The sequence below is a fragment of the Mesorhizobium sp. P2_A12 genome (assembly GCF_056405075.1).
In genome coordinates, this window is record NZ_JBFUCU010000003.1 from 57,672 (window position 1) to 172,741 (window position 115,070).

Genomic DNA, 115,070 nt, shown 5'->3' on the forward strand with positions numbered 1-115,070 from the left:
CGACCGACGGCCTGGGCTGATCGTGTGCTGCGTGGGCGCCTCCGACGTCATCAGTGCCGTGAATTTCGCCAGGGAGAACAGACTTCTCGTCTCCGTGCGTGGCGGCGGCCACAACATTGCCGGAAGTGCGGTCTGCGATGGTGGCCTGGTGATTGATCTGTCGTTGATGAAGTCGGTGCGGGTCGATGTCGCTGCGCGGCGGGCATGGGTCGGGCCTGGCGCGACGCTTGCCGATGTCGACAAGGAAACGCAGGCCTTCGGGCTGGTGGTGCCGACCGGCATCAACTCGACCACCGGCATATCCGGCCTGACACTGGGTGGCGGCTTCGGCTGGATAACCCGCAAATTCGGCCTGACCATCGACAATCTTGCCTCCGCAGATGTGGTCACCGCCGACGGCAAACTGCTCCGGGCCAGCCAGACCGAAAATCCGGACTTGTTCTGGGCGCTGCGAGGTGGCGGCGGCAATTTCGGCGTCGTCACGGCATTCGAGTTCCAACTCCATGAGCTTGGACCGCAGGTGCTGGCGGGGCTTGTCGTCCATCCCTTCGCCGATGCCGAAAAGGTGCTGCAGGAGTATCGCAAGGCGCTCGAAACCGCTCCTGACGAGTTGACCTGCTGGGTGGTCATGCGGCAGGCGCCGCCGCTGCCCTTCCTGCCGGCCGAATGGCATGGCAAGGAGGTGCTGGTTCTGGCCATGTGCTATTGCGGTGACATCGACGCAGGCGAAAAGGCGACGCATAAGCTTCGAGCCATCGGCACGCCGATTGCCGATGTCGTCGGCCCCAGCCCGTTCACCGGCTGGCAGCAAGCATTCGACCCGCTACTTGCGCCCGGCGCCCGCAACTACTGGAAGAGCCATGACTTCACCGAGTTTTCCGAGGAGGCGGCTGCGGTCGTCACGGGGGCAATAGCCAAGCTGCCGGGACCCGAATGCGAGATATTTGTCGGCCATGTCGGCGGCGCGGCAGGTCGCGTCAAGGCGGATGCTACGGCGTTTCCACAACGCAGTTCGCATTTCGTCATGAACGTTCACGCCCGCTGGCGCGAACCGGCGATGGACAAGGCTTGCACCGACTGGGCTCGTGCTATCTACGAGGCGGCCAAGCCTTATGCGGCCGGCACCGTCTATGTGAACTTCATGCCGGAGGACGAGGTTGACCGGGTCGAAGCGGCCTATGGCGGCAACCATCGGCGGCTTCTGGAAATCAAGCAGCGCTACGACCCACTGAACCTGTTCCGCATGAACCAGAATTTGCGCCCGAAAGAGAACCTGCGAGCCGCTTGAAGCGTTCAATCGCAGATCGCTTCGACGTCGAGCCAGACGCTGACCTGCCAGTTCGAGGAACACCGTTTCGAACTGGCGTTCGTCGACATGAGCGAGATCTCAAAGGCCGGCGGCGGCATCCACTGCAGGGCCCAGGCCCTGGAGCGCGAGCCGGCCTGAGGAGACTGTTTGGAAATTCTACCCTGGCGGCCATCTGTTGGCGTTTTCTGCGCTTCCGTTGCTCACGGACCAAATGTCCGCTGCGCTACGGGTTCTCGAAACCACCACCATATGACTCGCCAGAGCGAATTTCGAAACAGTCCCTAACGCGGCTCGCGCCTCTGCAACAAACCCCGGCACTGTGTCTTCGCCGCCCTTGTGAGAACTGGAGAAATGGAGGAATAGTCTCCCACAGTGGATCGCCCTGAAATTGCCGGTTTGCGGTTTTCAGGTCGCGCCATCGCCGAGCCGGATTTCCGAATGGCCAGTCCCGAACCGCACAAGAGAAGAGGTCCGATCGCCGCCCGGCTGCTGGCGCTCGATGCATGGCTCGATTCCTCGCTCTACGAGATCGGTTTCAAGGCGCGCCAGTTCTGGGAAGCCGCGACGATCTTCTCGCGGCGCTTCCGCGTCAACGGCTGGCGCCGCGGCATCATCGAACTGTTGAGCGAAGGTTTTACGCTGGGCGCCGGTGGCATAGTGGTGATGCTGGCGCTTGCCGTTCCGGCATTCCAGGATACGGCGGGCGACTGGCGCGCGCAGGGCGACTTCGCCGTCACCTTCCTAGACCGTTACGGCAACGAGATCGGCCAGCGCGGCATCATCCAGCGCGATTCGGTGCCGGTCGACGAGATGCCCGATCACGTCATCAAGGCGGTGCTCGCCACCGAGGATCGCCGCTTCTTCGATCATTACGGCATCGACGTGCTTGGCCTTTCACGCGCCATCTTCGAGAATGTGCGGGCGAACTCCGTCGTCCAGGGCGGCTCGAGCATCACCCAGCAGCTGGCCAAGAACCTGTTCCTCACCAACGAGCGCACCCTGGAGCGCAAGATCAAGGAAGCCTTCCTGTCGCTGTGGCTCGAGGCCAATCTGTCGAAGAAGGAAATCCTGCAGCTCTATCTCGACCGCGCCTATATGGGCGGCGGCACTTTCGGCATCGAGGCGGCCGCCGACTTCTATTTCGGCAAGAGCGTCAAGGACCTGAACCTCGCCGAAGCGGCGATGCTGGCCGGCCTGTTCAAGGCGCCGACGAAATATGCGCCGCACATCAATCTGCCGGCGGCGCGCGCGCGCGCCAATGTGGTGTTGTCCAACCTTGTCGATTCCGGTTTCATGACCGAGGGTCAGGTGCTGCAGGCAAGGCTGCACCCTGCCGATGTCGTCGATCGCGGCGAACAGAAAAGCCCGGATTATTACCTCGACTGGGCGTTCGACGAGGTCAAGAAGATCGCCAAGCCAGGCCAGCACTCGCTGGTGGCCCACACCACTTTCGACGCCAACATCCAGAAGGCGGCGGAAGAATCGGTGGAGTTCCACCTGCGCCAGTTCGGCAAGGAGTATAACGTCACCGAGGGCGCTGTCGTCGTCATCGAGACCAACGGCGCCGTCAGAGCCATAGTCGGTGGCCGCGACTATGGCGCCAGCCAGTTCAACCGTGCCACCAAGGCGCTGCGCCAGACCGGCTCGTCGTTCAAGCCCTATGTCTATGCAACGGCGATGGAGCACGGCTTCACGCCCGACTCCATCATTTCCGGCGGCCCGATCAGCTGGGGCACCTGGTCACCGCACAATTACAGCGGCGAATCGGCCGGCCGGATCACGCTGATCATGGCGATGGCCAAGTCGATCAACACCGTGCCGGTGCGACTGGCCAAGGACTATCTCGGCATCCCGCCAATCAAGGCAATGGCCGAGGCGATGGGCGTGGAATCGCCGCTCGAATCACACAAGACGATGGTGCTCGGCACCTCGGGCATGACGGTGATGGATCAGGCGACGGGCTACAGCGTGTTCGCCCAGAACGGCTTTGTCGGCTCCCGGCACGGCATCACGCAGCTCGCCACCCGCACCGGCGAGGTGGTCTACGATTTCGCCAAGGATGCGCCGCCGCCCCACCGGGTGTTGTCCGAGCAGGCGCTCAAATCCATGAACACCATGCTGGCGGCGGTGCCGGTGATGGGCACGGCGCGCCGCGCGCAAATTCCCAACATCGTCGTTGCCGGCAAGACCGGGACGACGCAATCCTACCGCGACGCCTGGTTTGTCGGCTTCACCGGCAACTACACGGCGGCCGTGTGGCTGGGTAACGACGATTTCACGCCGACCAAGAACATGACAGGTGGCTCGCTGCCGGCGATGGTTTGGCAGCGTCTCATGGTCTATGCCCATCAAAACATCGACCTCAAGCCGATCCCCGGCATCGACAAGCCTTTTGTCGATGAAGAGATCGCGGCCAAGGCCGGGGAAGCGCAGAAGAAGAGCGACGATCAGGCGGCAGCCGATGCCGCGGCCGAACGGCCGCCGGTGTTGTCCAGCCGGACCACGCAGACGTTGAGGGACATGACCAAGCAGTTCCAGTCAGCGCCGGCCATCGCCGCGCCTCAACCGCCGGAAAAGCTGTCGGCGCTGTGATTCTTTCCGACTGAGTGGATCTTTGCGACTGGCTTGGGCGGGCAAATCCATCGGCCCGCTTGCCACGGGACCCCACGCCGCGATATCCCCGAGCGGCAACTCTTCGTGTCCCCGGCCCTTCATGCTCAAGAATGCACTCCTGACGCTGCTTTCGCTTGTCATAGCCATCGGCGGCGGTGGCGGCAGCGTCTGGTATGCGCTGAAAGCCCAGGACGGTGTCGGCGCCATCCGGATCGGCCAGTGGACGGCCTTTCCCGATATCGGCACGCCAGCCGCCGACCCCTATTCGAAGGCCCGCGTGGCGCGCGAGGGCGTGCTTGCGCTTGGTCGGGCCGAAGGGCTGTCCTTCGTCGCCGAGCGCGACGCTGGGGGTAGCGAACTCAAGCGCGAATGCACCTACAAGATCGAGGGTGGATTTCCGACGGCACGGTTCTGGACGCTCTATGCCGCCGATCAGTCGCTCGGCGTGGTCGAAACCGGCAAACCACGGCCTGCGGCGCTGCAATCCTACGGGGTGGTACGACAACCCGACAATTCAGTCATCATTTCCGCCAGCGATCACCCGATGCCGGGCAACTGGCTGCTGACCGGCGGCTTCGGCAGGATGTATTTCGTGCTGACATTCTACGACACGCCGATCGCCAGCAGCACCGGCCTGTCGGACGTTTCGCTGCCGCGGATCCTGAAGGTCGGCTGCAATGCGTAGCTCTTATGCGGCGATGCGCAAGCTTTTGCATGCTGTCCTGCTCGGCCTGGTCGGCGCCGGCATCGTGCACATTGTCGTGCTGCTGCTGGTGCCTGAATTTTCCGAACGCGACGCCTGGTCGCGGCTGTCCATGGCCTCGGACCTCTACAGGATGACCCGCCTCGATGCGGAGGCCGGTGGTGCGCCAGTGGTGAAATCCGTCGACCCGTTGTTTTACGCGACGGCGTGCCGGTTCGATCTGGGCGAAGGCGTGGTTCGTATCAAGGCACCGGGACATGTGCCGTTCTGGTCGGTGTCGGTCTATGACCGCAGCGGCCACAACATCTATTCCTTCAACGACCACACCGCGAACGACGGCGTGCTGGATGCCGTCGTGCTGACACCGGCGCAGATGATCGACGTACGCAAGGACCTCCCCGAGGACCTTCAGGGAGCAATCTTTGTCGAGGCGCCGATCGAGGAAGGCATCTTCGTCATCCGCACCTTCGTGCCCGATGACAGCTGGAAGCCGATCGTATCAAGCTTCCTCGAAAAGAGTTCCTGCGAGCTGCAGGACTTCTAGTGGTGAGGAACCGGCTTCGTCCCTGGCGATCCCGGCTTGTCGGGATCGACCGGCCGCACTTCGCCGGCATGCGACCGCTCGTAACGGATGCCGGGGAAGATGATCACTGCCGCCGGAATTTCGGCGGGTTGCTTTGTCCGATTGCTTGGTGCCGTACGCGGCACGAAAGACAGTACCATGCCCATGATTCGCGCATTCCTCTCGGTTTTCCCGGAGCACAACGCAACGCCTCCAAATATCATTAAGGACGGCAGAGGGTTAACGGAGCGCTAACGGATCGTCGCTAACTTGATCTTTGTCTTGAGGTCAGGGCGTTCTGACCCGCGGCAAACGCGAAACCGACATAGTCCCGGTCGAGCGTGGTCGAGTTTGTGTCGAGTGCGGGCGTATCCTTCGTGTCATCTTCGGACTTCAGGCAAATCGCGATACGGACGGACTCAGGCAAAGCTGAAAGGCTGTTCCGCGCCGCGGTGTCGGCGTTCTGCTCGCTCACCCGCCCGTCACGCCGCGAGATCGGCCAGCTCGAAGACCTGACCCTGCCGCTGTTCGACAATGTGTCCGTCGAATCACGCCGCTACGTGGCGGCCGCCCTTTCCGAATGCGAATATGCCCCCGCCGCATTGGTGCGCCGTCTTTGCGAGGAACCGGTCGACATTGCCGCGCCGCTGCTCATCCGCTCCCGCGCGGTCAGCGACATCGACCTCATCGCGCTGATCGGGCGGCACGGCCTGCCGCATGCACGCGCCATTGCGCGCCGCAAGGACTTGAACCCGACCATCGCCGATCTGATCAGGGCGCTCGAAAGACCAACCCTGGTTCGGGTGCGGGAGCCGGAAGCGAAGGCCACGGCAGCAGACAGGGCCGTGACGGCCACAGCGGACAAGATTCCAGCGATAAGCACCGAAGCCGTCTTCGAAGACCCCGCCAGAGAACGGGCGGCCGGCATTGCCGCCGAAAACGCACGGCGCAGGCTGCGCACCATGATGCGCAGCGGCGACGAGGCCGCGGCGGCCGATCCGTTCACGGGCGCCGACACGTATGTCAAACTGCGCGAGACGGCGCTGACTGGGAACGCGGCGTTCTTCCAGACCGCGCTCGCCGACGCGCTGGATATCGATTTCTCGATCGCGCGATCGCTCACCGGCAACCAGAACTATGCCTCGCTGCTGGCAGCACTGCGCTCGCTGGACCTCAGCGAGGACCGGGCATTCCTGATCACGGTTGCGGTCTATCCCAGCCAATTCCCGCACCCGCAGGCCATCCGCGCCTTCCTCGACCGCTACCGCCTGCTGCATCGCGATGCGGCCCAGGACAAGGTGCGGCTCTGGAAAGCCGAGACCCTTTCGAGAGCGGTTCGCGACGCGGCACCGGCAAACAGCGATACCCGCACGGCATCGAACAGCGACGATGCGGCGGCTTCGTCCGGCCTCAGGGCATCTTCACGGAAATAAGCTCCTCGACAGGAACGGCGCCGGCCTCGATCTCGACCACCCAGATGTCGGGATCGAATTTCTTTTCCCGTTCCAGCCGTGCTTCGAGCAAGGCAGCATCATCGCCGGCACCGAGAAGGCTGAAGAAGCGATCGTCGGGCTTCGCCGAATCGTAGCTTGTCTGCGGTGCCGGCCCGAACAGGGCAATGTCTCCCAACCTGCCGCGCGCCAGCACGAAGACAGCGCCGGCTTCGGTTGCGCCGCGCTTGACCACGGCGGCAAATCCACCGGCGCCGAAAACCCGGCGCAACAGGGCCGAGACCCACAGATCCGATGTAACGCGCATGAGAGAACTCCAGAAGGCGTGCGGCTATCTATCGATATTTCCGCCGCTCCGCGAGCCGTCGTTTCAGCCCCTCAGTTGGTCAGGCCGATCTCGCGCATCTTGACGTAAACGAGCTCATCGGGCTCGCCGGTCTGCGGCAGCCCGAACAGCGACTGGAATTCCTTGATCGCCGCCTTGGTGCGCGTGCCGACGACACCGTCGAGCTGCATGTCGTCATTGCCGAATGCCTTGAGCCCGGCCTGGATCTTGACGATGCGGGCATCGGGAGCCTGCGTCTGATCGGCATTCGCCTGCCCAGTGTTCGTCTGCCCAGAATTCGTCTGCAGCGATACCGGAACGGCGGCCGGCATATCCGGGCGCGGCTGCGGTCTCGGTATGACGGCCGCTGTTTTCGGCGTCGCGCCCAATTGGTCCAGCAGAAGCGCGTCGATCTCGCCGGACGCATTGAGCCCGACCTTCTGCTGATAGGCCTGGATGGCCTTGCGCGTGTTGGGCCCGGAAATGCCATCGACCGTTCCGGAGTAGAAATCGAGATCCTTCAGTATGCCCTGCACCTGCTCGACCACCGGATCGCCCTTGATCGGTGCCGGCGCGCCGGATGGCCGCACGATGTTGAACGTCGTCTCCGGTTCATCGGACGCCGTGTGCGGGAAGCCTTGCATGCTGCGGGTCGCGAAGAACGCGCCGGCATGCGGGAAAGGCTGGTACCACAAGGCATTGGCGGAAACGTAGAAGAGCGTCACCAGGAATGCCGTCGACCCGCCCACCAGGACGGGATTGCGCGAGATCATGCCGCCAACCGCGACCGCGCCGTCCTGAAAGGCGTTGCTGCGGCGCTTGACCGCCTTAGGCCGTTTTGCGGAGCGAGCCATTTCTGTCCCCTTTCGCCATGGCCACCGGCATCGTCAGCACTCCGGCCTTCTCCGCCTGATGTCCCTTCGGTCCGTTCACCGGCAGGCTGATGGTCACCGTGGTGCCCTCGCCCGGCATGCTCTCGATGGACATCGTGCCTTCGTGCAGCGCCACCAGGCCCTTGACCAGCGAAAGGCCGAGCCCGGTCCCCTCGAACCGGCGGGTATAGTCGTTCTGGATCTGCATGAAGGGCTTGCCGAGATTGGCAAAATCCACCTCGGCAATGCCGATGCCTGTGTCCCTGACCCAGAAGTGCAGGCGCGAACCAATCCGCTTGGCGCCGACGACCACATCGCCACCATCGGGGGTGAACTTGATCGCATTGGAGACAAGGTTGATCAGCATCTGCTGCACGGCACGCCGGTCGGCATTGATGTCGCCCGCGTCCGGCGCGATCTGCGTCTGCAAATCGATGTTCTTCGCCTGCGCTTGCAGCCGCAGCATGGACTGGCACATGTCGACCGCTTCCGCGAACCGGAACGGCTCCGGTTCGGTCGCATAGACGCCCGACTCGATCCTGGACACGTCGAGTATCGAAGTCACGACGGCAAGCAGATGCTGGCCCGAATCCCTCACCAGGCCGACATATTCCTTCTGGCGCGGATCCTTGAAGGCGCCGAACATCTCGTGCAGCAGCATGTCCGAGAAACCGATGATGGCATTCAACGGCGTGCGCAGTTCGTGGCTGACCACCGCCAGGAAGCGTCCCTTGGCGACTTCGGCCGAGGCCGCGGCCTCATTGGCCGCCGCGAGATTTTCGCGCAGCCGGGCAATGTCGTCATTCTCGCGAAGGATAAGCGTGAAGACGTCGCCCTGTTCTTCACCCCGCACCAGATCGAGCGCGAACGGCCGGTAATTGTCGACCGCCTGGCCATTGCCGTTCTGAGGCAGCCTGATGCGCAATTCGAGCCGGCGCGACAACGCGCCGTCGCGCATGTCGGCCAAGGCGCTGAGATAGCAGACGCGATCCGACAGATGGACGCGATCGAAGAAGCCGTTTCCGGACAGCAGCTCGGGCGGCAGCTTCAACAGCGTGCGGGCCTTTGCCGAAGCGTCCAGAACCTCGCCATGGCGGGCGACGCGCAAGACCACCGCATCGATGATGTCTTCAAGACGGTCTGCCGTGTCGGCGACATCGGCCGCACCGGTCGTGTCTTGAAACGCTGACGCGCGCGGGATCAATGTGAGCGCCCAGGCCAACGGCACCAGCCAGTGCCACGGGGCAATCTGTGCTCCGGCGATCGGCAACAGAATTCCTGCCAGAGGCTGCGCCAGGATGGCGACAGCGGCGGACACGGCTCCCCACAATGCCGCACGCCGCGAGGCGCCGATCCACCAGGCTTCGAACGGCAGCGCCACAACGAGCATGGCGACGGGAGAGCTCAGCCCGCCGGCGGCGGCGATGAGACCGCCGAGCGCAATGCCGGCCATGGCCAGGGCGACCTGGGCAGCGATGGCCATCTTGCCGGTCGCCGCCACCAGCAGGGCGACGAACCAGCACAGACCAAAGGCCGCGAAGATGGCGGCCACTGTGACGGCGGCGCCCATGCCCGACGTGACCAGCGTGACCGCGGCGCCGGCGGCAAAGAAAGGCGCCGCCAGCATGACGCCGATGAAGCGGCGCTGGCGCTCACGGTCGTTCTGCCCAAGGATGGACGGGTGTACCATACGTTCGCAACCAGCCGCCATCGCGCCAGGCAATTCAACGTATCTGGCCTTGATCGAACTCAACTCAACGCACCCGTACTCGTCGTGGACAGCTCTGCTTTTGCAGATTGTTTTGGTTGACTCCGAAACTCGCATCCAGCGTTTAAGGAATGGATAAGGCAGCGCCGACCAAGACCCGGCCTGCGGCAAATATTGGGATGCGGGCGGCCGAAAGCCCCGGCAAATGCAGCCATAGTAAACGGAGAGTTATCCGGTGCTGGCGTGCATGGGGTGCGCCCGGACTTCCGGGTTTCACGAAAAACGCATTCAAGACAGATAGATAGATGGTTATCCGGCGTTAAGGAAAATCGTTCGGATTTGAAACAAACTGATTGCACAATGGTTCGTTTCTGATTTGTCTAAAATTTGCGGAAAATTCTCGGCGAACCTGCAAGCCGTCCTTTGCGCCTGTGTGCCACCATCCTGCCTACAAAAGAGGTCATGCCATATGGATGCATGATCCGGGTCACGACGAGAGGCAAGGGAATGGTCTTCCTGATAAGAATGGCTTTCTGGTTCTCGCTGGTGCTGCTGGCGCTGCCACTGGCTGTCGGTCCCGATGAATCGGGCCGCGAGAGCGTCGGGCCGATCCAGGCCCTGTTTGCGGCGCGTGAAGCGGTTGGCGACATCGCCGGCATTTGCGAACGCAAACCCGACGTCTGCGAAACCGGCAAGTCGGCCATGCACACCATCACCGCCCGCGCCAAGGAGACCGCCAAGATCGCCGCAGCGATGCTGGACGACAAGTCCACCGCGGGCCCTGACACGTCGACGATGACCGGCAGCGTGCCGGAGGAAATCGTCTTGCCCCAAACGGTCAATTTGCCAGTCAACCTACCGGTCCAGAATTAAGCCGTCTCGACGGCGCACCGCGGGCTGTCTGCCCTCTCGACGCCCGCGGTGTCCTTGTTTTTTCCGTGACGTGGCGCCGCCGCGTGACTATATCCGAACTATGACGACGACGATCCAGACGATCCGCGACGACTTCTCGTTCCTCGAGGAATGGGAAGACCGCTATCGTTATGTCATCGACCTCGGCGAGGCGCTGCCGCCATTTCCGGACGATGAGCGCAACGCCGCCAACAAGGTGCCGGGCTGCGTCAGCCAGGTCTGGCTGACCACCGAACGCGGAGCGGGAGCCGATCCGGTCATCTCCTTCACCGGCGATTCGGACGCCCATATCGTGCGTGGGCTGGTCGCAATCATGCTGGCGCTGTTTTCGGGCAGGACCGCCAGCGAGATCCAGAAGACCGACGCGGAAGCAACATTGAAAGAGCTCGGCCTCGACGAACATCTGTCGCCGCAGCGCGCCAACGGCCTTCGCTCCATGGTCAAGCGCATCAAGCGCGACGCTGAGGCGGCGCTCAAGCAGACCGCCTGACAGCCGGAGCGGTTCATCGTTTCACGGAACGTAGAACGCAACTCCGGACGGAAAACCGTCTCACACTTTTCCTGAAGCTCCAATCGATCGCCCGCTGCCACCTGCAAAATCAAACGGCGCCAGAAGGCGCCGTTGATGTCGATCCGATCTGGCGAGCAGCGATTACCGCGCCTTGCGCTTGCGGCCGAGACCCATCTTCTTGGCAAGCTGTGACCGCGCTGCGGCATAGTTGGGTGCAACCATCGGATAGGTCGGGTCGAGGTTCCACTTTTCGCGGTACTGATCCGGCGTCAGGTCGTAGTGGGTCATCAGATGACGCTTCAGCGACTTGAACTTCTTACCGTCTTCAAGGCAAACGATGTAGTCGTCATGAACCGAGCGCTTCGGGTTGACTGCCGGCTTTTGCTTGTCGGCAGGCGGCTGTTCGGCGGTTCCACCCACGCGCCCGAGCGCGGCATGGACATCCGATATCAGGTTCGGCAATTCGCCGACCGGCACGGGATTGTTGCTGACATAGGCGGCCACCACATCGGCGGTCAATTCGATCAGCGCATCGCTGTTTCTGGAAGGTGTTTCGACAATATCCATGGTCATCAGGCCCCAACAAGAGTTACGTCAGTGTGCGCCCTTTTTTTTCAGGCAGGGCATCGCGCGAATTTTATGCAGGTAGAGCTTCTGCGATTCGTATCGCGTGCACATCAATGACCCTGCTGACCAAGTAAGTCAATTCGGTCTTTGCGCTATATTGAACAATGTTGATCAATTGTTCCCGGATTAGCTTCAACCTTTCGTGCATTGTGTAATTTTTCGATATTTCGCCCGCCAACCAGCAGCCGCTGACGCAACGTCAGTTCGTCGTTACATTCGCGATAACTCACAAAGCAGGTTTCAATGCTTGATTTTGCTTGGCTATCGCACGGGCAAGCTTGGTTGCCCGCACCTGTCCACAAAACCACAGGTTGCCGCATGTCCTGCGCAAGCAACCAGGCGACATGCCGGTCATGTGGACTGGCTCGGATCAGTCGCCGCCAAGTCAGTCAATGCGGCGTGATGTATTTGCCATAGGCCCAGCCGGTGACGAAGTTGCCGTTCTGGGCAGGGTCATGCCAGACTTCGCACCAGCGATAGCGAACCGTCTGTTCCTGCTTCCACGCCGGCTGATTGGCAATGCCGAGCAGATTTATCCCCCCGGTGCATCGTCCGGTCATCTGCAGAACAGTTCCGTTCGGATAGGCCGCCTGTTTCTGGGATGTGCCCGAGGGGTATTTGCGCACATTGAGCGTGTCACCGAACGGCACGTTGGCCACTTGCCAAGCCGCGAATACGGTCGCATGAGACTGGCCTGTAGAAGCCAGAGTCAACGAAGCAACGGCGAAAACCGCAGCGATCCTAGAATAAATATTCATCATATCTCCTCCCGGCCCATCACCTGGAGCCGACACACCCTTAAGCTGCGGCTCTTGAACCCGCCCTGATGGGCGTGTTCATTCGCTATTCAAGATAGTTCCCCATTCAAGATGCTTCCCCATTCAAGATACCGGTAAAGCGAGACGCAATGACCAAGACTTCCGCATTTCCGCACGTCAGCCCGCCAACGCCCGAGAAACGGCCAGTTTCCGACACACATCACGGCATCACGCGAACCGACGACTACGCCTGGCTGCGGGCAGACAACTGGCAGGAGATGTTCCGGGATCCGTCATTGCTCGATGCGGGGATCCGCGCCGAGCTCGAGGCCGAGAACGCTTATCAGTCGAAGCTGATGGCCGACACGGCCGAGTTGCAGAAACAGCTTTTCAAGGAAATGAAGGGGCGCATCAAGGAAGACGATTCCTCCGTGCCGATGAAGGACGGACCCTATGCCTATGGCTCATCCTTCAAGCTTGGCGGCGAGCAGCCGCGTTATTTCCGCATGCCGCGCGACGGCGGCGCCGAGGAGATCCTGCTTGATGGCGACGCGGAGGCTGCCGGCAAGGCCTATTTCCGTCTTGGCGGCGTCGATCATTCGGCCGACCACCGCAAGCTCTTGTGGGCATTCGACGACAAGGGCTCCGAATTCTACACGCTTCGCGTGCGCGACCTTGACGATGGCAGGGAGCTCGCCGACCGGATTCCCGACACGGGCGGTTCAGGCGTCTGGAACGCCGGCGATGACGGCTTCTTCTACACACGCCTCGATCCCAACCACCGCCCGTCCAAGGTGCTGTTCCACGCGCTTGGGCAAAGCCCTGAAAGCGACCGGCTGATCTATGAGGAAACCGATCCCGGCTTCTTCATGAATGTCGACGGCACCCGCAACAACGAATGGATCATGATCGGCATCAACGATCACGAGACCTCGGAATACCGCCTGATGCGCGCCGGCGACCCGTTTGCCGAACCCAAGCTGGTCTCTCCACGCGAGATCGGCCTTCAGTATGATCTGGAAGAAGGCGGTGACATCTTCTTCATCCTGACCAATGCCGATGGCGCCAAGGATTTCAAGATCATGACCGCGCCGGCGAGCGATCCGGTGCGCGCCAACTGGCAGGAACTGGTGCCGCATGAACCGGGCCGGCTGATCCTGTCGGTGATCGGCTTCAGGGACCACATGGTCCGGCTTGAACGCAAGGAAGGCCTGCCGCGCATCGTCGTGCGCGACCGCAGCAGCGGCGAGGAGCATCTTTTGTCCCTTGACGAAGAGGCCTTCTCGCTCGGCCTGTCGGGCTCCTATGAGTACGACACCGAGATCATGCGCTTTTCCTATTCGTCGATGACGACGCCGGCCCAGGTGTTCGACTACAATATGCGCACGCGCGAACGGGTGCTGCTCAAAACCCAGGAAGTGCCCTCCGGCCATGACCAGGATCACTACGTCACCAGGCGGCTGATGGCGCCCGCCGCTGACGGCGAATTGGTGCCGATCTCGCTCCTGCACCACCGCGACACGCCGCTGGATGGATCCGCGCCTTGCCTGCTTTACGGCTACGGCTCCTATGGCATCACGGTGCCGGCCGCATTCAACACCAACTGGTTCTCATTGGTCGACCGCGGCTTTGTCTTTGCCATCGCTCATGTCCGCGGCGGCAAGGACAAGGGCTATGGCTGGTACGATGACGGAAAACGGGCGCACAAGATGAATACGTTCACGGATTTCATCGCCTGTGCGCGCCACCTTGTTGCCGAGCGCTACACCGCGCATGACCGCACCGTCGCGCAAGGCGGCTCGGCCGGCGGCATGCTCATGGGCGCCATCGCCAACATGGCGCCGGAGTGTTTTGGCGGCATCGTCGCCGAGGTGCCCTTCGTCGACGTGCTCACCACCATGCTTGACGCCAGCCTGCCGCTGACGCCGCCGGAATGGCCGGAATGGGGCAACCCGATCGCGTCCGCCGACGATTACCGAACCATCGCCGCCTATTCGCCCTATGACAATGTCGCCGCGCTCGACTATCCGCCAATCCTGGCGCTGGCCGGTCTCACCGATCCGCGCGTCACCTATTGGGAACCGGCCAAATGGGTGGCACGGCTGCGCGACCGCAAGAGCGGCGACAATCCCGTGCTGTTCAAGATCAACATGGATTCAGGCCACGCCGGCGCTTCCGGCCGGTTTTCGCGACTGGAGGAGATCGCCTATACTTATTCCTTCGCATTGAAGGTGATGGGCAAGGCGCAGCTTACAGGAGCGATTCGCCAATGATCGATCTGTCAACATTGACAGCCTACATCGCGGTTGTGCTCGGTTTTGTCTTCATTCCAGGGCCAGCCACCCTCCTTACCGTCGCGCGGTCAACGAGTTCCGGAACGAAGGTGGGCATTGCGACCGGTGCCGGGATCGCAGCCGGCGACGTGGTTCACACCGTCATGGCCATGGTCGGCATATCGGCGATCATCGCCACTTCGGCGGCGCTGTTCAGCATTGTAAAGTACATTGGCGCCGCCTATCTCGTTTATCTCGGCATTCGCGCGATCATCGAGAAAACACCGGCCAACCCGGCTGCCGGCGCGCTTGCCATCTCCGCCGGCAAGGCGTTTCGACAGGCTATCCTGACCGAAGTGCTCAACCCCAAGACCGCGCTTTTCTTCCTTGCATTCCTGCCTCAGTTCGTGCGGCCTGAAAATGGGTCGGTGATGCTTCAGTTGACCACACTAGGGGTCATCTTCGTCATGCTGGGTCTTCTCAGCACGGTCGTCTTTGCAGTGAGCGCCGGTCGGCTTGGCACTTGCCTGCGCCGAAATCCGAGGGTGCTCAATTGGCAAGGCAAGATTGTCGGCGGCATCTACTGTGCTTTGGGCGTCCGTCTGGCATTGCAGCAGCGCTGACGCGCAGCGAGGTGGCGGCACTGCGCCGCCGGCCGCTCATGGTCATCATTTTTTGATTTGCGCATGGTTCCCTTCCGACGCTTCTGTTCCAGCTATGTGAAGTGGATTTTCCGCTCGCAATTGCAATGGCTGCGCGCTACCCAGTGCGCGGCTTCTGAGAGGCCGCCATAGCCCCAATCGCGTAAAGGTCCATTATGCTGCTCGTCGACGTCTATCTCGACAAATCGCCCATCCAGGGCATCGGCGTCTTTGCCAAGAACCGCATTCCCCGCGGCACGCGGATATGGAAGCTCGATCCACGATTCGACCGGCTCATCAAGGTCGAGACCTATGAGGGCGAGAGCGGGCCGGTGAAGAGCTATCTCGACCGCTATTCCTATCCCGACAGGCGCGACCCGAACTACATCGTCTTCGAAGCCGACGATGCGCGCTACATGAACCATGCCGACGAGCCGAATTGCGACGTCTCCTCGCCCGAGGAGAGCTTTGCGCTGCGTGACATCGCGCCTGGCGAGGAGCTGACCTGCAACTACAACCATTTCTTCGAGATGGGCTTCGACTTCCTGGGCGACCGCCACCTGGCGTCCGACGGCTAGAGCGGCTGACGAGAGTCATGCCGCGCTTCATTTATTGTTTCAAAACATGGCGTTGACTTAAACCGCCGCGCAGTCTTGGGCGATGTGTGTCAGTTCGCCGCCTTCTTGCGCGCCGGATAGCCGTTTGGATGCGGCGGTACCGCCTTGAGGTAGGCGGCGATCGCGGCACGATCCCCCGCGGTCAGTTCGGCCATGTTCTTCTGCACGTCGACCATCGCGCCGCCAACGGAATCGAAATCGGGCGTGAAGCCGGTTTCGAGGTAGTTGGCGATGTCGGCTTCAGACCAGTTGCCAATGCCGCCCTCGCCCGATGTGATGTTGGGCACGATGCCGCTGCCTTCGGCCGCCACGGCGCCCGCCAGCCACTCGCTCTCCTTCGTCCCGCCCGCAAAGTCGCGCGGCGTGTGGCATTCGCCGCAATGACCCGGCCCTTCGACCAGATAGCGGCCGGCCATCACCGGATCAGGCGTGCCTTCGGGGAGCGAAACGACCGGCTGATCGCCGAGATAGAGAAGCTTCCAAAGGCCGATGCCGCGGCGGATGTTGAACGGGAACGCCAGCGAATTGCCAGGCGCCTTACCGGCGACGGCCGGCAGCGTTTTCAGGAAGGCATAGAGGTCGGCAATATCGGCCGGTTTCATGCGTGCGTAGGACGCATAGGGAAACGCCGGATATAAATGCTCGCCCGACGGCGACACCCCCTTCAGCATGGCATTGGCGAGGTCCTCGACCGACCATGCGCCGATGCCGTCCTTGGCGTCCTGCGAAATGTTGGGCGGCACGAAGGTGCCGAATGGCGTCTTGAGCGTGAGGCCACCCACAAGCTGAAGCCGCGCGTCGCCCTGCGAACCCGGCTTTGCATGGCACGAGGTGCAACCGCCGGCATAGAAAATGCGCTTGCCCTTGGCCGCATCACCAGGGCCGAGCTTGGCCAGGGTCCCGCTGTCGAGCCTCACCGGCACCGACAGGACCCACCCGGCAACGGCGCCGACGCCGCCCAGAACGACGAGGGCGCCGGCGAGTTTCTTCAGCCAGGGCATCGCCCGCTATCAGCCTTTTTTCACCCGGTAGGTCTGGTGGCAGGTGCCGCAATTGGACGCGATGGTGTCAAACTGCGTCTTCAACGTATCGACATCGGCAGGAGCGGCAGCGGCCGCGGCCTTGACGTCGGCGATAAATTTGTCGTTGGCGGCCTTGAAGCCGGCCATGTCTTCCCAGATCTTTGGCGCAGCCGTGGTGTCGCCTGTGTCGCTGCCGGCAGGGAACAGCGCGTCGACATCGACTTTCTCGGCATTCGCTTGCAATGCCTGCAAGGCCGTCAGCACAGCGGCGGCATCATAGGGCTCCTCGCCCTTGACCACTTTCGAAATGCCGCCGACGATCTTTCCACGTTCCTTCATCAGGGCCTGCCGATCGAGGATCGGGTCGGCAAAAGCCGCCGAACCCGCGAGGGCGAGCATTGAGATGGCGATGACAAGCTTTCTCATTCATTTGGCTCCGTGATGAAGGTATTTTGGGGATGAGGGCATTTCGGGACAGGACGTTAACGGATGCGACTGGCGGAATATTCCCTTCGCCTCGGATGAATTTGCTGCGCCACAGCAAAAGAAAAGCCCCGGGGTGCCGGGGCTTTTCTGGAGATCGATCAGGACATCAAATGCGTCGCGCCCAAAGGGACCCGAACGATGCGGTTCGGGCCCTTGTTTTCGTGTACCTTGTGGTCCCAAAACCGCTGCGCACTTTTGGGCGACATGCGTCAGGCCTTTTCGTACATCTCGAGCACATGATCCCAGTTGATCAGGCTATCGACGAACGCCTCGAGATATTTCGGCCGGGCGTTGCGATAGTCGATGTAGTAGGAGTGCTCCCAGACATCGACGCCTAGGATCGGCGACGCGCCATGGACGAGCGGATTTTCGCCATTCGGCGTCTTGGAGATCGCCAGCTTGCCGTCCTTGACCGAAACCCAGGCCCAGCCTGAGCCGAACTGCGTCGTGCCGGCGGCGATGAAATCGGCCTTGAATTTGTCGTAGCCGCCGAGGTCGCTGTCGACTGCTTTCTGCAGGGCGCCGGGCAATTTGTTGCCGCCGCCGCCCTTCTTCATCCACTTCCAGAAATGGATGTGGTTGTAGTGCTGGGCGGCATTGTTGAAGAGGCCGGCATTCTTGCCGAACGACTGCTTGACCACCTCTTCGACCGACAGATCGCCCATGCCGGCTTCCGCGGCCAGCTTGTTGCCGTTGTCGACATAGGCCTTGTGGTGCTTGTCGTGGTGATATTCCAGCGTCTCTTTCGACATGTAAGGCTGCAAGGCCTCATAGTCGTAGGGCAGAGCGGGCAATTCAAAAGCCATGGGTAGTACTCCCTCGTGGAAAAATCCGGTGTCGATACCGGACTAAGATAGGTCTGGATTGAGCTGGAACAACTCCGGAATGAAGCGCCGGTTCCTTTCTAAGCGGGTTGCGGAAGCCTGTCACACGGTTTTCCGACAACGAACCGCGCAGCGACAAAAGGCCAGCCCGGACGCGTCAGCCAGCCGACGTCGAATGCGCCCAATCCCAATAAAGCTCGCGCGCCTTCTTGGCCACCGGCCCGGGTTGCAGGTTGCGCTCCTCGATGCGCGTGATCGGCACCACCTTGGAATGGTTTCCGGTCGAAAAGATTTCGTCCGCTTCCAGGAAATCCCGTATCGACAGGGTCTTTTCGATAGTCTTGAAGCCATACTCGCCGAGCAGCGTCATGGTGCGGGAGCGGGTGATGCCGGACAGGAAGGTGCCGTTCGGGGCCGGCGTCAGCACATGGCCATCCTTGACCAGGAAGATGTTCGAGGTTCCGGTCTCGGCGACGTTGCCCAGCATGTCGAGCACCAGCGCGTTGTCGAACCCGCGCATCTTGGCTTCGAGAATGGCGCGGCCGTTGTTGGGATAAAGGCAGCCGGCCTTGGCGTTGGTCGGCATGGTTTCGATGGTCGGACGCCGGAACGGCGACACGGTCACCGAAAAGCCGGTCGGCGGGATCATCGGCGATTCATAGAGGCAAAGGCAAAAACGGGTCGAGGCGGGATCGGCCGGCACGCCCATATAGCCGCCATGCTCGGCCCAGTACATCGGCCTGATGTAGACGGCTGTCTTGCCATCGAACTTCTTCAGCCCATCCCAGGTCAGCCCGACGATCTTGTCTGCGGTCATCGACGGCTTGAGGCCGAGCGCAATCGCCGAGGAATTCACCCTGGCGGCGTGGAGCTCGAGGTCGGGTGCGACGCCTTCGAACCAGCGGCCGCCGTCGAACACGCTGGTGCCAAGCCACATGGCGTGGCTGCGCGGCCCCAGAATGGCGACATTGCCCTCGTGCCAATCACCATCGACGAAAGTCCAAGTCGCGGATAGTGCCTCAGCCGCCAGTGTCATTGCGTTGTCCGTCCCAATTGATCTCGTGTGGCAGCCATTGGAAGATGCTTTGGCGGGCGCCGTCAACCGGCATTGCGGAGTTTTGTTGAGGCCAGCGGCAAGCGCGATGCAATCAAAGCTTGCACCTTCTCGCGCCTCGCCTCAAAACTGTTGCCATGCAATACGCCGCCTATGTTTTCGATGCCTACGGCACGCTCTTCGACGTCCATGCCGCCGTGCGGCGTCATGCCGACCAGATTGGGCCGGACGGCCAATTGTTGTCCGAAATCTGGCGCGCCAAACAGCTCGAATACTCCTGGGTGCGCACACTGATGGGCGCCTATGCCGATTTCTGGCAACTGACGGAACAGGCGCTCGATTTCGCCTTGCGCAAGGTTCCCTCGGCCGATCCTGGCCTCAAGGCCAAACTGCTGGACGCCTACTGGCGGCTGGATTGCTATCCCGAAGTGCCGGCCGTGCTCAAGGCGCTCAAGGCTTCGGGAGCCAAACTGGCGATCCTGTCCAATGGCTCGCCAGAAATGCTGCAGGCGGCGGTCAAGTCCGCCGCGCTCGATCAGGTTCTGGACGACATCTATTCGGTCGATACGGTCAGGCGCTTCAAGACCGATCCGGCGGTCTACGACATGGTCACTACCGGCTGGCGCCTCTATCCCAACGCGGTTTCCTTCCAGTCCTCCAATCGCTGGGACATCGCCGGTGCGACCAAATTCGGCTTCCGCACGGTCTGGATAAACCGTTCCAACCAGCCGGAAGAGTACCGGGACTTTCCACCGGCCCTGATCCTGCCATCGCTCGAAGCATTGGTGCCCGGCAGCTAGGTTGCAAAGCTGTGTCTCTGACGCCACAGTGGCGGCGCAGTCACAGCTTCGCCTTTGTTTGTCCACGTTCGGGCCAGAATCGGAACCGCCTATCGCGCCGGGTGTTGTGAGACACCCACGCAGCAATCGGCGTTTCAACCTTTGTTGCGATTTGACACGTAAAGAAGGCAACCATGTCCATAGCCGAAATCGAATCCTTTCGCCTGAGCCGTCGCGGCTTTCTCAACGCCGCTGCATTGGGCGCCGCTTCGATCGCGGTTTCCGCATGCGCCACCACCGGGCCGGAACCGGTCGAGCCGCCACCGCCGCCAACCTATGTCGAGCCGCCGCTGCCCGACTATGCGACGATGTACGCGGCCGTCAGCGACGGCGGCTTCGACCTTCCACCAATACCGTTCGAGAGGATCGATCCGCAGTTCCTGCGCCAGATCGTGCCCGATCCGACCGGACAGAAACCCGGCACCATCATCGTCGACACGACCGGGCACCATCTGTATCTCGTGCGCCAGGGGGGCCAGGCGATCCGCTACGGCGTTGGCCTCGGCCGCGCCGGCTTCGAATGGTCCGGCGACGCCGTCGTCCAGTGGAAGCAGAAATGGCCGAAATGGACGCCGCCGGATGAAATGGTCGCCCGGCAGCCGGAACTGAAGCCATACAGCGCCGAAAATGGCGGCATGCCGGGCGGGCTGAAGAATCCGCTCGGCGCGCGCGCTCTCTACCTCTTCCAAGGCGACGTCGACACGCTCTACCGCCTGCACGGCTCGCCTGAATGGAAGTCAATCGGCAAGTCGGTCTCGTCAGGCTGCGTGCGCCTGATGAACCAGGACATCATCGACCTCTACGACCGCGTGCCTTCGAAGACACCGGTGATCGTGACCAGCGATGTCACCCAGCCTATGGTGGCAACGGCCAACCGCCGGGCTATTCCGATCGACGCCGGCGTGCCGGACGGATCGGTCCTGCTCGGGCCGGTGAAAGCCATCACGAATTCGATTTTCTGAGCCGCGGGTGCGTGGCGGAAGAGCCATGCGAGCACCGTGCGCATTTTCGGACGTGCAGGTTTTGACGAAGGCCGTCAACCTGTCGGGGGTGCCGCGACGCCGGCGTAGTGGCTTCCCAATTGCCAGAAGGGCGGCGAGAACCGCCCGCGCTCCTCTTCAACGAGATTGAAGCCGGCCCCACGGATCAAGAGCAACGGATCGCGATTGAGGTGGCAGCCGCCGGCGATCCGCCCCCACAGCCTGTTCAGGCGCTCCTGCCATCTGCGGCAACGCGGCTCCTCGGCCTGGCCATGCTCGATGAAGATCAGCCGGCCCGTCGGCTTCAGGATGCGTCGAATTTCGGTCAGCGCCGCCTCAGGGTCCGGAATGGTACAGAAGGCGTAGGTGACGACAACCGTGTCGGCGAAGGCATCAGCCAGCGGCAGGCTTTCGCCGCTGGCCCGGAGGCATTCGACATCGAACGGCAAGGAGCGGCTCTTCGGTGCGGCCAGGCCGAGCATCGTGCCGTCGGGATCGACGCCGATCAGCCGCTCGACCCTGGCAGCGTCGTAATAGGGAAGGTTCAGGCCGGAGCCGAAGCCGACTTCAATGACTATGCCCTCTGCCCGCGGGATCATTCGCCTTCGCATGTGTGCGAATGTGTTGGCCGAACAGCCGGCGTGGACGACGTAGGGAGCAATGCAGCGTGCATACCAGGAGAGACAGGTTTGGCACATGACTTAGCCTCCTTGCCTTGTGCTCTGAGCACCGACACGGTCCAGAAAAGCGTCGACCGCCGGCGCCACGGTGTCGACATCGAGGAAGGCGGTGACATGGTTCTTGCCCGCGAGCGGCAGAAACTCGCCGCCCGCCAGTTCCGCGAAATTCCGGACGGGCTCGCAACGGGGATCGAGCGTGCCGCTGATTGCCAACACCGGTATCCCCAGCCCCGCGAAGGCAGTCGAGAAATCTAGCCTGTCCTTGGCAAGGCTTGCTCGAACAGCGGTGAGATCGTTGGCCCGGATCCGCCGGCTTGCGGCCTGCGAAAGGTCGGGGGCCAGTTGCGTCAAGAAGGCGAGCCAGGTCTCGAAGTCATTCTTGAGCGCAGCTCGGAGGGAGGTGAGATCCTCCGCGTACGGATGCGCGCCATTGACGACCAGCGCGCTGACGCGGTCCGGGTGGTAGAGAGCCACGGCCAGCGCGACCACGCCGCCCATTGAATGTCCCATCAGTGCAGCATGCTGGACGCCGGCACTGTCGAGCACGGCAACGACATCTGCTGCCCGCCTGAGTCCGGAATAGGCGATCGGGTTGTGAGGCTTTCCGCTCCGGCCATGGCCGCGGCAATCGATGAGGATCAGCCGGCGCCCGCGCCGCAGCAACTGGTCGACGTAACCCGCCTCGTGCCAGGACTCGCTGTTTTCGGTCACGCCATGCAGCAGTACGAGCGGCTCGCCGCGACCCAGGTCCTGGTAGGCGATAGAGATGCCGTCCCTGGCAACAGCCTCGGACGTGCGATGATGGGTGAGAGTATTGACCGGTGACATTTCTCGCTCCAAGGGAAGTCTCCTGATTGGGCCCAATCGGCCCGACCTCCTGGGGTGGATAGAAGGCCGGCGTCCCCTCAACGTCCCCGCGCGGCCGCATACGGATCGATGGAGCGATTGGAGTTCCGACTTCTGGGTTTTCCTGAGTTCCGTCTGAACGGGCGGCGGGTGGAACTTGCCTTGCGCAAGGCGGCAGCGCTTCTCGTCTACCTCGCCGAGGCCGCCGGGCCTGTGGCGCGTGAGGTCGCAGCCACGCTTCTGTGGCCCGAAACCGACGAGGAAGCCGCACGCGCACGCCTTCGGCGCACGCTGTATAAAATCCGCATCGCGTTCGGCAGCGGGGTTATCGCTACCAGCGGAACATCCCTAAGCCTGCACCCGGCGCTGTCCGTTGAGGTCGACTCCAAGGTCTTCGAGCATGCCTGCAATGTCGGTCCTCTCGACGAGGCAGCCGACATGCTTAAGGGCGACTATCTCGCCGGCTTCTCCGTCCCTGATTGTCCGGAATTCGAGGAATGGGTCTTCTTCAGGCGCGAGGCCCTGCGCAGCCGGCTCGTGCAGGCGCTGGAGCGGCTCATCGAAGCGAAGATCGCCGCCAGTGAGCCTCGCAGCGCGGTCGTGCACGCGACGCGCCTGACGGGACTGGACCCTTTGAGTGAAAGTGCGCACCGTCACCTGATCCGTGCCCACCTGGCGGCCGGGGACAGGGCGGCAGCCGAGCGCCAAAGGGACACCTGTGTTCGGTTGCTGCGGGAAGAACTCGGCATAGCGCCAGACCCAGCCACGCTTGCCCTGCTGCGTGAGCCATCTCACGATGCCGCCCCGGACGTGCCCAGAACGCGCTATGTCGAGGTGGACGGCATCCATATCGCCTATCAGATCGTTGGCAGCGGTCCGATGGATATCGTGCTTGTTCCGGGCTTCATTTCGCATGTCGAGCGTATCTGGGAAGACAGAAGCTGCCGCGCCTGGATCACCGCGGTTTCGCATCTCGGCCGCCTGATCCTTTTCGACCGGCGAGGCATGGGACTTTCCGACCGTGTCGGTGCCCGCCCGACCGTCGAAGCGACGGCGCAGGACATTCTGGCGGTCATGAACGCGGCCAGTAGCCGTAGGGCCTTGCTCGTCGGCGCGTCAGAAGGTGGGCCGGGTTGTGTCCGTTTTGCCGTAAACCACCCCGATCGCCTGATCGGTCTTGTTCTCTGGGGTTCCCTTGCGAAAGGCAGCCGCGCACCCGACTATCCTTTTGCCCTGACCGTCGCGCAATACGATCTGTGGAAGCAACGGTTGCTCGCCAGTTGGGGTGGCCCGGCGGAAATCGAAACTTTCGCCCCGAGCCTGGCCGCAGACCGCCAGGCGCAGACCTGGTGGGCTGGGTTGCTCAGGGCAGCCTCCAGTCCCGGCGCGGTCGCGGGTCTCCTGGAAGCGCTGCGTGATACCGATGTCCGTCATCTCCTTGCGAAGGTTTCGGCAAGGACGACGGTCCTGCACCGCTCCGGCGACCGCGCCGTTCGCATCGAAGCCGGGCGCTTCCTCGCGGCCAACATCCCAGGCGCGACGTTTATTGAGGTTGCCGGTAACGATCACTGGTTCTGGGTCGGCGACCAACAGCCGCTGCTTAACAGGATTGGCGCGTTTGCACGACGTAGCTGATCGCTCAGGCGGGCCGGTGAAGGCCATCACGAATTCGATTTTCTGAGCCACAGTCGAAATGCGCCGACAGCGGACGACACCAATGGGGGCGGTGGCATTGAAGCTTCTACCTTAGCGTCGCCAGCAGGTGTTCGGCAGCCTTGACATCCGCCGTATTCAGGCCCTCCACAAAATGCGCCGCCACCGGTTGCAAGAGTTCGCGAGCGCTATTGATCTCCCCGCGCCCGGCCATCAGCGTCGTCATGTCGATTGCGGTTCGCAACTCCCATGCCCGCGCGTGCTGACTACGGCTCAACTCCAGTGCCTGCATGAGGTAGGCGGCAGCTTCGTCGCGGTTGCGTTGCGACTGGAGAAGGAGGCTTCCCTTCATCCGCAGCAACTCTGGGAGGTACAATTGGTCGCCGTTCTTTTCGACGAGGCCAAGCGACTCGTCGATCAGCGCAGTTGCTTCATCGACCTGACCGATTGCGGACAATCCCCTGACCAGCGAGAGGTTGAGCGGCGTCGTGAGCAATTCGTAAGGTGCCGCGTGCAGCTTCTGAAGAGAAGTCTGCAGGCCCTCGACACCGCCTGTTGCATCGCCTTGACGGATCGCGACTTCGCTTTTGAATCCCCGACCGACTAGCAGGTAAGGAGTCATGGAATGGGATTCCGCGCTGGCGATGAGCATGTCGATGTACGCCTCGGCGCTCTTCAGGTCGCCCGTCCACAGGAAGACCGATATCGCCCAGATCAACGCGATCGCGAGCGTTAGAGAATGATCCATGGCGGCAGCCTCTTCGACGGCCTGCCGAGCATGCGCCATGGCTTGATCCGGATGACCTTGCAGCCAAAGGTTCCTCGCCAGAATTGCCCTGGCCAGGATTTTGCCTTCGAAGCCCAGATAGATCGTCGTGGTCCGCTGAGAGCGCGGCCCACGGTCGAGCGCCGCCTCCAGCTCTGCGCGCGCCGCCGCGAGGTCGCCTCGCATGTGAAGCGAGATGCCCAGGATCGAGTGTGCAAGCGCGATCGCGACCGAATCCTCCAGACCGGCGGCTGTGGCTGAACAACGCCTTGCAATTTCGAGGGCGGTTACGAAATTGCCCGTCCGCAGATGGAACATGTTGAGCGGACCCAACAGGCGCACCTGATCCAGCGGATCGCCGCGCTCCTCGGCGATCGCTAGGCTTCTCTGCAGGGCTACGCGCGCCCTGTCGCGTCCTCCCCGCATGAACATGAAGGACACGCCGAGAGCGGCCTGAAGGTGCATCTCGTCAAGTCCGCCAAGGCCGGCACCGTCGGAAGCCAATATCGCTCTTTCAGACCAGCGATGACACTCCGGCAACAAGGACATCGCCAGGAAAACCGGCGCGGCAGCGATGGCGAGTCCCATGCCGATGTCGGCGTTTCCGTTGTCGCCGAAGCACCACTCCAGGGCAGCTCGGACATTGTTGATGGCGGCGAAGTGAGGAGCCCGTTCTTCACCGGTCGCCAGTTTTGGCCATCCGATCCCTGTCTGCTCCAGCCATCTCCGATAGTAGGCGGCGTGGCGCACTGCGAGATCGGCAGCCTCCGCGTCATCGATCCGGATATCGAGAACGTAAGCGCGCGTGGTATCGAGGAGCCGGTAGCGTATCATCGCTCCGGCCGGACGCGTCGCTACAATCGATTTGGCGACGAGACTGTCCATGGCGCCTAGGACGGTCGATCGATCGAGGGTCGCGCTCGTCACCACCTCCAGTGCGGCATCGAGCGTGAAATGACCGACGAACACGGCGAGCCTGCGCAACACCGCGCGCTCAAGGTTGGTCAGGAGCCCAAAGCTCCAGTCCAGTGTCGCCTGGAGGGTTTGCTGACGCGGCGGCGCGGTCCGCGAACCGAGCCACAGCAGTGTCAGGCGTTGATCAAGAAGTGCGGCGGTCTGTTGCAGCCCATAGGATTCGACGCGCCTGGCCGCCAGTTCGATGGAGAGCGCCACTCCGTCGAGCTTTCGACAGATGCTTGCGATGAGCAGGGCCTCCGCATCGCTGACGTCCAAACGAGCGCCGCCTGCCACCGCTCGTTCGACGAAAAGTTGGGTGGCCGGGAAGGTCTGGACAATGGCCGCCGTTAGTCCAGGTTCGTCCGGCGGATAGGCAAGCGCATCCAATCGATAGATATGCTCGCCCTCAACCCGAAGCACCTCGCGGCTCGTCGCCAGGATGTGGACCTGTGACGCCGCATCGACGATGCTTGCTGCCAAAGGCGCCACCGCATCCAAGAGATGCTCACAGGTATCGAGGATCAAGAGAATCCGCTTGTTGCGCAAGTAAGCGATCAGGTTGGGCGTGGCATCTTCTGTTTGAACGGATAGCCCAAGCATCGAGGCGACGGCTGTCGTCACCAGACCGGGATCACCGATCATTCCCAGATCGACGAACAGAACTGCCCCATAAAATGCGTCGATCAGATGATGCCCGACTGCGATCGCTACGGTGGTTTTGCCGACACCGCCGGCGCCAACGATGGTGACGAACCGCGAAGCATTCAGCTGCGCCGACAGCTTGAGAACGTCCTCATCCCGCCCGACCATTCTGCTCAAGCGGTTTGGAAGATTCGCATGCGGAAACCCGGCGGCGATGAGTGGGGCTTCGTCGTGTGGGCTGCTTAATCGCGAGACCGGTGCAACGAAGCAATAGCCGCGCCCCGGAAGCGTCGCGATGTAACGCGCGCCATCCTTTCCATCGCCCAGCGCCTTGCGCAGTCCGGTCATGTGGAACCGCAGGCTGCCTTCCTCGACAACCACATCGGGCCAGACCCGCGACATCAGATCCTTCTTGCTGACGACTTCATTCGGCGCGGAAGTCAGGACGATGAGAATTTCAAGGGCGCGCGAGCCCAGCTCTACGGGAGCGCCTTCTCTTGTCAGGAGCCTTTCACCCGCAGCCAAGTAGAAAGGGCCAAACGACAATCTGTCCTTGGCCTGACTTGCCGTTATCGTCATGGCGTCTCTTCTTTTGGGAGCCGCCTGCACCCAGCGCCTCAGTTTAAGTCAAGGAGCGCTCCCGCACCATAGGGAGTCTCCACTGTCTGGCGTCTCCTATCTGCTCAAAAAAGCGGCAGGCGGGCAGCGACTAACAAGAGCTCACGACGCATAACGGGCTAATCTCATCTCCCGGGGGTACGTCAAGCAGTGCAGATCGCATCCATCAACCCCAGGAGAGTCCCATGGACACGACCAGAACCTCCGAAACAATCGACCAGGATCGCCGGCGACTTTTGGGCACTGCCGCGGTAGGCATCGCCGCCGCAGGCGCCGCGAGCCTGCTCCCGTCACAAAAGGCCGCCGCATCCACCGGCGATGGCATCCGCCCCTTCACCGTTAGCTTCCCGCAGGAAGAGCTCACCGAGCTTCGCCGGCGCATCGTCGCTACGCGCTGGCCCGAGCGCGAGCTCGTATCCGACGAGGCCTCCCGGCGGATCTGGTCGACCCCGGCAACGGTAGGGCCAACGCAGGGCGTGCAACTCGCCACGATGCAGAAGCTCATGAAGTACTGGGGAACGGAATATGACTGGAGCAAATGCGAGGCGCGGTTGAAGGCGCTGCCGAATTTCGTCACCGAGATCGACGGCCTCGACATCCACTTCATCCACGTGAAATCCAAGCATCAGGGCGCCCTGCCTGTCATCATCACGCATGGCTGGCCCGGTTCGGTCATCGAACTCCTGAAGATCATCGATCCGTTCACCAATCCCACTGCGCACGGCGGTGCCGAGGCCGACGCGTTCGACGTGGTGATCCCGTCGATGCCGGGCTACGGTTTTTCCGGCAAGCCAACCGAAACCGGTTGGGATCCAGCGCGCATCGCGCGGGCGTGGATCGTGCTGATGAAGCGCCTCGGCTACGACCGGTATGTCGCGCAGGGTGGCGATTGGGGAGCACTTATCACCGAACAGATGGCGCTGATCGCACCTCCCGAACTGGCCGCCATCCACACGAACATGCCGGGGACCATTCCGCCCGAGATCGTGAAGGCGCTTGCCTCTGGCGGCCCGCCCCCTGCTGATCTCGGCCCCGACGAGAAGCGCGCCTACGAGCAGGTCGCGTTCTTCTACAAGAACGGCCTGGGCTACGCCAACGAAATGGCGCTTCGTCCGCAAACGCTCTACGGGATCGTCGATTCACCGGCCGGCCTGGCGGCGTGGATCCTCGATCACGATGCGGACAGCTGTGCGCTGATCGCCCGCTCCTTCGACGGAGAGCCGGAGGGCCTTACCCGCGACGACATCCTCGACAACATCACGTTCTACTGGCTGACCAACACGGCGATCTCGTCGGCACGTCTCTATTGGGAACACTCGCAAACGGCGAAGGCCGGCTTCTTCGACGCCAAGGGCATCACAATTCCTGTCGGCGCCACTGCGAACCCCAGCGAAATCTACACAGCGCCGAAGAGCTGGACTGAACGCGCGTTCCCGAAGCTTCTGCATTACGGCCGCACAGACAAGGGCTGCCATTTCGCGGCCTGGGAACAGCCGAAGATCTTCACCGATGAGGTGCGCGCAACATTCAAGACGTTGCAGACCTGACGTGTTGGCGGGGGATGGCGCGCCTGACGTGGGTCATCTTCCGCCCTGCGATAGCTGCGTAGCGAACCTCCGAAGGGAGCGACTGTAATGAACCCCCTCATCAAGACGCTTGCCGTCGTTGCGGCTTGCACCGTGCTCGCTACCTCTGCGCTGGTGTTCGGGCTTTGCACCCTCTCCGCGTCCGCCGTCGCAAACCCGGTCGAGGATCGCTCGATCCGGCCCTTCAAAATCCAGGTGCCGCAAGCGGCGCTTGACGATCTTCGCAGGCGTATTGCAGAAACACGGTGGCCCGACCGGGAGACCGTAGATGACCAGTCGCAGGGCATTCAGCTCGCGAAGATCAGGCCGCTCGTCGAGTATTGGGGCACGGCCTACAACTGGCGGACAGCGGAAGCGAAGCTGAATTCCCTGCCTCAGTTCATGACCACGATCGACGGCGTGGACATTTACTTTATCCACGTTCGCTCGAAACATCCCCATGCCCTGCCGCTGATCATGACGCATGGCTGGCCTGGTTCGGTCCTGGAACTGCTCAAAACGGTCGGCCCGCTCACCGATCCCACCGCGCATGGCGGCAGTCCTGAGGACGCGTTCGACCTCGTACTGCCGTCGTTGCCGGGTTTCGGCTTCTCCGGCAAGCCAACCGAGACCGGCTGGGGTACAGACCGCATTGCGCGAGCCTGGGCAGAGCTGATGAAGCGCCTCGGCTATACAGAATACGTCGCCCAAGGCGGCGACTGGGGCTCCCCCGTTTCGAATGCGATGGGCCGCCTGGCCCCTGCAGGACTTCTTGGCATCCACGTCAACCTGCCGGCTGTCGTACCACCTGAGATAGCTGCTGTGCTCGCCAGCGGCGGACCAGTGCCGGCAGGCCTGACGGGTAAGGAGCGCACGGCATTCGACGCACTCAGCATGGCTGCCAAGATGGGGAATAGATCCTACGCCACGATGATGGGCACCCGACCGCAGACGATAGGCTACGCCATCAATAACTCCCCTGCGGGGCTCGCAGCGTGGATGCTCGGGCATCCGGGCTTTTCAGGCTGGACCTACGACGACAGCGACCCTGAAAAGTCGCCGGACGAGGTGCTGGACGACATAACTCTGTACTGGCTGACGAACACCGCCACCTCGTCCGGGCGAATTTATTGGGAGTACGGCGGCGGCCGCAGTCCCGTTTTTGCCGACCCTGAAAAGACCAACGAAGTCTCATTGCCGGTCGCCATCACGGTCTTTCCGGGAGAAGGCTATCAGGCCCCCGAGACGTGGGCCCGGCGCGCCTACCCCAACCTGATCTACTTCCATGAGGTCGACAAGGGCGGCCACTTCGCCGCGTGGGAGCAGCCGGAGCTCTTCTCCGCCGAGTTGCGCGCTGCCTTCAGGTCGCTGCGGCGAAGAAACTGAACTGACCGGAGGGCACAAAGAAGCATTCCCATCAAACTCAACGGAGGAGGCAGACATGACGATTGCCACTACCCGCAGCAATACCGCAGTCGAAACGCAAAAACCGCGATCCCACGATATGAAGCTCGAGGTCGTAGTCATTCCAGTTTCCGATGTCGACCGCGCCAAGCTGTTCTATGCAGGCTTGGGTTGGCGGCTGGACGCCGACCTCATAGGCGACGAATTTCATATCATCCAGTTTACGCCTCCTGGCTCCCAGTGTTCGGTTGTCTTCGGCTCAGGCGTTGCACCGGGTCCTTATGCTCGTATCGAGCTCGACATCCTCGAAACCGCTGGTGAACTCGTCGTGTCGGACATCGAGTCAGCACGCGCCGAACTCGCCGATCGCGGGGTCGACGTAAGCGAAGTGTATCACTATGCCGGTGACAAAGGGCGCGTCAGCGGGCCCGATCCGGAAAGACGCAGCTACGCCTCGTGGGCTTCCTTCAGCGACCCGGCCGGAAACAACTGGCTCTTGCAGGAGGTCACTGCGCGAGCACCAGGCCGCGTCGACGCTGGAGGCGCCACATTTGTCTCGTCGGCCGAACTCGCAGCCGCGCTTCGGCGTGCATCTGTGGCTCATGGCGAGCACGAGCAGCGGACAGGCGGCCAGCGTGATGAGAACTGGCCGGACTGGTACGCCGAGTACTTGGTGGCGGAGCACGCCGGCCAACCGCTTCCGCCATGAGTACTTCGATTGAACGGACGGCGTCGCGGGCGCCTACCTGGCTAGAACTCGCGGCATTCGGGTTCTGTCCCGAGCCGCACGCGAGACGAGCTTCTCACGCAACTTAACGCAGGAGGTAGATATGGACATCACTAGCACTGTCAGCAGTATCGCAGTTGAGACACAACGGCCGCGCTCCCTTGACATGAAGCTCGAAGTTGTTGTCATTCCCGTCTCGAATGTAGAGCGCGCCAAGCAATTCTACGAACGGCTGGGGTGGAGACTCGACGCTGACTTTGTCGTTGGAGACACGTTCCGCGGGATACAGTTCACACCTCCCGGCTCGCCGGCCTCGATACACTTCGGCACCGGAATCACGACGGTCGCGCCCGGCTCCGCAAGCGGACTTTATCTTATCGTTTCGGACATTGAATCGGCTCGCGCCGAGCTTATCGGCCGCGGCGTCGAGGTCAGCGAGACGTTTCATCGCGAAGGCCCCGGCAAGCCAACGGTGAAAGGCCGCGACCCCCAGCGACGCAGCTACTCCTCGTTCGCTACCTTCAAAGATCCGGACGGCAACGAATGGTTGCTTCAGGAAATCATCACCCGGTTTCCCGGTCGCATCGACTCCAGCACCACGACCTACGCTTCCGAGGCGGATCTTGCTTCCGCGCTGCGACGCGCGTCGGAGGCCCACGGCGAGCACGAGAAGCGCAACGGCGGTCGGCGCGATGAGAACTGGCCCGACTGGTACGCGAAATACATGGTGGCTGAGCAGGCTGGCAACGAGCTTCCGCTGTGAAGGGTTCGGCACGCAGTGCGCATTCGAACCATTCGCGCGACGACATCGATCGAACCAAAAGGCGTCGTTGATGAAAGCAACCAAGCTGCTGCTCGCCGCGGCGCTCGCAACGGCAATCGGGGCTCCGATTGCCGGTTTTCTAGGAGGCACGAACGTGGCGCAGTCCATAATCTCCACACCAATACGGGTTCCGTTTCTTCACGAACTCCCTACCTACCGGCTTGAGGAAAAATCGGAGCTTGCTTCGCTTGAAGCGGCGCACGAGTGGATAAATTCACCGCCGCTGACGGCGTCGGCCTTGCATGGCAAGGTCGTCCTCATCGATTTCTGGACGTACACCTGCATCAACTGGCTGCGCACGCTTCCCTACGTTCAGGCCTGGGACGAGAAATACCGGAAGCATGGTCTGGTGGTGATCGGAATCCACGCGCCGGAGTTCGCATTCGAAAAAGACCCGAACAACGTGCACCGGGCGGCGAAAGACCTGCGGATCGATTATCCGATCGCCGTCGACAATGACCATCTCATATGGCGGGCCTTCAGCAACCAGTATTGGCCGGCACTCTATTTCATCGATTCGCAGGGCCGTGTCCGGTATCATCATTTTGGCGAGGGGTCATACCAACAATCGGAAATGGTCATCCAGGAATTGCTGGCCGAGGCTGGCGCTGGCGGATTCGATAGTAAGCCTGTGTCGGTGGATGGCCGCGGCATCGAAGCGGCGGCCGATTGGGAGAGCCTCAAGTCTCCGGAGAACTATTCCGGATATGAACGCACCCAGAATTTTGCATCCAGCGGCGAGCTGGTCTTGGACGAGCCGCATGCCTACGAATTGCCGGCGCGGTTACGCCTGAATGAGTGGGGGCTGTCGGGCGATTGGACGGTAAGGAAAGAAAACGCCGTACTGAACAAGCCCGACGGCCGCATCGTCTACCGTTTCCACGCACGCGACCTTCATCTGGTCATGGGTCCGGCATCGCCGGGAACGTCCGTGAGATTTCGCGTGCTGATCGACGGACAGCCACTAGGCACGGCTTACGGCATCGACGTCAATGAAAAGGGCGAAGGTGCAGTGACAGAGCAGCGCCTGTACCAGTTGATTCGACAATCGAAACCCATCGTCGATCGCCAGTTCGAGATCGAGTTTCTCGACTCGGGCGTGGAGGTCTTTGCCTTCACGTTTGGCTGATCGTCGGGACAACAATAGAGGTTCTCAAATGCATTCGTTCAATATACCGGATGAGATCGACCAAGAACGCCGACGGTTCTTTGGCGCCACCGCGATGGCTCTCGCCGCCACTCAGTTCGGCTTGATGGGCCCGGCACATGCGCAAGAGGCGGCGGGAGAGCCCGTGGCGGCGTCCTTCGGACCCTTGAAGCAGATCGATGCCGGCCTGTTGAGCGTCGGCTATGCCGAGCTCGGACCCGCCGACGGCCCACCCGTCATCCTGCTGCATGGCTGGCCGTATGACATCCACACCTATGCCAATGTCGCGCCTCGGCTGGCGGCGAAAGGCCACCGCGTGATCGTGCCGTACCTGCGCGGATACGGGCCGACTCGTTTCCTGTCGCAGGATACGATTCGCAACGGCCAGCAGTCGGCGATCGCCGCCGACATTGTCGCCCTGATGGACGCACTGGGCATCGAAAAGGCGACGATCGGCGGCTGCGACTGGGGCGCCCGCACCGCGAACATCATTGCTGCGCTATGGCCTCAACGCTGCAAGGCTTTGGTCTCGGTAAGCGGCTACCTCATCGGCAACCAGCAAGCCGGCAAGCTGCCGCTGCCACCCAAGGTCGAGTTGCAATGGTGGTATCAATATTACCTCGCCACCGATCGCGGCCGCGCTGGCTACGAGAAATACACACGAGATTTCGCCAAGCTGATCTGGCAACTCGCGTCCCCCCAGTGGAACTTCGACGATGCTACATTTGAGCGCAGCGCCGCGGCCTTGGACAACCCCGATCACGTGGCCATTGTGGTCCACAACTATCGCTGGCGGCTCGGACTGGCCGCCGGCGAACCGCAATACGACGCGTTTGAGGAGCGACTCGCGCAGGCACCGGTCATCGGCGTGCCGACGGTTACGCTCGAGGGCGACGCCAATGGCGCGCCGCATCCGGACGCCAGCGCATACGCCAAGATGTTCTCAGGAAGATACGCGCATCGGGTTGTCACCGGAGGCATCGGGCACAACCTGCCCCAGGAAGCGCCGCAGGCCTTCGTTGATGCCGTTGTCGAGGTCGGCGCCTGATCGAGTTCGCGGTAACCGCCTCCGGCGGTTACCGCTGCCAGCAAAAAGAATGCCCATGAGCCGCATCGCAAGGGTTGTCTACACGGCCAGGACCGCAACTACGGGCGGCCGCGAAAATGGCGCATCGCGCAGCTCCGACGGCCTTCTGGACATCTGGCTTTCGGCGCCCGGATCGGCGCGCATAGGCACCAATCCGGAGCAGTTGCTCGCGGCCGGCTGGTCGGCCAGCTTCGCAAGCGCAATCGCATCTGCGGCCCACGAACGAAAAATCGCGCTGCCTGCAGGGGTGAGCATCAAGGCCGACGTGAATCTGAACTACGGAGAGAACGGCCACTTTCTCAGCGTCCAACTGGACATAGCCGTGCCGGATCTGGAGCGTGATGTCGTACAAATTCTGGTGGATGAAGCGCACGAGATTTGTCCTTACTCCAAAGCGACACGGGGCAACATCGATGTCATAACGAGGATCGTCTGATCTGATCGGGCAACTCGGGTCGTAGATGGTCGCCAACAATCAGCAGCTAGTACGCGCCCCTTGTAGGCATCGTGCGCCTCGGCCGCTTGCGGAACGAGGAAACGGCTGCCGCACCAGACGGCATCAGCGCCGGCTTCGAATGGTCCGGCGACGCCGTCGTCCAGTGGACACAGAAATGGCCAAATTAGACGCCGCCGGATGAAATGATCGCCCGCCAGCCGGTACTGAAGCCATACGGTGCCGACAATGGCGGCTGCCAGGCGGGCTGGAGAACCCGCTCGGCGTGCCGGACGGTTCGGTCCTGCTCGGGCCGGTGAAGGCCATCACGAATTCGATTTTCTGAACCCGAGTCAGCGTCGCTTCTCTTGGACAGTGAACCCCAGCTGTCCAAGTACCTTACAGCGCCCGTCTTGCCGCCTTCGAAGTCGCTGGAGGCTAACCGCCGACCGGTGGCGAACTCATACGCCGTTCCCAGGATTGCCTTCGGCGGGTACCGTCGATGCTCACCTGCCCCTGGACAGGCTGCCCAATATCCCGCGCACGATCGCCCGGCCGACCGACGAACCCACCGAGCGCACCACCGACTTGATCGCGGCTTCCGCCACCGTCTGGCGATTGGACGGGCGCGGCGCCGGCGCGCGCCTGCCACCCGATTGAGGTGCCGGGTCGTCGTTGCCGAAGCCGGGAATGGTCCAGCGCGAACCCCCGCTTCCCGACTGCTGCGCCTGCTCTTCGGCGTCCTGCGCCTCCCTGGCCTTTTTCTGCAGCATCTCGAAAGCCGATTGGCGATCGATGACCTGATCGTACTGGCCGGCGACCGGGCTTTCCTGGATCAGCTTTTGCCGCTCGGCGGGCGTGATCGGGCCGAGGCGCGAGGCCGGCGGGCGGATCAGCGTTCGCTGCACCATGGACGGAACGCCCTTGGTTTCGAGCGTCGAGACCAGCGCCTCGCCGGTGCCGAGCTGGGTGATCGCGGTGGCGCAATCGAAGTCGGGATTCTGCCTGAAGGTCTCGGCTGCGGTCTTCACCGCCTTCTGCTCGCGCGGCGTATAGGCGCGCAGCGCATGCTGCACCCGGTTGCCGAGCTGGGCGAGAACCGTTTCTGGAACATCGAGCGGGTTTTGCGTGACGAAATAGACGCCAACGCCCTTCGAGCGGATCAGCCGAACCACCTGCTCGACGCGGTCGATAAGCACTTTCGGCGCGTCCTGGAATAGCAGATGCGCTTCGTCGAAGAAGAACACCAGCTTCGGCCTGTCGGGATCGCCGACTTCCGGCAGCACCTCGAACAGCTCCGACATCAGCCACAACAGGAAGGTCGCATAGAGCCGCGGATTCATCATCAGCTTGTCGGCGGCAAGCACGCTGATGGCGCCGCGCCCGTCACGGGTGGTGCGCATGATGTCGGCGATGCGCAAGGCCGGCTCGCCGAAGAAATGCGCCGCACCTTGCTGCTCCAGAACCAGCAACGTGCGTTGGATGGCTCCCACGGAAGGCTTCGTCACATTGCCATAACGCGAGCCCAACTCGTCGGCGCGCTCGGCGATGTTGGCCAGCAGCGCCTGCAGGTCCTTCATGTCGAGCAGCAGCAGGCCTTCCTCGTCCGCCAGCCGGAAGGCAATGTTCACGATGCCTTCCTGTGCCTCGGTCAGGTTCATCAGGCGCGACAAAAGCAACGGCCCCATTTCGGAGACGGTGGCGCGGATCGGATGGCCCTGCTCGCCGAACAGATCCCAGAAAATGACCGGAAATTCCTGGAAGTCATAGGGGTCCAGCTTGACCTGCTCGGCCCGCTTGACCAGAAAATCCTGTGCCGTGCCCATCATGGCAATGCCGGACAGGTCGCCCTTGATGTCGGCGCAGAAAACCGGCACGCCCGCATTGGAAAAACCTTCGGCAAGAATCTGCAAGCTGACGGTCTTGCCCGTGCCGGTGGCGCCGGTCACCAGGCCGTGACGATTTCCATATTGCAGCAGCAGGTGCTCGGCACGCTGATAGCTGTCGTCCGGCTTGCGGCTGGCGCCGATGAAAATGCTGGTGTCGTCAGCCATATGTCCGGTCTCCGCAAACTGATGTGTTAAAAGCCAGTGGGCTTGCCGCAGGTATAGTGAGGCCCTTGCACAGCGACAATCGTTCAAGTGGGGCCAATCGTTCGAGTGGACCATTCGTTCAAGTGGAGGCCAATGGTCGAAATCGGTTTTTTGGAACTTGCGGATTTTGCCGGTGTTTGGCAATCGTTCATGGTTCGTCCATGCACGCTACCTATATCTGATGGATTGAATTCCGACCCTGAAAGCGCATTGCATTGCGATATCGGACGGTGGACCATAGACTGAACTGCTCCAGGCTGGTGCGGCCGCATGAAAGTGAGGAAGATGGATGGGCGCCGGAGCCTTGATCCAGGACGTTGAACCCGAGAATGCCGAGCGCCAGCGATGGCTGGCCCTGGCGGAAAAGGCGTTGGCTAGCGCATCCTTCGAGGAAAAGCTGGTCTCGCATACCGACGACAACATCCGTATCGAACCGCTCTACGACCGCAGCATCGCAGCGGAACCGATCGTGCGCGCAAACCCGAAATTGCCCTGGATCGTCAGCCAGCGCATCGATGATCCGGATATCGAGCGCGCCAGAACCCAGGCCCTGGAAGACGTAGCGCAAGGCGCGACGGGATTGTCGCTTGTCTTTGAAGGCGCACCGAACGCATTCGGCTACGGCCTGCCGAGAACGGCGCAGGCGCTGGAGACGGTGCTGGACGGCGTACCGCTCAACCGCATCCAGGTCCGTATCGATGCGCATCCCTGGAGCCGCGCCGTGGCCGACTGGCTGGTGGCGTTCCTGAGCAAGCGCCGTTCGGATCCGGCAAAGCTCAACCTCTCCTTCGGCATCGATCCGGCGGCGATCTTCGCCGGAACCGGCCGGCTGCGCATGTCGATCGAGGCGCTGCGGGCCTCGATGCCGCAGTCGCTGGCGCATTTCTTCTCAATGGGCGTTCCGGGCGTGCTCCTGGAGGCGGACGGGCGCGTGTTCCACAACGCCGGCGCCACCGAGGCGCAAGAGCTTGGCATCATGCTGGCTTCCGCCGTGTCCTACCTGAGAATGTTCGAGACGGCGCGGCAGCCGCTTGTCTACGCCGCACCCCATATCGGCTTCGCGCTCAGCGTCGACCAGGACCAGTTCCTGTCGGTGGCCAAGGTGCGGGCGCTGCGCAGGCTCTGGGCACGGGTGCAGGAGACCTGCTCGATCCCCAACTCCACGGCCAATATCCATGCCGAAACGTCGTTTCGCATGATGACGGCCATGGATCCGGAGACCAACATCCTGCGCACCACGATTGCCTGCTTTGCCGCGGCATCCGGCGGCGCCGATTCGATCTCCATCCTGCCGCACACGATCGCGCATGGCTTGCCGGCGGGTTTTGCCCGCCGCGTCGCCCGCAACGCGCAGCTGATCATGGCCCATGAAAGCCATATCGATCATGTCGCCGATCCAGCCTATGGCTCCGGCGGGGTCGAAGTGCTGACTGCGGAACTGTGCGAGATGGCGTGGGCGGAACTGCAGACGATCGAAGCCGAGGGCGGCGTCTTGTCCAGCCTTCAGGACGGGCATATCCAGAAGCGCGTTCACGCTGCGGCGGCGCGACGCAACGCAGCCTACCTGGCTGGGGAGCGGGTCATCATCGGCACCACGCTCTACCCGTCGAAAAGCGAACGTCCGGTCGAGACGCTGGCAGCGGAACGGCGGCCCGCCTTCACCGAAGGCGTTGCCGTGTGCGAACCGCTGTTTCCGGTCCGCATCGACCAATCGATCGGAGCCGCCTCTTGATCCCTGATTTCAGCCAGGTCGGCTGGGCACCGCCACGCCGCGCACCCGTCGAGGTCAAAGGCCAGCGGACGACGCCGGAAGGCCTCATCGCCAAGCATCTGTACAATCAAGGCGACCTCAAGGGGTTGCCGCATCTCGACACATATCCGGGCCTGCCGCCCTTCGTGCGCGGTCCCTACCCGACCATGTATGTCCAGCAGCCCTGGACGATCCGGCAATATGCCGGCTTCTCGACGGCGGAGGAGTCCAACGCTTTCTACCGGCGCAATCTTGCCGCCGGCCAGAAAGGACTGTCGGTCGCCTTCGATCTCGCCACGCATCGCGGCTATGACAGCGACCATCCGCGTGTCGCCGGCGATGTCGGCATGGCGGGCGTCGCCATCGATTCCATTCTCGACATGCGGCAGCTCTTCGACGGCATTCCGCTCGGCGACATGACGGTGTCGATGACCATGAACGGCGCGGTGCTGCCGATCATGGCGCTTTACATCGTGGCGGCGGAAGAACAGGGCGTTGCGCCGAAGGATCTCGCCGGAACCATTCAGAACGACATTCTGAAGGAGTTCATGGTCCGCAACACCTACATCTATCCGCCGAAGCCCTCGATGCGGATCGTTTCGGACATCTTCTCGTATACGTCGAAGAACATGCCGAAGTTCAATTCGATCTCGATCTCCGGCTATCACATGCAGGAGGCCGGGGCGACGGCCGACCTGGAACTCGCCTATACGATCGCCGACGGCATCGAATATGCCCGCGCCGGCGTTGCGGCGGGCCTGGATATCGACAGCTTCGCGCCGCGCCTGTCCTTCTTCTGGGCGATCGGCATGAACTTCTTCATGGAAGTCGCCAAGCTGCGCGCCGCCCGTCTGTTGTGGGCGACCTTGATGGAGAAAAATTTTTCGCCCAAGGACGAGCGATCGCTGTCACTGCGCACCCATTGCCAGACCTCGGGCTGGTCGCTGACGGCGCAGGACCCCTACAACAACATCATCCGCACCATGATCGAGGCGATGGCGGCAACGCAGGGCCACACGCAGTCGCTGCACACCAATTCCTTCGACGAGGCGATGGCGCTGCCGACCGACCATTCGGCGCGGATTGCCCGCAACACCCAGCTGATCCTGCAAAAGGAATCCGGCACCACGCGCATCATCGACCCGTGGGGTGGTTCGGCCTATCTCGAACGGCTGACGCATGATCTGGCGGCGCGCGCACTTGCCCATATCGAAGAAATCGAGGCGCTCGGCGGCATGGCCGCCGCGACCGAACAAGGCATTCCTAAACTGCGTATCGAGGAAGCGGCGGCCCGCACACAGGCACGCATCGATTCCGGCGAGCAGATGCTGGTCGGCGTCAACGCCCATCGCCCCGAAACCGACATCAAGGTCGACGTGCTGAAGATCGACAATGCCGAAGTCAGGGCGCGGCAATTGTCGAAGCTGCAGCGGCTGAAAGGCACACGCGATGTCGGCGCGGTCGAGAGCGCGCTCGATGCACTGACCCGTGCCGCGGAAGGCAACGAAAACCTGCTGGAGTTCGCCATCCGCGCCGCGCGCGCCAATGCCACGGTCGGCGAGATCTCGTTCGCCTTGGAAAGAACCTTTGGCCGCCATGTCGCGACGGTGCAGACGATCTCCGGTGTCTATCGAAAGGCACTTGGCGACAATTCCGTGGTCGAAGGGCTGCAGGACAAGCTTGAAGCCTTTGAGAAGAAATCTGGCGGCAAGCCGCGCATCCTCGTTGCCAAGATGGGACAGGACGGCCACGACCGTGGGCAGAAGGTCATCGCCACCGCCTTCGCCGATCTCGGCTTCGACGTCACCGTCGGTGCGATGTTCCAGACACCGGATGAGATCGCCAGGCTGGCAGTCGCGCATGACGTTCATATCATCGGCGCCTCATCGCTGGCGGCGGGACATCTGACGCTGATCCCGGAATTGCGCGACGCGCTGAAAAAGCTCGGTCGCGGCGACATGCTGATCGTCGCCGGCGGCGTCATCCCGCCACAGGACTATGACGCGGTCCTGCAAGCCGGCGCGGCGGAAATCTTCCCGCCGGGCACGGTCATTCCGGAAGCGGCGGATCGCCTGCTGGACCGTCTGCTAAAGGCCTGACTGGGCCCGTTATAATATCTGTTGTAACGCATAACAGCCGCGTTATAATCGGCGTTGCAACAGGATATCCGTCATGAACACGACCATTCGCAAGATCGGTAATTCCGAAGGTGTGATCCTGCCCAAGGAGCTGCTTGAACGTCTGAATCTCAAAGCCGGCGACCAGCTTCAGATTCTCGAAACGGATAGGGACATCGTCCTCAAGGCGGTGGACGACAGTTTCGAGCGGCAGATGGAAGCAGCTCGCAAGGTCATGGACAAGTACAAGGTCGCACTACAGAAACTCGCCGAATGAGCTGGGAGTTTCTGTCACGTCGCGCAGTCGAAGCGATGCATGCCGAGCAATTGCGCAGGCACGGCGGAGCGGAAGGTTTGAGAGATGAAAATGCTCTCGAATCGGCGCTCGCCCGCGCTGAAAACAAGGCGAACTGTGGGGACCCGTCGGTCGGGGATCTCGCCGCTGCCTATGTCTTTGGCATTGCCAGAAATCATGCCTTTGTCGACGGTAACAAGCGTACTGCCATCGTGGCCGCCGGCGCATTTTTGATTGTGAATGGCCATGTTCTGACAGCCGACAACGGGACGCTTTACGAATTCGTCATGGCCGTCGCTTCCGGCGAAATCGATGAAGCCGGAGCCGCGGCTTTCTTCCGCGACCATGTCGTCAAGTTCGAAGACTAGCTGTCCGAGAGCTTGACGATTTCCCATTCCTTGCCGTTGACGACAGCCACGTCGCCAACCTTCTTGCCGAACAAGGCGACGGCCATCGGCGACACATGGGAAATCGTGCCCTTGGCCGGGTCGGCCTCGTCCTCGCCGACGATCTTCCAGTGCACCTTCCTGCCGTCATCACCCTCGAGCGTGGCGCCCATGCCGAAACGAACCAGGTCGCTCCCCGGCTCCGGCACGGACAACTCGGCGCTTTCGCGCCTGGCGGTCCAATAGCGCAGGTCGCGCGACACCACCGCGATGCGCTCGCGGTCCGCCTTCCTTTCGGCTTTCGCCAATATGTCGCGCAGATCGGCCAAATTCTCCTCGATCATGGCCAGGCCGGTCTCCGTCACCAGGTTGCGGTGCTGGCTGATCGGCCTCTCGCCGATGCCGGCGATGGCGTTTTCGCTGTCTTCCTCGCGGGTAAAAGCTCTGCTCATCCGCTGAGCTTAGGCGCGGAGAGGCTGCTCGACAAGCCATTGTCGCTGCGCTGGCAAGCAGCGACAGACCGTCTGGCACGAATCCTGCGGTGTCTGGGTCTAACGCCAGGACCCTGTGCCGATGTTGAACAGACGAACGTTTTTAACCGGAACCGCCGGCTTTGCCGTCTTGGGCCTCTCGCTTGGCAGAGCGGCGGCCGCCAGCCTGACCGGCATCGAGAAAGCCTCGATGCGCGGTTCGATCAACGCCACCGAACTTGGCGTCTCACCCGGCACCTTTGACGATCAGAGCAAGGCCTTCGCCAAGCTGCTGCGTGATGCCAACGACCGCGACATGCCGGTGTTCCTGCCGCCCGGCACCTATGTGGTGTCCAACCTCTCGCTGCCCGGCCGCGTGCGTCTTTCCGGCGTGCCGGGCGCAACGCGGATCGTCTATGGCGGCGACGGCCACCTGTTCATGGCCGAACAGGCCGACCATATTGAACTCAGCGGGCTGGTCTTCGATGGCAGCAACCGCTCGATGGGCGACTACGCGCAAGCATTGCTCGATCTGCGCCGGGTCGCGCACCTCATTGTCGACAATTGCCAGATAACCGGCAGCGGCAAGAACGGATTGGCGCTGGAACACGCAGCAGGCCGGGTCGAGCGCTCGGACATCTCAGGGGCTGCCGATGCCGGCATCTATTCGGTCGAGGCTGATGGGCTGGCAATCACGGGCAACACAGTCTCCGACTGCGCCAATGGCGGCATCCTGGTGCACCGCTGGCAGGCGGCGGAAGACGGCACCATGGTCACCGGCAACCGCGTCGAGCGCATCCAGGCACGCAGCGGCGGAACCGGGCAGAACGGCAATGGCATCAACGCCTTCCGGGCCGGCAATGTCGTCATCTCGGGCAACATCGTCTCGGACTGCGCCTTTTCGGCGATCCGCGCCAACAGCGCCAGCAATCTGCAGATTTCAGGCAACACCTGCTCGCGCTCGGGCGAGACCGCGGTCTATTCCGAATTCTCGTTCGAAGGCGCCATCATCAGCAACAACATCGTCGACGGCGCCGCCAACGGCATCTCGATCGTCAACTTCAATGAAGGTGGCCGCATGGGCGTCTGCTCGGGCAACATCGTGCGCAATCTGTCGACCAGCGGCCCCTACCCCGCCGACCCGCCCGGTTTTGGCGTCGGCATTGGCGTCGAGGCCGACACAACCGTTTCCAACAATGTCATCGAGAACGCACCCCTCTATGGCATGCAGATCGGCTGGGGGCCGTACCTGCGCAATGTCGTGGCCACCGGCAACATCATCCGCAAGGCTGGAACCGGCATCGTCGTCAGCGTGGTCGAGGGCGCCGGCACGGCCGTCATCTCGGACAATGTCATCGATGGCGCGCTGAACGGCGCCGTCGTCGGCCAGCGCTGGGCCGAACCGGCGACAAGCGACCTGACATCGTCGGACAAGAGCGGCTATGCGCACTTGACCGTCGAGCGCAATCACGTCAGCTGAATGCTGGACTTTTAGTCCAAGGCCACTGTGGGCCTGAGCGCCCCAACCTTGGCGCCAATCCGGCTCTTAATCGGAGCGTTGGCCAGTTCGAGCAGCTTCGCCGCCAAAGTCTCGTCCGCGCGCAACAATTTGGCAAGAACGGCGGCAACCATGGCTTCGCCGGCTCGGCCGGCGCCATCATCGCATTTGAGTGCGATGCCGAGGCCAAGTTCCGGAATTGCGGCACAGTGAACACCTTCGGCGCCGCCTTTCGCGAAAATCCGCCCTGGTGCGGCTTCCATCAACGCGACGTCTTCGCGGCCGGTGCCGGCGACAAAGAACGGTTCTGTCATGCAGGCGGTCAGCAGACGCTTTGCGGCCTTGGCTCGCTCGGGACCAAAACCATTCGTCGTGGCCATACGGGCAAAGCCGAGGGCGAAGTTCCTGAGCGGCACCGCGTAGGTCGGGATCGAGCAGCCATCGGTCGCTCGTTCATTCGCACCATGGACAGCGCCCGTCACGGCCTGCATGGCGTCGCGCACCATCTCCTGCAAGGCGTGCCCCGGCTTGATATAGCCGCGGTGCGCAATGCCCGTGTGGACGCAGGTGCAGAGAAACCCGGAATGCTTGCCGGAGCAATTGTTGTGCAGCGCGTTCGGCGAACCGCCGGCGTGGGCAAGCGCAATCTCCGCGTCATGACTGGAGGGCCAATGCGCGCCGCATTCCAGCGCTGACCCGTCCAGCCCGGCCCTGGCCAGCATGGAACGCGCCAACTCCACATGCGCCGGCTCGCCCGAATGGGAGGCACAGGCAAGCGCCAGTTCGCGGTTGCCGAAGCCATAAGCGTCCGCCGTCCCGCTTTCGACCAGCGGCAATGCCTGGATCGCCTTGACCGCGGAGCGCGGAAACACTGGCTTCGAGGTGTCGCCGATCTCCAGGACCGGCTTGCCGTCGGCATCGAAAACCGCGACGGCACCGCGATGCGCGCTCTCGACGATCGCGCCGCGCAGGATTTCGATCAGAACCGGATTTGTCATGAACCCTCCCGCTTGCCCACGACCGCGAGGATCGGAACAGATCTTCGAGGTCATGCGCAAAATCAAAGTGTTACAGCGTCCTTTGCGCGCCTCAAAGGGCGCGCGGCGCTGTAATGCGGGCGGGTTTACCTGATCCGGTCGAGAATGGAAACGTAGTTGGCGACCGCCGCGCCGCCCATGTTGAAGATGCCGCCAAGTTTTGCCCCCGGCACCTGGATGCCGCCGGCTTCGCCGACAAGCTGCATGGCGGTCAAAACATGCATGGAAACGCCGGTGGCGCCGATCGGATGACCCTTGGCCTTGAGCCCGCCCGATGGATTGACCGGCAGGCGGCCATCCCTGGCGGTCTCGCCGCTCATGGCGAGCTTCGCCCCCTCGCCTGGCTTGGCCAGGCCCATCGCCTCATACTCGATCAGCTCAGCGATGGTGAAGCAGTCATGCGTCTCGACGAAGGACAGATCGTCGAGCGACACGCCGGCATTCTTCAGCGCACGGGTCCAGGCCTGTTCGCAGCCTTCGAAGGTCAGGATGTCGCGCTTCGACATCGGCAGGAAATCCTGCACATGCTCGTTGGCGCGGAAGGCAACGGCGCGGCGCATCTTCAGCGCCGTCGCTGTGTCGGCAAGGACAAGGGCCGCGGCGCCGTCGGAGACCAGCGAACAGTCGGTGCGCTTCAACGGACCGGCAACGAAGGGGTTTTTTTCACTTTCCTGGCGGCAGAACTCATAGCCGAAATCCTTGCGCATCTGCGCGTAGGGATTGTCGACGCCGTTCTTGTGGTTCTTGGCGGCGATCATCGCCAGCGCGTCCGACTGGTCGCCATAGCGCTGGAAATAGGCCTGGGCAATCTTGCCGAAGACGCCCGCGAAACCGGCTGGCGTATCGCCATCCTCAGGCAGGTAGGAAGCCTTGAGCAGGTTCTTGCCGATCTCGGGGCCGGGCGTCGTCGTCATCTGCTCGGCACCGACCACCAGCACGATGCGGGCGGCATTGGCGTCGATGGCGCGGATGCCTTGCCTGACCGCAGCCGAGCCGGTGGCGCAAGCGTTCTCGACGCGCGTCGCCGGCTTGAAGCGCAGCCGGTCGTCGGCCTGAAGCACCAGGCTGGCGGTGAAATCCTGCGCCGAAAAGCCGGCGTTGAAGTGGCCGAGCACGATCTCGTCGACCTCGTCGGGGCCGATGCCGGCATGGTCGAGCGCGTCGGTCGCCACCTTGACGATCAGGTTTTCGAGCGTCTCGCCCTCAAGCTTGCCGAAGCGCGAATGCGCCCAGCCAACGATGCATGCGGTCATGGCGGTCTCCATCCTTGGCGCCAGCCTAGCATGAGGGCTCATGGCGCACTTCGCCTTTATTGTTCAAATATAAACAATCATGCCCGCGCCGGGAAGGGCCGGAACCGGACAATCGCTTGGTGCAGGCTAGCGACGACCGATTTTTTTGTTGATTGACCCGTCAATAAAAAATAATCCTGCTTCAAAGGACCCTAGCGAGATGCCGAAAATCGGAATGGAACCCCTGCGCCGCAAGGCGCTCATCGACGCGACGATCTCGGCGATCGGCGAACGCGGCTCGCTCGACGTGACCATGTCCGAGATCGCCGGCCGCGCCGGCGTGTCCTCTGCCCTTGCCCATCATTATTTTGGCGCCAAGGATGAGCTCCTGCTGGCGACGATGCGCCATATCCTGGCCGAACTGACCATCGACATGCGGCGCGCCCTTGGTGCCGCCGGGAGCCCGCGCCAGCGCGTTTCGGCGGTCGTGGCCGTCAACTTCTCCGAGCTCCAGTTCCAGCCGGAAACCATCGCAGCCTGGCTCGCCTTCTATGTCGAGGCGCAGAAATCGGCGGCGCTGCGCCGGCTGCTCAAGGTCTATGCGCGGCGCCTGCACTCCAACCTGTTGAGCGGGCTGACCGGCATCCTGCCGAGAGCCGAGGCCGATCGCGTCGCCGAAGCGACCGCAGCGCTGATCGACGGGCTCTACATCAGGCGCGCGCTGAAGGACGGCGTGCCCGACGCCGCGACCGCAATCGCGCTGGTCGAGGACTATCTCGAAACCAAACTCGGTGGACGGCAGACACAGTGACAGCCAAGCGACCCAATTTCCTGATCGTCATGGTCGATCAGCTCAACGGTACGCTGTTCCCGGATGGGCCGGCGGACTTCCTGCATGTGCCGCATCTCAAGGCACTGGCCGCCCGCTCGGCGCGCTTTGCCAACAACTACACCGCATCGCCACTTTGCGCGCCAGGGCGGGTCTCGTTCATGAGCGGGCAGTTGCCGTCTCGCACCGGGGTCTATGACAATGCCGCTGAATTCGTCTCGTCGATCCCGACCTTCGCCCATCATCTGCGCGCCGCCGGCTACTACACCTGCCTGTCGGGCAAGATGCATTTCGTCGGACCGGACCAGTTGCACGGCTTCGAGGAGCGGCTGACCACCGACATCTATCCGGCCGATTTCGGCTGGACCCCGGATTACCGCAAGCCCGGCGAGCGCATCGAATGGTGGTACCACAATCTGGGTTCGGTGACCGGCGCTGGCGTCGCCGAGACCACCAACCAGATGGAATATGACGACGAGGTCGTGTTCCTGGCCACGCAGAAACTCTATCAGCTGTCGCGCGAACAGGACGATTTGGACCATCGGCCCTGGTGCCTCACCGTTTCGCTGTCGCACCCGCACGATCCCTATGTTGCGCGCAAGCAGTATTGGGATCTCTACGAACACTGCCAGGCGCTGGACCCGGAAACCGGGTTCATTGCGCATGACGAGCAGGACACGCATTCGCAGCGGCTGTACCACGCCTGCGATTATCCGTCTTTCGAGATCACCCCTGAACAAGTGCGTCGTTCCCGGCGCGGCTATTTCGCCAACATCTCCTATGTCGATGACAAGCTCGGCGAGCTTCTGGACGTCCTGGCGCGAACGCGCATGCTCGACGACACCGTCATCCTGTTCTGCTCGGACCATGGCGACATGCTCGGCGAGCGCGGCCTGTGGTTCAAGATGAGCTTCTTCGAGGGCTCGGCGCGGGTGCCGCTGATGATCGCCGGCAAGGGCGTTCGCGCCGGACTGATCGAAGCGCCGGTCTCCAATCTCGACGTCGCGCCGACGCTTTGCGACCTTGCCGGCATCGACATCGGGGCGATCGCGCCGTGGACCGACGGCCAGTCGCTGCTGCCGCTCACCGAGGGCAGTGAGCGCACCGCGCCTGTGTTGATGGAATATGCCGCCGAAGGTTCCTCCGCCCCCTTGGTGGCGATCCGCGACGGCAGATACAAATTCGTCCATTGCGAACTCGACCCGCCGCAACTGTTCGATCTCGAAGCCGATCCGCTCGAGCGAGACAATTTGGCCGACGACCCGGCCAATGCGGGTCTGGTGGCAACGTTCATGAACAAGGTCCGGGCGCGCTGGGACATGGCTGGCTTCGACGCCGCCGTGCGCGAAAGCCAGGCGCGCCGCTGGATCGTCTATCCCGCGCTGCGCAACGGCGCCTACTACCCCTGGGATTTCCAGCCGCTGCAAAAGGCGTCGGAACGCTACATGCGCAATCACATGAACCTCGACAATCTCGAGGAGAGCAAACGGTATCCACGAGGCGAATGATGGCAGACCTTCTCGTCCCCTCCCTCGATCATCTCAAGCAGGCCTATGCCGTCACCTCGCGGGCGACACAGATCACGCCGCTGCTGGAATCGGCAGCCTTGGCCAGAGAGACGGGCGCGGCTCGTGTATTCATCAAGCCGGAATCGCTGCAATGGGCTGGATCCTTCAAGATACGCGGCGCCTATTGGCGGTTGAAGCAGCTTTCAGCCGACGAGGCGAAGAAGGGCGTCGTCGCCTATTCCTCCGGCAATTTCGCGCAAGGGCTGGCGGCAGCCGGCCAGGCGCTTGGCATTCCGGTCACCATCGTCATGCCGATCGATGCACCCGCCGCCAAACGCGATGCCACGGCAGGGTATGGCGCCCGTGTCGTGCTGACCGACCATGGCGAGCGCGCGCGAGAGGAAGTCGCCGCCGCCAAGGCGCGGGAGATCGCAGAGACCGAAGGGTTGGCCCTGCTGCATCCGTTCGACGACCCGGAGATCGTCGCCGGCCAGGCGGGCGCCGGCCTCGAAGCGCTCGACCAGCTTGCCGCCAAGGACGCCAGCGCCGACCTTTTGTTCTGCTCGGTCGGCGGCGGCGGATTGATCGGCGGCGTTTCGCTCGCCTTCCACTATCTTTCACCCGCCACCGAGATCATCGGCGTCGAGCCGGAAGGTTTCAACGGCATGGGCTCGTCGCTAGCGCATGGCAGCATCGAGACGATGCCGATCGGCCCGAAGTCGATCTGCGACGGGCTGATGTCGCGCCGGCCGGGCGACGCGCCGTTCGCGGCGGTCAAGATATCAGGCGTGCGCGGCATCACAGTCGACGATCAATCTGTGCGGAGTGCCATGCGCATCGCCTTTGAGCGCATGAAGCTGGTGCTCGAACCGTCGGGTGCCGCCTCGCTGGCGGCCCTGCTCGGCGGCAAGGTGGATGTAAAGGGCAAGACCGTGCTCGTGATGGCAACTGGCGGCAACGTCTCGCTCGCCGATTTCATCGCGCATATGAACGATGGGTTGAAATGAACCATGCTTGAAGCGGATTTCGTCATCATAGGCTCAGGCTCGGCCGGCTCGGCCATGGCCTATCGGCTGTCCGAGGACGGCAAGCATTCTGTGATCGTCATCGAATTCGGCGGCACCGATATCGGGCCGCTGATCCAGATGCCATCGGCGCTGTCGATCCCGCTCAACATGAGCCTCTACGACTGGGGCTTTGCCAGCGAACCGGAGCCGCATCTGGGCGGCCGCGTGCTGGCGACGCCGCGCGGCAAGGTGATCGGCGGTTCGTCCTCGATCAACGGCATGGTCTATGTGCGCGGCCATGCCCGCGACTTCGACCATTGGGCCGAAGAAGGTGCTACCGGCTGGGGCTTTGCCGACGTGCTCCCCTACTTCAAGCGCATGGAGGACAATGACGGCGGCGAGGATGGCTGGCGCGGGCATAGCGGGCCATTGCATGTACAGCGCGGCTCGCGACGCAATCCGCTTTACGGCGCCTTCGTCGAGGCGGGGCGCCAGGCCGGGTTCGAACTGACCGACGACTACAATGGTTCCAAGCAGGAGGGCTTTGGGGCGATGGAGCAGACCATTCGCGGCGGCCGCCGCTGGTCGGCTGCAAGCGCCTATCTGAAGCCGGCGTTGAACCGCAAGAATGTTAGCCTGCTCAAGGGTTTCGCCCGCCGGGTGATCATCGAGAATCAACGCGCCATCGGCGTCGAGATCGAAGCTCACAAACAGATTCAGGTCGTTAAGGCGCGACGTGAGGTGATCGTCGCCGCTTCGTCGATCAATTCGCCCATGATCCTGATGCTGTCGGGCATCGGTCCGGCCGAGCATCTGAGGGAAAACGGCATTGCCGTGGTGGCCGACAGGCCCGGCGTCGGCCGCAACCTGCAGGACCATATGGAGCTCTATATCCAGCAGGAATCGACACAGCCGATCACGCTCAATTCGGTGCTCAACCCGTTCTCGAAAGCGCTGATCGGGGCGCAGTGGCTGTTCTTCAAGACCGGGCTAGGCGCCACCAACCATTTCGAGGCAGCGGCCTTCGTGCGCTCACGCGCCGGTGTCGACTATCCCGATATCCAGTACCACTTCATCCCGGCGGCGGTCCGCTATGATGGCAAAGCAGCGGCGAAGTCGCACGGCTTCCAGGCGCATGTCGGACCGATGCGGTCGAAGTCGCGCGGCTCGGTGACGCTGCGCTCGCCGGACCCGAAATCGAAGCCTGTGATCCGCTTCAACTACATGTCGCATCCTGACGACTGGACGGAGTTCCGCCACTGCATCCGGCTGACCCGCGAGATCTTCGGCCAGAAGGCGTTCGATGGCTACCGCGGCAAGGAAATCTCGCCGGGCAGCCACGTGCAGTCGGATGACGATCTCGATGTCTTCATCAGGGATCACGCCGAGAGCGCCTACCATCCTTGCGGCACCTGCAAGATGGGCCACGCCGACGACATGATGAGCGTCGTCGATCCGGAATGCCGGGTCATCGGCGTCGAGGGATTGCGCGTCGCCGATTCCTCGATCTTCCCGCGCGTCACCAACGGCAACCTCAATGCGCCGTCGATCATGACCGGCGAGAAGGCTTCCGACCACATTCTCGGCCGCACGCCGCTGGCGCCGTCCAACCAGGAACCCTGGATCAATCCGCGCTGGCAGGCATCCGACAGATAGAGCATGATCCGGCGAACGTTCCGCCCAAGCGAAGACGATTTGGAGACCTCCATGCGCGCCCAGCCCACGGCATCGCACTATGTCAACGGACGCTACATCGACGATGAGCAAGGCGCGCCGCTGCCGGTCATCTATCCGGCAACCGGCGAGACGATCGCCATGCTGCGTTCGGCGACACCGAACGTGCTGGAGCTTGCCGTCGAGGCTGCGCGAGCCGCGCAGCCCGCATGGGCGCGGCTGAAGCCGGTCGAACGCGGACGCATCCTGCGCCGCGCCGCCGATATCTTGCGCGCCCGCAACGCCGACCTCGCCCGCATCGAGACGCTCGACACCGGCAAGGCGATCCAGGAAACGCTGGTCGCGGACGCGCCGTCGGCCGCGGACTGCCTTGAATATTTCGGCGGCGCGGTCGCTGCCTACAATGGCGAGTCAGTCGATCTCGGCGGCCCCTTCGCCTACACCAGGCGCGAGGCACTCGGCGTCTGTGTCGGCATCGGCGCCTGGAACTACCCGATCCAGATCGCCGGCTGGAAATCCGCGCCGGCGCTGGCCATGGGCAACGCCATGGTGTTCAAGCCGTCGGAGAACACGCCGCTTTCGGCGCTCGCGCTGGCCGAGATCTACAGCGAGGCCGGCCTGCCCGATGGGCTGTTCAACGTCGTGCAGGGCTATGGCGATGTCGGCGCCGGTCTCGTCGGCCATGATGTCGTCGCCAAGGTCTCGGTGACCGGCTCGGTGCCGACCGGGCGCAAGGTGCTGTCGCTGGCCGGTTCGAAGATGAAGCATGCGACGATGGAGCTTGGCGGCAAGTCGCCGCTGATCGTCTTCGACGATGCCGACATCGAGAATGCCATTGGCGGCGCCATGCTCGGCAATTTCTATTCGACCGGCCAAATCTGCTCCAACGGCACGCGCGTCTTCGTGCAGAGCGGCATTCACGACCGCTTCGTCGATCGTTTGATAGAGCGGACGAAGAAGATCCGCATCGGCGATCCGCTCGATCCCGAAACCCAGATGGGTCCGCTGGTGTCGAAAGCGCAGCACGACAAGGTGATCGGCTATATCGAAATCGGCAAGCGGGATGGCGCTGTCCTCGCCTGTGGCGGCAACGTGCCTTCGCTGCAAGGTTTTGACGGCGGCTTCTTCATCGAACCGACGGTCTTCACCGGCGTCACCGACACGATGCGCATCGCCCGCGAGGAGATTTTCGGGCCGGTGATGAGCGTGCTGAAATTCGACGGCGAGGACGAGGTGATCGACCGCGCCAACGACACCGAGTTCGGCCTCGCCGCCGGCGTCTTCACCCGCGACCTGCCGCGCGCCCATCGCGTCATCGCCGAACTGCAGGCCGGCACCTGCTGGATCAACGCCTACAATTTGACACCGGTTGAGATTCCTTTCGGCGGTTTCAAGCAATCCGGCATCGGGCGGGAGAATTCGCTGGCGGCACTGGCGCTCTATTCGCAGCTGAAGTCGATCTATGTCGAGACAGGGGACGTGGCGAGCCCCTACTGAGCGCAGCCTACGTCGGCTTCTGCGCCGTGCTGTCCAGATACTGGGTCAGCGCGCAGACCAGGTGATAGAAGATGCTGGCCGGCACATCAGTCGCCAGCGAACGGCCGCGTTCATCGATGCGGTCGATCCACAGGCCGAGCGGCGCCGGGTCGATGTGCCAGCGGAACAGGCGGCCAACGCGTTCCTCGATTTCGGGCTTGAGGTCGGGCCCGCCCGAGCCATCCAGCGCAATTGCCGCCTTGACCGCTTCGGCCTGCGGCCAGCTGCGGGAGACGCGGTCGAGCGGCAGGCCTTGCCTGGAGACGGCGCCATAAGCGAGACCGGTGGCGCGGTTGAGGCCGTTGGCGATGGCCGAGGCGTAGAGTTTTCGGGCGAAGCTGCTCAAATCCGCCTGGCCGCTGCGCTCGGCGAAATCGACCAGCAGCGAGGCCCATTCGAAATGGTGTCCGGGCTCGGTCCAGGCCCCCTTCTCGCCGGCGGACGGTTTCCATTCGGCGTCGAAATACTCGCCCAGGGTCCAGCTTTCGGCGTCGAAGAAATGGCTGCGGAACAGGTCGATGATGCGCGCCGCACGGCGCAGATGGGTGCGCTCGCCGGTCGCCTGGTACCAGGCGAGAAACGCCTCGAGCAGATGCATGTGCGGGTTGGAGCGCCGCTCGCCCTCCCCGTCAGATGTCTCGAGGAAGCCGGTCAGGCGGCTGTCCTCGAGATATGTGTCGAGAAAAGCGAAGGTTTCCTGACCAAGCCGCAAGGCGTCGGGATTGCCCGACAGATGCGCATGCGCCAGTGCCAGCAGCACGCAGGAATGATCGTAGGCATCCTCGGTGGCGTCGGCGACGGAGCCGTCGACGTTCAGCGTGCGCACCCAACCGCCTTTGTCGGTGCGGCCATTCTTGGCCACGAAGTCGATGCCGTGGCTGATCAGCCGGTCGGCCGGACCGTCCCAGCCGCGCGCTTTGGCGACGGCGAAGGCATAGACCTGCCTTGCCATGGTGCGCATGCGCTTGGGCTTCATCAGCGGTGAGGCATCAAGGCCGAGCGCTTCGTGAAAACCGCCATGGCGCTCGTCGACGCCCGATGTCGACCAGAGCGGCAAGGTCTCCTGAAACAGCCAGTGATGCACGCGCCGCCGCCAGGCGCCGCTTTCGATGACACGGTCATGCGCCGGCGTGAACCGGGTTTCCAGCCGGCCCGACTTCTCAAGCTGTTCGACGATCTTCTTGACGTGCTGGCTGTGGCTGACGGGAGCGACGAAGGTGGCGTCGGCGGTGGAAACGATGGCGACGTCCTTCATGCCGATCGCCGACAGCAGGCGGCCGTCGCTGCGGATGTAGGAGTTCTCGCAGTCGATGGCGACGACATCGCCGATAACGACATTGCCCTGGTCGTCGGCGGGGCCGACATCGAGCAGCGACTGCCAGGAGCCGAGATCGTTCCAGCGGAAGCCGGCCGGCACCATGGCGATGTCTTTCGCCCTCTCCATGATGGCGTAGTCGATCGAGTTCGACGGAATGGCGGCGTAGAGTTCGAGCGGCATATAGAGGCCGGACAGATCCGATGTCGCCGCTCTGTAGGCCGCATCGGTGGCCTGCCAGATGTCAGGTTGGAACGCCGCGAAGGCGTCGCGCATGGCGCCGGCGCGAAACAGGAAGATGCCGGTGTTCCAATAAAAACTTCCGGCCTGGAGATAGTCCTGCGCCGTTGCAAGGTCAGGCTTTTCGACAAAGCGCGACACGTCGAAGGTGCCGCCGCTCTCGGCCGCGACTTCAATATAGCCGTAGCCGGTCTCGGGTTGCGTCGGCTTGACGCCGAACACCACCAGCCGGCCCTGGCGCGCCGCCTCGGTACCGGCTTCGACACTGTGCCAGAATTGGCGCGGGGTGTTGATCTCGTGATCCGACGGCACCACCAGAACCAGGCTGTCGCCGAACTCGGACAGCGTGCGCAGCGTCGCCAGCGCGACGGCGGCGGCGGTGTTGCGGCCGGTCGGCTCGAACAACGGCCCGCCGCCGGCGAGATCGAGGCCGGCAAGGTCGGCACGGACGCGGTCGGCATGACGCTCCGAGGCGATCAGGAAGATGGGCGTTTCGCCCTCCGGTCTCGCCGTGAGCCGACGCAAGGTCTTGGCCAGCATCGAGCCATCGCCGGACAGATCGTGGAACTGCTTGGGGTTGTCCTCGCGCGACAGCGGCCATAGCCGCGAGCCGATGCCGCCGCTCATGACAAAACTAACGATCCGCTCGGTCATTCGGGTCTCGCGCTCAGAAGCATTGGGTGACCGGTTGCTACTACACAAGCCTTAAGCGGTGTTTATGCCCTTGGAAATTCGTTTGGATGCAAGCTCGATAAATGCCTTGACCAGGGGCGATAGGTGGCGGCTGCTCGGATAGAGGGCATGCAAGCCGCCGGCCGGTGTCGTGTAGTCCGCGAGAACGTGCTGCAGTCGCCCCTCCTTGATAAGCCCTTCGGCCATCGCCTGGGGCAATTGGGCGATGCCGAAGCCGGCGAGCGCGGCCGCAACGACCGCCTGCATTTCATTGGCGGCAAAGCGCCCTGCCACCATGACCGTTTCCTGGCCGTGTGGCCCTTCCAGCACCCAATGAGCGCCTGAGGCAGAAGCGCCCGCGATGACGCATTGATGGTGCGTGAGGTCCGCCGGGCTTTGCGGTGTGCCGTTCAGGGCGAGATAGTCCGGGCTGGCGCCGAGCAGCCGGTGCGTGGAGCCGAGCTTGCGGGCGATCAGCGTCGAATCCTGAAGGATTCCGGTGCGGAAAGCGAGGTCTATGCCATCCTCGACCAGATTGAGCCTGTCGTCGGTGAGGCGGAGTTCGACATTGGTCTTCGGATACATTGCGAGAAAGTCGACCACGGCGCGGATGAGGAAATGGCCGCTAAAGCCAACCGGGGCCGAAATGCGAATCGTACCCGACGGCTCCGCCCTCGCCTCCGCCAGGCGCAGATTTGCCTCCTCGATAGAGCGCAGGCCCTGGCTGCTCTGCTCATAGTAGAGACGCCCGGCATCCGTCAGGTTGAGGCTACGTGTCGTGCGCTGCAGCAGGCGGACGCCGACTTCGCGTTCGAGCGCGGCAATGCGGCGGCTGACCGTCGTCTTGGGCATGGTGAGCAGGCGCGCGGCGGCGGTGAAACTGCCGGCTTCGACGACGCGAGCAAACACGACGATATCGTTGAGATCGATCATTGTATCCAAAATTGGGACGACGTTTTCCAATTATAGCCAATTATGCATCAATGCGGAAGATCCTAACTTTGCTGCAGCCAAACAAGAAGGAACACACACCATGGCCAGCAAACGAAACATTCTGGTAACCGGCGCGACTGGTCAGCAAGGCGGCGCGGTTGCACGCGCTCTGTTGTCCAGGGGACATCGCGTCAAGGCATTGACGCGCAAGCCGGACGGTGAGGCCGCACGGCAACTGGCGTCTGCGGGCGCCGAGATCGTGGCCGGTGATCTGGCTGACGCGGCCTCCGTCGTGAGGGCCGCAAAAGACGTCGACACCATGTTCCTGATGGGCAACAGCTATGAGGCTGGCATGCAGGAGGAAACCCGCCAGGGGATCATCGCCGCAGATGCGGCCAAGGCTGCCGGCGTCGGACATTTGATCTATTCATCCGTTGCCGACGCCGACAAGAAGACCGGCATCCCGCATTTCGAAAGCAAATATCTGGTCGAGAAACATGTCGTCGGGCTCGGCATCCCCTACACGATCAGCGCGCCGGTCGCCTTCATGGAGAATGTCGTCGCGCCATGGTCGATCGGCGCGCTCAGCCAGGGCACCTATGCCTTCGCAATGCCTCCCAAACGCGTCCTCCAACTGGTCTCCCTGGCGGACATTGGCGGCTTCGTCGCCGCTTTGGCCGAGCGGCGAGAACAGGTGTTCGGCAGGCGGTTCGATTTCGCCGGGGACGAATTATCAGGCGAAGAGCAAGCGAAAATCCTGTCCGAAGCCATCGGTCACCCGATCCGCTATCAGGAAATCCCGCTCGCCGCGGCGCGCCAGCAAAGCGAGGATGCGGCCCTGATGTTCGAATGGTTCGACCGCGTCGGCTACGATGTCGATATCGCCGCCTTGCACAAGGATTTCCCGGAGGTCCGCTGGCACAGTTTTGCCGACTGGGCGCGAGCGTTCGACTGGAGCGCCCTAGCTTCAGCCGGCTGAGTACGCTTCGCTACGCCGCGATCGGGTCCTGAAGCTTAGAAAGTCTGGTTGTAGGCGCCGACTTCGGGGCTGCGTCGCAGCACGGCGTCGACGGCCTCGAACATCTGCCGGCGTCGCTGCGACGACACCGGGCTTTCGACGACCACGACAAGCTCCGGCTTGTTCGATGACGCCCGCACCAGGCCCCAAGTGCCGTCCTCGGCGACCACGCGCACGCCGTTGACGGTGATCAGATCAATGATCTTCTGGCCGGCGAAGCTGGCGCCATCGCGCTGCATCGCCTGAAAATCGGCAACCACCCGCTCGACCACGCCATACTTCACATCGTCGGCGCAGTGCGGCGACATGGTTGGCGTGCCGAAGGTCAGCGGCAGCGCCCGGTAGAGGTCGGCCATCGAACTGCCGGGGCTGCGATCCAGCATCTGGCAGATGGCGATCGCGGTGACGAGCCCGTCGTCATAGCCGCGCCCGATCGGCGGATTGAAGAAGAAATGGCCTGACTTTTCGAAGCCGGCGACGGCGCCGAGCTCGGCGACGCGGCGCTTGATGTAGGAGTGACCGGTCTTCCAGTAGTCGGTGACGGCGCCGTTGGCGCGCAGCACCGCGTCGGTGTTGAACAGGCCGGTCGACTTGACGTCGACGACGAAGGTCGAGGCCGGGTGAAGCAGCGAAATATCACGCGCGAGCAAGACGCCGACCTTGTCGGCAAAAATCTCGTTGCCTTCATTGTCGACGACACCGCAACGGTCGCCATCGCCGTCGAAGCCGAGACCGACATCGGCGCCCGTCTCCAGCACCTTGTCCCTAATGGCATGCAGCATCTTCATGTCCTCGGGATTGGGATTGTAGCGCGGGAAGGTGTGGTCGAGTTCGACATCGAGCGGGATGACCTCGCAACCGATGCGCAGCAAGGCCTCCGGGGCAAAGGCGCCGGCGGTACCATTGCCGCAAGCGGCGACCACTTTCAGCTTTCGCGTGATGCGCTTGTCACTGACCAGATCATCGAGATAGGTCGCACGGAAATCTCGGACGAAGTCATAGGAACCGCCGCCGGCGAGGTCGAAGTCGCCAGCCAGCACGATCGCCTTCAAGGCGCTCATCTCCTCCGGGCCGAAGGTCAGCGGCCGCGCCGCGCCCATCTTGACGCCGGTCCAGCCATTCTCGTTGTGCGAGGCGGTAACCATGGCGACGGACGGTGTGTCCAGCGCGAACTGGGCGAAATAGGCCATCGGCGACAGCGCCAGGCCGATATCCCTCACCTTTGCACCGGCGGCCATCAGGCCGGTGACCAGCGCCAGTTTGATCGACAGCGAGTAGGAACGGAAATCGTGCCCGGTGACGATATCGGGGCCAGCACCGAGACGGCGGATCAGCGTGCCGAGCCCCATGCCGAGCGCCTGGACGCCGATCAGATTAAGCTCCGGCGGCTGCGCGGAGCCGGGATGACCGAACCACCAGCGCGCATCGTATTCGCGAAAACCCGACGCCTTGATCAGCGCCTCGGTTTCGAATTCGAAGCTGTTGGGGCGGGCTTCGCCAACGATTTTTGGGGGCAAGACAGCAAAGCTCCAGGCGGCAGAAATAGGATTCCATCCAAGCGGCGGTTTAGCACACAAGGCTTTAAACCTCGTTTATCCCGGGTGGAAATCCGGGCTTTCCGGGAATGCCCGACGAAAGACGACGAAATGCGACAGAACCGCTGCCATTGCCGCTTGCAGGAACGAAGTGCGGCGGCTATAAGCCCGCGGTCTGGTCACGGAGTGTAGCGCAGCCTGGTAGCGCACCTCGTTCGGGACGAGGGGGTCGCAGGTTCAAATCCTGCCACTCCGACCAGAAAAAACAACGTGTTAGCGCATCCCGACTTTGGCGCCCCCACAGATATCCCCACAGAAAAAATGGAAAAGCATCTAGGCCGCTCGATGCAGTTGGCAGACGCATAGCTATCAAAATGCGACACGCTATTGCTGCCCGTCTCACTCGCCAGCCCAGGTCGGCTTGCTTCCGGCGCCTTTAACCACTCGCGATTTTGCAGATGGTTCTCATCTCGCCATCTATGTCCGCTTCGCGCCAGCGGACTGGCCACTTTAAGGTCCTTGGACAATCGATCCGGCCTCAGTTCGGATCTGCCGACGTTGCTTTCGATCGGTCCTGTGACCGGCTTCTACCGGATCGCCAGGGAAGCGAGGCAAGCGAGGCAAGCGAGGGAACGCAGCGTCAAGTTCGAGCCAGAGATTAAGAAGAACGGAGCCATCGCCGCATAGACGTCTGCCTCCGTGGGTATGGACGGACGGATTCACTCATGCGCAATATGGACGGGATGAGGCCTGCAGTGGCGCTCACATTTTCGCCGCGTCGCTAGGCAGGGGACGCCCGTTCAATGACGCTGCGTAGGGCGGGTTGGCCTTCTGGTCTAACGGCGCCCGCAGAAGTGTCGATATAAGGGGAACTGGTCAATGACCGACAACAAGCCAGACGTTACCAAGGATTGGCAAGCGACGCAGGGCCAGAAGTCCTCCGCCACGCGTCTTCGCCTTTTCGCCGCACTCTCGTGGATCGTCGCCATTGGCGGCGAGATCTACGGGATTATGCTGCTTCGCCAGAATAAGTTCGACCAGGGACACCTGCCGCTGATCATCGGCCTTCTGGTCGGCATCGCGATTTTTGCAATCGCCGGCAACTTGTTGTGGAAGGCGGCCAACAGGCACGATCCGGCCCGCGCATCCGACCCGGCCAGGTTCTTCTTCCAAAACCAGCTCGGCGCAATCATCACGCTGATTGCCTTCCTCCCGCTGGTTTTCCTGATCCTCACCGACAAAAACATGGATCCCCAGACCAAGAAGGTTGCCGGCGGCCTCGGCGCTGCGCTGGCCGTGCTCGCGACGGTCATGGGGATCAGTTTCAAACCCCCGTCGGTCGAACAATACACCCAGGATATGAACGCATGCGCAGCCCAAATCAAGTCGGGGCAGCCCACCACCGCCTGTTCGCCCGACGTCGCCGCTCAGGCGCAGGAGATCGCCACTGACTCCACCACGGTGGCTGCGGCGACGAAGGACGCGGCACACCCCGCTGGTCAGGATGTCGTGTACTGGATCGCGCCCGAAAACGGAGCCGCGAAGTCCACTGAGCCGCATGTTTTCCACCTCTGCGCAGGCGTGAGTCCGCTGAAGGACAAGACCGTGAATAGTGGCTCCGTGACGGAGGCCTACGCACAGAACGCCGTCCGCATCACGAAGCAGATCGATATGGAACAGAAGCAGTGCGGGTTCACCGCCACAACAAGCACCAACTGAATCCGCCTGCGCTCGATCGCGTCCAGCCGTTGGTCCTGTCGGAGAGATGGCGCGCAAGCGCAGGCTCAGTATTGACTCGCCGAAGCAACGCTAAATACCGGGATCGCCCGGCTGGCCATCATTGTCCAACTGCAAACTTATCCGCAGCGGGCAATGACTGGGGCGTCTACGCACGGCAGCTTCCGGCCTGAGCGCTTCGAATGGAGAACAACGCTAATATTAACGGCGTGCCATGATCGCGATCAACAGGGTCCGCTGAACGCCAAGAGCGTCTTTTTGTGGGCCACTCCTCAAGTCGTGTTTGGCCGAAATTGAGCCGGAAGCCGCGCGTCCACTATCATCAAGATGAAACGATCAAAAAGCGGCCGAACCGCCCGAGCGCCGCGGCTAGGCAGGTTCGATGTGCATAGTTGGGAGACGAGGGGATGTTATTGACAGCCAGCAGCGTTCAAAATCGATTTCGCGACCGAGCGCGTTGTCGAGCGGACTGGTGAAGCTGTACGGCCTGTCGATCACCGAATCGATGGGCGCGCGATCCTTGTCGACATAGGCCTGCAGGGCCTTCTTCACGGTTTCAAGCGGGCCGGTCATGGCTGTAGGTCAATTGGCCGTCTTATCCGCCCGTTGTCTCACTGCGTCTATCAAGTCTCGTGTCGCTTGAGCAACCTTGGCAACTGGTAGTCGATGAACGCAGTAGACGCCGCCCGGGTTGTCGGGTTTGCACAATCCGGGTGCAACACACTGGCAAGGCAACGGCGGCTCAACGGTGCGGTGAAGCACCCCAAAAGGCCCCCAGATGTCGGGGGGCGTCAGGCCATACAGGCCCACAACCGGAGTTCCGACTGACGCAGCCAGGTGCATTGGGCCGCTCTCGTTTCCCAGAAAGATAAATGCATCCGAAAGCAATGCTGTTAGTGTCTCAAGCGAGGCTTTGCCAACAACGCTCACCAATGGCGACGCTGCCGCATTCAAGATAGCTTGCGCGGTTGTGCTCTCATCAGGTCCACCAATAAGCAATGACCGCAGGCCCTTGGTTGCATAAACCTCGTCGATTACTGCAGCGAACCGTTCAGGTTGCCAACACCGCCCTTCGAACCTTGCTCCAGCGTGTACTGCGACGAAAGCCTTTACGGCCAGATTGCTTTGCGCCAGAATCTGGGCAGATGCGCTTCGCCCGACTGGTGTGGGTTCAAGCCTCGGTGTCACTTCTCGCAATTCTATCCCAAGCGCTTCAAGCGGGGACAGATATCGGTACAAGTAGTGCGCGCCTCCATGGCCGAACGTTTCAGCAAATATATTAGCAGGCTGAACTTCCCAAAATTTCATGGGCTTTTCCGGGGGATTGTATCCAACGCGCAGGGGGGCGCCGATTGACCTGTGCAATATCCGTGATGTCTTCGAGTCGGTTACGTCAATGGTGAGATCGAATTTTCGGCGGCGCAGGTCAGCGACCAAGCCTGAATATTCCTTCACTCGCTTAGGCAGACTTCTACCAGCACCTCGACGGTCGAATCCGATGGCCACGTCTGCGATATTCTGGCTGACTACGAAGTCTCGCAGGCCAGAAGCGCAAAGCATGGCTATCGCAGCGTTTGGGTAAGCGAGGCGCAGATTTCGCACGAGCGCCGAGGTCAGAATGACATCCCCGATGTACTTCGTCTGAATAACGAGAATGGACTTGATAGCCAGCCGATCAGCCATCGAGATATTCAGCACATCGACCTCACGAAGGGCGGCGGGTCAAATTGGTCATTGGTGGGCGCCCAACGTCCAATCGAGCTCACGGTTCCGGCTAATGGATATTCCTCTTTTCAACAGCGAAGCAAGGTCGTCTGTCGTCGTCATGGCATCTGTCCCTGCCACAAGGGCAATCCGCTTTCTGCAGCGAAGTCTCTATCCTCTGCGTAGATTGGCTCGCCTCTTTTCACCACCCGTCGAAGCAAATCCGCATCTTCGTCGGCATGATATCGAAAGGCATTTCGGGTGTCGTATCCATGCCCGGCTTGGGACAGGGAAAACCCGCTGACGACAACAGGAGCGAAACCGGCGAAACGCGCCAGCATGATCGCGAAGGCTCCGGTGGAGATTTTCCGGTGCCAGCCGCGCGACACATGATATTTGCCGCTAAGCCGCCAGACGATGTTGGCAAGCTGCCATCTCGTAAGCGCCTGCAAGGTGTCATACCGATAATCAAAGGTGCGACAACCGGCTATCAGCTTGTCCTCAACGTCCGGCCAAATCGGGATGATCAGATGCTTTGCCTGCCGTCCTTTCAACAAATCGCGCTTGTAAAAATCCTGCTCGTCCCGGCCGACCAAAATGCCGCGGCGGAGCACGGCGATGTCGGGAACGGGGAGACCGAAGGTTTCCGCCAAAAGCTGGGAAGCATTGACCGTCACCAGTCCCCAATCGGCATCATGTCCCTGCGGGAGGCGAAAATTCGGCGCTGCCCCCATCACCAAGGCGGGACCGGTGACCCTGGGCAAGCGAAGAATTGGCTTTGAGAAGGTTGGCAAGAGGTCCGAAAGCGGAGTTTTCATGCGGGAATATGAACCGCATGTTCCTCAAACGCGCGCAGAATGCTCTCTTCTCGGCTCCATAATTCGTCCCATTGCGTGGCGCCGGACCAGCCAGCAAACCAAGGACCGCCGAGCGTGTAGTGCGCCAGCGAGACATCGGCGGGGTCGAGTTCGGAAGCCGAAGCCCCTACGAGGTAGTTCCATGCCAGAGGCAATTCCCCGATCTCATGGTCCTCAAGCCATTTGAAGGCGTGGAGGTCACGTCCGGGCCACGTATTGAGCATCTCGTTGGTCAGCCGCTTGTTGGCCGGATGATCCAGATTCCACAAAACGACCGACGACCAGTTTTTGCGGCGATAGAACGTCTGCGTTTGCCCGTCCATCTTGACCGCTTCGGATTCGCGTTGCTGGTGCTTAACCGCCATAATCGCGTAGGAAGGATCGACCAGGTCGAGCAACTTGACTGGATCCTTCAGAAACAGGACGTCACAATCGCAGAACATGGCCCAGCCGCCTTGCCTCATGAACGGAACGGCAAAGCGCGATATGGCAAACTCGGTCGACATCGGTGCCTCGGAAATCGGGCACCAGAGCTTGCCATCACGTACCACCATCGGTCGCTTCATGATTCCTTGGGCTTCAAGGTCTTTGAGCACGAGTGGCTGTATCTGCAACGGCGTGCTTGTCCGCCGGTAGGCGCTCCATCGCGCTACGTCCAGAACTCGGGATTCGCGTGGATCATACCCAATGTAGATTGGTATCACGTGGCAACTCTATAATTTGATGTGAATTTCCTCGAATTAAGCATGGCAGCACGGCAAGCGGAAGACCCGAAGTACAGCGGATCACTTCGTCGCAGTGGCGATGCACGGTGAACGGCACCCACTGCGCTATCGGTAAGGTCTCGACGTAGAAGCGGGGCCGCAGCCTCCGCGTCCTTGTCGTACCAGAGGCAAATCGCGGAATCACCTTGAAGAAAAACTTCGCTACCCATACCATGCCAGGCCATGGTGAAATCTGATCAGGAGGTCAGTGGAATCGGTCGGGTTTTTGAGCCAGTGCAAGGTAGGGAGGATAATCATGGCTTCCGAAGTACAGGCCAACAATGGCGTTAACGTAGAGGCGCTTCTCGCCGCAAAGGAAGCGCTTTCCAACGCCCCGGAGGCCGCGCAATTCAAGTGGCGCGCGGCTTGCGAATGGAAGGATGGCACCCACAGCCACTCGACAGTCGAGAGCTTCTACGGTCTCGGCCAGGACCAGCATCGCAAGACCACGTTCGCATTCGACGCCGACCATCCGGAGGTCTTCGCTTCCTTGGATAAGGGCGCCACGCCTGTCGAATACGTGCTGGTCGGGCTGGCGAGTTGCCTGACCGCCGGCATCGCCGCGGTTGCCCAGAACCGCAACATCCAGTTGAAGTCGGTGAAGGCCACAATCGAAGGCGACATGGATCTCGCCGGCATACTCGGCATCGACAGCGACGTCCGCAACGGCTTCAGCGGCATCACGGTGAAGTACAACATCGACGCCGACGCCAAGCCCGAGGACATCGAGGCTCTCGTCGCTCAGTCGCAGAAGCGATCTGCAGTCTATGACATTGTCACCAATCCGACGAACGTCACGGTCGTGGTGAATTGAAAGGCACTTCGAGCCGTAGACTCTGAGAGGGCGCGATTAGTTCCGTCACCACCGTGATCGTCGGTGCAGGGCACGCGGGGCTCGCGATGAGCCGCTGCCTCGCGGAGCGTTCGATCGACCATGTGCTGCTGGAGCGCGGCGAGATTGCCCATACCTGGCGCACCGAGCGGTGGGATTCGCTGCGGTTGCTCACCCCGAACTGGCAGAGCCGGCTACCGGGCTTCCGCTATGACGGCGACGACCCCGATGGCTACCGGACGATGCCAGAGGTGATCGATTTCCTTGGGAACTATGCCAAGGCGATCTCGGCTCCGGTCAGAACCCACACGACCGTCACCTCTGTTCGCAGCGACGGGGCGGGATATCTTGTGCGCACGGATCGCGGCGAGTGGCGGTCCCGGACCGTGGTGCTGGCGTCGGGCGCATGCAACATCGCGCGCCAGCCCGATTTCGCCGTCCGCGTGCCGCCGTCGGTCACCATGCTGACGGCGCAGTCCTACCGCAATCCGGGTCAGGTTGCCGACGGTGGCGTGCTGGTGGCGGGCGCGTCGGCCAGCGGCACCCAGATCGCTCAGGAGCTGCAGCGTTCGGGACGCCAAGTGACCCTGTCGGTGGGCGAGCACATCCGGGCGCCCCGAGTCTATCGCGGCAAGGACCTGGAGTGGTGGATGGACGCCGCCGGCGTGCTCGACGAGCGCTACGACCAGGTAGACGACATCAGGCGGGCACGACGGGTTCCTTCGCTGCAGCTTGCCGGCACGCCCGACCGCACCACCCTCGACCTCAATGCGCTGGTCGACCTCGGCGTCCGGCTCGTCGGTCGTCTCGCCGGCATCACCGAAGACGGCAAGGCCCAGTTTGCGGGGTCATTGCGCAACATGTGTGCGCTTTCCGATCTGAAGATGGCCCGGCTGCTCGACCTCATCGACGAATGGGCGCGCGACAACGGCCTAGACGCGACGGTCGGGCCGCCGGATCGCCCGCCGCCGACCCGTGTAGAGGGCAACCCGCCGCTCGGCCTCGACCTCGCCAGCGGCGCGATCAGGACGATCATCTGGGCCACCGGCTACCGTCCGGACTATTCGTGGCTGGAGCTGCCGGTCCTCGACCGCAAGGGTTATGTCCGTCACGACGGCGGGGTTGCTGAACATCCGGGCATGTACCTGATGGGAATGCAGTTTCTGCGCCGCCGCAAATCTGCGCTGATCGACGGCGCTGGCGACGACGCGCGTGATCTCAGCGCCCATCTGGCATCGTACCTGGGGTAAAATTCAATCCAAGACCAAAGGGAACAGGTCCGTTGCCGCGACAACTCCAAATTCAGTGAGGCTGCAATCATATTCCCAAGTGCAACTTCGGCTTCCAGAAGGGGCGGAACAACTCAATCTTAGGGCAGCGGTTCATCACCACTTTCAAGCCTGCTTCCTCCGCCAACTGAGCGGCAGCGTCATCGCGCACCCCAATCTGACCCCACAGAACCTTGGCATTGATGGCGATGGCCTCCTCAGCAACTTCCAACAGATCTTCGGAACGGCGAAAAACCTCGACCATATCGACAGGCCGGTCGATGGCCGCCAGCGACGGGTACACCTTAAGCCCTCGAATTTCATCCAGACCGGGACTGGGGTTGACGGGGATCATATCGTAGCCGATCTCGTGCAGCACCCGCAGTACACCATAGGAGAACTTGGTTTTGTCGGGGCTGGCCCCCACCATCGCGATGGTTTTGACCGATTTCAGAATTCCTTGCAGATAAGCCTCCGGATAGGGCTCATCATGATTCATGTAGGTCATTTCTCTTCGTCCAACGGGGTCGCAATATCGGCTTTCAATTCATGCGCGGCCAAGGGGTCAAGGAAGGGGTTGCGGTAGAGCTTGTCGTGGCTTTCAACGCCGACCTCCAGCGTGCAGTCACTCAAAGGGCGGGCGACGCAGAGGATTATATAGCCATTGTTGATCTGGCGGTTGTTCAACGCCCGCTGCGCTTGTTGATTGACTTTGCCGCTGATTATTTTGGCTGCACAGCTTATGCAGCCGCCATACTGGCACCCGTAGGGCAGATCCACGCCCTGCTCGCGCAAGCTTTGCAAGAGAGGCTTGCGGTGATCGACGTCAAAGGCCGCACCGCCTTGATTGGCGAGAGTGATGGTGAAGCTGGTCATACCCAGATGTCACTCGTGCAATCACCGCCGGGATAACGGGTTTCGTGGCAGCGACTTGGCCCATTTGGTTCCTTGCCAAAATCAACGACAAACAGCGGATCGATTTCCATGCCGCCGTTTTCCGTATCGCAATTGACCATCAGCATGCATCCGCCATTGGTGCGGATTTCCGGATAGAACTGGTTGTCCCAGGTCGAGAAAAGAGAGGTCGTCACATACAGGCGCTTGCCGTCGAGGCTGAGCTGTATCATCTGGGGCCCGCCAGTCACTTTCACGCCATTGACCTCAGGCGCACGGCCGAGAAGTCCGCCCATCCACACTTGTCCGGTAAGCTTGGCATTGTGAGGGTCCGAGATGTCGTACTGACGGATGTCGCCGTGCAGCCAGTTGCACAGATAGAGGTATCTATCGTCCATGCTGAGCAGAATGACCGAGATCACGCCCGGTATCGGGATCGGCCATTCGGGATGCGGCTCATTGTCGACATCGACAATTTTTTCCCATTGCCAATCGCCGGCCGCATCCTTCCACCAATGGATGATATTTGCTGAAAGGGCCGCGCCAACAAAGCCGTGACTGCTGTCGGGATTATGGTGGAACCGCACTTCCAGTGGGATCAGGCCATCCTCCCCGAGATAGAATGTTTGCTTCGGCTCCTTCTTTTCAAAATCCCAGAAATGGATCTCTCGGCCATATTTCAGATGGCCAACCTCTTCCAGGTCAAAACCCGGCATGAAGGTGTTGGGAGCGGCCCACTCCGAACTGACCATTACGTTGTGTCGCGGCTGGTACCAGAAATCATAACCAAACTTGATACTGCCCATGGAGTTTTCCCAACGTCCGACAATCTCGAACTCCTTGCTGAGCTGCAAATAGCCGCCGGGGGCATTGCCCTGAGCGTCGCCAAGCATGGAAACGATGATGTCCGAGCCGAGGCAATGCACCGTGTGCGGTGCCGACAAGTTGGTCCTGGCTTTGATGTCGGCGCCGCTTATGACTTTGAATAGTGTCGGATTGCGAGGATCGGTACCGCAATCGACAATGTGCAGATTGGACGAGCGCACACCCGGCACAATCAGATATTTCCGCTCCATGCTCGCATCGCCATGGCACGACGAGCAGGCATTCCAGCCCGAGTGATGAAGCTCATCGCCAATGCCCGGCATTTGCAAACGTGAAATCACTTGGCTGTAGGTCGAACTCTCGGGGTCGACATCAATGGTGCACAGATAGTCCGGCTTCTGAATGCCCGTGCCGGTGTAGATGGCAATCGTATAGAGCAGCTTTTCGCGAGGTGCGGTCATCGCCTCGGATGGAGAAGCATAGCCCGGTCCACAGCAATGATTGGTCATGGGTAGGTCCCCAATTTGAACAGATCACTGGGCAGCCCCTACGGGGTCAGGCTGGAATGTTAGTGCATGCTTGGCATCGGCGCTACGGCCGGGTTGGCCGCCGGGGGACGGAATGCGAACACCCCCGCTCCTCCCCACGGAAGCCTCAGAGGAACAGGAAAGTCGACGAAAGGCCGACGGGCCGATCAACGGGCGACCGGCCAGAACTCGCGTCGCGTTTATCGAAGGCCGAAGAAGCTCAATATCGCTATCACGATGACCACCGCGCCAACGAGCCAAATGATGTTGTTCATGATCGTTCTCCTGTTGCCTGGGAAGCCCGCACCTCTGGCGGACAACGCGGGCCGACCAGCCTTTGCCGGCTGATCTTCAGCAGACACGGATGTCGGCTGTGAGGAGTAGAACAATTAGGCGCGCCTAATGTTCCGCCATTTGACAAATCGAGAGATAGCTTGGTGGATTTGCCTTTGTATTAGCTGCGCTTCATATTTGTAGTTACGGCGGCGACAGAATGCCGGTCAGGTCCGGAGCCATCATGCGCAAATTGGTTTTCACAGCAGCAGTCGCACTTGCCTGTAGTTGCGCGCCCTCGCAGGCAAACGACGAGCGGTCCTGCAAAATAGTAGCGGCGGCGGCGCAGCTCTCCGGAAAGACCAACTGCAGCGAAGGTGATGTCGCTGCTATCTCTGGCATGAGCGCCAAGGAGCTGCCGGAGGCAGTAGCCAGATATTGCGATTTTTGGGGGCAGATCGTTGTGCTGCCCGACGTGAGCGAGACCGACGCGTCGAGACGCATCGTTCTTTGCAGGTACCATCAGCGAGAGGCAGCCCCTTCTCAGCCCTAGGCGGCGATCGCCCGTCCTCCGACTTGCCACATGTGTTTCAGGCTGGCCCCAAGAAGGCCGGAACCAAAGTGATCACAGGCAGTTATCGAAACGAAGGGCTAATTTCAGGGAATGGAGAAACTGCAATGAAAACAATGATCGTGTGCGCGTTGGCGCTTTCCATTGGCTTGCCGGCCATAGCTTCGGCAGCCGAGGCCGATGTGGTTATCAGAACCCACCATCGACACCACAACAGCGTCAGGATCATCAATGAGGACGGTCAGCGCTTGCATCACCGCCGCCATGGCGAAGTTGCATTCTACGATCATGGCCGCCGGCATCATCGTCGGGACCTGGTCGTGGTGAGCCGGCATCATCGCCGAGACACCGTCGTCGTGACAGGCTCCGTTTCCACTCACCGTCACTATCGCCACCACCCCGTGGTCATCGAAAACGACGGCTACTGATCGCCCACTGCCTGCCCAAGCGAACACTAAAAGAAAGCCCGCCCCAGCGTCAGCCGGGACGGGCTTTCCCGTTTACCAGTCATTGTTTTGGTGCACTCGACGGACACCAACTTCGAGTGACCGAGAACGTTCCTGAGATTTGCGGGAACTCCCCGTGTGTTCATGTGGCGATGGGTTCGGCTCTGCGATGGGTTCCGCAGCGATCGGAAACTTTGACGAAGATCGCCGTCGGCTCTAGGTAGTTCGTTGCATATGATAGAGCCAGTGAACGGCGATGCCGGGGTGCGGACATGAATCTGATTTCAACGACAGCTTCGCCACCGGTTCTTGTGATTGCGCTGTTTCTCGTCGCCGGCTGTTCCTCGATCGGCCGAACCGTCGATCCGGCCAAATACGACAGCATGAGCTGCACGGAGCTCAACAGCGCGCTGGGAGGTATCGCTCGCGACATCTCGCAAACCGCGGTCACCCGCGGCAAGGTCGCCAACGCCAGCGTCCCGCGCTGGCTGCTGGGCGGCTCACGCGTGAAAACCGCGGTCACCGACCGTGAAACGGCCAGGATCGACCGGCTGAAGCAGCAGGAAGAGGCTCTTGTCAGCGCCAGGGCACGCAGATGCACCTCGTCATCGCAGTGAACTTGATCTCACCCGAGCGGGAGCACTTCAGGCGCTCAGCCTGAAGCGTGTGACGTCGATCGCGGCGGCCATCAGCGTCTGTGTGTAGACGTGCTGCGGATTGCTGAAGATCGCCTCCGTCGGCCCCTCCTCGACGATCTTGCCTTGCTTCATGACGATGATGTAGTCGGCCATGGCGCGCACGACCGAGAGATCGTGGCTGATGAAGAGGTAGGACAGTTCGTGGTCGGCCTGCAGCTTGCGCAGCAGTTCGACGATCTGCTTCTGCACCGAGCGGTCGAGGGCGGAGGTCGGTTCGTCCAGCACCACCAGCTTGGGCTTCAGGATCATGGCCCGGGCGATGGCGATGCGCTGCCGCTGCCCGCCGGAGAATTCGTGCGGGTAGCGGTTGCGGGCGTTGGGATCGAGGCCGACTTCGTTCAAGGCCTCGACCGCACGTTGATCGCGCTGCTTGCCCGACAGGTTCGGCTCATGCACCAGCAGCCCTTCGGTGATGACCTGGCCGACGGTCATGCGCGGCGACAGCGAACCGAACGGGTCCTGGAAGACCAGTTGCATCTCGCGCCGCAGCGGCCGCATCGCCTGACGGTCGGCAGTGGAAATGTCGCGATCGCCGAAACGGATGAGGCCGTCGCTCGGCAACAGCCGCAGCAAGGCGCGGCCGAGCGTCGACTTGCCCGATCCGGATTCACCGACAATGCCGATGGTCTGGTTGCGCTGCAGCCGGATCGAGATGTGGTCGACGGCGCGCAGCATCAGCGGCTCGCCAGCAAGAAACCCGCCGCCGATCCTGAATGTTACTTCGACATTCCTGCCTTCGAGCACCACCGGGGCATTGGCGGGCGGCGGCGCCTTGCTGCCGGTCGGTTCGGCCGCCAGCAACATTTTTGTATAGGCATGCTGCGGATTGACGAAGATGGCCTCCGCCTCCCCCTCCTCGACAACCTCACCCTGGCGCATGACATAGACGCGGTCGGCGAAGCGCCGCACGATGCCGAGATCGTGGGTGATGAAGACGATCGCCATGCCGAGCTTGCGTTGCAGCTCGGCCAGAAGCATCAGGATCTGCGCCTGGATGGTCACGTCGAGCGCCGTCGTCGGCTCGTCGGCGATCAGGATGTCCGGGTCGTTGGCAAGCGCCATGGCGATCATGACGCGCTGGCGCTGGCCGCCCGACATTTCGTGCGGATAGGATTTCATCCGCCGCTCGGGATCTGGGATGTGCACGAGGCGCAGCAGCTTGAGCGCCTCTTCGTTGGCCTCGGCGGCATTCAAACCCCGATGCCGGCGGATCGGTTCGATCAGCTGGTTGCCGATCGAATAGAGCGGATCGAGCGAGGTCATCGGCTCCTGGAAGATCATGCTGATCTTGGCGCCGCGGACCTTGTTCAGTTCGGATTTGCTCAATGTCAGAAGGTTGCGGCCGCGATAGTCGACACTACCGGTGGCTTCGCCATTCGATGCAAGCAGGCTCATCGCCGCCATCATCGTCTGGCTCTTGCCTGATCCGGATTCCCCAACCACGGCAACGGTTTCGCCCGCATTGACGTGGATGTTGATGCCCTTCACCGCCTCGACCGCGCCGTCGAGCGTGCGGAAGCGGACGCGGAGGTCCTTGACGCTGAGGATCGTTTCGGAAGCAGCCATCTTAGCGGTCCCCATCTTTATCGATCTCTCGGGTCGAGCGCGTCGCGCAGGCCGTCGCCGACGAAATTCAGGGCGAACAGCGTCGAGACGAGGAAGAAGGCGGGAAACAGGAGCAGCCAGTTGGCGGTGCCGATGTTCTTGGCGCCGACCGAGATCAGCACCCCCCAGCTGGTCATCGGCTCCTGCACGCCGAGCCCGAGGAACGACAGGAAACTCTCCAGGATGATGACCTGCGGCACCAGCAGCGTCATGTAGATCACCACGGGACCAAGCAGGTTGGGAATGACGTGGCGCAGCAGGATGCCGCGCTGGCCGACGCCCATGGCTTCCGCAGCCTGGACATATTCCTGGCGGCGGATCGACAGCGCCTGGCCGCGCACGATGCGGGCCATGTCGAGCCACAGCACGGCGCCTACGGCCAGGAACATCAGCACGAAGTTGCGGCCGAAGAACACCACCAGCATGATGACGAAGAAAATGAAGGGTAAGGAATAGAGCACATCGACGATGCGCATCATCACCTCGTCGACCTTGCCGCCGGCAAAGCCCGCCGCGGCGCCATAGACCACGCCGATGACCACCGCCACGACCCCGGCGAGCAGACCGATGGCCAATGAGATACGCCCGGCCATCAGCGTGCGCGACAGCAGATCGCGACCGGTGTTATCGGTGCCGAACAGGAAATACTGCTGCTTGACCGAGGCGCTCATCGTCACTTCGAGGCCGTCGGGCGACTTGCTATCGATCTTGGTGTCGTCAAAGGCGTCGGAACGGTCGAGATAGCGGATGTTGCGGTCGTCGATCGGCTTGGTCGACTTGACGGTGACGAAGACCTGGTTGCCTTCCTGCCGCCATTCCTTGATGTCGACCCGCATGCGCTTGATCGCTTCTGTGAGCGCCGTCTCGATCATCTCGGCCTTCGGATAGGCCGACAGGCTTGGCGGCATGCGCACATAGTCGGCATAGATGGTGGTGTATTGATGCGGCACAAACCAGGGCCCGAACACGCTGATGACACCGATCAGGGCAAGGTAATACAGACTGAACATGGCGGCGCGATTGGCCTTGAGGCGCGCCCAGGCGTCCGCCCAGAGCGAGCGGCCGATGACGGCGGGAGCCGTGGCTGCGATGTCAGTCATAGCGCACCCTCGGGTCGACGACCGCGTACATGACGTCGACGATCAGGTTGAAGACGATGGTGAAGATGGCGATCACCACCACCGTTCCCATCACCAGCGTGTAGTCGCGGTTGAGCGCGGCATCGACAAAATAGCGGCCGACGCCCGGAATGGAGAAAATCGTCTCGACGATGACCGAGCCGGTCAGCAGCGCCGCGGCTGCCGGGCCGGTGAAGGAGACGATCGGCAGGATGGCGCCGCGCAGCGCGTGCTTGACCACCACCGACCAGTCGGAGAGGCCGAGCGCGCGGGCTGTGCGGATATGATGGGACCGCAAGGATTCGATCATCGAGCCACGCATCAGCCGGGCGACGATGGCGATCTGCGGCAGGGCGAGCGTCAGCACCGGGCCGACCTTGTTGATGAAGGCGCCATCGCCCCATCCGCCGATCGGCAAGAGCTTCCAGGTCAGCCCGAACAGGAGCTGGATCACCGGTGCGATGACGAAGGTGGGGATGGTGCTGCCGGCGGTTGCCAGCGCAATCACCGCATAGTCGCCAAGCTTGTTCTGGTTTAGCGCGGCAACGGTGCCGAGCACGGAACCGAGCAGAAGTGCAAGGATGAGCGCCGAGGCGCCGAGCTGAACCGAAATGGGCAGCCCCTTGGCGAACAGTTCGGTGACAGTGAAATCCGGCATGTTGTAGCTCGGGCCGAAATTGCCGCGCAGCAGATTGCCGAGATAGTGGACAAATTGCAGCCAGAGCGGGTCGTTGAGGCCGAACTGGGCTTCAAGATTGGCCCTGATCTCGGGGCTTAGTCCCCGCTCCTGGTTGAATGGACCACCTGGCGCGACGCGCATCAGGAAAAACGCCATGGTCACGATGACGAATAGCGTCGGAATGGCGGTCAAAAGCCGCCTTAGTACATATCGCAGCATCGGTGCCCCGCTTGATCCAGAGCAGCGCGCGTCCAGCTGGACGATTGCGCTCTAGCTTTCAAATCTTCGCACCGACATGCCGAAAATCGATTCCGGTTCCCGGGCCGATGCGATGGCAAACCAGCGCCGCCGCGCATTCAATGCGCGGCGGCTTGGCCAGGGATCAGTCCTTGCTGACGAAGCGCGACGGATGCACATCCATCACGTTGTCGACGAAGCCATGCAGCTTCGAGGAAACGATATCGTGGTAGCTGTAGTAGAGGAGCGGAATCTGGCCGACGTCGTCGACGAGGATGCGCTCGGCGTCGGCGAGTTCCTTCATGCGCTCTTCGGGCTTGCCGCCGGCGGCTGCAGCCTTGTCCATGGCCGCTTCGTATTTCGGGCTGTTGTAGTCCGAATAGTTGTTGCCGCTGGCCTTGCGCGAGATGCCGAGGAAGGTTTCCGGATCCTTGTAGTCGGCGATCCAGGCGGCACGCGCCACGTCATAGTTGCCCTTCTGCTCGAGGAAGGAGTAGTGGGTCTTGGTGTCGGTGTTGAGCAGCGTCACCTCGACGCCAAGCGGCTTCAGCTGTTCCTGGATGGCGACCGCGGTGTTCTTGTGGTTTTCCGAGGTGTTGTAGCGGATCTCCATCTTCAACGGATGCTCTGGCGTATAGCCGAGTTTTTCAAGGACCTTCTTGGCTGCGTCCTCGCGGTCGATCTGCGGCATCTCGGCATACTTGGCCATTGCCGGCGTGTAGCCCTCAATGCCGGGAGGCACCATCGAATAGCCAGGCAGCATCGAGTTCTGCCAGACCTTCTCGGCGATGAAATCGCGGTCGATCGCCATCGAGATGGCGTTGCGCAGCTCGACATTGTCCCAAGGCGCCTTGTCGGTCTTGATCGCATAGTAGTAGGTGCCGAGATACGGCCCGACGTGGATCTGATCGCCAAACTTGGTCTTGAGGTCCGCGAGCTGTTCCGTCGGCAGATCGTCGTAGCTGTCGAGTTCGCCGGCCTCGAAGCGCTTCATTGCCGATGAGCGGTCTTCGGTCGGAATGTAGTTGACCACGTCGAACTTGACGCTCGCGGCGTCCCAGAATTTCGGATTCTTGACCAGCTTCATGTGGTCGTTGGGAACCCACTCAGCCAGCGTATAGGCGCCGTTGGACACCAGATTGCCCGGCTTGATCCAGTCGGCGCCGAGCTTTTCGATGGAGGCCTTGCTGACCGGATAGGTCGCCTGGTGGGTGAGCATCTCGAGGAAGTAAGGCGTCGGCGCCTTCAGCGTCACCTCCAGAGTGTTGGCGTCGATCGCCTTGACGCCCATGTCCTCCGGCTTGCCCTTCTTGGTGTTGACTTCCTCGGCGTTCTTCACGGGATAGAGCATGGAGGCATATTCGGCGCCGGTCGCCGGATCTTCCAGGCGATGGAAGGCGTAGACGAAGTCTTCTGCCGTCACCGGGCTGCCGTCCGACCACTGGCCGTCCTTGCGCAGCTTGAACGTATAGACGGTGCCGTCGTCCGATACCGTCCAGCTCTCGGCGGCACCTGGAATGAGGTTGGCCTTCTGGTCCTGCATGACCAGGCCCTGGAACAGGTCGCGCAAGACATTGGCTTCATAGACGGTCGAAGTCTTGTGCGGATCGACCGATTCCGATTCGGCGGCGGTGCCACGGTTATAGACGCTCTCGGCGAAAGCCGGCGTGTAGAAGGCGCCTGCGGCCAGCGTCATGGTGGTGGCGAACACAGTCGCCTTCAGCATGTTTTTCAGCATGAAGTTCTCCCTGTCGGCGCTGCCGTCGGCGCGCCTTTGAGTGTTGACGCCCCGGAGCCGATATCTGACCCCTTTGAGCGCGCCGCCGGTTCCCTTCCTGCGGCTGGTGCCCAGACACTAACGCGGAGAATTTTTATTTCAACAGACTCTCTGGGTCACCCAAAGTAAGGCGGGACGAAAACTGTATCGTGACGGCCGAAACACCAGCCGAAACCAGAAGCTTGACTTGGTTTCCTCATCTCGACGCCATTCTTCGCCGGGAACATGTGGCCGCGCCCGTTTGCCGGAATGTGTTAATGCGTTCTTAAGCAACCAGAGGTTACATTACAGCTACCTTCTATACGATTCTATCTCAGACGCGTGGCAGTCATGAGTACCCGGTCAAGTAAATCAATAAGAATCCGGCAGATAACGCGGAAATTTCAAGAAGAATCCGGCACTTCGGCGGTTGAGTTTGCCTTGCTCTCGCCCATCTTCATCCTCCTTCTGCTCGGAATGGTTGCATACGGTATATATTTTGGCGCCGCAAACTCGATCCAGCAGATCGCGGCGGATGCGGCCCGCACCGCAATCGCCGGACTGAACCAGACCGAGCGCCAGACGCTGGTCGCCAGCTTCGTGACCAACAATGCCGGCGGATATCCCTTCGTGGATGCCAGCAAGTTGACCTACCAGGCCAACGACAGCACGGCCGACGGAAGCCAGTTCGTAGTGTCCATCCAGTACGATGCCCGCAACCTGCCGATCTGGAATCTCTTCCCGGGCATCGCCATGCCGGGCAGTACGATCAAGCGCCAGTCAACGATAAGGGTCGGGGGCATCTGAATGCTGCTGCGGGCGTGCAATGCGATCGGCCGGCTCGCCCGATCGATGCTGGCCGACAGACAGGCGAATTTCGCCGTGATGACGGCCTTGAGCGCGCCGGTCGCGCTGGCGCTGGCTGCCGTGGCCATCGACGAAGCCTCGATCTATGCCGAGCGCCGCGAAGCCCAGGCAATGGTGGACCTTGCTGCGATCACGGCCGCCTCGAACATCACCAACGTCGACACCGCTGTCGTGACCACGCTGACCGACAACGGCATGCCGGGCGTAGTCGTTCAAAGCTCGGGACAAACGATCGCGCCGGCCGTCGGCAAAACCGTCGTGTCGGTCACGCCCGGGCGCTACGCCGCATCAACCGCCAATGTCAGCCAACGCTTCCAGTCCGGCGTAACGCCCTACAATGCCGTCCATGTCACCTTGAAGAAGATCCCTGCGCGCTATTTCGCGAGTTCGCTGCTCCCCACTCCCGTCATCGGCACAGAGGCCACCGCCAGCATGACGCCGCAGGCGACGTTCTCGGTTGGGTCGAGGTTGCTGAGCGTCAACGGCGGCATTCTCAACTCGCTCCTCAGCGGGCTGCTCGGCGGCAACATCTCGCTCAGCGTCATGGACTACAACGGGTTGATCTCGGCCGATGTCAGCGTGCTCTCGTTCATAAACGGTCTTGCCACACAATTGAGCCTGACCGGCGTCACCTATTCGGACGTGCTGGCATCGAAAGCGACCGTCGGCCAGATCGCCACCGCCATGGCCAACGTGCCCGGGCTTGGCAACACGGCCAAGCTTGCGCTGCAGACGATCGCCACGAAATCGACCAGCACTTTCAAGATCCCGCTCAACAAGCTCGTCGATCTCGGCTCCGTCGGCAGCCTGGCCCTCGGGCAAAGGCCAGCCGGCCTTGGAGTGGACGCCAGCGCCATGGGCATGCTGACCGCTGCCGCCGTGCTGGCGAACGGCACCAACCAGGCCCAGGTCAATCTCGGCGCCACCGTTCCCGGGCTTCTGTCCACGGCGCTTACCATTGCCATTGGCGAGCCGATGCAATCCTCGCCATGGCTCGCGGTCGATGGCATCGGAACCGTGGTGCGCACCGCCCAGACGCGCATCAAACTCGTGGCCAGCGTCGGGGTCGGCACGCCCGGTCTCGGCGGCGGTATCAGCCTGCTGGCCGTCAATCTGCCGCTCAATGTGGAAGTCGCCTATGCCGAAGCCAAACTGACCGACATCACCTGTCCGACCGGGCCTTCCAGCATCAATGTTTCCATTGCAGCGCACCCGGGTATCGCTTCGCTGCATCTGGCCAACAGCAACAGTTCAGGCTTCGGCGACTTCAGTCAGCCGCAGTCGTTCACCGACGCAGAGATCGCGGATGTCAGCCTCCACCTGCTGCTGATCAACATTCCGCTGATACAGGTGATGGGTTCCGCCGCCACCGCGATCACCAACAACAGCCCGACGACGCTGACCTTCAATGCCACCGACATCGCCAACAAGACGGTCAAGACCGTTTCGACGCGCAACATCTCGCAGTCGCTGACCACCTCGCTGGTCAACAACCTGTCGCTTTCGGTCAATGCGCTCGGTCTCGGGATCGATCTGACCGCCCTGCTCGCAACGGTCAAGCCAGCAGTCGTGGCCGTGCTGAACGGCGTAACGGCGCCGGTCGACGACCTGCTCTACAACGTGCTTTCGGCGCTCGGTGTCGGCGTCGGCCAGGCTGATGTGCGTGTCACCGGTGCGACCTGCGGGCGCGCGGTTCTCGTTCAATAAGGCATCAGCAGCCCAAGCGGGATCACTTGCCTCGCAAGCGGCGGCTGAGACGCGAAATCAGCTCAGTTGACCAAGGAAACAGCCGAGTGCCGGCAGCGAGATCTGGCTCTCTTCAACAACCCCGGTGCCACCGTCAATAGCCACGACAGCTCCGGTATCCGGCGGCAACGGCCAATACGCCGGCTCCTCGGCGAAGTTGAAGACGCAGAGAAGTTTCTCACCGCCGTCTTCGCGGATGAAGGCGAGAATTTCGTCTTCCGCGTCGAGAAACCGGATCGAACCGCCGACCAGTGCCGGATGGCCCCTGCGCAAAGCGAGCATCGTCCGATAGAAGGCGAGCACCGAGGCCGTGTCGGCGTTCTGGACATCGACGGCGCGGGCGCGGTGGCTGGCCGGTATCGGCAGCCACGGCTTGCCGGTGGAAAAGCCCGCATTGTCGGCACCGGCTTCCCAGACCATCGGCGTGCGACACCCGTCCCTGCCCTTGACGCCTGGCCAGAAGCGGATGCCGACGGGATCGCGCAGATCCTCGAAGGCGAGTTCCGCCTCCTCCAGGCCGAGTTCCTCGCCCTCGTAGAGGCAGATCGATCCGCGCAGGCAGGAGAGCAGCATGATCGAGAATCTTGCGACCGTGTCCGGATCGCTGCCCGGCCTCGTCCAGCGGCTGACATGGCGCACCACGTCATGGTTGGAAAACGCCCAGCAGACCCAGCCGTCGGACACGGCTGCCTCGAAGGCTTCGACGCAGCCCCGCACATGCGCCGCCGAGAATTGTGGGCCAAGCAGATCAAAGGTGTAACACATATGCAGCTTGTCGCCGCCAGTGGTGTAGGCGGCGAGCGTCTGCAGCGAGCGGCCTTCATCGCCGATCTCGCCGACGGCGGCGCGGTCCTCATACTCGTCGAGCAGCGCCCTGAAACGCTTGAGGAACGCCAGGTTTTCCGGCTGCGTCTTGTCGAACAGATGTTCCTGGTAGAGGTAGGTGTTGGTCTCGCTGTTGGTGCCTGCCACGCTTGACGCCAGGGGTGGATTGCTGCGCAGCCAGCGGTCGTGGACATAGTAGTTGACCGTGTCGAGCCGAAAGCCGTCGACGCCACGCTCCAGCCAAAACCGCACCGTTTCCAGAAGCGCATCCTGGACCTCCGGATTGTGAAAATTCAAATCCGGCTGAGAGGCGAGGAAATTGTGCATGTAGTATTGCCGGCGGGTCGAATCCCACTCCCAGGCCGGGCCACCGAAGACGGAGAGCCAGTTGTTGGGCGCGCCGCCGTCTGGCTTCGTATCTGCCCAGACGTACCAGTCGGCCTTGGGGTTGTCGCGGCTGGCGCGGCTTTCGACGAACCATTCGTGCTTGTCGGATGAGTGCGACAGCACCTGGTCGATGATGACTTTCAGGCCGAGCCGGTGCGCCTCGGCGACCAGCGCATCGAAATCCTCGATGCCGCCGAACATCGGATCGACGGCGCAATAGTCCGACACGTCGTAGCCCATGTCGGCCATCGGCGACTTGAAGAAGGGCGACAGCCAGATGGCGTCGACACCAAGGGAGGCGACATGCTCCAGACGGTCGGCGATGCCGCGCAGATCGCCGCTGCCGTCGCCGGTCGTATCCTGGAAGGAGCGCGGATAGATCTGATAGATGACGCAGCCACGCCACCACCCGATCCGGTCACCTGCCGCCATTGCGCTTCTCCCTTGTGCCGGCCTGTGCGGCTGCGTGTTCAATCATGAAGGTCACCGTCCGCCCCGAGACCGGCCGCTCGATGTCGGCCGCCTCAGCCGTTTCGATGGCCGGCTCCCAGAAAAATCCCTCGCGCGGCGGCAGCGTGAACATGCAGGCCCGACGATCGCCGTTGATGAGCACCGCAAGACGGCGTTCGTCATCGTTTGCACCGCCCAGGATCAAGACCAGGCGGTGCCGCTGCGGGTCCTGCCAGCTTTGTTCGTCGAGCGGCGCGCCTGTTTCGGCCAGCCATGCGACGTCCGGTATGTTGGAATCTGCTAGTGGCTGGCCTGTGAGGAAGCGCGTGTCGGAAAGCGCCGGCACCGTTCGGCGCAGCGTCGAAAGCAGCGCCGTGTAATGCTCGAGCGCCTGGTCGCGCCCGGCCCAGTCGAGCCAGGTGATCGCGTTGTCCTGCGCATAGGCGTTGTTGTTGCCCAGCTGGCTGCGGCCGAATTCGTCGCCGGCCGTCAGCATGATGGTGCCGCGCGAGGCAAACAAGGTGGCGAGCAGCGCGTGCTGATCGTTGAGGCGCGCCATGGCTACGGCCGGCTTGTCCGTATCGCCTTCCACGCCGTTGTTCCAGGACAGGTTTTCATTGTGGCCGTCACGGTTCTGCTCGCCATTGGCCTGGTTGTGCTTGCGCTCGTAGCGCACGATGTCGGCCAGGGTCATGCCGTCATGGGCGGCGATGAAATTGACCGTGCGGCTGGCGCTTTGTCCGTTTGCGGCAAACACATCGGACGAACCAGCAAGCCGGGTCGCCAGTGGGCCGACCATGCCGGCGTCGCCGCGCCAGAAGCGCCTGATATCATCGCGATATTTGTCGTTCCATTCGAGGAAAGGCGGCGGAAAATTCCCGAGCTGATAGCCATCCGGACCGATGTCCCAAGGTTCGGCGATCAGCACGCGATCGGCCAGCAGCGCGTCCTCGCCCATCGCCTTCAGCAACGGCGCCTCGGCGTCGAACTGCCCTTCGACCCGTCCCAGAATGGGCGCCAGGTCGAAGCGGAAACCATCGACGCCGGCATCACGGACGAAATGGCGAAGCGTGTCGAGGACCATCTCCCCAGCGATCGGGTGGTCGCATGCCACCGTGTTGCCCGTCCCGGTGTCGTTGGCCAGCCTGCCGTCCGGCGTGTGCCGGTAATAGGCCTGGTTGTCAAAGCCGCGCAGCGACAGCGTCGGCCCAAGCCGGTCGCTCTCGCCGGTGTGGTTGAAGACAAGATCCAAAATGACGCCGATGCCGGCCTGCCGCAGCGCGGCGACCGCGTTTCGCAATTCCATGATGCCGCCCGGTGCGAGGCGTGGATCAAGCGCCATGAACGTGACGGGATTGTAGCCCCAGGCGTTGCGCAGCCCGAGAGGCGGCAGGTGCCGTTCATCGATCGACGCCGTCACCGGCATCAGTTCGACAGCACCGACGCCGAGCTTTTTCAGGTGCTCGATAACCACGGGATGGGCGAGAGCAGAGATCGTGCCGCGCAGCTTTTCGGGAATGTCCGGATGCAGCATGGTGAAGGCGCGCACCGGCACTTCGTAGATCAGGCCGCCGGGCTGGAACAGCGGCGGCGTAGCCGGCACGGGTTTTGGCAAGGCTGCGGCAACCGCCTTCGGCATCAGCGGCGCGGTATCGAGGCCCTCGCCCCTTCGCCGGGTCAGCCGCCAGTCATAGGCGTACGGCCTGTCGATTTCGACGGCGTAGGGATCGATCAGCATTTTTTCGGGGTCGAACCACAGGCCGCGATCCGGCGCATAGTCGCCATCGGCGCGAAACCCGTAGCGGGTACCGGGGCCAAGACCGGCGACAAACAGCGCATTCACGCCCTCGCCTTCCGGCTGCAGCTCAAGCCGTCCGATTTCCCGGTTGCCCTGCTCGTCAAAAATCGAGACCCAGAGCCGGCGGGCGGCCTGCGACCATGCGGCAAAGCGAATGCCGCCCTCCGAAACAAGTCCGCCAAATCGCGGCCGCTGGTCGGCCGGCATCGCAGATTTCATTAAGTGATGACACTCGGCTTGGCGCGGCCGGTATGGCTGCGAATCCCTGCAATATCATCGGCCGCCGATATCAGATCGGCAAGGGCGGCCTGGGTATCGAGGTCGTGCCTCGACTTGTCCGGCTCGTAGCGCTCGATATAGACGCGCAAAGTCGCGCCCGACGTGCCGGTGCCCGAAAGCCTGAAGACGACGCGCGAACCGCCCTCGAACAGCACCCTGATGCCCTGGTGTTCGCTGGTCGAACCATCGACCGGATCGTGATAGGCAAAGTCGTCCGCACTGGCGATCGTCATGCCGCGCACCTTGGTGCCCGGCAACGAGCCGAGCTTGGCGCGGAGTTCGTCGATCAGCGCGTTGGCACGGTCACTCTCGACCTCCTCATAATCGTGGCGCGAATAGTAATTGCGCCCATAGGTCGCCCAATGCTCGGTGACGACCTGCTTACAGCTTTCGCCGCGCGCGGCAAGGATGTTGAGCCACAGCAGCACCGCCCACAGGCCGTCCTTTTCGCGGACATGGTTGGAGCCGGTTCCGGCACTTTCCTCGCCGCAGATCGTCGCCATGTCGGCGTCGAGCAGGTTGCCGAAGAACTTCCAGCCGGTCGGAGTTTCATAGATGCCGATGCCGAGTTTTTCGGCGACGCGATCGGCCGCGCCGCTGGTCGGCATCGAGCGGGCGATGCCCTTCAGGCCTTCGCTGTAGCCGGGCGCCAGGCGGGCGTTGGCGGCAAGCATGGCGACCGAATCTGACGGGGTGACGAAAATGCCCTTGCCGATGATCAGGTTGCGATCGCCGTCGCCGTCGGAGGCGGCGCCGAAATCTGGCGCGTCCGGCCCCATCATCTCGTCATAGAGATGCTTGGCATGGACGAGGTTGGGGTCCGGATGGTGACCCCCGAAATCGGGCAATGGCTTGAAGTTGCGGCAGGTGCCGTTGGGCGCGCCAAGCCGGTTTTCCAGTATCTCCTTGGCGTAGGGGCCGGTCACCGCGTGCATGGCGTCGAAGCGCATGCGAAAGCCGTATTTGAAATTGGCGCGGATGGCGTCGAAATCGAACAGGCTTTCCATCAGCTCGGCATAGTCGGCGACCGGATCGATGATCTCGACCGTCATGCCGCCGGCCTTGACCGTGCCGATCTTGTCGATGTCGATCGCCTCGATATCGGTGGTCTTGAAGCTCGCAATCGTCTTGGTCTTTTCGAAGATCGCGTCGGTCAGCTTTTCCGGCGCCGGACCGCCATTGCCGGCATTGTACTTGATGCCGAAATCCTCGTGCGGGCCGCCCGGATTGTGGCTGGCCGATAGGATGATGCCGCCGAAGGTCTTGTATTTGCGGATGACGTGCGAGGCGGCCGGCGTCGACAGGATGCCGCCCTGCCCAACCATCACCTTGCCGAAGCCGTTGGCGGCGGCCATGGCGATCGCCTTCTGGATGACCTCGCGGTTGTAGAAGCGGCCATCGCCGCCGATCACCAGGGTCTTGCCCTTGAACCCGTCGAGCGCGTCGAAGATCGACTGGATGAAGTTCTCGGCATAGTGCTCCTGCTGGAACACCGGCACCTTCTTGCGCAGTCCCGACGTGCCGGGTTTCTGGTCGGAATAGGGTTTGGTGGGGACGGTCCGTATCATGCTTCAGGCAACCCTTTTCGAAAGCAACAAGCGATAGAGTTCGACATATTTTTCGGCGCTCTTGTCCCATGACACTTCGGCTTTCATGCCCTGGCGCTGCAGCGATTCCCAGACCGCCGGGCTGGCATGTGCATCCACGAGACGGCGAATGGCGTGCAGCAAGGCGCCGGCATTGTTGGGCGCGAACTGGAAGCCGGTCGCAACGCCGGCCGAGACGGCGGCCTCGTTGGCATCGATGACCGTATCGGCCAGGCCGCCGGTGCGGGCAACCACAGGCACGCAGCCATAGCGCAGGCCGTAAAGCTGCGTCAGCCCGCACGGTTCGAAGCGCGAGGGAATGACAATGGCGTCGCAGCCGCCTTGCATGATGTGCGATAGCCCTTCGTCATAGCCGATGACGACGCCGATACGGCCGCGGTGCCTGGCCGCGGCGGCAAGCAGCGCGCCTTCGAGGCCGGCATCGCCCGAACCCAGGATGGCCAGCCGCGCGCCCCTGGCAACGATGCCGTCGACGACCATTGCCAGTATGTCCATACCCTTTTGCCAGGTCAGGCGGCTGATGACGCAGACGATCGGGCTGTCGTCGCGCTCGAGGCCGAAGCGGTCCTCCACGGCAGCCTTGTTGGGCGCGCGCGCCTTCAGCGTCGCCGCCGTATAGGCGGAGACCAGATGCTTGTCGGTTTCCGGGTCCCAGATGCCGGTGTCGATGCCGTTGACGATGCCATAGAGATCGCTGGAGCGCATGTTGATGAGGCCGTCGAGACCCATGCCGAACTCCGCCGAGCGGATCTCCTGCGCGTAGGTCGGACTGACCGTGGTGATTGCCCAGGCCGCCTGCAGGCCGGCCTTGAGGAAGCCGACGCCGCCATAATATTCGACGCCGTCGAGCGCCATCGCCACCGCCGGCAAGCCAAGCTCGCCGAAGATGCCGGCGCCGAACTGGCCCTGGAAGGCAAGGTTGTGGACGGTCATCATGGAGGGGACGCCGACCGCCTTGCCGTAGCGCATGTAAGCCAGCGTCATCGCCGACTGCCAGTCATGGGCATGGACGATGTCGGGCTGATAGCCCGAGATGGCACCGCCGGCGATGTCGCCGCCAACCTGGCTCAGCGCCGCGAAACGCCGCCAATTGTCGGGCCAGTCGACGCCGGTCGCATTGCCATAGGGGCCGCCGGGACGGTCGAACAGATGCGGCGCGTCGAGCACGAACAGTTCTAGCCCGGCGAGCTGGACGGAATGGACGGAGGCCTTGGCGCCCTGCAGCAAGGGATATTGCAGAACGGCCTTCTTTTTCTTGAAGGCCGCCATCACGGTCGGAAAGCCGGGAATGAGCGTGCGCATGGTCACGCCCTTGGCCGCCAGCGCGATGGGCAGCGCACCGGTCACGTCGGCAAGCCCGCCGGTCTTGATCAGCGGAAAAATCTCGGGCGTGACCGACAGAACCTGCATGCGCCTACAATCCGATCCTGTCTGTCCTAGAGCCCTTTGTCTTGACCCAATTCCGGACGGAAAACCGTTTCACACTTTTCCTGGAATTGCTCTAAAGCGCCAGCTTGTCGATCATATCCTGAGTGACCAGGCAGATGCCCTTTTCAGAAACACGGAAGCGCTTGGCGTCGAGGACGGGGTCTTCGCCGACCACCAGCCCTTCCGGTATCCTAACACCATGGTCGATGACGACGCGCTTCAACTTTGCGTTCCGGCCGACATGAACGTCGGGCAGCATCACCACTTCTTCCAGCGTCGAATAGGAATTGATGCGCGCACCGGTGAAGATCAGGCTTCTCTTCAGCGAGGCCCCCGAGACGATGCAATCGCCCGAGACCAGCGAGGAAACGGCGGAGCCGCGGCGGCCATCCTCGTCATGCACGAACTTTGCCGGCGGCTTCAATTCGGCATAGGTCCAGATCGGCCAGTCGCGGTCGTAGAGGTCGAGTTCCGGCGTGATGTCGGTCAAATCGATGTTGGCTTCCCAATAGGCGTCGACCGTTCCGACATCGCGCCAGTAAGCCTCGTTCTCGGCGGTCGAACGGACGCAGGACTTGGCGAAGCGGTGGGCGATAGCCTTACCGTGCTGGACGATGTAGGGAATGATGTCCTTGCCGAAGTCGCGGCTGGAGCCCGGCTCGGCGGCGTCGCGGCGCAGCTGCTCCATCAGGAACTTGGTCTTGAACACGTAGATGCCCATCGATGCCAGGGCGAACTCCGGCCTGTCGGGAATGCCAGGCGGATCGGCGGGCTTTTCGACGAAGGCGATGATGTTGTCCTTGGCGTCGACATGCATGACGCCGAAGCCGACGGCTTCCATGCGCGGCACTTCGAGGCAGCCGACGGTGACGTCGGCATTGGCGTCGACGTGCTGGCGAAGCATCAACTCGTAGTCCATCTTGTAGATGTGGTCGCCGGCGAGGATGACCATGTATTCGGGCCCGTAGGCCTCGATGATGTCGATGTTCTGGTAAACCGCGTCGGCCGTGCCCTCATACCACTGCGTTTCCGAGACGCGCTGGCTGGCCGGCAGGATGTCGAAACTCTCGTTTCGTTCGGGCCGCAGGAAGTTCCAGCCGCGCTGCAGATGGCGGATCAGTGAATGCGCCTTGTACTGGGTGGCGACGCCGAGGCGGCGAATGCCGGAATTGAGCGCGTTGGAGAGCGCGAAGTCGATGATGCGCGTCTTGCCGCCGAAATAGACGGCCGGCTTGGCGCGTCGGTCGGTCAGTTCCTTGAGGCGGCTGCCACGGCCGCCGGCCAGTACATAGGCCATGGCATCGCGCGCCAGCGGCTGGGTCCGTTTCAACTCTGCCATTTCTACCCTCCCAAGTTACTCAGTCTCGACATGTTACCCAGTTTCGGGGCTCAGTCCGCAACCAGTTCGAGCATGATCGTCGACAGCGGCGGCAGAAGCATCGTTGCCGAGATGCCTCCTCCCTCCGCCCGCGCCTCGACCATGCCGCCATTGCCCTTGCCGGAACCGCCATATTCCGAAGCGTCGGTGTTGATGATTTCGCGCCAGTTTCCGGCCGTCGGTAACGGCACGCGATAATTGTCGCGCGGCACCGGCGTGAAATTGCAGATGACAGCCACCGGGCTGCCACCCGGTGCGCTGCGCAGCCACGCAAAAACCGAATTCTGGCTGTCGTCGACGATCAGCCAGGAAAACCCTTCCGGTTCGCAATCGCGGCCATGCAGCGCCGGGCGCGAACGGTAGAGATAGTTGAGGTCGCGCACCGTCTGCCAGACGCCGCGATGCGGGCGGAACTCAAGCAGGTTCCAGTCGAGCGCGCGTGCCTCGCTCCATTCGCGGCGCTGCGCGAACTCCTGCCCCATGAACAGCAGCTTCTTGCCGGGATATCCCCACATGAAGGCGTAATAGGCGCGCAGCGTCGCGAATTTCTGCCAGTCGTCGCCGGCCATCTTGCCAAGCAGCGTGCCTTTGCCGTGCACCACCTCGTCATGCGAGAGCGGCAGCACGAAATTCTCCGAGAAGGCGTAGGTCAGGCCGAAGGTGAGATCGTTGTGGTGGTGCTTGCGAAAAATCGGCTCCTTGGAGAAATACTCCAGCGTGTCGTGCATGAAGCCCATGTTCCACTTGAAGCCGAAGCCCAGCCCCCCTTCATGCACCGGTGCCGAGACCTTCGGCCACGATGTCGATTCCTCGGCGATGGTCATCACGCCTGGATGGTGGCCGTAGACCTCCTTGTTCATCTTCTGCAGGAAGGTGACCGCCTCGAGGTTCTCGCGGCCGCCCTTTTCGTTGGGGATCCATTCGCCCTGCTTGCGCGAATAGTCGAGGTAGAGCATCGAGGCGACCGCATCGACGCGAAGCCCGTCGACATGATATTTCTCGGCCCAGAACAACGCGTTGTTGACAAGGAACGACACCACCTCGCGGCGGCCGAAATTGTAGATCGCGGTGTTCCAGTCGGGATGAAAACCCTTGCGCGGATCGGCGTGCTCATAGAGCGCGGTGCCGTCGAAATGAACAAGGCCGTGCTCGTCGACCGGAAAATGCGCCGGCACCCAGTCGAGAATGACACCGACGCCGGCGCGGTGGGCGCCATCGACGAAGCGGGCAAAGCCGTCCGGATCGCCGAAGCGGGCCGACGGCGCATAGAGTCCGGTTGTCTGATAACCCCAGGACGGATCGTAGGGGTGTTCGGAGATCGGCATGAACTCGATGTGGGTAAAGCCGGTCTCGACTGCATAAGGGATCAGCCGGTCGGCCAGTTCGTCCCATGACAGGAACGTACCGTCGTCGCGAAGCTGCCAGGACCCGGCATGGACCTCGTAGATCGAGATGGCTTCGCGCCGATGATCGGCATCGCGCCAGAAACTGCGATGGGCCTCGTCGCCCCACGGATGCGCCGGCGGCACCGCGGTCACCGAGGCGGTCGCCGGACGCAATTCGGACTTGAAGGCGAACGGATCGGCTTTCAGCGGCAGCCTGACGCCATCGGGGCCGATGATCTCGTATTTGTAGGGCCGGCCGGCGCCGATATCGGGAATGAACACTTCCCAGATGCCGGTGTCGCGGCGGTCCCGCATCGAATGCCGGCGGCCGTCCCATTCGTTGAAATCGCCGACCACCGAGACGCGCCGCGCGTTGGGAGCCCAGACGGCGAAATGCACGCCCGTGGCGCCCTCGTGCTCGATGACATGCGCGCCGATTTTGTCGAACAGCCTGAGATGCGAGCCCTCGGCGATGTAGTAATCGTCCATCGGCCCGAGCACTGGACCAAACGAATAGGGATCCGTCAGCCACCAGTCGCCGCCGGCGTTCCTGGCATGATAGCGCAGCGGCTGACGCTTACGGATAGACAGCTTGCCTTCGAAAAACCCACCGTCGTCGCGCCTCGACAGTTCACCGGCGATGTTGCCGGTCAGCGTATAGGCGGTGACGAACTCCGCATGCGGGACAAAGCAGCGGGCAAACAGGCTCTTGCCGACCTCATGGACGCCAAGGATAGCGAAGGGATCGCCATGCGTGCCGGCAACAATCGCCGCGACATCGCTGGCTGCCGCCAGTCCGTCCGGCCCGCTTGTCGCAGCGGTCGCGCGCGGCTTCTTCATCAGGCAGTGTCCCTCCCCGGGCACGACTCTTTGCTCTTGTGCATGTCTTTATCCCAAAACCGCCAGGCACTTTTGGGCGACATGCACCAAGTCTTTGTTTTTGTGCATGTCGTTGTCCCAAAACCGCTATGCACTTTTGGGCGACATGCACAGGACCACATTGTTCGCGGCCTCATGCAATCACATCAGACAGGCACGTTCCAGATTTCTTTCGCATATTGGCGGATCGTGCGATCGGAGGAGAACCAGCCGACACGCGCAACGTTGCGGATTGCCTTGGCGTACCAGTCGGGACTGTTGCGCCAGACGGCATCGACGTCGCGCTGCGTCGCGGTGTAGGTGTCGAAATCGGCAGCGACCATGAACCAATCGCTCTGATAGAGACCGTTGATCAAGTCGCGGTAACGCTCCGGATCGTCCGGCGAGAAGACGCCCGACGATACGGCCGCCACTGCCTGTGCCAGTTCGGGCGATGCTTCGATCACAGCGCGCGGGTTGTAGCCATTGTTGCGCCGCTCGGCGACCTCGGCCGTGGTCAGGCCGAAGATGAAGATGTTGTCGTCGCCGACGCACTCTTTGATCTCGACATTGGCGCCGTCAAGCGTGCCGATGGTCAGCGCGCCGTTCAGCGCGAACTTCATGTTGCCGGTGCCCGACGCTTCCATGCCGGCGGTCGAGATCTGCTCGGAAAGGTCGGCTGCCGGCATCATGATCTCGGCCAAGCTGACATTGTAGTTCGGCACGAACACCACCTTCAGCAACCCGCGCACGGCCGGGTCGCGGTTGATGACCTTGGCGACGTCGTTGGCGAGTTTGATGATCAGCTTGGCGTTGTGATAGCTGGGTGCCGCCTTGCCGCCGAAGAATTTTACGCGCGGCATCCAGTCACGCTCGGGGTGCGAGCGGATCTGGTCGTAGAGCGCGATCGCTTCGAGGATGTTGAGGAGCTGGCGCTTGTATTCATGGATGCGCTTGACCTGGATATCGAACAGCGCCGACGGATCGACCTTGATGCCGAGCCGGTCGGCGACGAGATTGGCCAGCCGTACCTTGTTGGCACGCTTGACGGCGGCGAACTTGTCGCGAAAGGCGGCATCGTCGGCGAAAACATCGAGACCCTTAATGGCGTCGATGTCGTCGAGAAAGCGGTCACCTATCGCCTCGCGGGCGAGCGACGTCAGCCCAGGATTGCATTGGATCAGCCAGCGCCTCGGCGTGATGCCGTTGGTCTTGTTGTTGATGCGGTCGGGGTAAAGCTTGTGGAGGTCGGCAAACACCGTCTCCTTCATCAATTCCGTATGCAACGCCGAGACGCCGTTGATCGAGTGCGAGCCGACAAAGGCCAGGTTGCCCATGCGCACACGGCGGTCGCCGTTTTCCTGGATCAGCGAGATGCGGGTGATCTGCTCATCCGAGAACTGGTTGGAGGCACGCGCCTCCAGGAGCACTTCAGCATTGATGGCATAGACGATCTGCATATGACGCGGCAAAAGCCGTTCGAACAGCGGCACCGGCCAGCTTTCCAGCGCCTCGGGCAGCAGCGTGTGGTTGGTGTAGCCGAAGGTGCGCTTGGTGATGCTCCAGGCCTGGTCGAAGTCCATGCCGTGGACGTCCATCAGCAGACGCATCAGCTCCGGCACGGCGATAGCAGGATGGGTGTCGTTGAGATGGATCGCCGCCTTGTCGGGCAGCGACAGCAGATCGCCATACTGGCTGAGATGACGTTGCAGGATGTCCTGCAACGAGGCGGTCGAGAAGAAGTACTCTTGCCGCAGCCGCAGCTCCTGCCCGGCCTTGTGCGAATCCGCCGGATAGAGCACGCGCGATAAGGCGTCGGCCTTGTTGCTTTCGGCGAGCGCGCCGATGTGGTCGCCGGCATTGAACTTGTCGAGCAGGATCGGATCGACCGGCATGCCCGACCACAGCCGCAGCGTGTTGACGCGGTTGGCCCGCCAGCCAACGACGGGCGTATCATAGGCGACGGCCAGGACGTGCTCGGTCGGCTTCCAGACATGGCGCTCAAGCCGGCCGTCCTTCGAGGTGATCGATTCCACCGAACCGCCGAAACCGACCTCGAAGGAGCGTTCGCGGCGTTCGAACTCCCAGGAATTGCCGTGATCAAGCCAGGTCTCAGGCAGTTCGACTTGCCAGCCGTCGTGAATCTCCTGGCGGAACATGCCGTTGGCGTAGCGGATGCCATAGCCATGCGCTGGAATGTCGACAGTTGCCATGCTTTCCATGAAGCAGGCCGCGAGCCGTCCGAGACCGCCATTGCCGAGCGCCGCGTCGGGCTCGAGCGCGGCGATGAGGTCGAGGTCGACCCCAAGCGACGACAGCGCCTTGCGCATGTTGTCCATCAGGCCGAGATTGGAGAAGGCATCGCGCATCAGCCGGCCGATGAGAAATTCCAGCGACAGGTAATAGACGCGCTTTTCCTGCTGGGCGTAGGCCTCCTGTGTCGCCTGCATCCAGTGATCGACGACGCGGTCGCGAACGACCTTGATGGATGCGGTCAGCCAGTCGTGCTGAGTGGCAACGGACGTGCCCTTGCCGACCCGGTATTTGAGGGCCATCAAGACTTCTCTTGCGAGCGTCTCCGGGTCAGGATTTTCGAGAAGTGGCGGGAGGGGTTCGGATGTCATCGCGCTCGTCATGCTGCCTCTCGTGCGGTTGCCATGATCATAACGGCTTTCATAGTTCCTCCCAGCCTATGCTAGCCGATACCGCCGCATGTTCAATCGATTTAGATGGGCCTGCTCCAGCTTACCCTGCGGCAATTTGACAATTCAGGCCGCCAGCGCCGCCTCCGGCGGAGCCTTCGCTCCCGTCATGAAGGCGACGGCGTCGGACATCGTATATTGCTTGGGATCGATGACGGCGAGGCGACGACCCAGGCGATGGATGTGAATTCGGTCGGCCACTTCAAAGACATGCGGCATGTTGTGCGAGATCAGCACGATCGGTAGCCCGCGCCTCTTCACGTCAAGCATCAGCTCAAGCACACGGCGGCTTTCCTTGACGCCGAGGGCTGCTGTCGGCTCATCCATTATCACCACGCGGCTGCCGAATGCGGCGGCGCGCGCCACAGCGACGCCCTGGCGCTGACCGCCGGAGAGCGTTTCGACGGCTTGGTTGATGTTCTGGATGGTCATCAGCCCCAGTTCGGAAAGCTTTTCACGGGCGATCCTCTGCATCGCCGAGCGGTCGAGCCTTCGCAGCCACTGCCCGACAAAGCCCGGTTTGCGGATCTCGCGGCCGAGAAACATGTTGTCGGCGATCGATAACGCCGGAGACAGCGCAAGGTTCTGGTAGACGGTCTCAATGCCGGCCACACGCGCCTCGATCGGTGAGCGGAAATGCACCGGCTGGCCATTGAGTTCGATCGTGCCTGAGTCCGGAATGACCGCCCCACACAGCGCCTTGACCAGGGTCGACTTGCCGGCGCCGTTGTCGCCGATGACAGCGAGGATTTCGCCTGGCAACAGGTCGAAATCGGCATTGTCGAGGGCGACAACCCTGCCGTAGCGCTTATTGAGGCCTCTAGCTTGGAGAACCGGAGTAACGTTCATGCCGAAATTCTCCTGATCCATTGGTCGATCGTGACAGCAACGATGATCAGCACCCCCACGGCGAAGTCCTGCCACAGCAACTCAAGCCCCGAAAGCGCAAGGCCGTTGCGGAAGACGCCGACGATCAAGGCGCCGATCAGCGTTCCGACGATCGAGCCGCGGCCGCCAAACAGGGAGGTGCCGCCGATCACGACAGCGGTGATGGAGTCGAGGTTTGCGGTCTGGCCTGCCTGCGGGCTTACGCCACCGATGCGGCCGATCAGCACCCAGGCGGCGATCGCGCAGATGAAACCGGCGAGCCCGTACACGGCGATCAGGGTCCGTTTGGTGTTGATACCGGCCAGTCTGGCTGCATCCGGATCATCACCAGTGGCGTAGATGTGTCGACCCAACGCCGTTCTGTTCAGCACGTACCAAATAACGAACGCCAGGATCAACATGACCAGCGAACCATAGGTCAGCACCCAGCCTTTCAAAAAGGTCCAGTCGAGCCCGAGCGTTTTTGAGAAGAAATCATAAGGTTTGAAAATTGTACCCGTCCACTGCAGGAATGGCGCCGCCGCCTCCATGTCCTGCTGGCGAATGGTTTCGCTCTGGGAATACCAGACGTTCAGCGCGCCAAAAATGCTCCAGGTGCCAAGCGTGACAATAAAGGGCGGCAAGCGCAGCATCGTCACGATCAGGCCGTTGACGACCCCGCAGGCCAGACCGCAGAGCAACCCGAGCGGAAATGCGATCAATACCGGAACGCCGTAGACGACCGCGGTCCGCCCCATCACCACCGAGCACAGGATCATGATAGCGCCGACGGACAGGTCGATTCCGGCCGTAAGGATTATCAGCGTCTGCGCCACACCGAGCACGGCGATGATCGTCACCTGCTGCAGCACCAACGAAAAGTTGAACGGAGCAAAAAACTTGTCCGGCGCTGCAATCGAAAAGATGACCACACCCAACAGCAGAACGAAAAAGGGAATGGACGTGGGAAATTGATGAAGGAAGGCCTGGAGGCGACGGATCGCGCCGGCATCCGACTCATCAAAACTGGCCAGGGCTTCGGTGGCACCCTTCAGCCCGCGTTCGGCGGTGACCGAACCCGCGGTATCGTCGCTCATCAGGCAATCCTCCCCAACGCCTCGCTGTCAGGGGGCGCCACGTGCGCCCCCTTTGAGTTCTGGACAATAGTCTTCATGGAACGATGTTGAAAGGCGCTCAGCCCCAGCAGAGCTTCAGGCCTTCCTCGACCGAAATCGACGTCACGCCCTCAACCGTCTTGGCTGTGATGAGTTGCGCACCGGTGTCGAGGAAGCCCATCTTCGGGTCGATATCCGGAATCTTGCCCGAGACGATCGCCTCTAGCGCCATCGCCGCCATCTTCAGCGGATACTGCTGGCTGGTCGCGCCGATTACGCCTGCCTGAACGTTCTTCACGCCAGGGCAACCACCGTCGATCGAAACGATCATCACGCTGCCGTCATCCTTGCCTACTGCCTTGAGCGCTTCCCACGCACCGGCCGCGGCGGGCTCGTTGATTGTGTAGACCACGTTTACATCCGGGCACTTCTGCAGCGCGTTCTCCATCGCCGTGCGGCCCTTCTCCTGGTCGCCTTGGCTGATTTCGTGATCGCAGATACGCTTGTCGTCTTCGTCGCCGTATTTGTTGGGATCCTTCACGTCGATCCCGAAGCCCTGCATGAAGCCCTGATCGCGCAGAAAATCGACGGTCGGCTGGTTGGTCGCGAGATCGAGAAATACGATCTTGGCGTCCGCTGCCTTGTCGCCCAGGGTCTTGGCAGCCCACTGACCGATCAGCATGCCGGCCTTGCGGTTATCGGTCGCAAAGGTCGCGTCCGCAGCGTCCATCGGATCGAGTGGCGTATCGAGCACAATCACCTTGAGGCCTGCGTCGCGCGCCTTCTTGATGGTCGGCACAATCGCCTTCGAGTCGCTCGGCACGATGGCAAAACCCTTGGCGCCAGCCGAGATAAGGTTCTCGATCGCCGCCACCTGGCCGTCATTGTCGCCGTCGAACTTGCCGGCGGCGGCGATCAGGGTAACGCCAAGTTCCTTAGCCTTGGCCTGAGCGCCCTCACGCATTTTCACAAAGAACGGATTGGTTTCGGTCTTGGTAATCAGGCCGACGGTATCGGCCGCATACGAGGCGCCTGCCATCGCGCCGTAAAAGGCAAGGCCGGCAACAGCCGCCTTCATGATATTCCATTTACCCATGACTTCCTCCCAGTGATGCATTTTCGGGTGCCGGCCAACCGGCCTCCACGGCATCCACGACATTCTCCCAGCATGGACGCCTTATCGCAACAGACACCAGTCGACGATTGCTGTCAATAATTAAATCACTCTTATTTATTATTGACAGCCTTGCGCCATTCACCCATTCTGGCCCAAAAGCAGTGAGGGGAAACGACGGGAGGAACAAAGGTGGAGACCGGCATTGCGAGGCACGGTTCGCCTGAGGCAGCCGAGAGCCGTCTGCACCGTGGCACCAACCAGAGCGGCATGCGGGACCACAACGAGCGGTTGGTGCTCTCGCTCGTGCGCCAGCACGGCAGCCTGGCGAAGTCCGACATCGCCCGCATGACCGGGCTTTCGGCGCAGACGGTTTCGGTCATCATGCGCGAACTGGAGGAAGAAGGACTTCTGCTGCGGCAGGCACCGTTGCGCGGCAAGATCGGCCAACCCTCGATCCCGATGGCGCTCAACCCCGACGGCGCCTACTTCATTGGCTTGAAGATCGGCCGCCGCAGCGCCGAACTCGTACTGATCGACTTCCTTGGCCAAGTCCGTTCGATGCTGCAGCATTCCTACCGCTACCCGGCGCCACGCGAGACAGTGGAGTTCGTCACCACCGGCATGAAGAAGATGCGTGGCGAGCTGACCCCCGCACAGGACAAGCGCATCGCCGGTCTGGGCATCGCCATGCCGTTCGAATTGTGGAACTGGGCCGATACCGCCGGCGCCCCGCGCGATGCCATGGACGAATGGCGTCATCGCGACATAAGAGCGGACATCCAGGCACAGTGCGATTTTCCGGTTTACCTGCAGAACGATGCGACTTCGGCCTGCGGCGCTGAGCTCGTCTTCGGCCAGACCGGTGCCGCCCGCGACTTCGTTTATTTCTACATCGGCGCCTTTGCCGGCGGCGGCATTGTGCTGAATGGCCGGCTTTTCGGCGGGCCAACCGGCAATGCCGGAGCACTCGGCTCGATGCCCGTGCCGGGGCCGGATGGCAAGCCGACCCAGTTGATCGACGTGGCGTCCATCGCCATGCTCGAAAAGGCGCTCAATGCGCGCGGCGTCGAAGCTTCGCATCTGTGGACATCGCCTGAAGACTGGGGCGAGATCGGCCCCGAACTCGATGACTGGATTGCCACCGCCTCGCGGGCGCTCGCCTATGCCATCGTTGCAGCATCCTCGGTCATCGATTTCGAAGCAGCGGTGATCGACGGATGGATGCCGAAGGCAGTGCGCCGCCGGCTGGTCGACGCCATCATCGCGGCCATCGCCACGATCGACGGAGAAGGCCTGAAGCTTCCTGCCGTCCGCGAGGGAACCGTCGGCATCCACGCCCGGGCGCTCGGCGGCGCCAGCCTGCCGCTCTCCGAACGCTTCCTGATCGGTTCGACGACGATTTCCAGGAGTGCCTGATGCTGATCGGAATCCCGGCGCTGCTTGGTCCGGAGCTTCTGGCGACATTGCGCGCCATGGGCCATGGTGACGAGATCGCGATTGTCGACGGAAATTATCCGGCCGAAGAACAGGCCAACCGGCTCATCCGGGCAGATGGTCATCATCTCCTGCCCGTGCTCGACGCGATCTTGAGCGTGCTGCCGGTCGACGATGCGGTGCCAGAGGCGCTGTTTCGCGCCTCGGTCAAAGGTGATCCTTCGCTTGCCGATCCCGTGCATCACGAAATCGAGGCGCTGTGCGCAAAACGCGCGCCCGGTCGCAAGGTGGTTGCGCTGGCCGGCGCCGACTTCTATGCACGGGTCAAATCGGCGCATGCCATCGTCGCGACAAGCGAGCCGCGGCTGTACGCCAACATCATCATCCGCAAGGGCGTGATCTATCCGCCGGAGACCAGCAAGCCATGATCCTCTGCTGCGGCGAAGCCCTCATCGACATGCTGCCGCGCACGACGACCAACGGCGAGCCGGCCTTTGCCCCCTATGTCGGCGGCGCCGTCTTCAACACGGCCATCGCGCTCGGGCGGCTGGGCGCGCCGGCCGGGTTCTTTTCCGGCCTGTCGTCGGATCTGTTCGGCGGTCAGTTCCGGGACGCGCTTGGGGCGAGCAAGGTCAGCTCCACCTACGCACACACTTCACCACGGCCAACGACGCTGGCCTTCGTCAAGCTGGACAACGGCCAGGCGACCTACACGTTCTATGATGAAAACACCGCCGGCCGCATGCTGACCATCGACGACCTGCCGCAGCTCGGCAACGAGATCGAGGCCATGCTGTTCGGCGCCATCAGCCTGATCTCCGAACCTGCCGGCAGTGCCTATGAGGAGTTCATGCGGCGCGAGCATGAAAGCCGCGTCATGATGCTCGACCCCAACATCCGGCCGAACTTCATCCCGGACAAGGCCAAGCATCTCAGGCGCATCCGCGCCATGATGGCGATGGCCGATATCGTGAAACTGTCCGACGAAGACCTTAACTGGTTCGGCGAAGCCGGCTCGCACGAGGATGTCATCCGCAACTGGCTCGACCGCGGCCCGAAGCTGATCGTCGTCACGCGTGGCAGCGAAGGCGCCATCGGCTACACCAAGAAACACGCCGTGACGGTGATGACGGAGAAGGTCAAGGTGGTCGACACGGTCGGCGCCGGCGACACATTCAATGCCGGCATCCTCGCCTCGCTGCAGGAACAAGGCCTGCTGACAAAGACGGCAATCGCCGGCCTTTCGCAGGACGCCATCGGCAAGGCACTGGCGCTTGGCAACAAGGCGGCGGCCGTGACCGTGTCGCGGGCCGGCGCCAATCCGCCCTGGCGGCATGAGATCGCCTGACCAGGTCTCGAAGGGCTCAAGACAGATCGGGCTTCTCGATCACTTTATGTTTCGCAGGGCCGATCTCAGGGATTATTAAGGTAGGATCGGGGCCGACGAAGGCCGGATTTCCGGCATATCGTGAAGAACACGCCGGAAAATACAGGTAACAGACTGCGACACTTGCGCAATTCGCGGTTTTGCTGCTGCGGCTTTCTCGCCCGGCGCAACTCTGATACCAGCGGCCGGTTATCTGGCTAACCCGTTTTGAGGCCGACATGCAGTTCATCGATCTTGGCGCGCAGCGCGAACGAATCCGCGACCGGCTGAAGGCCGCGATCGACGGCGTCGTCGAAGAAGGCCGCTATATACTCGGCCCGCAAGTCACCGAATTCGAGAACAAGCTCGCCGCCTATGTCGGCACCAAGCATGTCGTGGGCTGCGCCAACGGCACCGATGCGCTGCTGCTACCACTGTTCGCGGCCGGCGTCGGCCCGGGTGACGCAGTGTTCGTGCCAAGCTTCACTTTCGCCGCCACTGCCGAAGTGGTGGCGTTGGCCAAGGCAGAGCCGGTGTTCGTCGATGTCGACCCGCATAGCTACAACATCGACATTGCCAGCCTCGAGGCGGCCATCGCCATGATCAAGAAGAAAGGCCGGCTGAAGCCTAAGGCGATCATTCCCGTCGATCTGTTCGGCCTTGCCGCCGACTATGATGCCATCATGGCGATCGCCAACCGCGAAGGGCTGATGGTGATCGAGGATGCCGCCCAGTCGATGGGCGGATCGAGCGACGGCAAGATGTGCGGCTCGTTCGGCGCGGTCGGCTCGACCAGCTTCTACCCGGCAAAGCCGCTCGGCTGCTATGGCGACGGCGGCGCGATGTTCACCAATGACGATGCGCTGGCCGAGCAGCTCAGATCGTTCGCCTTCCATGGCAAGGGCGAGACGCAGTACGACAATGTCCGCGTCGGCATCAATTCGCGGCTCGACACCATCCAGGCGGCGATCCTGATCGAGAAGCTGGCCATCCTCGAGGACGAGATGGTGGCCCGCCAGGTGGTGGCCAATCGCTACGCCGAAGGGCTTGGCGACATCGTCACCGCGGCCCGCAATCTGGACGGCAGCCGGTCGGCCTGGGCACAGTATGCGATCGAGACGCCCAAGCGTGACGGGCTGAAGGCGCATCTCGGCGAAAAGGGCATTCCATCGGTCATCTATTATGTGAAGCCGCTGCATACCCAAGTCGCTTATCGCGACTACCCGCGCACGCCGACCGGCCTTGCCGTGTCGGAGGACCTGCCAAATCGGATCCTGTGCCTGCCGATGCACCCCTATCTCAGCGAAGCCGACCAGGACCGGATCATCGAGACGATTCGCAACTATATCGGCTCGAACTCGGCGCAGGCCGCAGCCGAGTAGTCACCGGCCTGCCTCAGCTGGGGGTGGCCTCGCCTGCCCTGTTGCTGGCGCCAACCTTGCCGCTGGCAATGAAATGCGGATTGGCGAAATCTTCGTCATTGGCCTGTTTGCGCTTGCCGTAGACCAGGGGCTGGCCGTCCAGCGTACGCGTCATGCCGCCGGCCGCGCGCAGCACGGCATCGCCCGCCGCGGTGTCCCATTCCATGGTGCGGCCGAAGCGCGGATAGACATCCGCTTCGGCGCTGGCGAGAAGACAGAATTTCAAGGACGAGCCGACCGAGACGATCTCGGCAGCACCGAGGTCGCGAATATAGGCTTCGGTTTCCGGCGTGTTGTGGGAGCGGCTGGCGACGACGGCCAATGGTTCCACGGCCGTCCGCACCGAGATCGGCCGGCGGGCTGTGATCCGGTAATCGTTGTCGACCTCGATGGCTTCTGCACTGCCCGGCCGGCCCGAGAAAAAACGTCCGCTGCAGGGAGCGAAGACGACACCGACTTCCGGTACGCCATGGCGGACCAGCGCGATGTTGACGGTGAAATCGGTGCGGCGGTTGACGAATTCCTTGGTGCCATCGAGCGGGTCGATGAGAAAGAAGGCACCTTCCAGGTCCGGTGGCACGATGCCGGCGGAGGCTTCCTCCTCGGCCACGCAGGGGATGTCGGGAAATGCGGCACGCAGCCCGGCGAGAATGATCTTCTCGCTCTCACGGTCCGCCTCGGTCACCGGCGAAGCGTCGGACTTGCGGTCGACCGCGCAGCCGGCATGGAAGACACGCATGACCTCGCGTCCGGCCGCCAGGGCCAGCCGCTCGAAGATTTCAAGCATCAGCCTGTCGTCAGATGCCGCCGCCGTTGTCGTATTGGTCTTCGGCAATGTCGCGCTCGTTCAGCCAGTGTTCCAGGGCGTCTACCATCTGTTCGGCCGATTTGCCGAGCGTCTGCAGATGGATTTCCGGTTTTTCCGGCGCTTCGTAGGGTGAATCGACGCCGGTGAAGTTCTTGATCTCGCCATTCAGCGCGCGGGCATAAAGGCCCTTCGGATCGCGCCTGGCGCATTCCTCGAAGGGCGTGTCGACAAACACCTCGATGAATTCGCCGTCGGCCATCAATTCGCGCGCCATGCGCCGCTCGGCGCTGAACGGCGAAATGAACGAGACAATGACAATCAACCCGGCATCGGCCATCAAACGCGCCACTTCGGCGACGCGGCGGATGTTCTCGACGCGATCGGCGTCGGTGAAACCAAGATCGCGGTTGAGACCGTGACGGACGTTGTCGCCATCCAGGATATAGGTGTGGCGGCCGGTTGCGAACAGCTTCTTTTCGAACAGGTTGGCGATGGTCGACTTGCCGGAGCCCGACAGTCCGGTGAACCAGAACACGGCGGGCCGCTGGTTCTTCATGTCGGCGCGGACGCGCTTGCCGACATCGAGCGATTGCCAATGGATATTCTCGGCCCGGCGCAGCGAATGCAGGATCATGCCGGCGCCGACCGTGGCGTTGCTGATGCGGTCGATCAGGATGAAGGCGCCGGTGGTGCGGTTCTCGGCGAAGGTATCGAAGGCGATCGGTGTCCGCGTCGAGATGTTGCAGATGCCGACTTCGTTCATGTCAAGGGACTTTGCCGCCTCATGGGCGAAGTCGTTGACGTTGATGCGGTACTTCAGGTCGGTGACCGTGGCGCTGGTCTGATCGGTCTCGGTGCGCAGGATGTAGGATCGGCCGGGCAGCAGCGCGTGCTCGTCGAACCAGACTATGTTGGCGGCGAACTGGTCGGCGACCTGCGGCCGTGCGGCAGGCGAAACCAGCATGTTGCCGCGTGAGATCTCGACCTCGTCGTCCAGAACCAGCGTGATGGCCTGGCCGGCGGCGGCCTGAGCCAGGTCGCCGCCATAGGAGACGATCCGCTTGACGCGCGAGGATTTGCCGGACTTGGCGACGACAACCTCGTCACCTTGTGCAACCGAGCCGGACGCGATCGTGCCGGCAAAACCGCGAAAGTCGAGATTGGGGCGGTTGACATACTGGACCGGGAAACGGAACGGCAGTTCGACCACCGCTTCCTCGACCGAGACGGTTTCGAGATGCTCGATCAGCGTCGGACCGGAATACCATGCCATGCTGTCCGAGCGGCTGGTGACGTTGTCGCCGTAGCGGGCGGACATCGGGATCGGCACGATGGTCTGGAAGCCGAGATCGCGCGAGAATTGCCCGTAGGCCTCGGTGATGCGTTCGAAGACCGCCTGATCGAACCCGACGAGATCGATCTTGTTGACCGCCAGCACGATGTGCCGGATGCCGAGCAGCGAGGCGATGATCGAATGGCGTCTCGTCTGCGGCAATACCCCTTGCCGGGCATCGATCAGCACAATCGCCAGGTCGGCGGTCGAGGCGCCGGTCGCCATGTTGCGCGTGTATTGTTCATGGCCGGGCGTGTCGGCAACGATGAACTTGCGCTTCGGCGTGGCGAAGAAGCGGTAGGCGACGTCGATGGTGATGCCTTGCTCGCGCTCGGCCTCGAGACCGTCGACCAGAAGCGCGAAATCGATGTCGTCGCCGGTCGTGCCGTGTTTGCGCGAATCGCGTTCGAGCGCGGCGAGCTGGTCCTCGAAAATCTGCTTGGTGTCCGACAGCAGGCGCCCGATCAGCGTCGACTTGCCGTCATCGACCGAACCGCAGGTCAGGAAGCGCAGCAGCGACTTCTTCTCCTGCGCTGCCAGGTAGTCGCGGACGCCGTCGGTGGGCGCGAGGCTCTTTGCCATGATGTGGCGCATGGTCAGAAATACCCCTCGCGCTTCTTCTTTTCCATAGAGCCGGCTTCATCGCGGTCGATCAGGCGACCCTGCCGTTCCGACGTGCGCGCGGTCAGCATTTCGCCGACGATGGCTTCCAGCGTGTCGGCATCCGATTCGATGGCGCCGGTCAGCGGATAGCAGCCGAGCGTGCGGAACCGCACAAGCCGGTTCTCCACCGTCTCGCCGGGACGCAGTTTCATGCGTTCGTCGTCCCGCAGGATCAGCATGCCGTCGCGCTCGACCACCGGCCGCTGCTTGGCGAAATAGAGCGGCACGATCGGGATGTTTTCCTGCAGAATATACTGCCAGATGTCGAGCTCGGTCCAATTCGACAGCGGAAAGACGCGGATCGATTCACCCGATGCGATGCGGGTGTTGAATATCTTCCACATCTCGGGCCGCTGGTTCTTCGGGTCCCACACATGCTGCGCGTTGCGGAAGGAGAATATGCGCTCCTTGGCACGCGATTTCTCCTCATCGCGACGGGCGCCGCCAAAGGCTGCGTCGAAACCGTATTTGTCGAGCGCCTGGCGCAGCGCCACGGTCTTCATCACATGGGTGTGGGTGTTCGAACCGTGATCGAACGGATTGATGTTATCGCGCACGCCGTCTTCATTGACGTGAACCAGCAGATCGAAACCGAGTTTCTGCGCCATCTGATCGCGAAAGGCGATCATCTCGCGGAATTTCCACGTCGTGTCGACGTGAAGGAAAGGGAACGGCGGCTTGGCGGGATAAAACGCCTTCATCGCCAGATGCATCAGCACGGAAGAGTCCTTGCCGACGGAATAGAGCATCACCGGCTTGGTGAAGGCAGCCGCAACCTCGCGGAAGATATGGATGGACTCGGCTTCAAGCCGCTGAAGATGCGTAAGCGCAATGGTCATGGACTGTAAGCGTTCTTTCGTGCCTTCCGACAGAAGACCTTGCCTCAAATCATCGAGCTTTTGGCGCGCGGTTCAAGCCTTGCTTCTGGACAATCTCTTTCGTGCCGGCGTTCTAGCAGATCGCCGTCGGAGAGAACAATGCTGGACTGGCCCCGCGGCGCACGGTTCGGGAATGAATTTTCCATGGGCGCGGCAAAACCCGGAAATTCCTGCTCACAGGGCAAGCCGCTAGGAAAAGCGAGGGAAAATATTGCCTGGCTGAACATGCAAATTGCCACGTGAATGCCTCAGCCAGGCCACCGTCGGTGGCCATCGATTTCTGGCGGCAATCCCACCTTGCCGCACTATCGAAAAAAGGGCCAAGCCGCTATACCGGCTGCTGAAGACGAGCACGACGCATGATGGAACACGTGCTATTTCGAGGCGATATCCGTTGCCGCCGACGACACCTATCGCTCCCAGAGAATTGTGACCTAGAGCATTGAACCGGTTTTCATCGATAAGACAGCAATTCACTGCCTCGCGGGTGAATGTCTACTTCTCCATCCTTTGCTTCTTTTTTCCACCGGTTCTGGGATCGTTGGTCAGTTTTGTGTTCAATGGCGGAGCCCTCGCCTCCCTCGCGCTGATTGCCGCCGGGAAAAGGCGCTTCAACATCGACCGGCCCATGATCTGGCTGACGGTCGCGATCTATGCCTATTGCGCGGCCAATCTCATGGCTTCCATCGTCAACAACGCGTTGGTCAGAGATGCGCCACACCTGATCCCGCTCGTCACCTTCCTGTTTTTCCCAATCTCCTATTCGACCTGGAGCATCACGCAGAAAGCCACACTTGCCCGTACCGTCGTGCTCAGCAGCATGGCCGCCTGTTTTGTCGCGCTGCTGATGGCCGTCATCCAGCAATATTGGATTGGGGTCAGGGCCGAGGGCGGGGCCGGCAATCCGATCGTCTTCGCAACCGTCGTCTGCCTTGCCGTGGCGGTCTGCGTGGCCGGTGCCTTGTCAGGCATAGAGCGAGCCCGGAACCCCCTCTTCTACGCCGCACTGGCCGGGACGATCGCCATCATCTATTCCGGTTCGCGTATTGTCTGGCTGGCGCTGCTTATTGCCGGCATCGCTGTTCTTTTGATCAATCATCAGAGGCTAAGAGGCAGGAATGCCGTTCGCGTGCTGCTGCTGCTGACGGCAGTCGGTGTCGTCATCGCGGCATTCGGCTCCCAGGCGATATCCGGGCGCGTCGACTTTCTGCGCTCCGATTGGGATGCGCTTGGGACCCACGACAACTATGACACCTCGTTGGGGATACGTGTTGCCCTTTGGGACATCGGCCTCAAGGCATTCCGTGACATGCCGGTGTTCGGACATGGTGTGGGCGCGAGCCAGCTTCTGATCAAGCAGGGCTTTCATGACCAGTTCGCAATGGACACAGGCTTCAACCATTTCCACAACGGCTTCCTGACCGCCCTGGTGCAAGCAGGAATTCTGGGCGCCATGACGCTGGCGGCGATCTTTGTCTTTGCCGCTGGAAATGCCGTCCGGGTCTTGCAAAACAGCCGCGATCCGGTCGAGCGGTTCGGCGCGACCATGATTGTCATCGTTGTGATCACCTATCTCACAGCCGGAATGACAGGCATCCTGATCGGCCATGACATTCTGGACTCGGTGCTGATGGTCTTCCTGGTGTGCGGGACATATCTTGCCTCCGGACGTCAGGCTCCGTTGGCGGAAGGGCAAGCACTTCCACCAGAGGTGGAAGGACAGGCGCTTCCACCAGCCACCCAAGAGCTGTCGCGAGCAAGGCAATGAAAGTCTTGGTGACAGGTGCGACGGGTTTCATCGGACGTCTTGTCGTGCACCACCTTCGCGACGCCGGCGCCGAGCTTCGCCTCGCCTCCCGTCACCCGGAGAGGCTGGGTTCGGGAAGCGAAGCTATGGCGATGCCCGGTTTCGATGCGCCTGCGGCGGCCTTCCTGGCACTGACCAGGGATGTGACCCATGTCGTCCATTGCGCCGGCCTCAACAATGATCAGGGCGACGCCACCGAAGCCGATTATCGGGCGGCCAATGTGGAATTGAGCGCGCGGCTGGCGCAGGCAGCGGCCGCTCAGGTCAGCGGACGTTTCATCCACCTCTCCTCGATCCGGGCCGTGATCGGCGCTCGCGTCAGCGCGACGATCGACGAGAACACGCTTCCTGCCCCGCAATGCGTCTATGGGCGCTCGAAGCGCGAAGCCGAAATCAAGGTTCTGAGCGCCTATGCGTCGCACGGCCGTGCCGATGCCGCCGTGTTGCGCCTGCCTCCAGTCTATGGAAGCGGCATGAGGGGAAACCTGGCGACGCTGATGCGCCTGGCCGATACGGCGCTGCCGCTGCCGACAGGCGCATTGACGGGAACCCGCTCGCTGATGTCCTCCGAAGCCGCGGCGCGAGCGGTGTCGCACCTGCTGAGCCATTCGGGGTCACTTCGTCCGACCTATATGGGCGCCGATGTGCCACCGGTCGCGATCATGGCCGTCATTGCCGCCTTTCGCAGGGGTTTCGGACGTCCGACGCGCCTGATCACGGTGCCGGCCGGCCTCATGCGGCCGGCCGCGGCAGTACTGGGCAAGCGGGCGTTTTGGGACAGCATGACCGCGACGCAGATATGCGACCCTTCGCTGCTGATATCGCAGGGCTGGGCACCGGAAACCGGTACGCTGGAGCGGCTGGCCGAACTCGCGCGGCTCTGTGAACGTCGACTTCTCGCTTGACCATGATCTCTTCCCAAAACCGGCTTCGGTTTTTGGGATCATGGCCTGCTCAGCTTCGATAGAGCGTCCCAAACAGGATCCGAAGGTCGAGCCAGAACGATGCTGTGCTGAGATAGGCGGCATCCGTTTTGGCCAAAAGCTCGGGGTTCGACATGTCGATGCCCCTGATCTGGGCGAGACCCGTTATGCCCGGAAGTGCCGCCAAGACCCCCAGCCGCCTGCGACACTCGATCAATTCCGTTTGCGTCGGCAGACAGGGACGCGGCCCGACCAAGCTCATTTCGCCCTTCAAAACGTTCCAGAACTGGGGCAACTCGTCGAGTTTGAACTTCCGCAAGACCTTGCCAACCAAGGTGACGGAATTCGTAGGCGCCTCGTGCGTGGGCAATGACGGCGTTCCGACATACATCGTCCGCAATTTGTGACAGCGAAAAAGCAGGCCGTCGCGACCGACGCGCGTCTGTGAAAAAATGGCCGGACCGGGTGATGATGCCCGAACGGCAAGGAAGGCGAGGACCAGAACAGGCGATGTGACCACCAGCAGTAGAGCCGCGCCGGCAAGATCGAAGATTTGCTTGGTTGCCTTCATGAACGGCCGATTGCGCTCCCTGCCAAAGCCCCGAGACAACGCCGCAGACGAAGCCCGTTAGTACGGTCGACGTAGCATGAGGTCATCTCCTGGCCAAGCACACCATGCCGCGGATCGATGCTCAGATGCGACCCAGGATGAATGCGAGATAGAGCCCCAGGGTGCCGGCAAGGGTCTGCCGATAGACACCGCTTTTGCGCAAGCCGTCCAAACGCTGGAAAAGATTGCCTTGCCGCCCTTTTGTGAACAGGTCGACGCACGCCGCTGCATCGTCGGTCAGCAGGTCGCGGTTAACGGCAAGTCCGTCAAGATTGCGATCCGTCCAGCCGGCAAAGTCGCCCTTGAACAGACGGCCAAGCCGGGAGACCCTCGCCCTCCACGATACGTTGGCGCCAACCAGGTTTGCCGCATGCTGGCGGTACCGCACCAGCGGCCGCGGATCGTAGCGGACGATGCCGCCGGCGGCGGTCACGATGAGATAGGCCCACCAGTCGTGGCTGACGAACTCGGTTTGCGCGGAGGCCCTGGCCAGCAGGTCGCGGGCCGCAGCGTTGAGCAGGATCGTGTTGCCGCCGGCGATGCTTTGCACAAGCGCGTTGCGAAAGGATGGCGACCGGCGAAACAGCGGCGAATGGCCGACAAGGCTTCCGGATTCGGTCATGGTCGCGGTTCGCGAGCAAAACATCAGCGGGATTTTTGCGTCATGGGCCCGCATCCAGCTGACAGCGCTCTCCAGCCTGTCGGGCTCCCAGATATCGTCCTGGTCGCAGAAGGCATAGCAGTCCGCGTCGATGCGCCGGTCAAGGACCATCGACCGGAAATTGGGGGCGAACCCTTGCCGCGGCCCCTCCACCAGGGTCACTCGACCCTTGGTCCAGCGGGACTTCCACGTCTCGATGATAGCGATCGTGTCATCGACGGAGCCGTCGTCGGAGATCCACAGGTCGATCAGAGGGTGCGACTGCGCGAGCAGGGATTGCAACTGTTCATCGATAAAGGCGGCGCCGTCTTTCGTGCCCATCAGGACTGCGATGCGCGGATCTTCTTTGCTCACGAGCTTCAAACACCCTGCAAATGCCTGGAATGGCTAGAGCGGTTCATCGTCTTACGCAAACGCAGAACGGCTCAATTTCTTCGTTTAACGCAATTCCGGACGGAAAACCGTTTCACGCTTTTCCCGGAATTGCTCTGGGTTTGTCCAATCCACGATCAAGATCGATTTCTGGATCGGGTTAGGTCGCTTGCCGGGCCGTTTTCGGGATCACGTCCAGATGAATGCTCCCCCTGGCCTTCTTGGCCTGGTCAAGGCCTGCCAGCACGGCCAGCGCAGCATCCTTGTCCTGGTTCTTCACCGACTGCTGCAGCGCTGTCAGCGCGGCCTGGACATCCGACCATTCCACGACATCCGTGCTCAGGCCAAAGATCTTCGAAATGCCGAGTTCGACGAGTTCCTCATCCTCGCCATGCAGAATTTCGTGGAGTTTCTCGCCCGGCCTTATGCCGGTGAACCGGATCGGGATGTCCGTGTAGGGGCTCTTTCCGGACAGGCGGATCATTGTTTCGGCCACTTCAAGGATCGGCACCGGCTTGCCCATGTCGAGCATGTAGACGGCATAATCTTCCCCGCTCTGCCGCGATGCGGCATCGGCGGCCGACATGATGACGAGATCGACGGCTTCGGCCACTGTCATGAAATAGCGTGTCATGCGCCGGTCCGTGATGGTGACCGGCCCTCCGGCCTCGATCTGCGCCTGGAATATGGTCGCCACCGAACCGTTGCTGCCAAAGACATTGCCGAAGCGAACGGCCACGAACTTGGTGACCGATCGACGCGCGCCGGGCTCGCTCGCGGGGGGCCCATGCAAGGCGCTGATGATCTGTTCGGCAGCCCGCTTTGTCACGCCAAGCACAGATGAGGGATCCACCGCCTTGTCGCTCGATATCAGGACAAACTGGGCAACCCCGCATTTGGCGGCGACTTCGGCACAGACAAGCGTGCCGAAGACATTGGTCTGGATGGCCGAATCCCAGTTTTCCTCGAGCAGCGGAACGTGCTTGAGCGCCGCGGCGTGAAAGACGATGTCCGGTCTGAATTCCGTGACGACACGCGTTATCTGGCGCCGATCCGCGACATCGACGATGCGGACCTTGAGACGGTCGTGGTCCTTCTCGGCAATGTACTGGCTCAACTGGAAGATGCCGAACTCGGAGTTGTCGGCGACGAGCACCGCCTCCGCCCCCAGTTCCAACGACCGTTTGACCAACGTTCGGCCAATCGACCCGGCACCGCCCGTCACCAGAACGCGCTTGCCGCCAACAAAGGCCCCGATACGCTCGACATCGGAAGGCACTGTCGGGCGTCGCAGGATCGTTTCCATCTCGACCGCGTCGAGAACCAGTTTTCCATGCTGTTCCAGTTCCGAAAGACCGGAGAACTGCACCACACTTATGTCGCCATGCCGGGCGATGCGGACGAGTTCCGAATACTCCTCGATCTCGTGCTCGGCGCCGCTGCCGAAAATCAGCAAGTCCAGGCTTTCGGTGCCGGTCGCATAGTCTTCCAGGAGGTCGATCAGCCGCGGCCGGGTCGCCACCACGGGAACACCTTGAATCCGCGTGCCCAATTGTACACCGCGCTCGGTCGCCATGATCCCGGCGATGGAATAGTCCGCCGGCTCCGCCGTGCGCGTGAAGCGAATGATCAGGTCGGCTTCCCCGAGTCGGCCAACGAACAACGCCTGCTTGGCCTGCGTCTTACCGGTCTTGGTGCTCAGAATGCCCCAGCTCGCGCCGTCACGCAGGAAGCGGTAGAACAGGCGGGGCGCCGATATGATCGTGAAGGAGACGAGGAAGAAGACGATGAACTGACGCTCGTTGAGCCCCTGCACAGGCTGGAAAGAACGAGCCAGCATCGACGTGGCGTACAGAGCCAACGTCAAAATCGCGCAGCTCTTCAGGATATTGAAAAAGTCGGGCGTCGAAGCGAAGCGCCAAACGGTCTTGTAGAGACCACAATATCTAAACAGGAGATGGCTGATGACGACAATGCCCCCCCAGGTTCCCAAACCCTGGTTGGAGAGCGGATCGAACGAAAGATTCGACCGCGAAAGCACAAGGCTGAGCGCCACGGCGACCAGGACCATGACCACGTCCTGGACCATGATGAAGGCGCGCCGCATTTCCGGCCTGAGTCCGAATACAGCTTCTAGGTAAGAATTCATTGGACTGCACTAGACTCCAGGCTCACGGACATGAGCATCACCAAGGTGCGAGCACGAATATGCTTCGTGGCCGATCGCTCTTTCAAAGTGCTATCCCTGGCCCCTGCCCTGTTGTATCGCATACTGCGGGCTCGAAGTCATAGCTAGATGTTTTTTCAAGAGAGCGCGAGGGCAAGCGATCGGACCCGACGCCCAACTCGCGACATTAAAACGCAGTGCGTTGCCATAAGCACGTCGCAATGGCTATTAAGAGCTCCGTGGTGGTTCGTCACGGGCCTTGAAGCGATGAAGCGCCGGAAAAACCAAGCGCTGGAAAAAGCAGATTGCGACACTCCCAACGATGATTGCGGCACTAAACGGCGCTTTTGACGATATCTCCAAGGCCGTGCGGTTGCACCGGGTCTGGGTCGCGCTCGCCCATGAGGACATCGGCGACCAGCACAGGCGCACGACCCTGGGTCCGCTTTGGATGCTGGTCAATTATTTTGCTTTCGTCGGCACATTTGTCTTCGTTTTCGTGACCAAGGACGCCAGCGACCCAAGCTACATAGCCTATGTCGCCATCGGCATGCTGGTGTGGTTCTACCTCACCGAAACCATCACCATGAGCGTGTCACTCTTCCAGCGCGAAGCGAGCTTCATTCAAGGCACAACGCTGCCGTTGTTCGTGTATGTGATGCGATTGACGATGCAATGCATCATCCGGGCTGGTTATTCGTTGGCGGGTTGCGTTCTTATTCTGCTGCTGGCCGGTTACGGGATCAACACAAACTGGCTGCTGTCGTCGCTGGGTCTGTTGCTCATCGTCGTGGCAACTCCTGCGCTTGTCACGGTCTTTGCGTTCTTGGGCGCCTTCTTTCCCGATAGTGAGTTCATCGTTGGGAACCTGATGCGGGTGGGCATGTTCCTGACGCCGGTCTTCTGGGTCTACAGCGGGCAAGAGGGCGTTCAAAAATACGCCTATCATTGGAACCCGTTCACCTACTTCCTGGAGGGCGTGCGTGAGCCGATCACGGCGGGCATCTTTCCAACGCATGCGTTGACGGTGACAGGCTACGTTTGTCTCGGGGTCTGGGCCCTTGCGTTGCTGCTGCTGGGCCTTTATCGCAAGCGCATCGTTTTCCTGATCTGAGTTCCATGACCTCCATCAAACTGAACAATGTCAGCCTCGTTTATCGCCTGTTCGAAAAGTTGACGCTTTCGGCGCCTGGCCGGCGCCGGAGCGCGCTCGGCGGCAACATATCGAAGTCGGGCACCAAGCAGGTCGTGCAGGCGCTCGACGATGTCAGTTTCGAACTCAAGGCGGGCGACCGGCTGGGGCTCGTCGGCCCGAATGGCGCCGGCAAGACCACGCTGCTCAAGGTTCTCTACGGAATCTACCAGCCATCGGGCGGCACGATATCGATCGCGGGCAAAGTCGATGCCTTGTTCAACATCAGCATAGGGTTTCGTCCCGAGGCCACCGGGCGCAGAAACATCGTGCTGAGGGGACTGATCAGCGGTTGGACGCTGGCCGAAATCGAAGAGAAGATGGAAGAAATCATCGATTTCAGCGAGCTGGGCGATTTCATCGACCTGCCGTTCAAGGCTTACAGCCAGGGCATGGCGGCACGGCTGGCATTTGCAGCAGCGACCGCACTTGAACCTGAAATTCTGCTGATGGATGAATGGATTGGCGCCGGCGACGCGTCATTCCAGGAAAAAGCCAAACGACGCATGGACGAATTGGCGGAGAAGGCCGGCATCATCGTGCTGGCCAGCCACGACGAGTCGCTCATCCAGCGCGTTTGCACGAAGAAAATGACGCTTCGAGCTGGCCGGGTAGAGTCGCTGACTTAACAGCGCCTCGCGATTGATTGGCCTCCTATCCTCGGGTGCCGAAACCTCAAATGGGATGTCGCCTGAGCGATATTCGCCTTAGGTCGCCTGGAGCCTTTCCCGAGCGAATTGGCCATGGGGTGAACTTAGTTTGTCGCGCCGCGACCAAGCGTGATTATCCTTTGCAGACCGCGGTAGATCGGCCTGAGGATCCTGAACGCTGTTGGCGATGTGGTCACGATCGATCTCTTGATCGAGAAGAGCAGGCCACGAAAGGACCTTGCCACTCCCAAGTTTCCGAATTCCGCTGGCGCTCCGTCCGCTAACAACGCCTGCAATTTGGCTTCCAACATGACGTAGTTGTGAGCCGCATTCCTCGCGGTCACCACATGCCGGAAGGTGTATCCGGCGTCGATCGCGACATAGGCAATGATCCGCTCTATGGCGTGGACCAAACTCCCATCCCGATAATCCATGTTGGCGAAGTCGTCCCAGGCCCACTTATGTTCGAAAAGCTTCCTGAGAGCGGCAGGACGAAACCAGTACATCCCACCGTAAGGCGCCACGGGCGAATTGGCATCCAGGTGCACGATCAGATCCAGCTGTTTGGCTATCTTTTGAACGTTGCCCTTGTTGCCAAACCACGAGTTTCCAATGGTCGGGTACCCGATATGAATCATTGGCGGCATGACAAGACCAAGCGCCGGGTTGTTGGCAAAAAGCTCGAGCAAATTCGAGACATACCCAGGCGTATGAAGAAGGTTTTCAAGGGTGTGAAGCTTGAACAGTTCCCCCTTTGCGCCGTCTTGGGAAGATTGCTTGGAATGTATCCGGCAGATCAGGTCGTAACGGTCCTCGAGCACGAAATCGCGGCACCCGATGAGGAGAGCGGAGGTATCCCTGCCGTCGTTCTCGACAACCAAAACGACGGCATTTCCGACGTTCGGCGCCTTTGCGATTGCTTGCTGGATCAATGCCTGCTTGTTTGCATTGTCGGTCGTGATGATCAGGTCGTAGCCCTTCGGCACGTTTTCGCTGTAGCCTAGAATCTCGTCGATCATGTCGACGTGATAGACGTGCGCAAGAACCGCTATCCGATAATCGTCCCAATTCCTTTGCGGACCGACCTGTACATCCGGCAGGACGGAGAGCAACGCGGCGTTGCCATTTAGCGTACGAGGCGGGCCGAGGCGGCCGACGCTCCTCCACACCAGCGACAGATCATAGTCTGATTGGTTCTCTACGATCTCCAGCGCGCGCGGCAGGTTGATGGCCTCCCGCTCTAGGAACAGCGTGTCATGAAAAAACAGCCGCTTCTTCAGGATCGGGCTGCGATCCTCCAGCGTTTTGTCCGGCTCCATCAGAACTGGATATGACGTCTTGTATCGTGCGGGATCGAGCAAAACCGAACAGGTGTAGCCCAGGGCCTGGAAATGCCCTGTGAACACCGTCTCATGCTTCGCGATTGAATCCAAATAGGAGTTTATGGGCCCCATCTGGGTCCAATAATCCCGAAACGCCTTTGACTGATGCAGGGACCGCCGCACTGCGATGAAATGGGAGTTGAGATGGAAGGGTAGCTCCGCTTTTCTGACGTCGATCGGATTGGGCCTCATCGCCCCGTGAGCGGAGATCCCCCAGAAATCACACTGACGTTGGTCCATCTCCGAGAACATTTCCGAGAAGGGGAAAATCGGCCCGTAGAAGGTGTGGTTGAAAAGCAATATCTCGTCGAAGTGCGAAAGTTCGTCCCACCCGATATGCTCGAGTGCAGTGCGATAGGCCCAGACATCGAACCCTTTGTTCTCCCTGATCAGGAAGCTGTCGGCGGCCTCGGAAAGGCGAGATTCGGCCTCTTTGTCCACCGGACCGTTGCAAACCACCAAAACCTTCTCAACAAAAGGTTTGATCGATGCAATCAGGTAAAAATAATACTCATCTATCTTGCCGTGTTGGTCGTAGTAAAATGCGATAGCCAGACGCCTCATCGACGTATCTCTCTTTGGTGCATATAGCACTTGAAATTGGAGCGCCGCGATACCGGATCGAAAGAGGCGTTGGCCGCATCCTGCCACCCAGGCGTCATCGTGAGATGATGTCTCCGGGTCGTCTCGTCGAAGTCCGTGATATGGGCGCTATCCTGCAGAGGACATCAGGTGCACGCATTAGACCATTCGATGCCGATAAAAAAGGCCAAAGGGACGCGATCCTGTTCGGCGCCGACATGCGGCTTGCCAAATCCCTCACAGTGGCCTCGCCGTAGGTGACCAGAATTACCGCCAAAGAAGACTTGGGAATGAACAAGCGGCCTACACCCTTGAAGACTCAGCGAGAACCGGCTCCCCCGTTGCAAGCGCGCCGACGTTTTTGCGGCCGGCGACCCGAGACGAAAAGCGCTTGCCCCATTTGTTGACTGGATCTTCAACGAAATAATTGAGCAGGAAGGCAGACGGGATCACCAAGGCCAAAGTCATCGTCAGACTGAGTATGAAAGCAATCGTTGGACTCTCGACCATCCCCTGGATCGACCTCATGGTCGGAATGAGCACGACGATAAAAATGCTGTGAAGCAGATAGACGGAGTAACTGATTCTCCCCAGCCATGCCGAAACAGGATTGACGATCACAGCAACGGGGAAAAGGCCGAGCCCGACTACCAACGCACCAAACATCACCCCTTCCCAATAATACTTGTCGAATATCGCGACCTTATTTGCGGTGACTGCAAAAAACATCACAGGCACAAACGTCAGAAGAGCCAACCCTATCTGCTTCCTTTCCCGACGCTTTTCCAATATCGGCAACAAATAGAAAGCGATAAGGCCGAACGTAAAAATCGGAGCTCGATAAAGAATCGAATATAGGTAGTAATTGAATGGATCAGCAACAAATAGATTTACATTCATAAAGAAAAGAGTCGCTATGAATATAGAAACAAAAAATACAGAAACCGACAGAATTACACCTTTAGAAAATCGATACAACAAGGGGAATATCATGTAAAATACCATCTCCACTCCAACCGTCCAACCCGCCGGAACAATGGACGTCTGGTAACCTGGAACCAGATTAAACAAAAATGTCATATTCAATAGGATCGATTTGCCATCGATCTTTACGCCGCTGAAATTGTGAATGCACATGACCAGGATAATCAAGTAAAATAGAGGAGCAATCCTGAAAAACCGGCGAAGCGCGAACCCCAGAATCGGGCGAACTTCCCGATCATGAACCGGCATACTGAGGCAGAGTGAAAACGCACTCACCACGAAAAACAGCTCCACTCCCATGGTGCCGTTTACGACAAACAGATCGAGAAACGGTGCAACTTGAAGACGCGGAGATGGGAGCATCGCTACGTGCACAACGACGACCCAAATGGCTGCCAGCCCACGCAAGGCGTCCAAGAAGGGCACCCGATTTGGAGCTGCGTTGTACCTGCCTGCCAATTTAGGACCTCACGGAGATTTTAGCAGCACCCCTACTTGGAACAAGGCGGCTACGCAACCTGTCGGCTTTGCGAGGGCATCGGCAAAGGCGCTACGTCAAGGCCGGCGCCACCGTCGACACCAGGAGGACTATGACTATCGGCGGACAGCATACCATTGGCAGCGGTCAAATCTGTTCCGGCGGTACATCCAGTCAGCTATCGGCCCCAGCCGTCGCTTCAAAATTGCGCGGAATTCAAAAGTATCGTGCGGCGTACCTAAGCGTGCACCATCAATGTAGGCTCCAGGAAAAGCGCTACTCTGTTCCGCTACAGAAGTACGCCGAGAATTGGCTTCAGGATCGCCCTTATGCTGCGATAGATCGGTCTGAGTATTCTGAACAAGATAGGCGATCTGAACTTCAGAGAGCTCTTGATGGCGAAATTGAGTCTGGCCAGAGCGTGTTTCACTGACGTCTGCGGCCCTGACATCAGCGCCGTCTGCGTCGCTGGCGTCATTGGAATCTGCATCGTTGACGCCCCCAAGGGATACCCGGCGTTCTTCCACTCAGACAGCAGATGAGCGTGCCACGGAAAGTCGTGCAGTGGCAGCATGCCGACAAGCTTTTGCATCTTGAACTCCAGCATGGAGTAGTTGTGCGCCACCTGATGCGCGCACATAATGTGCTGCGTGGTAAATCCGGCATCCTGGGCAGAGTAAGTGATCAGCCGCTCCAGCACGTGAGCCAAGCCTCCGTCAATATGATCAGGCTCGGCATTGAACTCTTCCCATTTCCACTTGTGTTCGAACATTTTGCGCAGTGCGCGCGGCCGGAACCAGAACATGGTGCCATAGGCTGCCACCGGAGTGGTGTCATCGAACTTGACGTCGATGTTCAACAGGCGCGCCGTTTCCTCGGCCCTCGGCTTGTTGACAAACCATGAGTGCCCCATGGTCGGGTACGAGATATGAAAGATCGGCGGAATGGCGACGCCGACTGAAGGATTGTCGTGAAACATGTCCAAAACATTCTGCACGTAACCCCGGGTATTCAGCAGATTGTCGAGCATGTGCCGCTTGAACAGATTGCCTCTTGACGACTGAACTTGAGGCGATTTTTTTGTATGCAAACGACAGACGAGGTCGTAGCGATCGTCGATGAACAGATCGCGGAAGGAAATGAACAGCGACGACATGTCCCGACCGCGGTTCTGTTCGACAACGCGGACGATGGCCTTCTTCACGCCAGGGCGCTTTGCCAGGGCGGCTTCGATCTCGGCCTTCTTTTCCGACGTATTCGTGGTGGCTATGAAGTCATAGGGAACCGGAATGTTCTCGGTCAGCGCCAGCAACTCGTCGAGCAACTCGGTGTAGTAAATATGCGCGCAGACGGCCACCTTGCCGTAGTCGGCAGCAGCGTCGTCATCCTTGATCCGCTTATCCGGCAGGACGCTCATCAGCGCCGCGTTGCTGTTGAGGTTCCTCAATTCCGAAACGCGCAGAACATTGCGCCAAATCAAATTAACGTCGTAGTCGGACGTCTCTTTAAGTATCCGCAAAGCGCGCGGCAGATCGACGGCATTGTGCTCCAGAAAAGTCGGATCGTGAAAAAACGTTCGCCGCTTTAGCAGGGGGAAGCGGTTGATGATTGTTTCGTCGACGTTAATGAACGCCGGATAGTGCGAGCCATACTGATCCGGATCAACATATGCTTCTGCGGAATAGCCAAGGTCTGTAAAATGCTTGGTAAACTGCGACTCATGAAGCAGAACAGCATCGGTGTAGGTCTTTATCTCCGGCAGGTTCTCCCAATATCTTTTGAAGGCGCGCGACTTCAGCATCTCGTTGCGAATTGCAATGAAGTTTGCCGTGAGATGACGGGGTAGATGGCCTGTCCCGGTAAATGGGTTTGGCGTCATTTCTCGATGGGCAGAAGCGCCCCAGAAATCGCTATTCCGCCCTTCCATTTCCGAGAACATTTCTGAAAAGGGGAAAAGAGGTCCGTAGCAAGTATCGTTCAGCAGGATAAGTTCGTCATACTTGGAAAGCTCATCAAAGCCGATGGCTTCGATTCCGGCCTTGTATCCACCGACATCAAATCCCTCGTTCTTACGAATCAGGAGCTGATCACATACTTTTGCCACCGCGACTTCAGAATGTTTTGAAAGATTGCCGTTGGAAACAACAACAATTCTTTCAACCAATTCTCTCAGCTTCGT

General features: G+C 61.6%; 98 protein-coding genes, 1 tRNA gene and 1 pseudogene (2 of these 100 cut by a window edge). 49 read left to right on the forward strand and 51 right to left on the reverse strand.

All coding sequences use genetic code 11. The features are described 5' to 3' along the window. The 4 genes from AC1DZU_RS07900 to AC1DZU_RS07915 form a co-directional block, all read left to right on the forward strand. Positions 1-1,288, forward strand: the 3' portion of a protein-coding gene (locus AC1DZU_RS07900; protein ID WP_477283397.1) for an FAD-binding oxidoreductase. Its footprint begins 152 nt before the window's first position; only the last 1,288 of its 1,440 coding nucleotides appear in the window; its start codon lies beyond the left edge, outside the window; it ends in the stop codon at positions 1,286-1,288. Positions 1,289-1,747: 459 nt separating this feature from the next. Continuing rightward, positions 1,748-3,901 carry a transglycosylase domain-containing protein gene (locus AC1DZU_RS07905; RefSeq protein WP_477283399.1) on the forward strand — a complete coding sequence of 718 codons (2,154 nt, stop codon included), beginning with the start codon at positions 1,748-1,750 and terminating at the stop codon, positions 3,899-3,901. Between the two features lie 121 nt (positions 3,902-4,022). Continuing rightward, positions 4,023-4,607 carry a DUF1214 domain-containing protein gene (locus AC1DZU_RS07910; protein WP_477283401.1) on the forward strand — a complete coding sequence of 195 codons (585 nt, stop codon included), beginning with the start codon at positions 4,023-4,025 and terminating at the stop codon, positions 4,605-4,607. Then, positions 4,600-5,169, forward strand: a complete 570-nt coding sequence (locus AC1DZU_RS07915; protein ID WP_184871281.1) for a DUF1254 domain-containing protein — start codon at positions 4,600-4,602, stop codon at positions 5,167-5,169. Before AC1DZU_RS07910 ends, AC1DZU_RS07915 begins: the two co-directional genes overlap by 8 nt. On the opposite strand, the gene AC1DZU_RS07920 is transcribed toward AC1DZU_RS07915, so the two are convergent. Next, complete coding sequence (locus AC1DZU_RS07920; protein WP_246461176.1) at positions 5,166-5,354, reverse strand: hypothetical protein; 189 nt, start codon at positions 5,352-5,354, stop codon at positions 5,166-5,168. The two genes, AC1DZU_RS07915 and AC1DZU_RS07920, sit on opposite strands and share 4 nt — an antisense overlap. Before the next feature lie 210 nt (positions 5,355-5,564). Between AC1DZU_RS07920 and AC1DZU_RS07925 the strand changes: the two genes are divergently transcribed. Continuing rightward, positions 5,565-6,620: a hypothetical protein gene (locus AC1DZU_RS07925; RefSeq protein ID WP_477283404.1), complete on the forward strand. Its 1,056-nt coding sequence runs from the start codon at positions 5,565-5,567 to the stop codon at positions 6,618-6,620. On the opposite strand, the gene AC1DZU_RS07930 is transcribed toward AC1DZU_RS07925, so the two are convergent. From AC1DZU_RS07930 to AC1DZU_RS07940, 3 genes are all read right to left on the reverse strand, one after another. After that, complete coding sequence (locus AC1DZU_RS07930; protein ID WP_477283406.1) at positions 6,598-6,945, reverse strand: DUF1491 family protein; 348 nt, start codon at positions 6,943-6,945, stop codon at positions 6,598-6,600. The two genes, AC1DZU_RS07925 and AC1DZU_RS07930, sit on opposite strands and share 23 nt — an antisense overlap. Positions 6,946-7,016: 71 nt before the next feature. Further along, positions 7,017-7,817 (reverse strand): peptidoglycan-binding domain-containing protein, encoded by an 801-nt coding sequence (locus AC1DZU_RS07935; protein WP_477283408.1) that lies wholly within the window; start codon positions 7,815-7,817, stop codon positions 7,017-7,019. Next, on the reverse strand, positions 7,792-9,525 hold the full coding sequence (locus AC1DZU_RS07940) for a sensor histidine kinase (protein WP_477283410.1): 1,734 nt from the start codon (positions 9,523-9,525) through the stop codon (positions 7,792-7,794). The genes AC1DZU_RS07935 and AC1DZU_RS07940 overlap by 26 nt, the downstream gene beginning before the upstream one ends. 525 nt (positions 9,526-10,050) lie before the next feature. On the opposite strand from AC1DZU_RS07940, the gene AC1DZU_RS07945 reads away from it, so the two are divergent. Together AC1DZU_RS07945 and AC1DZU_RS07950 are read left to right on the forward strand one after the other, a co-directional pair. Beyond that, complete coding sequence (locus AC1DZU_RS07945; protein WP_477283412.1) at positions 10,051-10,416, forward strand: DUF5330 domain-containing protein; 366 nt, start codon at positions 10,051-10,053, stop codon at positions 10,414-10,416. A gap of 100 nt (positions 10,417-10,516) precedes the next feature. Further along, the gene (locus AC1DZU_RS07950; RefSeq protein ID WP_477283414.1) at positions 10,517-10,945 is read left to right on the forward strand and encodes a SufE family protein; all 429 of its coding nucleotides are present in this window, start codon (positions 10,517-10,519) and stop codon (positions 10,943-10,945) included. A 162-nt stretch (positions 10,946-11,107) separates the two neighbouring features. On the opposite strand, the gene AC1DZU_RS07955 is transcribed toward AC1DZU_RS07950, so the two are convergent. Next, on the reverse strand, positions 11,108-11,533 hold the full coding sequence (locus AC1DZU_RS07955; protein WP_013532660.1) for a Ros/MucR family transcriptional regulator: 426 nt from the start codon (positions 11,531-11,533) through the stop codon (positions 11,108-11,110). Between the two features lie 449 nt (positions 11,534-11,982). Next, positions 11,983-12,351: an SH3 domain-containing protein gene (locus tag AC1DZU_RS07960; protein WP_477283417.1), complete on the reverse strand. Its 369-nt coding sequence runs from the start codon at positions 12,349-12,351 to the stop codon at positions 11,983-11,985. Between the two features lie 149 nt (positions 12,352-12,500). Here AC1DZU_RS07960 and AC1DZU_RS07965 point away from each other — a divergent pair, with 149 nt between their 5' ends. From AC1DZU_RS07965 to AC1DZU_RS07975, 3 genes are all read left to right on the forward strand, one after another. Further along, positions 12,501-14,624 (forward strand): S9 family peptidase, encoded by a 2,124-nt coding sequence (locus AC1DZU_RS07965; protein WP_477283419.1) that lies wholly within the window; start codon positions 12,501-12,503, stop codon positions 14,622-14,624. Next, on the forward strand, positions 14,621-15,247 hold the full coding sequence (locus AC1DZU_RS07970) for a LysE family translocator (protein WP_477283421.1): 627 nt from the start codon (positions 14,621-14,623) through the stop codon (positions 15,245-15,247). The genes AC1DZU_RS07965 and AC1DZU_RS07970 overlap by 4 nt, the downstream gene beginning before the upstream one ends. 194 nt (positions 15,248-15,441) lie before the next feature. Beyond that, a complete protein-coding gene (locus tag AC1DZU_RS07975; RefSeq protein ID WP_477283423.1) occupies positions 15,442-15,843 on the forward strand; it encodes an SET domain-containing protein in 402 nt (133 codons plus the stop codon). A gap of 89 nt (positions 15,844-15,932) precedes the next feature. Here AC1DZU_RS07975 and AC1DZU_RS07980 read toward each other — a convergent pair whose 3' ends face one another. The 4 genes from AC1DZU_RS07980 to AC1DZU_RS07995 all read right to left on the reverse strand — a co-directional run bounded on the left by AC1DZU_RS07980 (position 15,933) and on the right by AC1DZU_RS07995 (position 19,250). Further along, positions 15,933-16,883, reverse strand: a complete 951-nt coding sequence (locus AC1DZU_RS07980) for a cytochrome c (protein WP_477283425.1) — start codon at positions 16,881-16,883, stop codon at positions 15,933-15,935. Between the two features lie 9 nt (positions 16,884-16,892). Then, positions 16,893-17,330, reverse strand: a complete 438-nt coding sequence (locus AC1DZU_RS07985) for a c-type cytochrome (protein ID WP_111549096.1) — start codon at positions 17,328-17,330, stop codon at positions 16,893-16,895. A 269-nt stretch (positions 17,331-17,599) separates the two neighbouring features. Beyond that, positions 17,600-18,196 carry a superoxide dismutase gene (locus AC1DZU_RS07990; protein WP_379026589.1) on the reverse strand — a complete coding sequence of 199 codons (597 nt, stop codon included), beginning with the start codon at positions 18,194-18,196 and terminating at the stop codon, positions 17,600-17,602. A gap of 175 nt (positions 18,197-18,371) precedes the next feature. Next, entirely contained in the window at positions 18,372-19,250 is an 879-nt protein-coding gene (locus tag AC1DZU_RS07995) for a branched-chain amino acid aminotransferase (RefSeq protein ID WP_477283428.1), read from the reverse strand. 155 nt (positions 19,251-19,405) lie between these two features. Here AC1DZU_RS07995 and AC1DZU_RS08000 point away from each other — a divergent pair, with 155 nt between their 5' ends. Next, positions 19,406-20,068, forward strand: a complete 663-nt coding sequence (locus AC1DZU_RS08000) for a haloacid dehalogenase type II (protein ID WP_095089865.1) — start codon at positions 19,406-19,408, stop codon at positions 20,066-20,068. Positions 20,069-20,241: 173 nt separating this feature from the next. After that, entirely contained in the window at positions 20,242-21,069 is an 828-nt protein-coding gene (locus AC1DZU_RS08005; protein WP_477283430.1) for a L,D-transpeptidase, read from the forward strand. A gap of 74 nt (positions 21,070-21,143) precedes the next feature. Here AC1DZU_RS08005 and AC1DZU_RS08010 read toward each other — a convergent pair whose 3' ends face one another. After that, positions 21,144-21,686, reverse strand: a complete 543-nt coding sequence (locus AC1DZU_RS08010; protein ID WP_477283432.1) for a class I SAM-dependent methyltransferase — start codon at positions 21,684-21,686, stop codon at positions 21,144-21,146. Positions 21,687-21,788: 102 nt separating this feature from the next. Beyond that, the gene (locus AC1DZU_RS08015) at positions 21,789-22,595 is read right to left on the reverse strand and encodes an alpha/beta fold hydrolase (protein ID WP_477283434.1); all 807 of its coding nucleotides are present in this window, start codon (positions 22,593-22,595) and stop codon (positions 21,789-21,791) included. 108 nt (positions 22,596-22,703) lie between these two features. Here AC1DZU_RS08015 and AC1DZU_RS08020 point away from each other — a divergent pair, with 108 nt between their 5' ends. Further along, a complete protein-coding gene (locus tag AC1DZU_RS08020) occupies positions 22,704-24,248 on the forward strand; it encodes a bifunctional AfsR/SARP family transcriptional regulator/alpha/beta hydrolase (protein WP_477283436.1) in 1,545 nt (514 codons plus the stop codon). Between the two features lie 106 nt (positions 24,249-24,354). On the opposite strand, the gene AC1DZU_RS08025 is transcribed toward AC1DZU_RS08020, so the two are convergent. Then, complete coding sequence (locus AC1DZU_RS08025) at positions 24,355-27,210, reverse strand: ATP-binding protein (RefSeq protein WP_477283438.1); 2,856 nt, start codon at positions 27,208-27,210, stop codon at positions 24,355-24,357. 224 nt (positions 27,211-27,434) lie between these two features. On the opposite strand from AC1DZU_RS08025, the gene AC1DZU_RS08030 reads away from it, so the two are divergent. The 8 genes and pseudogenes from AC1DZU_RS08030 to AC1DZU_RS08065 form a co-directional block, all read left to right on the forward strand. Further along, positions 27,435-28,796 carry an epoxide hydrolase family protein gene (locus AC1DZU_RS08030; protein ID WP_477283440.1) on the forward strand — a complete coding sequence of 454 codons (1,362 nt, stop codon included), beginning with the start codon at positions 27,435-27,437 and terminating at the stop codon, positions 28,794-28,796. 87 nt (positions 28,797-28,883) lie between these two features. Beyond that, a complete protein-coding gene (locus AC1DZU_RS08035) occupies positions 28,884-30,200 on the forward strand; it encodes an epoxide hydrolase family protein (protein ID WP_477283442.1) in 1,317 nt (438 codons plus the stop codon). 55 nt (positions 30,201-30,255) lie between these two features. Beyond that, positions 30,256-30,927: a VOC family protein gene (locus AC1DZU_RS08040; RefSeq protein WP_477283444.1), complete on the forward strand. Its 672-nt coding sequence runs from the start codon at positions 30,256-30,258 to the stop codon at positions 30,925-30,927. A 121-nt stretch (positions 30,928-31,048) separates the two neighbouring features. Continuing rightward, on the forward strand, positions 31,049-31,708 hold the full coding sequence (locus AC1DZU_RS08045; protein WP_477283446.1) for a VOC family protein: 660 nt from the start codon (positions 31,049-31,051) through the stop codon (positions 31,706-31,708). 70 nt (positions 31,709-31,778) lie between these two features. Beyond that, positions 31,779-32,897: a redoxin domain-containing protein gene (locus tag AC1DZU_RS08050; RefSeq protein WP_477283448.1), complete on the forward strand. Its 1,119-nt coding sequence runs from the start codon at positions 31,779-31,781 to the stop codon at positions 32,895-32,897. Positions 32,898-32,940: 43 nt separating this feature from the next. Next, positions 32,941-33,963 (forward strand): alpha/beta fold hydrolase, encoded by a 1,023-nt coding sequence (locus tag AC1DZU_RS08055; protein WP_477284188.1) that lies wholly within the window; start codon positions 32,941-32,943, stop codon positions 33,961-33,963. Positions 33,964-34,018: 55 nt separating this feature from the next. Continuing rightward, positions 34,019-34,438: an Ohr family peroxiredoxin gene (locus AC1DZU_RS08060; RefSeq protein WP_477283450.1), complete on the forward strand. Its 420-nt coding sequence runs from the start codon at positions 34,019-34,021 to the stop codon at positions 34,436-34,438. 128 nt (positions 34,439-34,566) lie between these two features. Then, positions 34,567-34,781: pseudogene (locus tag AC1DZU_RS08065) on the forward strand (hypothetical protein); the annotation flags it as partial. A 160-nt stretch (positions 34,782-34,941) separates the two neighbouring features. On the opposite strand, the gene AC1DZU_RS08070 reads toward AC1DZU_RS08065, so the two are convergent. Beyond that, positions 34,942-36,489 (reverse strand): helicase HerA-like C-terminal domain-containing protein, encoded by a 1,548-nt coding sequence (locus AC1DZU_RS08070; protein WP_477283452.1) that lies wholly within the window; start codon positions 36,487-36,489, stop codon positions 34,942-34,944. Between the two features lie 328 nt (positions 36,490-36,817). Here AC1DZU_RS08070 and AC1DZU_RS08075 point away from each other — a divergent pair, with 328 nt between their 5' ends. From AC1DZU_RS08075 to AC1DZU_RS08090, 4 genes are all read left to right on the forward strand, one after another. Further along, positions 36,818-38,260, forward strand: a complete 1,443-nt coding sequence (locus tag AC1DZU_RS08075; protein WP_477283454.1) for a methylmalonyl-CoA mutase subunit beta — start codon at positions 36,818-36,820, stop codon at positions 38,258-38,260. Next, complete coding sequence (gene scpA, locus AC1DZU_RS08080) at positions 38,257-40,377, forward strand: methylmalonyl-CoA mutase (RefSeq protein WP_477283456.1); 2,121 nt, start codon at positions 38,257-38,259, stop codon at positions 40,375-40,377. The genes AC1DZU_RS08075 and scpA overlap by 4 nt, the downstream gene beginning before the upstream one ends. Before the next feature lie 73 nt (positions 40,378-40,450). Further along, positions 40,451-40,672, forward strand: a complete 222-nt coding sequence (locus tag AC1DZU_RS08085; protein WP_477283458.1) for an AbrB/MazE/SpoVT family DNA-binding domain-containing protein — start codon at positions 40,451-40,453, stop codon at positions 40,670-40,672. Further along, a complete protein-coding gene (locus AC1DZU_RS08090; RefSeq protein WP_477283460.1) occupies positions 40,669-41,058 on the forward strand; it encodes a type II toxin-antitoxin system death-on-curing family toxin in 390 nt (129 codons plus the stop codon). The genes AC1DZU_RS08085 and AC1DZU_RS08090 overlap by 4 nt, the downstream gene beginning before the upstream one ends. Here the strand turns inward: AC1DZU_RS08090 and greA are convergent. Then, on the reverse strand, positions 41,055-41,528 hold the full coding sequence (gene greA, locus AC1DZU_RS08095; protein WP_477283462.1) for a transcription elongation factor GreA: 474 nt from the start codon (positions 41,526-41,528) through the stop codon (positions 41,055-41,057). The two genes, AC1DZU_RS08090 and greA, sit on opposite strands and share 4 nt — an antisense overlap. A gap of 121 nt (positions 41,529-41,649) precedes the next feature. Between greA and AC1DZU_RS08100 the strand changes: the two genes are divergently transcribed. Further along, on the forward strand, positions 41,650-43,026 hold the full coding sequence (locus tag AC1DZU_RS08100; protein WP_477283464.1) for a TIGR03808 family TAT-translocated repetitive protein: 1,377 nt from the start codon (positions 41,650-41,652) through the stop codon (positions 43,024-43,026). Positions 43,027-43,037: 11 nt separating this feature from the next. Here the strand turns inward: AC1DZU_RS08100 and AC1DZU_RS08105 are convergent, their stop codons facing one another. Next, positions 43,038-44,042: an asparaginase gene (locus tag AC1DZU_RS08105; RefSeq protein WP_477283466.1), complete on the reverse strand. Its 1,005-nt coding sequence runs from the start codon at positions 44,040-44,042 to the stop codon at positions 43,038-43,040. Between the two features lie 125 nt (positions 44,043-44,167). Then, positions 44,168-45,334, reverse strand: coding sequence for an acetyl-CoA acetyltransferase (locus AC1DZU_RS08110; RefSeq protein ID WP_477283468.1), 1,167 nt, complete (start codon positions 45,332-45,334; stop codon positions 44,168-44,170). Between the two features lie 199 nt (positions 45,335-45,533). Between AC1DZU_RS08110 and betI the strand changes: the two genes are divergently transcribed. From betI to betB, 5 genes are read left to right on the forward strand one after another with little or no spacing between them, the layout of a single operon-like run. After that, positions 45,534-46,124 (forward strand): choline-binding transcriptional repressor BetI, encoded by a 591-nt coding sequence (gene betI / locus AC1DZU_RS08115; RefSeq protein ID WP_477283470.1) that lies wholly within the window; start codon positions 45,534-45,536, stop codon positions 46,122-46,124. Continuing rightward, positions 46,121-47,650 carry a choline-sulfatase gene (betC, locus tag AC1DZU_RS08120; protein ID WP_477283472.1) on the forward strand — a complete coding sequence of 510 codons (1,530 nt, stop codon included), beginning with the start codon at positions 46,121-46,123 and terminating at the stop codon, positions 47,648-47,650. Before betI ends, betC begins: the two co-directional genes overlap by 4 nt. Next, positions 47,647-48,657: a threonine/serine dehydratase gene (locus AC1DZU_RS08125; RefSeq protein ID WP_477283474.1), complete on the forward strand. Its 1,011-nt coding sequence runs from the start codon at positions 47,647-47,649 to the stop codon at positions 48,655-48,657. Before betC ends, AC1DZU_RS08125 begins: the two co-directional genes overlap by 4 nt. Positions 48,658-48,660: 3 nt before the next feature. Further along, positions 48,661-50,313, forward strand: coding sequence for a choline dehydrogenase (gene betA / locus AC1DZU_RS08130; RefSeq protein ID WP_477283476.1), 1,653 nt, complete (start codon positions 48,661-48,663; stop codon positions 50,311-50,313). A 51-nt stretch (positions 50,314-50,364) separates the two neighbouring features. Further along, complete coding sequence (betB, locus tag AC1DZU_RS08135; RefSeq protein ID WP_477283479.1) at positions 50,365-51,828, forward strand: betaine-aldehyde dehydrogenase; 1,464 nt, start codon at positions 50,365-50,367, stop codon at positions 51,826-51,828. A 7-nt stretch (positions 51,829-51,835) separates the two neighbouring features. On the opposite strand, the gene AC1DZU_RS08140 is transcribed toward betB, so the two are convergent. Further along, complete coding sequence (locus AC1DZU_RS08140; RefSeq protein WP_477283481.1) at positions 51,836-54,076, reverse strand: mannose-1-phosphate guanylyltransferase/mannose-6-phosphate isomerase; 2,241 nt, start codon at positions 54,074-54,076, stop codon at positions 51,836-51,838. Between the two features lie 51 nt (positions 54,077-54,127). Further along, the gene (locus AC1DZU_RS08145; protein ID WP_477283483.1) at positions 54,128-55,027 is read right to left on the reverse strand and encodes a LysR family transcriptional regulator; all 900 of its coding nucleotides are present in this window, start codon (positions 55,025-55,027) and stop codon (positions 54,128-54,130) included. 100 nt (positions 55,028-55,127) lie between these two features. Here AC1DZU_RS08145 and AC1DZU_RS08150 point away from each other — a divergent pair, with 100 nt between their 5' ends. After that, positions 55,128-56,006 carry an NmrA/HSCARG family protein gene (locus tag AC1DZU_RS08150; protein ID WP_477283485.1) on the forward strand — a complete coding sequence of 293 codons (879 nt, stop codon included), beginning with the start codon at positions 55,128-55,130 and terminating at the stop codon, positions 56,004-56,006. A 35-nt stretch (positions 56,007-56,041) separates the two neighbouring features. On the opposite strand, the gene AC1DZU_RS08155 is transcribed toward AC1DZU_RS08150, so the two are convergent. Further along, complete coding sequence (locus tag AC1DZU_RS08155) at positions 56,042-57,562, reverse strand: phosphomannomutase/phosphoglucomutase (protein ID WP_477283487.1); 1,521 nt, start codon at positions 57,560-57,562, stop codon at positions 56,042-56,044. Positions 57,563-57,762: 200 nt separating this feature from the next. Here AC1DZU_RS08155 and AC1DZU_RS08160 point away from each other — a divergent pair. Then, a tRNA-Pro gene (locus AC1DZU_RS08160) sits at positions 57,763-57,839 on the forward strand. Positions 57,840-58,459: 620 nt separating this feature from the next. Further along, complete coding sequence (locus AC1DZU_RS08165; RefSeq protein ID WP_477283489.1) at positions 58,460-59,299, forward strand: hypothetical protein; 840 nt, start codon at positions 58,460-58,462, stop codon at positions 59,297-59,299. Positions 59,300-59,686: 387 nt separating this feature from the next. Here AC1DZU_RS08165 and AC1DZU_RS08170 read toward each other — a convergent pair whose 3' ends face one another. The 4 genes from AC1DZU_RS08170 to AC1DZU_RS08185 form a co-directional block, all read right to left on the reverse strand. Continuing rightward, entirely contained in the window at positions 59,687-59,890 is a 204-nt protein-coding gene (locus tag AC1DZU_RS08170) for a hypothetical protein (protein ID WP_477283491.1), read from the reverse strand. Between the two features lie 9 nt (positions 59,891-59,899). Then, the gene (locus AC1DZU_RS08175; RefSeq protein WP_477283493.1) at positions 59,900-61,000 is read right to left on the reverse strand and encodes a glycosyltransferase family 9 protein; all 1,101 of its coding nucleotides are present in this window, start codon (positions 60,998-61,000) and stop codon (positions 59,900-59,902) included. Positions 61,001-61,140: 140 nt separating this feature from the next. Further along, complete coding sequence (locus tag AC1DZU_RS08180) at positions 61,141-61,839, reverse strand: hypothetical protein (protein WP_477283495.1); 699 nt, start codon at positions 61,837-61,839, stop codon at positions 61,141-61,143. After that, positions 61,836-62,474 (reverse strand): hypothetical protein, encoded by a 639-nt coding sequence (locus AC1DZU_RS08185; RefSeq protein ID WP_477283498.1) that lies wholly within the window; start codon positions 62,472-62,474, stop codon positions 61,836-61,838. Before AC1DZU_RS08185 ends, AC1DZU_RS08180 begins: the two co-directional genes overlap by 4 nt. A 424-nt stretch (positions 62,475-62,898) precedes the next feature. On the opposite strand from AC1DZU_RS08185, the gene AC1DZU_RS08190 reads away from it, so the two are divergent. Then, the gene (locus tag AC1DZU_RS08190) at positions 62,899-63,456 is read left to right on the forward strand and encodes an OsmC family protein (protein WP_095089778.1); all 558 of its coding nucleotides are present in this window, start codon (positions 62,899-62,901) and stop codon (positions 63,454-63,456) included. Between the two features lie 53 nt (positions 63,457-63,509). Next, on the forward strand, positions 63,510-64,724 hold the full coding sequence (locus AC1DZU_RS08195) for an NAD(P)-binding domain-containing protein (RefSeq protein WP_477283501.1): 1,215 nt from the start codon (positions 63,510-63,512) through the stop codon (positions 64,722-64,724). A 67-nt stretch (positions 64,725-64,791) separates the two neighbouring features. Here AC1DZU_RS08195 and AC1DZU_RS08200 read toward each other — a convergent pair whose 3' ends face one another. The 4 genes from AC1DZU_RS08200 to AC1DZU_RS08215 all read right to left on the reverse strand — a co-directional run bounded on the left by AC1DZU_RS08200 (position 64,792) and on the right by AC1DZU_RS08215 (position 67,765). Continuing rightward, positions 64,792-65,241 carry a CoA-binding protein gene (locus tag AC1DZU_RS08200; protein WP_477284190.1) on the reverse strand — a complete coding sequence of 150 codons (450 nt, stop codon included), beginning with the start codon at positions 65,239-65,241 and terminating at the stop codon, positions 64,792-64,794. Between the two features lie 5 nt (positions 65,242-65,246). Beyond that, positions 65,247-65,618, reverse strand: coding sequence for a 2Fe-2S iron-sulfur cluster-binding protein (locus tag AC1DZU_RS08205; RefSeq protein WP_184871319.1), 372 nt, complete (start codon positions 65,616-65,618; stop codon positions 65,247-65,249). After that, complete coding sequence (locus AC1DZU_RS08210) at positions 65,615-66,970, reverse strand: selenium-binding family protein (protein ID WP_477283503.1); 1,356 nt, start codon at positions 66,968-66,970, stop codon at positions 65,615-65,617. The genes AC1DZU_RS08205 and AC1DZU_RS08210 overlap by 4 nt, the downstream gene beginning before the upstream one ends. A gap of 495 nt (positions 66,971-67,465) precedes the next feature. Further along, complete coding sequence (locus AC1DZU_RS08215; RefSeq protein WP_477283505.1) at positions 67,466-67,765, reverse strand: hypothetical protein; 300 nt, start codon at positions 67,763-67,765, stop codon at positions 67,466-67,468. Positions 67,766-67,939: 174 nt separating this feature from the next. On the opposite strand from AC1DZU_RS08215, the gene AC1DZU_RS08220 reads away from it, so the two are divergent. Both AC1DZU_RS08220 and AC1DZU_RS08225 read left to right on the forward strand, forming a co-directional pair. Next, positions 67,940-68,260 (forward strand): hypothetical protein, encoded by a 321-nt coding sequence (locus tag AC1DZU_RS08220; RefSeq protein WP_477283507.1) that lies wholly within the window; start codon positions 67,940-67,942, stop codon positions 68,258-68,260. A 290-nt stretch (positions 68,261-68,550) separates the two neighbouring features. After that, entirely contained in the window at positions 68,551-68,895 is a 345-nt protein-coding gene (locus tag AC1DZU_RS08225; protein WP_477283509.1) for a hypothetical protein, read from the forward strand. Positions 68,896-68,922: 27 nt separating this feature from the next. Here AC1DZU_RS08225 and AC1DZU_RS08230 read toward each other — a convergent pair whose 3' ends face one another. The 4 genes from AC1DZU_RS08230 to AC1DZU_RS08245 form a co-directional block, all read right to left on the reverse strand. Then, on the reverse strand, positions 68,923-70,542 hold the full coding sequence (locus AC1DZU_RS08230) for an ABC transporter ATP-binding protein (RefSeq protein WP_477283511.1): 1,620 nt from the start codon (positions 70,540-70,542) through the stop codon (positions 68,923-68,925). 17 nt (positions 70,543-70,559) lie between these two features. Then, entirely contained in the window at positions 70,560-71,681 is a 1,122-nt protein-coding gene (locus tag AC1DZU_RS08235) for an ABC transporter permease (protein WP_477283513.1), read from the reverse strand. After that, complete coding sequence (locus AC1DZU_RS08240) at positions 71,674-72,597, reverse strand: ABC transporter permease subunit (RefSeq protein WP_477283515.1); 924 nt, start codon at positions 72,595-72,597, stop codon at positions 71,674-71,676. The genes AC1DZU_RS08235 and AC1DZU_RS08240 overlap by 8 nt, the downstream gene beginning before the upstream one ends. Before the next feature lie 163 nt (positions 72,598-72,760). After that, complete coding sequence (locus AC1DZU_RS08245) at positions 72,761-74,353, reverse strand: peptide ABC transporter substrate-binding protein (RefSeq protein WP_477283517.1); 1,593 nt, start codon at positions 74,351-74,353, stop codon at positions 72,761-72,763. Between the two features lie 369 nt (positions 74,354-74,722). On the opposite strand from AC1DZU_RS08245, the gene AC1DZU_RS08250 reads away from it, so the two are divergent. Together AC1DZU_RS08250 and AC1DZU_RS08255 are read left to right on the forward strand one after the other, a co-directional pair. Further along, entirely contained in the window at positions 74,723-75,178 is a 456-nt protein-coding gene (locus AC1DZU_RS08250; protein WP_477283519.1) for a TadE family protein, read from the forward strand. Next, on the forward strand, positions 75,179-76,945 hold the full coding sequence (locus AC1DZU_RS08255; RefSeq protein WP_477283521.1) for a hypothetical protein: 1,767 nt from the start codon (positions 75,179-75,181) through the stop codon (positions 76,943-76,945). A 57-nt stretch (positions 76,946-77,002) separates the two neighbouring features. Here AC1DZU_RS08255 and bglA read toward each other — a convergent pair whose 3' ends face one another. From bglA to AC1DZU_RS08305, 10 genes are all read right to left on the reverse strand, one after another. Further along, positions 77,003-78,628, reverse strand: coding sequence for a beta-galactosidase BglA (gene bglA / locus AC1DZU_RS08260; protein ID WP_477283523.1), 1,626 nt, complete (start codon positions 78,626-78,628; stop codon positions 77,003-77,005). Further along, positions 78,615-80,651 carry a glycogen debranching protein GlgX gene (glgX, locus tag AC1DZU_RS08265; RefSeq protein WP_477283525.1) on the reverse strand — a complete coding sequence of 679 codons (2,037 nt, stop codon included), beginning with the start codon at positions 80,649-80,651 and terminating at the stop codon, positions 78,615-78,617. Before glgX ends, bglA begins: the two co-directional genes overlap by 14 nt. A gap of 11 nt (positions 80,652-80,662) precedes the next feature. Then, on the reverse strand, positions 80,663-82,291 hold the full coding sequence (locus AC1DZU_RS08270; protein WP_477283527.1) for an alpha-D-glucose phosphate-specific phosphoglucomutase: 1,629 nt from the start codon (positions 82,289-82,291) through the stop codon (positions 80,663-80,665). Positions 82,292-82,294: 3 nt separating this feature from the next. Continuing rightward, on the reverse strand, positions 82,295-83,740 hold the full coding sequence (glgA, locus tag AC1DZU_RS08275) for a glycogen synthase GlgA (protein WP_477283530.1): 1,446 nt from the start codon (positions 83,738-83,740) through the stop codon (positions 82,295-82,297). Positions 83,741-83,831: 91 nt separating this feature from the next. Next, the gene (gene glgC, locus AC1DZU_RS08280; RefSeq protein ID WP_477283532.1) at positions 83,832-85,097 is read right to left on the reverse strand and encodes a glucose-1-phosphate adenylyltransferase; all 1,266 of its coding nucleotides are present in this window, start codon (positions 85,095-85,097) and stop codon (positions 83,832-83,834) included. Positions 85,098-85,147: 50 nt separating this feature from the next. Then, positions 85,148-87,361 (reverse strand): 1,4-alpha-glucan branching protein GlgB, encoded by a 2,214-nt coding sequence (glgB, locus tag AC1DZU_RS08285; protein WP_477283534.1) that lies wholly within the window; start codon positions 87,359-87,361, stop codon positions 85,148-85,150. A gap of 185 nt (positions 87,362-87,546) precedes the next feature. Next, positions 87,547-90,015 carry a glycogen/starch/alpha-glucan phosphorylase gene (locus AC1DZU_RS08290; RefSeq protein WP_477283536.1) on the reverse strand — a complete coding sequence of 823 codons (2,469 nt, stop codon included), beginning with the start codon at positions 90,013-90,015 and terminating at the stop codon, positions 87,547-87,549. 132 nt (positions 90,016-90,147) lie between these two features. After that, positions 90,148-90,951 (reverse strand): ATP-binding cassette domain-containing protein, encoded by an 804-nt coding sequence (locus tag AC1DZU_RS08295; protein ID WP_477283538.1) that lies wholly within the window; start codon positions 90,949-90,951, stop codon positions 90,148-90,150. Next, positions 90,927-92,045 (reverse strand): ABC transporter permease, encoded by a 1,119-nt coding sequence (locus tag AC1DZU_RS08300; protein WP_095089737.1) that lies wholly within the window; start codon positions 92,043-92,045, stop codon positions 90,927-90,929. Before AC1DZU_RS08300 ends, AC1DZU_RS08295 begins: the two co-directional genes overlap by 25 nt. 97 nt (positions 92,046-92,142) lie before the next feature. Then, positions 92,143-93,159, reverse strand: coding sequence for a substrate-binding domain-containing protein (locus AC1DZU_RS08305; RefSeq protein ID WP_477283540.1), 1,017 nt, complete (start codon positions 93,157-93,159; stop codon positions 92,143-92,145). A 210-nt stretch (positions 93,160-93,369) separates the two neighbouring features. On the opposite strand from AC1DZU_RS08305, the gene AC1DZU_RS08310 reads away from it, so the two are divergent. From AC1DZU_RS08310 to AC1DZU_RS08325, 4 genes are all read left to right on the forward strand, one after another. Further along, positions 93,370-94,596, forward strand: coding sequence for an ROK family transcriptional regulator (locus AC1DZU_RS08310; RefSeq protein WP_477283542.1), 1,227 nt, complete (start codon positions 93,370-93,372; stop codon positions 94,594-94,596). Beyond that, positions 94,596-95,042, forward strand: coding sequence for an RbsD/FucU family protein (locus AC1DZU_RS08315; RefSeq protein ID WP_477283544.1), 447 nt, complete (start codon positions 94,596-94,598; stop codon positions 95,040-95,042). The genes AC1DZU_RS08310 and AC1DZU_RS08315 overlap by 1 nt, the downstream gene beginning before the upstream one ends. Next, entirely contained in the window at positions 95,039-95,962 is a 924-nt protein-coding gene (locus AC1DZU_RS08320) for a carbohydrate kinase family protein (protein ID WP_477283546.1), read from the forward strand. The genes AC1DZU_RS08315 and AC1DZU_RS08320 overlap by 4 nt, the downstream gene beginning before the upstream one ends. A 257-nt stretch (positions 95,963-96,219) precedes the next feature. Then, positions 96,220-97,362: a DegT/DnrJ/EryC1/StrS family aminotransferase gene (locus tag AC1DZU_RS08325; RefSeq protein ID WP_477283548.1), complete on the forward strand. Its 1,143-nt coding sequence runs from the start codon at positions 96,220-96,222 to the stop codon at positions 97,360-97,362. Between the two features lie 13 nt (positions 97,363-97,375). Here the strand turns inward: AC1DZU_RS08325 and cysQ are convergent, their stop codons facing one another. Genes cysQ through cysD form a run of 3 tightly spaced genes read right to left on the reverse strand, consistent with a single transcriptional unit; the run spans position 97,376 to position 101,044 of the window. After that, positions 97,376-98,188: a 3'(2'),5'-bisphosphate nucleotidase CysQ gene (gene cysQ / locus AC1DZU_RS08330; RefSeq protein WP_477284192.1), complete on the reverse strand. Its 813-nt coding sequence runs from the start codon at positions 98,186-98,188 to the stop codon at positions 97,376-97,378. Positions 98,189-98,198: 10 nt separating this feature from the next. Continuing rightward, positions 98,199-100,136, reverse strand: coding sequence for a sulfate adenylyltransferase subunit CysN (gene cysN, locus AC1DZU_RS08335; RefSeq protein ID WP_477283550.1), 1,938 nt, complete (start codon positions 100,134-100,136; stop codon positions 98,199-98,201). A gap of 2 nt (positions 100,137-100,138) precedes the next feature. Further along, a complete protein-coding gene (gene cysD, locus AC1DZU_RS08340) occupies positions 100,139-101,044 on the reverse strand; it encodes a sulfate adenylyltransferase subunit CysD (protein ID WP_477283552.1) in 906 nt (301 codons plus the stop codon). 138 nt (positions 101,045-101,182) lie between these two features. On the opposite strand from cysD, the gene AC1DZU_RS08345 reads away from it, so the two are divergent. The 3 genes from AC1DZU_RS08345 (at position 101,183) to AC1DZU_RS08355 (ending at position 103,795) form a co-directional block, all read left to right on the forward strand. Continuing rightward, positions 101,183-101,326, forward strand: a complete 144-nt coding sequence (locus tag AC1DZU_RS08345; RefSeq protein ID WP_167392264.1) for a hypothetical protein — start codon at positions 101,183-101,185, stop codon at positions 101,324-101,326. Between the two features lie 199 nt (positions 101,327-101,525). Then, a complete protein-coding gene (locus AC1DZU_RS08350; RefSeq protein ID WP_477283555.1) occupies positions 101,526-102,851 on the forward strand; it encodes an O-antigen ligase family protein in 1,326 nt (441 codons plus the stop codon). Beyond that, positions 102,848-103,795, forward strand: coding sequence for an NAD-dependent epimerase/dehydratase family protein (locus AC1DZU_RS08355; protein ID WP_477283557.1), 948 nt, complete (start codon positions 102,848-102,850; stop codon positions 103,793-103,795). The genes AC1DZU_RS08350 and AC1DZU_RS08355 overlap by 4 nt, the downstream gene beginning before the upstream one ends. A gap of 49 nt (positions 103,796-103,844) precedes the next feature. Here the strand turns inward: AC1DZU_RS08355 and AC1DZU_RS08360 are convergent, their stop codons facing one another. The 3 genes from AC1DZU_RS08360 to AC1DZU_RS08370 all read right to left on the reverse strand — a co-directional run bounded on the left by AC1DZU_RS08360 (position 103,845) and on the right by AC1DZU_RS08370 (position 107,605). Further along, the gene (locus AC1DZU_RS08360; RefSeq protein WP_477283559.1) at positions 103,845-104,384 is read right to left on the reverse strand and encodes a sugar transferase; all 540 of its coding nucleotides are present in this window, start codon (positions 104,382-104,384) and stop codon (positions 103,845-103,847) included. A gap of 121 nt (positions 104,385-104,505) precedes the next feature. Then, positions 104,506-105,438, reverse strand: coding sequence for a glycosyltransferase family 2 protein (locus tag AC1DZU_RS08365; RefSeq protein WP_477283561.1), 933 nt, complete (start codon positions 105,436-105,438; stop codon positions 104,506-104,508). Positions 105,439-105,616: 178 nt separating this feature from the next. Next, complete coding sequence (locus AC1DZU_RS08370) at positions 105,617-107,605, reverse strand: SDR family NAD(P)-dependent oxidoreductase (protein ID WP_477283563.1); 1,989 nt, start codon at positions 107,603-107,605, stop codon at positions 105,617-105,619. Between the two features lie 340 nt (positions 107,606-107,945). Here AC1DZU_RS08370 and AC1DZU_RS08375 point away from each other — a divergent pair, with 340 nt between their 5' ends. Both AC1DZU_RS08375 and AC1DZU_RS08380 read left to right on the forward strand, forming a co-directional pair. Further along, complete coding sequence (locus AC1DZU_RS08375; protein WP_477283565.1) at positions 107,946-108,737, forward strand: ABC transporter permease; 792 nt, start codon at positions 107,946-107,948, stop codon at positions 108,735-108,737. A gap of 134 nt (positions 108,738-108,871) precedes the next feature. After that, positions 108,872-109,444, forward strand: coding sequence for an ABC transporter ATP-binding protein (locus AC1DZU_RS08380; protein ID WP_477226139.1), 573 nt, complete (start codon positions 108,872-108,874; stop codon positions 109,442-109,444). Between the two features lie 125 nt (positions 109,445-109,569). On the opposite strand, the gene AC1DZU_RS08385 is transcribed toward AC1DZU_RS08380, so the two are convergent. The 3 genes from AC1DZU_RS08385 to AC1DZU_RS08395 all read right to left on the reverse strand — a co-directional run. After that, positions 109,570-111,411: a rhamnan synthesis F family protein gene (locus AC1DZU_RS08385; RefSeq protein WP_477283567.1), complete on the reverse strand. Its 1,842-nt coding sequence runs from the start codon at positions 111,409-111,411 to the stop codon at positions 109,570-109,572. A 321-nt stretch (positions 111,412-111,732) separates the two neighbouring features. Further along, positions 111,733-112,830 carry an acyltransferase family protein gene (locus AC1DZU_RS08390; protein ID WP_477283569.1) on the reverse strand — a complete coding sequence of 366 codons (1,098 nt, stop codon included), beginning with the start codon at positions 112,828-112,830 and terminating at the stop codon, positions 111,733-111,735. 350 nt (positions 112,831-113,180) lie between these two features. Further along, positions 113,181-115,070 carry the 3' portion of a rhamnan synthesis F family protein gene (locus tag AC1DZU_RS08395; protein WP_477283571.1) on the reverse strand. Its footprint extends 84 nt past the window's final position, so 1,890 of the gene's 1,974 nt are visible here — the last part of the coding sequence; its start codon lies beyond the right edge, outside the window; it ends in the stop codon at positions 113,181-113,183.

Bases quoted from the DNA above. Each gene is read 5' to 3' on its own strand.
- AC1DZU_RS07905 (WP_477283399.1), top strand. From the start codon at position 1,748: ATGGCCAGTCCCGAACCGCACAAGAGAAGAGGTCCGATCGCCGCCCGG.
- AC1DZU_RS07910 (WP_477283401.1), top strand. From the start codon at position 4,023: ATGCTCAAGAATGCACTCCTGACGCTGCTTTCGCTTGTCATAGCCATC.
- AC1DZU_RS07915 (WP_184871281.1), top strand. From the start codon at position 4,600: ATGCGTAGCTCTTATGCGGCGATGCGCAAGCTTTTGCATGCTGTCCTG.
- AC1DZU_RS07920 (WP_246461176.1), bottom strand. From the start codon at position 5,354: ATGGGCATGGTACTGTCTTTCGTGCCGCGTACGGCACCAAGCAATCGG.
- AC1DZU_RS07930 (WP_477283406.1), bottom strand. From the start codon at position 6,945: ATGCGCGTTACATCGGATCTGTGGGTCTCGGCCCTGTTGCGCCGGGTT.
- AC1DZU_RS07935 (WP_477283408.1), bottom strand. From the start codon at position 7,817: ATGGCTCGCTCCGCAAAACGGCCTAAGGCGGTCAAGCGCCGCAGCAAC.
- AC1DZU_RS07940 (WP_477283410.1), bottom strand. From the start codon at position 9,525: ATGGTACACCCGTCCATCCTTGGGCAGAACGACCGTGAGCGCCAGCGC.
- AC1DZU_RS07945 (WP_477283412.1), top strand. From the start codon at position 10,051: ATGGTCTTCCTGATAAGAATGGCTTTCTGGTTCTCGCTGGTGCTGCTG.
- AC1DZU_RS07950 (WP_477283414.1), top strand. From the start codon at position 10,517: ATGACGACGACGATCCAGACGATCCGCGACGACTTCTCGTTCCTCGAG.
- AC1DZU_RS07955 (WP_013532660.1), bottom strand. From the start codon at position 11,533: ATGGATATTGTCGAAACACCTTCCAGAAACAGCGATGCGCTGATCGAA.
- AC1DZU_RS07960 (WP_477283417.1), bottom strand. From the start codon at position 12,351: ATGAATATTTATTCTAGGATCGCTGCGGTTTTCGCCGTTGCTTCGTTG.
- AC1DZU_RS07965 (WP_477283419.1), top strand. From the start codon at position 12,501: ATGACCAAGACTTCCGCATTTCCGCACGTCAGCCCGCCAACGCCCGAG.
- AC1DZU_RS07970 (WP_477283421.1), top strand. From the start codon at position 14,621: ATGATCGATCTGTCAACATTGACAGCCTACATCGCGGTTGTGCTCGGT.
- AC1DZU_RS07975 (WP_477283423.1), top strand. From the start codon at position 15,442: ATGCTGCTCGTCGACGTCTATCTCGACAAATCGCCCATCCAGGGCATC.
- AC1DZU_RS07980 (WP_477283425.1), bottom strand. From the start codon at position 16,883: ATGCCCTGGCTGAAGAAACTCGCCGGCGCCCTCGTCGTTCTGGGCGGC.
- AC1DZU_RS07985 (WP_111549096.1), bottom strand. From the start codon at position 17,330: ATGAGAAAGCTTGTCATCGCCATCTCAATGCTCGCCCTCGCGGGTTCG.
- AC1DZU_RS07990 (WP_379026589.1), bottom strand. From the start codon at position 18,196: ATGGCTTTTGAATTGCCCGCTCTGCCCTACGACTATGAGGCCTTGCAG.
- AC1DZU_RS07995 (WP_477283428.1), bottom strand. From the start codon at position 19,250: ATGACACTGGCGGCTGAGGCACTATCCGCGACTTGGACTTTCGTCGAT.
- AC1DZU_RS08000 (WP_095089865.1), top strand. From the start codon at position 19,406: ATGCAATACGCCGCCTATGTTTTCGATGCCTACGGCACGCTCTTCGAC.
- AC1DZU_RS08005 (WP_477283430.1), top strand. From the start codon at position 20,242: ATGTCCATAGCCGAAATCGAATCCTTTCGCCTGAGCCGTCGCGGCTTT.
- AC1DZU_RS08010 (WP_477283432.1), bottom strand. From the start codon at position 21,686: ATGATCCCGCGGGCAGAGGGCATAGTCATTGAAGTCGGCTTCGGCTCC.
- AC1DZU_RS08015 (WP_477283434.1), bottom strand. From the start codon at position 22,595: ATGTCACCGGTCAATACTCTCACCCATCATCGCACGTCCGAGGCTGTT.
- AC1DZU_RS08020 (WP_477283436.1), top strand. From the start codon at position 22,704: ATGGAGCGATTGGAGTTCCGACTTCTGGGTTTTCCTGAGTTCCGTCTG.
- AC1DZU_RS08025 (WP_477283438.1), bottom strand. From the start codon at position 27,210: ATGACGATAACGGCAAGTCAGGCCAAGGACAGATTGTCGTTTGGCCCT.
- AC1DZU_RS08030 (WP_477283440.1), top strand. From the start codon at position 27,435: ATGGACACGACCAGAACCTCCGAAACAATCGACCAGGATCGCCGGCGA.
- AC1DZU_RS08035 (WP_477283442.1), top strand. From the start codon at position 28,884: ATGAACCCCCTCATCAAGACGCTTGCCGTCGTTGCGGCTTGCACCGTG.
- AC1DZU_RS08040 (WP_477283444.1), top strand. From the start codon at position 30,256: ATGACGATTGCCACTACCCGCAGCAATACCGCAGTCGAAACGCAAAAA.
- AC1DZU_RS08045 (WP_477283446.1), top strand. From the start codon at position 31,049: ATGGACATCACTAGCACTGTCAGCAGTATCGCAGTTGAGACACAACGG.
- AC1DZU_RS08050 (WP_477283448.1), top strand. From the start codon at position 31,779: ATGAAAGCAACCAAGCTGCTGCTCGCCGCGGCGCTCGCAACGGCAATC.
- AC1DZU_RS08060 (WP_477283450.1), top strand. From the start codon at position 34,019: ATGAGCCGCATCGCAAGGGTTGTCTACACGGCCAGGACCGCAACTACG.
- AC1DZU_RS08070 (WP_477283452.1), bottom strand. From the start codon at position 36,489: ATGGCTGACGACACCAGCATTTTCATCGGCGCCAGCCGCAAGCCGGAC.
- AC1DZU_RS08075 (WP_477283454.1), top strand. From the start codon at position 36,818: ATGGGCGCCGGAGCCTTGATCCAGGACGTTGAACCCGAGAATGCCGAG.
- AC1DZU_RS08085 (WP_477283458.1), top strand. From the start codon at position 40,451: ATGAACACGACCATTCGCAAGATCGGTAATTCCGAAGGTGTGATCCTG.
- AC1DZU_RS08090 (WP_477283460.1), top strand. From the start codon at position 40,669: ATGAGCTGGGAGTTTCTGTCACGTCGCGCAGTCGAAGCGATGCATGCC.
- greA (WP_477283462.1), bottom strand. From the start codon at position 41,528: ATGAGCAGAGCTTTTACCCGCGAGGAAGACAGCGAAAACGCCATCGCC.
- AC1DZU_RS08100 (WP_477283464.1), top strand. From the start codon at position 41,650: ATGTTGAACAGACGAACGTTTTTAACCGGAACCGCCGGCTTTGCCGTC.
- AC1DZU_RS08105 (WP_477283466.1), bottom strand. From the start codon at position 44,042: ATGACAAATCCGGTTCTGATCGAAATCCTGCGCGGCGCGATCGTCGAG.
- AC1DZU_RS08110 (WP_477283468.1), bottom strand. From the start codon at position 45,334: ATGACCGCATGCATCGTTGGCTGGGCGCATTCGCGCTTCGGCAAGCTT.
- betI (WP_477283470.1), top strand. From the start codon at position 45,534: ATGCCGAAAATCGGAATGGAACCCCTGCGCCGCAAGGCGCTCATCGAC.
- AC1DZU_RS08125 (WP_477283474.1), top strand. From the start codon at position 47,647: ATGATGGCAGACCTTCTCGTCCCCTCCCTCGATCATCTCAAGCAGGCC.
- betA (WP_477283476.1), top strand. From the start codon at position 48,661: ATGCTTGAAGCGGATTTCGTCATCATAGGCTCAGGCTCGGCCGGCTCG.
- betB (WP_477283479.1), top strand. From the start codon at position 50,365: ATGCGCGCCCAGCCCACGGCATCGCACTATGTCAACGGACGCTACATC.
- AC1DZU_RS08140 (WP_477283481.1), bottom strand. From the start codon at position 54,076: ATGACCGAGCGGATCGTTAGTTTTGTCATGAGCGGCGGCATCGGCTCG.
- AC1DZU_RS08145 (WP_477283483.1), bottom strand. From the start codon at position 55,027: ATGATCGATCTCAACGATATCGTCGTGTTTGCTCGCGTCGTCGAAGCC.
- AC1DZU_RS08150 (WP_477283485.1), top strand. From the start codon at position 55,128: ATGGCCAGCAAACGAAACATTCTGGTAACCGGCGCGACTGGTCAGCAA.
- AC1DZU_RS08165 (WP_477283489.1), top strand. From the start codon at position 58,460: ATGACCGACAACAAGCCAGACGTTACCAAGGATTGGCAAGCGACGCAG.
- AC1DZU_RS08170 (WP_477283491.1), bottom strand. From the start codon at position 59,890: ATGACCGGCCCGCTTGAAACCGTGAAGAAGGCCCTGCAGGCCTATGTC.
- AC1DZU_RS08175 (WP_477283493.1), bottom strand. From the start codon at position 61,000: ATGGCTGATCGGCTGGCTATCAAGTCCATTCTCGTTATTCAGACGAAG.
- AC1DZU_RS08180 (WP_477283495.1), bottom strand. From the start codon at position 61,839: ATGAAAACTCCGCTTTCGGACCTCTTGCCAACCTTCTCAAAGCCAATT.
- AC1DZU_RS08190 (WP_095089778.1), top strand. From the start codon at position 62,899: ATGGCTTCCGAAGTACAGGCCAACAATGGCGTTAACGTAGAGGCGCTT.
- AC1DZU_RS08200 (WP_477284190.1), bottom strand. From the start codon at position 65,241: ATGAATCATGATGAGCCCTATCCGGAGGCTTATCTGCAAGGAATTCTG.
- AC1DZU_RS08205 (WP_184871319.1), bottom strand. From the start codon at position 65,618: ATGACCAGCTTCACCATCACTCTCGCCAATCAAGGCGGTGCGGCCTTT.
- AC1DZU_RS08210 (WP_477283503.1), bottom strand. From the start codon at position 66,970: ATGACCAATCATTGCTGTGGACCGGGCTATGCTTCTCCATCCGAGGCG.
- AC1DZU_RS08215 (WP_477283505.1), bottom strand. From the start codon at position 67,765: ATGCGTCTCGACGCGTCGGTCTCGCTCACGTCGGGCAGCACAACGATC.
- AC1DZU_RS08220 (WP_477283507.1), top strand. From the start codon at position 67,940: ATGAAAACAATGATCGTGTGCGCGTTGGCGCTTTCCATTGGCTTGCCG.
- AC1DZU_RS08225 (WP_477283509.1), top strand. From the start codon at position 68,551: ATGAATCTGATTTCAACGACAGCTTCGCCACCGGTTCTTGTGATTGCG.
- AC1DZU_RS08230 (WP_477283511.1), bottom strand. From the start codon at position 70,542: ATGGCTGCTTCCGAAACGATCCTCAGCGTCAAGGACCTCCGCGTCCGC.
- AC1DZU_RS08235 (WP_477283513.1), bottom strand. From the start codon at position 71,681: ATGACTGACATCGCAGCCACGGCTCCCGCCGTCATCGGCCGCTCGCTC.
- AC1DZU_RS08240 (WP_477283515.1), bottom strand. From the start codon at position 72,597: ATGCTGCGATATGTACTAAGGCGGCTTTTGACCGCCATTCCGACGCTA.
- AC1DZU_RS08245 (WP_477283517.1), bottom strand. From the start codon at position 74,353: ATGCTGAAAAACATGCTGAAGGCGACTGTGTTCGCCACCACCATGACG.
- AC1DZU_RS08250 (WP_477283519.1), top strand. From the start codon at position 74,723: ATGAGTACCCGGTCAAGTAAATCAATAAGAATCCGGCAGATAACGCGG.
- AC1DZU_RS08255 (WP_477283521.1), top strand. From the start codon at position 75,179: ATGCTGCTGCGGGCGTGCAATGCGATCGGCCGGCTCGCCCGATCGATG.
- bglA (WP_477283523.1), bottom strand. From the start codon at position 78,628: ATGGCGGCAGGTGACCGGATCGGGTGGTGGCGTGGCTGCGTCATCTAT.
- glgX (WP_477283525.1), bottom strand. From the start codon at position 80,651: ATGCCGGCCGACCAGCGGCCGCGATTTGGCGGACTTGTTTCGGAGGGC.
- AC1DZU_RS08270 (WP_477283527.1), bottom strand. From the start codon at position 82,291: ATGATACGGACCGTCCCCACCAAACCCTATTCCGACCAGAAACCCGGC.
- glgA (WP_477283530.1), bottom strand. From the start codon at position 83,740: ATGCAGGTTCTGTCGGTCACGCCCGAGATTTTTCCGCTGATCAAGACC.
- glgC (WP_477283532.1), bottom strand. From the start codon at position 85,097: ATGGCAGAGTTGAAACGGACCCAGCCGCTGGCGCGCGATGCCATGGCC.
- glgB (WP_477283534.1), bottom strand. From the start codon at position 87,361: ATGAAGAAGCCGCGCGCGACCGCTGCGACAAGCGGGCCGGACGGACTG.
- AC1DZU_RS08290 (WP_477283536.1), bottom strand. From the start codon at position 90,015: ATGACGAGCGCGATGACATCCGAACCCCTCCCGCCACTTCTCGAAAAT.
- AC1DZU_RS08295 (WP_477283538.1), bottom strand. From the start codon at position 90,951: ATGGATCAGGAGAATTTCGGCATGAACGTTACTCCGGTTCTCCAAGCT.
- AC1DZU_RS08300 (WP_095089737.1), bottom strand. From the start codon at position 92,045: ATGAGCGACGATACCGCGGGTTCGGTCACCGCCGAACGCGGGCTGAAG.
- AC1DZU_RS08305 (WP_477283540.1), bottom strand. From the start codon at position 93,159: ATGGGTAAATGGAATATCATGAAGGCGGCTGTTGCCGGCCTTGCCTTT.
- AC1DZU_RS08315 (WP_477283544.1), top strand. From the start codon at position 94,596: ATGCTGATCGGAATCCCGGCGCTGCTTGGTCCGGAGCTTCTGGCGACA.
- AC1DZU_RS08320 (WP_477283546.1), top strand. From the start codon at position 95,039: ATGATCCTCTGCTGCGGCGAAGCCCTCATCGACATGCTGCCGCGCACG.
- AC1DZU_RS08325 (WP_477283548.1), top strand. From the start codon at position 96,220: ATGCAGTTCATCGATCTTGGCGCGCAGCGCGAACGAATCCGCGACCGG.
- cysQ (WP_477284192.1), bottom strand. From the start codon at position 98,188: ATGCTTGAAATCTTCGAGCGGCTGGCCCTGGCGGCCGGACGCGAGGTC.
- cysN (WP_477283550.1), bottom strand. From the start codon at position 100,136: ATGCGCCACATCATGGCAAAGAGCCTCGCGCCCACCGACGGCGTCCGC.
- cysD (WP_477283552.1), bottom strand. From the start codon at position 101,044: ATGACCATTGCGCTTACGCATCTTCAGCGGCTTGAAGCCGAGTCCATC.
- AC1DZU_RS08345 (WP_167392264.1), top strand. From the start codon at position 101,183: ATGCTGGACTGGCCCCGCGGCGCACGGTTCGGGAATGAATTTTCCATG.
- AC1DZU_RS08355 (WP_477283557.1), top strand. From the start codon at position 102,848: ATGAAAGTCTTGGTGACAGGTGCGACGGGTTTCATCGGACGTCTTGTC.
- AC1DZU_RS08360 (WP_477283559.1), bottom strand. From the start codon at position 104,384: ATGAAGGCAACCAAGCAAATCTTCGATCTTGCCGGCGCGGCTCTACTG.
- AC1DZU_RS08370 (WP_477283563.1), bottom strand. From the start codon at position 107,605: ATGAATTCTTACCTAGAAGCTGTATTCGGACTCAGGCCGGAAATGCGG.
- AC1DZU_RS08375 (WP_477283565.1), top strand. From the start codon at position 107,946: ATGATTGCGGCACTAAACGGCGCTTTTGACGATATCTCCAAGGCCGTG.
- AC1DZU_RS08385 (WP_477283567.1), bottom strand. From the start codon at position 111,411: ATGAGGCGTCTGGCTATCGCATTTTACTACGACCAACACGGCAAGATA.